At 71.5% G+C, this 115,343-nt stretch carries 99 protein-coding genes (2 of these 99 cut by a window edge); 27 read left to right on the forward strand and 72 right to left on the reverse strand.

The features are described from left to right. From IAG44_RS10705 to IAG44_RS10735, 7 genes are all read right to left on the reverse strand, one after another. A protein-coding gene (locus IAG44_RS10705; RefSeq protein ID WP_187746905.1) for a glycoside hydrolase family 12 protein crosses the window boundary here: on the reverse strand, nt 1-145 show its start. Its footprint begins 569 nt before the window's first position; only the first 145 of its 714 coding nucleotides appear in the window; its start codon is at nt 143-145; its stop codon lies off the left edge, out of view. A 48-nt stretch (nt 146-193) separates the two neighbouring features. Beyond that, complete coding sequence (locus tag IAG44_RS10710; protein ID WP_187746906.1) at nt 194-2,371, reverse strand: glycosyl hydrolase family 95 catalytic domain-containing protein; 2,178 nt, start codon at nt 2,369-2,371, stop codon at nt 194-196. An 8-nt stretch (nt 2,372-2,379) separates the two neighbouring features. Continuing rightward, nucleotides 2,380-4,356 (reverse strand): beta-galactosidase, encoded by a 1,977-nt coding sequence (locus IAG44_RS10715; protein WP_187746907.1) that lies wholly within the window; start codon nt 4,354-4,356, stop codon nt 2,380-2,382. After that, nucleotides 4,353-6,551, reverse strand: coding sequence for a WD40/YVTN/BNR-like repeat-containing protein (locus IAG44_RS10720; protein ID WP_187752612.1), 2,199 nt, complete (start codon nt 6,549-6,551; stop codon nt 4,353-4,355). The genes IAG44_RS10715 and IAG44_RS10720 overlap by 4 nt, the downstream gene beginning before the upstream one ends. Nucleotides 6,552-6,864: 313 nt before the next feature. After that, entirely contained in the window at nt 6,865-7,800 is a 936-nt protein-coding gene (locus IAG44_RS10725; RefSeq protein WP_187746908.1) for a carbohydrate ABC transporter permease, read from the reverse strand. Continuing rightward, on the reverse strand, nt 7,797-8,837 hold the full coding sequence (locus IAG44_RS10730) for an ABC transporter permease (RefSeq protein ID WP_187746909.1): 1,041 nt from the start codon (nt 8,835-8,837) through the stop codon (nt 7,797-7,799). The genes IAG44_RS10725 and IAG44_RS10730 overlap by 4 nt, the downstream gene beginning before the upstream one ends. A gap of 23 nt (nt 8,838-8,860) precedes the next feature. Beyond that, complete coding sequence (locus IAG44_RS10735) at nt 8,861-10,558, reverse strand: extracellular solute-binding protein (RefSeq protein WP_187746910.1); 1,698 nt, start codon at nt 10,556-10,558, stop codon at nt 8,861-8,863. A gap of 336 nt (nt 10,559-10,894) precedes the next feature. Between IAG44_RS10735 and IAG44_RS10740 the strand changes: the two genes are divergently transcribed. After that, on the forward strand, nt 10,895-13,729 hold the full coding sequence (locus tag IAG44_RS10740; RefSeq protein ID WP_187746911.1) for a glycoside hydrolase family 3 C-terminal domain-containing protein: 2,835 nt from the start codon (nt 10,895-10,897) through the stop codon (nt 13,727-13,729). A 99-nt stretch (nt 13,730-13,828) separates the two neighbouring features. Here IAG44_RS10740 and IAG44_RS10745 read toward each other — a convergent pair whose 3' ends face one another. From IAG44_RS10745 to gabT, 5 genes are all read right to left on the reverse strand, one after another. Then, on the reverse strand, nt 13,829-14,497 hold the full coding sequence (locus IAG44_RS10745) for a hypothetical protein (RefSeq protein ID WP_187746912.1): 669 nt from the start codon (nt 14,495-14,497) through the stop codon (nt 13,829-13,831). Nucleotides 14,498-14,741: 244 nt separating this feature from the next. Beyond that, a complete protein-coding gene (locus tag IAG44_RS10750; RefSeq protein ID WP_187746913.1) occupies nt 14,742-16,187 on the reverse strand; it encodes an aldehyde dehydrogenase family protein in 1,446 nt (481 codons plus the stop codon). A gap of 72 nt (nt 16,188-16,259) precedes the next feature. After that, nucleotides 16,260-16,904, reverse strand: coding sequence for a phosphatase PAP2 family protein (locus IAG44_RS10755; RefSeq protein WP_187746914.1), 645 nt, complete (start codon nt 16,902-16,904; stop codon nt 16,260-16,262). Between the two features lie 99 nt (nt 16,905-17,003). Beyond that, nucleotides 17,004-17,852 (reverse strand): alpha/beta fold hydrolase, encoded by an 849-nt coding sequence (locus tag IAG44_RS10760; RefSeq protein WP_187746915.1) that lies wholly within the window; start codon nt 17,850-17,852, stop codon nt 17,004-17,006. Nucleotides 17,853-18,287: 435 nt separating this feature from the next. Then, on the reverse strand, nt 18,288-19,622 hold the full coding sequence (gene gabT / locus IAG44_RS10765; RefSeq protein WP_187746916.1) for a 4-aminobutyrate--2-oxoglutarate transaminase: 1,335 nt from the start codon (nt 19,620-19,622) through the stop codon (nt 18,288-18,290). Nucleotides 19,623-19,873: 251 nt separating this feature from the next. Between gabT and IAG44_RS10770 the strand changes: the two genes are divergently transcribed. Then, the gene (locus IAG44_RS10770) at nt 19,874-22,270 is read left to right on the forward strand and encodes an ATP/GTP-binding protein (RefSeq protein WP_187746917.1); all 2,397 of its coding nucleotides are present in this window, start codon (nt 19,874-19,876) and stop codon (nt 22,268-22,270) included. Between the two features lie 327 nt (nt 22,271-22,597). Next, on the forward strand, nt 22,598-24,283 hold the full coding sequence (locus IAG44_RS10775; RefSeq protein WP_187746918.1) for a PucR family transcriptional regulator: 1,686 nt from the start codon (nt 22,598-22,600) through the stop codon (nt 24,281-24,283). 119 nt (nt 24,284-24,402) lie between these two features. On the opposite strand, the gene IAG44_RS10780 is transcribed toward IAG44_RS10775, so the two are convergent. The 6 genes from IAG44_RS10780 to IAG44_RS10805 form a co-directional block, all read right to left on the reverse strand. Next, on the reverse strand, nt 24,403-24,855 hold the full coding sequence (locus IAG44_RS10780) for a hypothetical protein (protein WP_187746919.1): 453 nt from the start codon (nt 24,853-24,855) through the stop codon (nt 24,403-24,405). Between the two features lie 518 nt (nt 24,856-25,373). Then, complete coding sequence (locus IAG44_RS10785) at nt 25,374-26,165, reverse strand: ABC transporter permease (protein WP_187746920.1); 792 nt, start codon at nt 26,163-26,165, stop codon at nt 25,374-25,376. Beyond that, on the reverse strand, nt 26,166-27,086 hold the full coding sequence (locus tag IAG44_RS10790; RefSeq protein WP_187746921.1) for an ABC transporter permease: 921 nt from the start codon (nt 27,084-27,086) through the stop codon (nt 26,166-26,168). Further along, nucleotides 27,086-28,216, reverse strand: a complete 1,131-nt coding sequence (locus IAG44_RS10795) for an ABC transporter ATP-binding protein (RefSeq protein ID WP_187746922.1) — start codon at nt 28,214-28,216, stop codon at nt 27,086-27,088. The genes IAG44_RS10790 and IAG44_RS10795 overlap by 1 nt, the downstream gene beginning before the upstream one ends. Nucleotides 28,217-28,221: 5 nt before the next feature. Continuing rightward, nucleotides 28,222-29,472: an ABC transporter substrate-binding protein gene (locus IAG44_RS10800; RefSeq protein WP_187746923.1), complete on the reverse strand. Its 1,251-nt coding sequence runs from the start codon at nt 29,470-29,472 to the stop codon at nt 28,222-28,224. 58 nt (nt 29,473-29,530) lie between these two features. Further along, nucleotides 29,531-31,039 carry a gamma-aminobutyraldehyde dehydrogenase gene (locus IAG44_RS10805; protein WP_187746924.1) on the reverse strand — a complete coding sequence of 503 codons (1,509 nt, stop codon included), beginning with the start codon at nt 31,037-31,039 and terminating at the stop codon, nt 29,531-29,533. Between the two features lie 190 nt (nt 31,040-31,229). Between IAG44_RS10805 and ybiA the strand changes: the two genes are divergently transcribed. Then, entirely contained in the window at nt 31,230-31,796 is a 567-nt protein-coding gene (ybiA, locus tag IAG44_RS10810) for a riboflavin biosynthesis intermediates N-glycosidase (protein WP_187746925.1), read from the forward strand. A gap of 457 nt (nt 31,797-32,253) precedes the next feature. Here ybiA and IAG44_RS10815 read toward each other — a convergent pair whose 3' ends face one another. Then, the gene (locus IAG44_RS10815) at nt 32,254-33,018 is read right to left on the reverse strand and encodes a DUF4190 domain-containing protein (RefSeq protein WP_187746926.1); all 765 of its coding nucleotides are present in this window, start codon (nt 33,016-33,018) and stop codon (nt 32,254-32,256) included. A 148-nt stretch (nt 33,019-33,166) separates the two neighbouring features. Between IAG44_RS10815 and IAG44_RS10820 the strand changes: the two genes are divergently transcribed. After that, nucleotides 33,167-34,219, forward strand: coding sequence for an adenosine deaminase (locus IAG44_RS10820; RefSeq protein WP_187746927.1), 1,053 nt, complete (start codon nt 33,167-33,169; stop codon nt 34,217-34,219). 10 nt (nt 34,220-34,229) lie between these two features. Further along, nucleotides 34,230-34,916, forward strand: a complete 687-nt coding sequence (locus IAG44_RS10825; RefSeq protein WP_187746928.1) for a glycerophosphodiester phosphodiesterase — start codon at nt 34,230-34,232, stop codon at nt 34,914-34,916. Between the two features lie 14 nt (nt 34,917-34,930). Here the strand turns inward: IAG44_RS10825 and IAG44_RS10830 are convergent, their stop codons facing one another. Next, nucleotides 34,931-36,616, reverse strand: coding sequence for an RNA polymerase sigma factor (locus tag IAG44_RS10830; protein WP_246561636.1), 1,686 nt, complete (start codon nt 36,614-36,616; stop codon nt 34,931-34,933). 361 nt (nt 36,617-36,977) lie between these two features. Between IAG44_RS10830 and IAG44_RS10835 the strand changes: the two genes are divergently transcribed. The 5 genes from IAG44_RS10835 to IAG44_RS44240 all read left to right on the forward strand — a co-directional run bounded on the left by IAG44_RS10835 (nt 36,978) and on the right by IAG44_RS44240 (nt 42,405). Beyond that, a complete protein-coding gene (locus IAG44_RS10835) occupies nt 36,978-38,153 on the forward strand; it encodes a serine hydrolase domain-containing protein (protein ID WP_187746929.1) in 1,176 nt (391 codons plus the stop codon). Nucleotides 38,154-38,267: 114 nt separating this feature from the next. Next, a complete protein-coding gene (locus IAG44_RS10840) occupies nt 38,268-39,227 on the forward strand; it encodes a hypothetical protein (RefSeq protein ID WP_187746930.1) in 960 nt (319 codons plus the stop codon). A gap of 164 nt (nt 39,228-39,391) precedes the next feature. Next, nucleotides 39,392-40,102, forward strand: coding sequence for an LAETG motif-containing sortase-dependent surface protein (locus IAG44_RS10845; protein WP_187746931.1), 711 nt, complete (start codon nt 39,392-39,394; stop codon nt 40,100-40,102). A 250-nt stretch (nt 40,103-40,352) separates the two neighbouring features. Beyond that, the gene (locus IAG44_RS10850) at nt 40,353-41,468 is read left to right on the forward strand and encodes an SIR2 family NAD-dependent protein deacylase (protein WP_187746932.1); all 1,116 of its coding nucleotides are present in this window, start codon (nt 40,353-40,355) and stop codon (nt 41,466-41,468) included. Between the two features lies 1 nt (nt 41,469). Further along, nucleotides 41,470-42,405 (forward strand): macro domain-containing protein, encoded by a 936-nt coding sequence (locus IAG44_RS44240; RefSeq protein WP_187746933.1) that lies wholly within the window; start codon nt 41,470-41,472, stop codon nt 42,403-42,405. A gap of 113 nt (nt 42,406-42,518) precedes the next feature. Here IAG44_RS44240 and IAG44_RS44520 read toward each other — a convergent pair whose 3' ends face one another. Both IAG44_RS44520 and IAG44_RS10865 read right to left on the reverse strand, forming a co-directional pair. Next, entirely contained in the window at nt 42,519-43,031 is a 513-nt protein-coding gene (locus tag IAG44_RS44520; RefSeq protein ID WP_343075726.1) for a histidine kinase, read from the reverse strand. A 385-nt stretch (nt 43,032-43,416) separates the two neighbouring features. Further along, entirely contained in the window at nt 43,417-44,856 is a 1,440-nt protein-coding gene (locus IAG44_RS10865) for a gamma-aminobutyraldehyde dehydrogenase (protein ID WP_187746934.1), read from the reverse strand. 168 nt (nt 44,857-45,024) lie between these two features. On the opposite strand from IAG44_RS10865, the gene IAG44_RS10870 reads away from it, so the two are divergent. From IAG44_RS10870 to IAG44_RS10900, 7 genes are all read left to right on the forward strand, one after another. Then, entirely contained in the window at nt 45,025-45,507 is a 483-nt protein-coding gene (locus IAG44_RS10870; RefSeq protein WP_187746935.1) for an Lrp/AsnC family transcriptional regulator, read from the forward strand. Next, nucleotides 45,504-46,868, forward strand: a complete 1,365-nt coding sequence (locus IAG44_RS10875) for an aspartate aminotransferase family protein (RefSeq protein WP_187746936.1) — start codon at nt 45,504-45,506, stop codon at nt 46,866-46,868. Before IAG44_RS10870 ends, IAG44_RS10875 begins: the two co-directional genes overlap by 4 nt. A 181-nt stretch (nt 46,869-47,049) precedes the next feature. After that, nucleotides 47,050-47,790, forward strand: coding sequence for an ABC transporter ATP-binding protein (locus IAG44_RS10880; RefSeq protein ID WP_187746937.1), 741 nt, complete (start codon nt 47,050-47,052; stop codon nt 47,788-47,790). Beyond that, the gene (locus IAG44_RS10885; protein WP_187746938.1) at nt 47,772-49,205 is read left to right on the forward strand and encodes a hypothetical protein; all 1,434 of its coding nucleotides are present in this window, start codon (nt 47,772-47,774) and stop codon (nt 49,203-49,205) included. The genes IAG44_RS10880 and IAG44_RS10885 overlap by 19 nt, the downstream gene beginning before the upstream one ends. Nucleotides 49,206-49,319: 114 nt before the next feature. Next, the gene (locus tag IAG44_RS10890; protein WP_187746939.1) at nt 49,320-49,739 is read left to right on the forward strand and encodes a VOC family protein; all 420 of its coding nucleotides are present in this window, start codon (nt 49,320-49,322) and stop codon (nt 49,737-49,739) included. Nucleotides 49,740-49,761: 22 nt separating this feature from the next. Beyond that, nucleotides 49,762-50,886 carry an LOG family protein gene (locus IAG44_RS10895; protein ID WP_187746940.1) on the forward strand — a complete coding sequence of 375 codons (1,125 nt, stop codon included), beginning with the start codon at nt 49,762-49,764 and terminating at the stop codon, nt 50,884-50,886. Between the two features lie 196 nt (nt 50,887-51,082). Next, a complete protein-coding gene (locus tag IAG44_RS10900; RefSeq protein WP_187752614.1) occupies nt 51,083-51,742 on the forward strand; it encodes an LAETG motif-containing sortase-dependent surface protein in 660 nt (219 codons plus the stop codon). A 58-nt stretch (nt 51,743-51,800) separates the two neighbouring features. Here the strand turns inward: IAG44_RS10900 and IAG44_RS10905 are convergent, their stop codons facing one another. The 11 genes from IAG44_RS10905 to rpsB form a co-directional block, all read right to left on the reverse strand. Continuing rightward, entirely contained in the window at nt 51,801-52,571 is a 771-nt protein-coding gene (locus IAG44_RS10905) for a maleylpyruvate isomerase family mycothiol-dependent enzyme (RefSeq protein ID WP_187746941.1), read from the reverse strand. 9 nt (nt 52,572-52,580) lie between these two features. After that, on the reverse strand, nt 52,581-53,606 hold the full coding sequence (locus IAG44_RS10910) for an ABC transporter ATP-binding protein (protein ID WP_187746942.1): 1,026 nt from the start codon (nt 53,604-53,606) through the stop codon (nt 52,581-52,583). Continuing rightward, on the reverse strand, nt 53,606-55,207 hold the full coding sequence (locus IAG44_RS10915; protein WP_187746943.1) for an ABC transporter permease: 1,602 nt from the start codon (nt 55,205-55,207) through the stop codon (nt 53,606-53,608). Before IAG44_RS10915 ends, IAG44_RS10910 begins: the two co-directional genes overlap by 1 nt. A 14-nt stretch (nt 55,208-55,221) precedes the next feature. Beyond that, nucleotides 55,222-56,295, reverse strand: coding sequence for a thiamine ABC transporter substrate-binding protein (locus IAG44_RS10920; RefSeq protein WP_187746944.1), 1,074 nt, complete (start codon nt 56,293-56,295; stop codon nt 55,222-55,224). A gap of 123 nt (nt 56,296-56,418) precedes the next feature. After that, a complete protein-coding gene (rlmN, locus tag IAG44_RS10925; RefSeq protein WP_187746945.1) occupies nt 56,419-57,531 on the reverse strand; it encodes a dual-specificity RNA methyltransferase RlmN in 1,113 nt (370 codons plus the stop codon). 126 nt (nt 57,532-57,657) lie between these two features. Then, complete coding sequence (locus IAG44_RS10930; RefSeq protein WP_187746946.1) at nt 57,658-57,846, reverse strand: hypothetical protein; 189 nt, start codon at nt 57,844-57,846, stop codon at nt 57,658-57,660. Nucleotides 57,847-57,908: 62 nt separating this feature from the next. After that, nucleotides 57,909-59,024, reverse strand: coding sequence for a phosphatidate cytidylyltransferase (locus IAG44_RS10935; RefSeq protein ID WP_187746947.1), 1,116 nt, complete (start codon nt 59,022-59,024; stop codon nt 57,909-57,911). Then, nucleotides 59,024-59,581, reverse strand: coding sequence for a ribosome recycling factor (gene frr / locus IAG44_RS10940; RefSeq protein ID WP_187746948.1), 558 nt, complete (start codon nt 59,579-59,581; stop codon nt 59,024-59,026). The genes IAG44_RS10935 and frr overlap by 1 nt, the downstream gene beginning before the upstream one ends. Nucleotides 59,582-59,702: 121 nt before the next feature. Beyond that, nucleotides 59,703-60,458 carry a UMP kinase gene (gene pyrH, locus IAG44_RS10945; protein ID WP_187746949.1) on the reverse strand — a complete coding sequence of 252 codons (756 nt, stop codon included), beginning with the start codon at nt 60,456-60,458 and terminating at the stop codon, nt 59,703-59,705. A 161-nt stretch (nt 60,459-60,619) separates the two neighbouring features. Then, nucleotides 60,620-61,456: a translation elongation factor Ts gene (gene tsf, locus IAG44_RS10950; RefSeq protein ID WP_187746950.1), complete on the reverse strand. Its 837-nt coding sequence runs from the start codon at nt 61,454-61,456 to the stop codon at nt 60,620-60,622. A 142-nt stretch (nt 61,457-61,598) separates the two neighbouring features. Next, complete coding sequence (gene rpsB / locus IAG44_RS10955; protein WP_187746951.1) at nt 61,599-62,498, reverse strand: 30S ribosomal protein S2; 900 nt, start codon at nt 62,496-62,498, stop codon at nt 61,599-61,601. A gap of 271 nt (nt 62,499-62,769) precedes the next feature. On the opposite strand from rpsB, the gene IAG44_RS10960 reads away from it, so the two are divergent. Then, nucleotides 62,770-63,243 (forward strand): M23 family metallopeptidase, encoded by a 474-nt coding sequence (locus IAG44_RS10960; RefSeq protein WP_187746952.1) that lies wholly within the window; start codon nt 62,770-62,772, stop codon nt 63,241-63,243. On the opposite strand, the gene IAG44_RS10965 is transcribed toward IAG44_RS10960, so the two are convergent. The 18 genes from IAG44_RS10965 to proS all read right to left on the reverse strand — a co-directional run bounded on the left by IAG44_RS10965 (nt 63,219) and on the right by proS (nt 77,981). After that, nucleotides 63,219-63,794 carry a TetR/AcrR family transcriptional regulator gene (locus IAG44_RS10965; RefSeq protein ID WP_187752615.1) on the reverse strand — a complete coding sequence of 192 codons (576 nt, stop codon included), beginning with the start codon at nt 63,792-63,794 and terminating at the stop codon, nt 63,219-63,221. The genes IAG44_RS10960 and IAG44_RS10965 overlap by 25 nt on opposite strands. Before the next feature lie 63 nt (nt 63,795-63,857). Continuing rightward, entirely contained in the window at nt 63,858-64,700 is an 843-nt protein-coding gene (whiG, locus tag IAG44_RS10970) for an RNA polymerase sigma factor WhiG (RefSeq protein WP_187746953.1), read from the reverse strand. A gap of 253 nt (nt 64,701-64,953) precedes the next feature. Beyond that, nucleotides 64,954-66,147, reverse strand: a complete 1,194-nt coding sequence (gene dprA, locus IAG44_RS10975; protein ID WP_187746954.1) for a DNA-processing protein DprA — start codon at nt 66,145-66,147, stop codon at nt 64,954-64,956. 28 nt (nt 66,148-66,175) lie between these two features. After that, a complete protein-coding gene (locus IAG44_RS10980; protein ID WP_187746955.1) occupies nt 66,176-67,801 on the reverse strand; it encodes a YifB family Mg chelatase-like AAA ATPase in 1,626 nt (541 codons plus the stop codon). 1 nt (nt 67,802) lies between these two features. Next, the gene (locus IAG44_RS10985; RefSeq protein ID WP_187746956.1) at nt 67,803-68,204 is read right to left on the reverse strand and encodes a YraN family protein; all 402 of its coding nucleotides are present in this window, start codon (nt 68,202-68,204) and stop codon (nt 67,803-67,805) included. Nucleotides 68,205-68,300: 96 nt separating this feature from the next. Beyond that, nucleotides 68,301-68,609: a DUF2469 domain-containing protein gene (locus tag IAG44_RS10990; protein ID WP_005311352.1), complete on the reverse strand. Its 309-nt coding sequence runs from the start codon at nt 68,607-68,609 to the stop codon at nt 68,301-68,303. A 56-nt stretch (nt 68,610-68,665) separates the two neighbouring features. After that, nucleotides 68,666-69,202, reverse strand: a complete 537-nt coding sequence (locus tag IAG44_RS10995) for an NUDIX hydrolase (protein ID WP_246561638.1) — start codon at nt 69,200-69,202, stop codon at nt 68,666-68,668. Beyond that, on the reverse strand, nt 69,192-69,956 hold the full coding sequence (gene lepB / locus IAG44_RS11000) for a signal peptidase I (RefSeq protein WP_187746957.1): 765 nt from the start codon (nt 69,954-69,956) through the stop codon (nt 69,192-69,194). The genes IAG44_RS10995 and lepB (IAG44_RS11000) overlap by 11 nt, the downstream gene beginning before the upstream one ends. A 145-nt stretch (nt 69,957-70,101) precedes the next feature. Then, on the reverse strand, nt 70,102-71,094 hold the full coding sequence (lepB, locus tag IAG44_RS11005) for a signal peptidase I (RefSeq protein WP_187746958.1): 993 nt from the start codon (nt 71,092-71,094) through the stop codon (nt 70,102-70,104). Continuing rightward, on the reverse strand, nt 70,982-72,082 hold the full coding sequence (gene lepB / locus IAG44_RS11010; RefSeq protein WP_187746959.1) for a signal peptidase I: 1,101 nt from the start codon (nt 72,080-72,082) through the stop codon (nt 70,982-70,984). The genes lepB (IAG44_RS11005) and lepB (IAG44_RS11010) overlap by 113 nt, the downstream gene beginning before the upstream one ends. Next, nucleotides 72,075-72,752, reverse strand: a complete 678-nt coding sequence (lepB, locus tag IAG44_RS11015; protein ID WP_187746960.1) for a signal peptidase I — start codon at nt 72,750-72,752, stop codon at nt 72,075-72,077. Before lepB (IAG44_RS11015) ends, lepB (IAG44_RS11010) begins: the two co-directional genes overlap by 8 nt. Before the next feature lie 45 nt (nt 72,753-72,797). After that, on the reverse strand, nt 72,798-73,148 hold the full coding sequence (rplS, locus tag IAG44_RS11020; protein WP_013000407.1) for a 50S ribosomal protein L19: 351 nt from the start codon (nt 73,146-73,148) through the stop codon (nt 72,798-72,800). A 137-nt stretch (nt 73,149-73,285) separates the two neighbouring features. Further along, on the reverse strand, nt 73,286-74,119 hold the full coding sequence (gene trmD, locus IAG44_RS11025; protein ID WP_187746961.1) for a tRNA (guanosine(37)-N1)-methyltransferase TrmD: 834 nt from the start codon (nt 74,117-74,119) through the stop codon (nt 73,286-73,288). Then, nucleotides 74,119-74,667: a ribosome maturation factor RimM gene (gene rimM / locus IAG44_RS11030; protein ID WP_187746962.1), complete on the reverse strand. Its 549-nt coding sequence runs from the start codon at nt 74,665-74,667 to the stop codon at nt 74,119-74,121. The genes trmD and rimM overlap by 1 nt, the downstream gene beginning before the upstream one ends. Nucleotides 74,668-74,787: 120 nt before the next feature. Next, nucleotides 74,788-75,027 carry an RNA-binding protein gene (locus IAG44_RS11035; protein WP_003973401.1) on the reverse strand — a complete coding sequence of 80 codons (240 nt, stop codon included), beginning with the start codon at nt 75,025-75,027 and terminating at the stop codon, nt 74,788-74,790. A 5-nt stretch (nt 75,028-75,032) separates the two neighbouring features. Next, nucleotides 75,033-75,455, reverse strand: a complete 423-nt coding sequence (rpsP, locus tag IAG44_RS11040; RefSeq protein ID WP_187746963.1) for a 30S ribosomal protein S16 — start codon at nt 75,453-75,455, stop codon at nt 75,033-75,035. Between the two features lie 251 nt (nt 75,456-75,706). After that, complete coding sequence (locus IAG44_RS11045; RefSeq protein ID WP_187746964.1) at nt 75,707-76,303, reverse strand: hypothetical protein; 597 nt, start codon at nt 76,301-76,303, stop codon at nt 75,707-75,709. 262 nt (nt 76,304-76,565) lie between these two features. Beyond that, nucleotides 76,566-77,981, reverse strand: coding sequence for a proline--tRNA ligase (gene proS / locus IAG44_RS11050; protein ID WP_187746965.1), 1,416 nt, complete (start codon nt 77,979-77,981; stop codon nt 76,566-76,568). A 205-nt stretch (nt 77,982-78,186) separates the two neighbouring features. On the opposite strand from proS, the gene IAG44_RS11055 reads away from it, so the two are divergent. Next, nucleotides 78,187-78,978 carry a class I SAM-dependent methyltransferase gene (locus tag IAG44_RS11055; protein ID WP_187746966.1) on the forward strand — a complete coding sequence of 264 codons (792 nt, stop codon included), beginning with the start codon at nt 78,187-78,189 and terminating at the stop codon, nt 78,976-78,978. Here the strand turns inward: IAG44_RS11055 and ftsH are convergent. The 6 genes from ftsH to nsdA all read right to left on the reverse strand — a co-directional run bounded on the left by ftsH (nt 78,975) and on the right by nsdA (nt 88,574). Beyond that, a complete protein-coding gene (gene ftsH, locus IAG44_RS11060) occupies nt 78,975-80,903 on the reverse strand; it encodes an ATP-dependent zinc metalloprotease FtsH (RefSeq protein WP_187746967.1) in 1,929 nt (642 codons plus the stop codon). The genes IAG44_RS11055 and ftsH overlap by 4 nt on opposite strands. A gap of 89 nt (nt 80,904-80,992) precedes the next feature. Continuing rightward, entirely contained in the window at nt 80,993-82,540 is a 1,548-nt protein-coding gene (gene ffh, locus IAG44_RS11065; protein ID WP_187746968.1) for a signal recognition particle protein, read from the reverse strand. Between the two features lie 93 nt (nt 82,541-82,633). Then, on the reverse strand, nt 82,634-85,072 hold the full coding sequence (locus tag IAG44_RS11070) for a [protein-PII] uridylyltransferase (protein ID WP_187746969.1): 2,439 nt from the start codon (nt 85,070-85,072) through the stop codon (nt 82,634-82,636). A 26-nt stretch (nt 85,073-85,098) separates the two neighbouring features. Beyond that, the gene (locus IAG44_RS11075) at nt 85,099-85,437 is read right to left on the reverse strand and encodes a P-II family nitrogen regulator (RefSeq protein WP_003997576.1); all 339 of its coding nucleotides are present in this window, start codon (nt 85,435-85,437) and stop codon (nt 85,099-85,101) included. Further along, the gene (locus IAG44_RS11080; protein WP_187746970.1) at nt 85,434-86,768 is read right to left on the reverse strand and encodes an ammonium transporter; all 1,335 of its coding nucleotides are present in this window, start codon (nt 86,766-86,768) and stop codon (nt 85,434-85,436) included. Before IAG44_RS11080 ends, IAG44_RS11075 begins: the two co-directional genes overlap by 4 nt. A gap of 327 nt (nt 86,769-87,095) precedes the next feature. Continuing rightward, nucleotides 87,096-88,574 (reverse strand): transcriptional repressor NsdA, encoded by a 1,479-nt coding sequence (gene nsdA, locus IAG44_RS11085; protein ID WP_187746971.1) that lies wholly within the window; start codon nt 88,572-88,574, stop codon nt 87,096-87,098. Between the two features lie 461 nt (nt 88,575-89,035). Between nsdA and IAG44_RS11090 the strand changes: the two genes are divergently transcribed. After that, nucleotides 89,036-89,689 carry a bifunctional DNA primase/polymerase gene (locus IAG44_RS11090; protein ID WP_187746972.1) on the forward strand — a complete coding sequence of 218 codons (654 nt, stop codon included), beginning with the start codon at nt 89,036-89,038 and terminating at the stop codon, nt 89,687-89,689. Between the two features lie 144 nt (nt 89,690-89,833). Here the strand turns inward: IAG44_RS11090 and ftsY are convergent, their stop codons facing one another. Beyond that, entirely contained in the window at nt 89,834-91,012 is a 1,179-nt protein-coding gene (ftsY, locus tag IAG44_RS11095) for a signal recognition particle-docking protein FtsY (RefSeq protein ID WP_187746973.1), read from the reverse strand. A 121-nt stretch (nt 91,013-91,133) separates the two neighbouring features. Here ftsY and IAG44_RS11100 point away from each other — a divergent pair, with 121 nt between their 5' ends. Beyond that, nucleotides 91,134-92,105, forward strand: a complete 972-nt coding sequence (locus IAG44_RS11100; protein ID WP_187746974.1) for an LLM class flavin-dependent oxidoreductase — start codon at nt 91,134-91,136, stop codon at nt 92,103-92,105. Nucleotides 92,106-92,213: 108 nt separating this feature from the next. On the opposite strand, the gene IAG44_RS11105 is transcribed toward IAG44_RS11100, so the two are convergent. The 4 genes from IAG44_RS11105 to IAG44_RS11120 form a co-directional block, all read right to left on the reverse strand. Beyond that, nucleotides 92,214-93,629, reverse strand: coding sequence for a sugar porter family MFS transporter (locus IAG44_RS11105; protein ID WP_187746975.1), 1,416 nt, complete (start codon nt 93,627-93,629; stop codon nt 92,214-92,216). A gap of 212 nt (nt 93,630-93,841) precedes the next feature. Further along, entirely contained in the window at nt 93,842-97,405 is a 3,564-nt protein-coding gene (gene smc, locus IAG44_RS11110; protein WP_187746976.1) for a chromosome segregation protein SMC, read from the reverse strand. A gap of 182 nt (nt 97,406-97,587) precedes the next feature. Further along, on the reverse strand, nt 97,588-97,791 hold the full coding sequence (locus tag IAG44_RS11115; RefSeq protein ID WP_187746977.1) for a hypothetical protein: 204 nt from the start codon (nt 97,789-97,791) through the stop codon (nt 97,588-97,590). Between the two features lie 367 nt (nt 97,792-98,158). Continuing rightward, nucleotides 98,159-98,440, reverse strand: a complete 282-nt coding sequence (locus IAG44_RS11120; RefSeq protein ID WP_187746978.1) for an acylphosphatase — start codon at nt 98,438-98,440, stop codon at nt 98,159-98,161. A gap of 182 nt (nt 98,441-98,622) precedes the next feature. On the opposite strand from IAG44_RS11120, the gene IAG44_RS11125 reads away from it, so the two are divergent. Continuing rightward, a complete protein-coding gene (locus IAG44_RS11125; protein WP_187746979.1) occupies nt 98,623-99,642 on the forward strand; it encodes a CAP domain-containing protein in 1,020 nt (339 codons plus the stop codon). 85 nt (nt 99,643-99,727) lie between these two features. Further along, on the forward strand, nt 99,728-100,126 hold the full coding sequence (locus IAG44_RS11130; protein ID WP_187746980.1) for a winged helix-turn-helix transcriptional regulator: 399 nt from the start codon (nt 99,728-99,730) through the stop codon (nt 100,124-100,126). A gap of 24 nt (nt 100,127-100,150) precedes the next feature. Here the strand turns inward: IAG44_RS11130 and mutM are convergent, their stop codons facing one another. The 8 genes from mutM to IAG44_RS11170 form a co-directional block, all read right to left on the reverse strand. Then, complete coding sequence (gene mutM, locus IAG44_RS11135) at nt 100,151-101,008, reverse strand: bifunctional DNA-formamidopyrimidine glycosylase/DNA-(apurinic or apyrimidinic site) lyase (RefSeq protein WP_187746981.1); 858 nt, start codon at nt 101,006-101,008, stop codon at nt 100,151-100,153. Nucleotides 101,009-101,098: 90 nt separating this feature from the next. Beyond that, nucleotides 101,099-101,887 (reverse strand): ribonuclease III, encoded by a 789-nt coding sequence (rnc, locus tag IAG44_RS11140; protein WP_187752617.1) that lies wholly within the window; start codon nt 101,885-101,887, stop codon nt 101,099-101,101. A 17-nt stretch (nt 101,888-101,904) separates the two neighbouring features. Next, nucleotides 101,905-102,078, reverse strand: a complete 174-nt coding sequence (rpmF, locus tag IAG44_RS11145) for a 50S ribosomal protein L32 (RefSeq protein ID WP_187746982.1) — start codon at nt 102,076-102,078, stop codon at nt 101,905-101,907. Nucleotides 102,079-102,080: 2 nt separating this feature from the next. Continuing rightward, nucleotides 102,081-102,728 (reverse strand): YceD family protein, encoded by a 648-nt coding sequence (locus tag IAG44_RS11150; RefSeq protein ID WP_187746983.1) that lies wholly within the window; start codon nt 102,726-102,728, stop codon nt 102,081-102,083. 164 nt (nt 102,729-102,892) lie between these two features. Next, a complete protein-coding gene (locus IAG44_RS11155; RefSeq protein WP_187746984.1) occupies nt 102,893-103,972 on the reverse strand; it encodes a DivIVA domain-containing protein in 1,080 nt (359 codons plus the stop codon). 64 nt (nt 103,973-104,036) lie between these two features. Continuing rightward, nucleotides 104,037-104,516 (reverse strand): pantetheine-phosphate adenylyltransferase, encoded by a 480-nt coding sequence (gene coaD / locus IAG44_RS11160; RefSeq protein WP_187752618.1) that lies wholly within the window; start codon nt 104,514-104,516, stop codon nt 104,037-104,039. Between the two features lie 26 nt (nt 104,517-104,542). Further along, nucleotides 104,543-105,175, reverse strand: a complete 633-nt coding sequence (gene rsmD / locus IAG44_RS11165) for a 16S rRNA (guanine(966)-N(2))-methyltransferase RsmD (RefSeq protein WP_187746985.1) — start codon at nt 105,173-105,175, stop codon at nt 104,543-104,545. A 10-nt stretch (nt 105,176-105,185) separates the two neighbouring features. Then, on the reverse strand, nt 105,186-108,158 hold the full coding sequence (locus tag IAG44_RS11170) for a helicase-related protein (protein WP_187746986.1): 2,973 nt from the start codon (nt 108,156-108,158) through the stop codon (nt 105,186-105,188). Between the two features lie 169 nt (nt 108,159-108,327). On the opposite strand from IAG44_RS11170, the gene IAG44_RS11175 reads away from it, so the two are divergent. Both IAG44_RS11175 and IAG44_RS11180 read left to right on the forward strand, forming a co-directional pair. Continuing rightward, nucleotides 108,328-110,160: an HSP90 family protein gene (locus tag IAG44_RS11175; protein ID WP_187746987.1), complete on the forward strand. Its 1,833-nt coding sequence runs from the start codon at nt 108,328-108,330 to the stop codon at nt 110,158-110,160. Further along, nucleotides 110,153-113,083, forward strand: coding sequence for a tetratricopeptide repeat protein (locus tag IAG44_RS11180; protein ID WP_187746988.1), 2,931 nt, complete (start codon nt 110,153-110,155; stop codon nt 113,081-113,083). The genes IAG44_RS11175 and IAG44_RS11180 overlap by 8 nt, the downstream gene beginning before the upstream one ends. 32 nt (nt 113,084-113,115) lie before the next feature. Here the strand turns inward: IAG44_RS11180 and IAG44_RS11185 are convergent, their stop codons facing one another. Next, nucleotides 113,116-114,825 (reverse strand): DAK2 domain-containing protein, encoded by a 1,710-nt coding sequence (locus IAG44_RS11185; RefSeq protein WP_187746989.1) that lies wholly within the window; start codon nt 114,823-114,825, stop codon nt 113,116-113,118. Nucleotides 114,826-115,027: 202 nt separating this feature from the next. On the opposite strand from IAG44_RS11185, the gene rpmB reads away from it, so the two are divergent. Continuing rightward, complete coding sequence (rpmB, locus tag IAG44_RS11190; protein ID WP_003973430.1) at nt 115,028-115,213, forward strand: 50S ribosomal protein L28; 186 nt, start codon at nt 115,028-115,030, stop codon at nt 115,211-115,213. Nucleotides 115,214-115,295: 82 nt separating this feature from the next. On the opposite strand, the gene thiD is transcribed toward rpmB, so the two are convergent. After that, a protein-coding gene (gene thiD, locus IAG44_RS11195; RefSeq protein WP_187746990.1) for a bifunctional hydroxymethylpyrimidine kinase/phosphomethylpyrimidine kinase crosses the window boundary here: on the reverse strand, nt 115,296-115,343 show its 3' portion. Its footprint extends 738 nt past the window's final position; the window shows 48 of its 786 coding nt (coding positions 739-786); the start codon falls outside the window, past its right edge; the stop codon is at nt 115,296-115,298.

Raw genomic sequence — 115,343 nt, forward strand, 5'->3', positions numbered from 1 at the left:
CGTTGAGGTTGGTGTTGCCCCACTGGTCGCAGGTGCTCCAGACGGCCGCCGAGGCGGGGGCGGAGGCGACGCCGACGGTGACGCCGAGCGCCAGTGCGGGGGCGATCAGGACCTTGACGGCCCGGGTGAGTGTGCGGGATGCCATGGTGTCCCTTTCCATGGGTGGGGGGAAATACCGTGTTTTCCGGGGGAGTTACCACGTCCCCAGGGTGAGGACGTGGTCTTCTCCGGCGACGAGGGCAAGCTCTCGTACGCCGGTGGAAGTCCGCAGCTCCACACGGAGCGTGCGTGTCGGCCGGACGACGGCCCTGGCGCCGTCCGTGTCCCAGTCGAGGTCGATCTCCGCGCCGAACCTCGTCCGCACGCCCCGGAGTCGGCCCTCGGCGAGCGCCGGCGCGGGTGCGGGGAGGAGGACGAGGCGGGTGGGGGTCGACTGGATCAGCGCCTCGATGAGGACGGTCGGCAGGGTGTGCGCGGCGTCCGCGTTGTAGACGTGGCGGTGGGGGTAGTGGGCGCTCATCAGGGAGGCGTGGAAGAAGTCGCCGTCCAGGACGGCCGCGAGGGCGTTCCCGACGCGGGCACCGTCCCTCAACCGGGCGGCGATCAGGGCGTGGTGGAGGTGGCCGTGCGCCGAGTCGTTCTCGGCGCCGCGCAGTTCGAGGGCCCGGTGGGCGGCCTCGGCGAGGTCGGGGGTGTCGTAGGGGGTGATCTCGTCCAGGGGCCAGACGCCGTAGAGGTGGCTCAAGTGGCGGTGGTCGTAGGTGTCTTCGAGCCCCGGCCAGGCCCATTCGGCGAGCGCGCCGTCCGCGTTGACCCGGTGGGGCGGGAGGCGGTGGGCGAGGGCTCTCCAGCGGGCGGCGCGGGCAGGGTCTTCGGAGTGGTGGTCGGCTGCTGCGAGGAGGGCGTGGCGGGCGGCCGAGAGGTCCATGGCCGCGTTGAGCGCGCCCCAACTGCCGTTCGCGGGGCGGTTCTCGGGGGAGTACGAGGGGACGACGACCAGTTGGCCCCGGTCGTCGGTGCGGGTCAGGAAGTCCTCGTAGAACTCGGCGAGTTCGGCCAGTGCCGAGGCAGTGCGGGGGTCTCGGGTGCCGGTCGTCTCGTCGTGGTCGACGAGGGGCTTGAGGAGCCAGTCCGCGCCGGCCGTCCAGAGGTGGAGGGGGTAGGCGCGGTTGAAGTGGAAGGAGTGGCCGGAGGTGCCGTCGGTGTGGGCGGGGGCGACGATGCCCCGGGTGCCGAAGACGGCTCGGGCGTTGGCGCGCCAGTCGTCGAGCTGACCCTCGATCAGGTTGCGCAGGGCCGCGGTCACTTCGGGGAGGGCGGCGCTCGCGGCGGACGACGTCTGGAGGTTGAGGTTGGCGTCGAGGGTGAACGCGCCGGACCAGGCGGTGTCCCAGTCGCCGGTCCACAGGCCGGTGAGGCGGGGCGGGAGGGCGCCGGAGGAGGAGAGGAGGTGGTAACGGCCGGCGGCGAAGAGGCGTTCCAGGAGGGCGGGTTCGGCCGGGGATTTCAACAACTCCGAGCCGGGGAGGGCGCGTTGGCTGGGGTCGGCGTGCAGGTCGAGGGCGACGCGGTGATAGGCGTCGCGGTGTAGGGGGAGGTGGCGGGCGAGGAGGGCGGTGTAGTCGGCCGCCTCGGGGAGTGCGGGGTCGGTGGCGTGCCGGTGGACCCGGGTGAGGAGCAGGGCCGCTTCGGCGCCCTCGACACGGACTCCCGTCGTGGTGAGGGAGATGGTGCCGCCGGTGACGAGGAGTCGGGTGCGGCCGGTGTACGTCTCGGTGCTGCCGGGGTAGCGGGCGCGGAGGGTGAGGAGGGCGCCGTCGGGGGTGAGGGCGGTGGTGTGGGAGACCGTCAAGTCGTCGGGGGCGCCGGGGAGTCGGTGGTCGAGGGTGAGGTCGAAGGTCAGCGCGGGGGCGGTGATCTGCTGGACGATCACGTCGTCGGCGCGGGAGACGAAGGCGCGGCTCGTCCAGTCGGCGTCGGTCGCGGTGGTCTCGCCGGTCGTGAAGTCGACGGTGCGGCGGTAGCCGTGGGTGGGGGCGGGGGCGTCGCGCCGGACGCGGGTCTGGAAGGCGGGGTGGAAGGGCTGGACCCACCGGAGGGGGCGGTGGTCGGTGAAGTCCTCGGCGGCGGTGAGGTCTCCGGCCAGCAACCGGTCCTGGACGCCCGCGAGTTGGCCGGCCAGTTCGGGGGCGCGGGCGTGTTCGGAGCCGTTGGGGCGGACGAGGGTGTGGTGGGTGACGATCACCCGGTCGTCGCGGGGGTCGCCGAGGACGAGGGCGCCGTGGTGGCCGTTGCCGCTGAGGTAGCCGTCCTCCCAGCGGTCGGCGGGGGCGGGTTCCCAGGTGCCGTGGGCGGGGTCGTGGTGGGACATGCCGCCGATCATGGCCTGAGCACCGCCGCGCCGTGCCGGGGCAGGGTGAGATGGTTCTCGGTGGACGTCCCGGTGAGCAGGTCGAGGTGGCCTGCGGGGACCTGGACGGTGACACTGTCGGGGCCGTGGTTGAGGAGGAACAGCAGTTCGCCGCGCCGGACCGCCTCGACGCCGTCCGGGAGGCCGTCGAGGGCGGGGCGGACGCCCGCTTCGGCGGCGACGCGGCCCAGGAGGGCGCGCAGGGCGGGCGGTTCGGGGAGGGTGGAGACGTACCAGGCGCGGTCGCGGTGCAGGACCGCCGGGAGGGAGTCCAGCTCGCCGCCCTTGTAGGGGACGCACTCCGTGCCGGGTTCGGGTTCGATCTCCTCCGACCAGAGGGTGCCGCGGAACCCCTCGCACTCGACGGTCTCCCCCGCGTCGAGGGGCCACCACTCGTGCAGGGTGCGGATCCCGAACAGTTCGCGCAGGCGGGCGTCCATCCCGCCGGGGCGGATGCGGTCGTCGCCGTCGGCGGCTCCGGTGAAGAAGCCGCAGACGAGGGTGCCGCCGCCGCGGACGTACGCGAGGAGGTTGTCGATCGCGGCGTCCGTGAGGAGGTAGAGCTGCGGGGCCACGACCAACGGGTAGGCGGACAGGTCGTGTTCGGGGTGGGCGAAGTCGGTGGTGAGGTGTTCCTCCCAGAGGGCGCGGTGCCAGGCGCGCAGGACGTCCGGGAGGTCGACCTCGGTGGAGGGGCGGGCGTCTTGGGCGCCGGCCCACCAGGAGTGCCAGTCGTGCAGGAGGGCGACGTCCGCTTTTTGAGGGGGCGTCAGGTGTTCGGCGATCAGCGGGAGTTCGGCGCCGATCTGTTTGACCTCGGCGAAGGTGCGGCCCCGCTCCCCCGCGTGGCTGACCATGCCGGAGTGGAACTTCTCGGCGCCCTGGCGGGACTGGCGCCACTGGAAGTAGCAGACGGCGTCGGCGCCCCGGGCGACGGACTGGAGGGACCAGAGGCGGTTGAGGCCGCGCGGCTTGGGGTGGTTCACGCCACGCCAGTTGACCGGTCCTGCCGCCTGTTCCATCAGCATCCAGGGGCCGTTGGCCTGCGAGCGCGTCAAGTCCTGGACCAGCGCGGCCTGTTGGGCGCCGAGGGGGTCGCGCGGGTCCGGATAGAGGTCGACGGAGACGACGTCCTCCTCCCTCGCCCAGCGCCAGCCGTCCTGGCCGATCCACAGGGGCATGAAGTTCGTCGTCACCGGGATGTGCGGGGTGTGCCGGGCGACGATGTCGCGTTCGGCGAGGTAGCACTCCAGGAGGGCGTCGGAGGTGAAGCGCCTGAAGTCCAGTACCTGGGTGGGGTTCTTGAGGTAGTGCGGGGTGCGCGGCGGGAGGATGCCGTCCCAGGTGTCGTAGCGCTGGCTCCAGAAGGCGGTGCCCCAGGCCGAGTTGAGGGCGTCGAGGGTGCCGTACCGCTCGCGCAGCCAGCGGCGGAAGGCGGCGGCGGCCTCGTCGCCGTGGTCGAAGGTGCAGTACTCGTTGTTGATGTGCCACATCGTCAGCGCCGGGTGGCCGCCGTAGCGGGCGGCCAGGTCCTCGGTGATCGCGGCGGCGTAGCGGCGGTAGGTGGCGCTGGAGTGGGAGAAGTGCTGGCGTCCGCCCCACCACTCGGTGCGGCCGTCCTCGGTGACGGGCAGGGTGTCGGGGTGGAGGCGGCCCATCCAGGGCGGCGGCGCGGAGGTGGGGGTGGCGAGGACGACGCCGATGCCGTTCTCGTGCATCAGGTCCATCAGGGTGTCCAGCCAGGCGAAGTTCCGTTCGCCCGGCTGGGGTTCGAGGGTGGACCAGGAGAAGACGCCCAGGGTGACGGAGTTGACGCCGGCCTCGCGCATGAGGCGGACGTCCTCGTGCCAGGTCTCCTCGGGCCACTGCTCGGGGTTGTAGTCGCCGCCGAAGAGGATGCGGCCACGGGTGGCGTCGGCGAGGGTGGGCCGCTTCGGTGTGTTCATCGGGGCGGCTCCCCGTACTGGATGCCCCGGCCGTTGGTCCCGAGGTAGACGCGGCCGTACACCCTCGGGTCGCCGGTGATCACCGTGCCGGTCCAGCCCCACTGGTGCCGGTCGTCGTTGATGCGGACCCAGGTCTTCGCCTCGTCGTCCGAGCGGTACACGGCCGTGCCGGTCTCGACCGAACCGACCATGTAGACCGCCGGGTAGGCGGCGCCCGGCGCGGCCTTGCCGAAGCCGAGGGTGTGCGAGGCCCAGCAGCTCGCGATCTTCGTGAAGGTCGCTCCCCCGTCGGTCGAGCGGAAGAGGCCGCCGGTCTTGGTGCTCAGCCACAGGTCGCCGGACCGGCCCGGGGCCGCGACCAGCTGGAACTGGACGTCGCCGGAGGGCAGACCGCTCGCGCGGGCGGTGAAGGAGAGGCCGCTGTCAGTGCTGGCGAGTACGGTTCCGGCATCGAAGTCGAACGCGTAGAACCGCGTCGGATCGGCCGGGTCGGCGACCGGTCGGGCGCCCTTCGGGAAGGAGGTGACCTCGGACCAGGTCGTGCCGTTGTCCACCGAGCGGTAGGTGGGGTGCTTGGCGCCGTCCCGGGCGAAGCTCCACAGCAGCACGCTTCCGTCGGCGTTGGCGGCGATCGGCCCCGGGGCGTCCTTGGCGATCGCGGGCTGAGCGGCGAAGGGGTTCCAACTGCGCCCGCCGTCCAGGGAGTACGCGCCGTTGCCGTGGTCGCCCCAGCCGCTGCGGACCACGTACGCGGGCTTGGCCGCGGCCTGCGACAGCCCGGTCGACGAGCCGAACACGGGGTTCGAGGCCATCCCGCGCGACGGGGACCTCGTCAGCCGCTCGTGGTACATGACGCCGATGTCACCGAGGCCGCTCAGCAGGTGCGCCTCCCCGACCGGGGGTGAGATGAGCTGGACCACCGCCGTCTCCTCCAGCCCCCTGATCTCCGGGGCCCAGTGCCGCAGGTCCCGGGTGCCGTACAGGGTGGCGCCGGTGCCGTACACCACGTGCCGGGAGTCGAACGGGTCCAGCGCGACGGCCTGGATCCACCAGCCGAACTTCGGCTCCGTCCCGCCCCACTTGAGGAACGGGGTCTCCGACACGTCGAACTCGGCGGTCTCCTTGAGGGACGTCCAGGTCCGGCCGCCGTCGGTCGTGCGGTACAGGGTGTCGACGGCCGCCCAGCGGTTGTTGGTCGAGACGACGGCCGTGCCCGGTCGGCGGGCGTCCACGGCGACGCCGCCGTAGCCGAAGGTGTCCGCCGAGCCGTCCGGGGTCGTGCCGCCCGGCCGCGCGGGGGTGACGTCGGTCCAGGTGCCGGTGGACGTCGCCAGCTTGTGGACGGCGCCGTCGGACTGACCGTTGGGGCCCGGGGCGTTCGCGTACGTCACGTACAGCTCGCGGGTGTGGCGGTCGTACGCGGCCCTCACCGGGACCTTCGCGGCGGTGCCGGTGGGAGTGCCGGGGACCGGTTCCCAGTCCGTGCCGTTCACCGTGCGGTACAGGGTGGGGGCCGTGCCGTCCGAGTCGCCCCAGCCCGCGTACAGGGTGCGGCCGGCCGCCACGAGGAGGGTGACGCCCTGGCCCGTCGGGCTCGGGGACGCCGGGAAGGGGGCCGGCGTCCAGGTCGCGCCCCGGTCCGTCGACCTCAGCAGGCCGTCGTGCCGGGTGCCGAGCCACAGGGTGTCGCTGTTCCTCGGGTCCACGAGGAGGCGTTCGCCGGTGCCCCTGCCGTCCTCGTTGGCGCCGAGTTTCACGGTCAGGTCGGTGCGGGTCCAGGTCGTGCCGCGGTCCTCCGACCGCAGGATCGCCCCGTTGCCGGCCCACGGCTGGGTGTACGTGCCCAGGGCCAGGTAGACACGGTTCGGGTGCGCCGGGTCGATCGCGATCGCCTCGACGCCGAGGAGGTTCCAGTCGTCCCAGCCGAGGTGGTCCGTCAGCGGCGTCCAGCAGGCTTTTCTGTCGTCCCAGCGGTAGGCGCCGCCTATGTCGGTTCTGGAGTAGGCCAGGCCCCTCACCGCGGGATGGAACACGACACCGGTCACGAAACCCGTGCCCCCGATCACCGCGTTGCGCCAGCGGTAGGGGGCGGGCTTCGACGGGGTCGCCCGCGCTTGGCCCTGTGTGAGCGGGAGGGCGGTGAGGGTCGCGGCTGCGGCGGAGGTGGCGAGGACAGTGCGGCGGGTGGGGTGCATCGGGGCCTCGTGTGGGGTGTCGGGGACGGGGCTGGTGCGGGTGGGGTTGAGCAGGGCGCGGCCGGCCACGGGGGGATGAGGTACGCGGGCGGCTGCGGGTTCGTCGTGGCTGGTCGCGCCCACGCGGCGGTAGCCGCAGATCGATACAGCCCCGCGCCCCTGAGGTGCGTGGGGGTGGATGTCGTCTGCCAAGCGCGGGTTTGTTCGCAACTCGGTGCGCGGTCCTGCCTAGGGGCGCGGGGAACTGCGCGATCAGCCACCAACCACCCGCAGCCGCCCGCGATACAGCACGCTCCCCTTCAGTGGGCGAATCTCACCCCTTCACCGCCCCCGTCAGCATCCCCTTCTTGAAGTGTTTCTGGACGAACGGGGAGAGGACGGCGACGGGGAGGAGGGCCATGACCATGACGGCCATCTGGACGGCGAGGCCGGAGAGTTCGCCGGTGCGGATGGCCTGGGCGAGGCCGACGGGGGCCTCCTGCTTCTGGACGAGCTGGATCATGACGTTCTGGAGGGGCATCATGTTCTGTTCGTTGAGGTAGAGGGACGCGTTGAACCAGGCGCTCCAGTACCCCACCGCGTAGAACAGGGTGATGACGGCGAGGACGGCACGCGAGAGCGGCATCACGATCTGCCACAGGATCCGGAAGTCCCCGGCCCCGTCGATCCGCGCGCTGTCGACGAGTTCCTGCGAGATCCCCATGAAGAACCCGCGCAGGACGAGGATGTTGAACACGCTCACCGCGCTCGGCAGGATCAGCGCGAGGTAGGTGTCGGTGAGCCCGAGCGACTGCACCAGAAGGTACGTGGGAATGAGCCCGGCGCTGAAGAACATCGTCGCCAGCAACAGCATCAGCATCCACCGGTGCCCCAGGGACCCGCTCCGCGAGAGCCCGTACGCGCACAGCACGGACACGGTCATCGAGAACAGCGTCCCGACGACGGTGATGAGGACGCTGATGACGGCGGCCCGCGTCACCTGCCCCCCGCTCAGCAGCTCGCGGTAGGCGACGAAGGTGATCCCCTTGGGCACCATGACGAGCCCGCCGGCCTGGTCGATGGTCTCGCGCGAGGACAGACTCGTGACGACGATGATCCACAGTGGGAAGAGGATCGCGAGGCAGGCGAGGCCGAGGACGAGCCCCTTCCCCGCGAGCCCGGCCTTCGTGGGCTCCTCCTCCCAGACGGGCCGCGGCGGTGCGGCCCAGCGCCCGGGTTTCCGCACGGACTTGTCGAGCACGGCGCTCATTTCTTGTAGACCCCCTGCTCGCCCATGAGATGGGCCACCTTGTTCGCGACGAGGACGAGACCGAGACTGACGACGCCCTTGATGAGCCCGGCGGCAGCGGCGTACCCGAAGTCCTGGTTGCGGACGCCGTTCCACCAGACGAACGTGTCGAGGACTTCGGAGGCCCCTGGTCCGACGGCGTCGCGTTGGAGAAGGATCTGTTCGAATCCGACGGTGAGCGCGTCCCCGACGCGCAGCACCAGCAGCAGCGCGATGACGGGCCGCAGCGCGGGCAGCGTGACGTGCCACATGCGCCGCCACCGTCCGGCGCCGTCCATCGCGGCGGCCTCGTACAGGTCGTGGTTGACGGAGGAGAGGGCCGCGAGGAAGACGATGATGCCCCAGCCGGCGTCCTTCCAGACGCTCTCGGCGGTGACGAGGAACTTGAACGTGTCCGGGTCGGACATGACGTCGATGCCGTCGTAGCCGTGGGCGCGCAGCAGCTGGGAGAGCAGTCCGGCGCCGCCCAGGAGCTGCTGGAAGACGGCGATGACGAGGACCCAGGAGAAGAAGTGCGGGAGGTAGAGGATCGCCTGGGAGATCGCCCGCACCCGGGGCCGCACGACGCTGTTGATGAGCAGCGCGAGGGCGATCGGGATCGGGAAGTAGAGGACGAGCTGGAGGAAGAACAGGACCAGGGTGTTCTGGACGGCGCTCCAGAACGCGGAGTCCTCGAAGAGCCGCTGGAAGTTCTCCAGGCCGACCCAGGGGCTGTGCAGGATGGAGACGACGCCGTTGGAGCTGATGTAAGGGTCGTACTCCTGGAAGGCGACGATGTTGCCGAGGATCGGCACGTAGTTGAAGAGCAGGACCAGCAGGAGAGCCGGCAGGGTCATCAGGATGAGCACGCGGTCTCGTCGGAACCGCAGCCGTACGCTCAGTTTTCCGGGGTCGCGCTTCTTCTTGCGGACGGTGCCCGCACCGGCGGACGTCTTCGGTGTCCGCTTCCCTGTCTCGTCGGCCTCGGCCTTGCTCCGAGGCACCGTGCTGTGGGACACGGCCGGTTCTCCTCGCCTCGGGGTCAGCTCGTCGCCGTGCCGTTCTCGTCCAGCAGTTTCTGGTACCAGTCGCGCAGTCCGTCGCCGCCCTTCTTGCGCCAGTCGCTGACCCACGCCTGCATGTCGCTGATCTTCTTGCGGCCACGCACGATGTCGTCCTCCAACTGCTCCATGTCGTTGGAGAGGTTGGTGAAGCGGGTGGGTTCGGTGATCTGCATGCCGAAGAAGGTCGACTTCTTGGTGAGCGCTCCCATCCGCTGCTGCCACTCGACGGCGGCACGGCCGATGTCGGGGAAGTCGGGGCGGGCGATGTTGGCGGCGGGGCTGGCGATCATGACGTACGCGTTGATGACGTCGATGTTGCCCTGGTCGGTCTTGACCGGGGCGCCGTCCTTGAGGTTGTAGTGGGTGCCTTCGACGCCGTAGTTGGTGAGCATGTACTCCTTCGTCCCGTACGGCGCGGCGGTCACGTTGGCGGCGGCGAGCGCGTCGCGGACGACGGCTTCGGAGGCGTTCTTGTTGATGAACGCGAAGATGTTGGCGGGCTGGGTGGCCCACAGCTGGGGTGCGTTGCCGCCGTGGCCGAAGATGTCCATGCCCCAGATCTTGAACTCGGGGTTGTGGATCTGCTGGCTGGCCTGCTGTCCCCACCAACCGGACATGTCGCCGCTGTACATGAGGAACTCGCCGGCGGCGAACTTGGTGGCGGGGTCGACGGCCTGGTTCTTGCCGAGCCACGCGTCGGGGTGGACGACCCCGGAGGCGTACAACTTCCGTGTCCACTCCAGCGCTTCGAGGAACTCCTCGGTCTCGACGCGGTAGACCAGCTTGCCGTCGGTGAGGTTCCAGCCGAGCGCCTTCTCGCCCCCGGAGAGCACCCCGAACGTGCCGAACGCCGTCCACTTCAGGTTGGGGCCGCAGGCCCACCGCTTGGCCCTGGGGTTGGTGATCTCCTTGGCGAGCGCCATGAACTCGTCGGTGGAGGTGGGTACTTGGTACCCCTCCTTGTCGAAGATGTCCTTGCGGTAGAAGGGCACGATGTTGCCGACGTACGACGCCGGCATCGGCAGTCCGCGCAACTTGCCGCCGAAGATGCAGCGTTGCCAGGCGTCGGTGGGGATCGCCGCGAGGTTCGGGTACTCCTTGACGGCGTCGCCGGAGAGGTAGGGACCGAGGTCGGCGAACTTGCCGATGATGGCGCTGGGGATCTTGCCGCCCATGTTCCAGCCGGGGACGACGACCATGTCGGGGACGTCACTGGAGGCGAGGACCGCGCCGAGCTTCTGGTCGTAGGTGGCGCCGTCCTGGTTGCGCCAGACGACGTCGACGCCGATCAGGTCGTTCATGGCCTTGTAGTAGGCGTTGCCGTCCTTGGGCGGGGAGCCCCAGAACGGCGACATGATGGTGACCTTGCCGCCCTTGCCGAGTTTCTTGGGCACCGAGGTCTTGAGGGTGGCGCTGTCGACCTTGCCGATGAAGCCGACCGCGGAGCCGTTCTTGGACGGGATGTCGGGCGTCACGACGTTGCTCGCGACGTACGCCGGAAGGATCTTCTTCGCGTTCTTGCCCGAGGTGGTGCCGTCGCGCGAGCCGCTTTCTGAACTGCCGCAGGCACTCAGCAGGGGCAGTCCGCCCGCGACCGCGGCGGTGGCGACCGCCGTGGAGGCGAGGAAGCTTCTCCGGCTGGAACCGGGGGAGGCGGAAGCGGCGTTCGGCGTCATTGCGTCAACCCTTCGTGGCGCACCGAGGCACCCGGCGGTGGCTCGTCCGGCCGCGGTGTCATCGGTGGAACTGGCTGAGCCGAAGCAGACGTCCGACCAAGGCCGTGGGGATCCTGACGGGCTTTTAGTCGAAGCGCTTCGATGTTGCTGTGAGGTTAAGTGAAGCCATGGGGGTGCACAAGGGTCGATTCCAATATTCCTCGGACCCGGACATACGGACCTTGCTGTATACGCCACTTGAAAAACGGTGCGCTCCCTTGACACCCGCACCGCCGCCCGCTGAGCATCGAAGCGCTTCGAAAGAGCCGTCCTGGTCCACCGCAAAGGGAACTCCACGTGACCGCATCAACGCCCTCCACGCCGCCCTTCCGCGATCCGCGCCTGCCGTTCGCGAAGCGCATCGACGACCTGCTCTCGCGTCTGACGCTGGACGAGAAGGTGTTCTTCCTGCACCAGTACGTGCCGGCCGTCGAACGGCTCGGCATCGCCGCGTGGCGCACCGGCCAGGAGGGGCTGCACGGTGTCGCCTGGATGGGTCCGGCGACGGTGTTCCCGCAGGCGGTGGGGCTCGGCGCGACCTGGAACCCGGAGCTGGTGCGCCGGGTCGGCGAGGCGGTCGCGCGCGAGGTGCGGGCGATGAGCGCGCGCGACGAACGGGTGGGCCTCAACGTGTGGGCGCCGGTGGTGAACCTGCTGCGCCATCCGCTGTGGGGGCGCAACGAGGAGGGCTACTCGGAGGATCCGCGGCTGACGTCGGCGATCGCGACCGCCTACACGCACGGGCTGCGCGGGGGTCACCCCGTGTTCTGGCGGACGGCGCCGATCCTCAAGCACTGGCTGGCCCACAACAACGAGACGGCGCGCGACACCTCGTCGTCGTCGGTGCGTCCGCGCGTGCTCCACGAGTACGACCTGCGGGCGTTCCGCTCGACGGTCGAGGCGGGCGCGGTGGCCGGGGTGATGCCGGCGTACAACCTGGTCAACGGCCGCCCCAACCACGTCTCCCCGTATCTGAACGACCACCTGCGGACCTGGACCGAGGACGACCTGTTCGTCTGCTCGGACGCCTGCGCGCCGTCCAACCTGGTCGAGACGGAGCACTACTTCGACACGTACGAGGAGTCGACGGCGGCGGCGGTCGTCGCGGGCCTGGACAGCTTCACCGACCACGGCACGGACCCGACGAAGACCGTCGAACGCCTCAAGGGGGCCCTGGAACAGGGGCTGTTGACGGAGAAGGAGATCGACCTGGCGGTCCGCCGCCAGCTCTCCGTCCGCTTCCGGCTCGGCGAGTTCGATCCCGAGGGCGACCCGTACGCCGCCGAGGCCGCCTTCGACACCCCGGAGCACCGCGCGCTCGCCCAGGAGGCCGCCGAGCAGGCGATCGTCCTGCTGCGCAACGACGGCATGCTGCCGCTCGCGCCGGACACACGGATCGCGGTCGTCGGGCTGCTCGCCGACGAGTGCAAACTCGACTGGTACAGCGGCACGTTGATCCACCGCTCGACCCCGCTGGAGGGTCTGTACGAGCGGTTCGGGGCGGAGCGCGTGCGGTTCACGGAGGGCGTGGACCGCGTCCTGCTCAGGACGTCGTCCGGCGCCTACCTGACCGTCCCGCGCACCGACTCGGACGACGAAGTGCGCGGCGCCGAGGGCGCGTTGGACCCGGCGCTCCTCAAGGGGCGTACGGACCTGCCCCCGTTGACGACGTCGCCGGAGGCGGGCACCGAACTCGCCCTCGTCGACTGGGGGGACGGCGTCCTCACCCTGCGCGCGCCCGACGGGCGGTACCTGTCGGTCGCCGAGGACGGGTACCTGCGCGCCTCCGCCGACCAGCCGGGCGGCTGGATCGTCCAGGAGACGTTCCGCCTGGAACCGCACGACCATGGGCATCTCCTCCGGCATCTCGGCACAGGTCACCACGTCCAGGTCGCCGCCGACGGGGTGAAGGTTGCCGGCGAAGATCCGGAAGTCTTCGAGCTGGTGGTCGTCGAGCGGGGCGAGGAGGCGGTGGCGCGGGCCGCCGCCGAGGCGGACGTGACCGTGGTGATCGCGGGCAACGACCCGCACATCAACGGCCGTGAGACGGAGGACCGTTCGACCCTCGACCTGCCCGCGCACCAGGCCCGGCTGCTGCACGCCGCCCGCACCGCGAACCCGCGTACGGTCCTGGTCATCACCTCGGCCTACCCCTACGCCCTGGAACCGGGCCCGCTGCCCGCCGTCCTGTGGACCGCGCACGGCGGCCAGGCGGCCGGCACCGCCCTCGCCCGGGTCCTCGCCGGTGACGTCTCGCCCGCCGGGCGGCTCCCGCAGACCTGGTACGAGTCCGACGCGGACCTCCCGGACCTCCTGGACTACGACGTCATCGGCAGCCGTCAGACCTACCTGTACTTCGAGGGCACCCCGCTCTACCCGTTCGGGCACGGTCTGTCCTACACGTCGTTCTCGTACGGCGATCTGAAGGTGGAGCCGGAGGGGGACGGTCTGCGCGTCTCCTTCTCCGTCACCAACACCGGCCGCACCGCCTCCGACGAGGTCCCGCAGCTCTACACCCGTGCCGTCGACCCGTCGGTGCCCCGCCCCCGCCGCGAGCTGCTGGCCCACACGCGCCTCACGCTCGCCCCCGGCGCCCGCACGGAGGTGGCGTTCGACGTCCCCCTGCGCGCCTTCGAGTTCTGGGACGTCGCCCGGGGTTCCTGGCGCCTCGACCCCGGCGCGTACGACCTCCTCGTCGGCACCTCCAGCGCGGACATCCGCATCCGGACGACGGTCAGGCTGGCCGGCGAACCCGCGGCCCCCCGCGACGTCCTCCAACTCGGGCTGCTCGCGGCCGACTTCGACGAGCAGAGCGGCGCGGAGATCGTGGACCGCACGAAGCGGGCGGGTGACTCGGTGACGCCGGGTTCCTCGGGCGTGGCCCAACTGGTCTACCGGAACTGTGACTTCGGGTCATCCGGGGTGGCCCGGGTGACCGTCGAGGTGGCGGGCGAGGGCGAGGTCACGGTGGAGGCGGGCGCCGTCCAGGCGACCCTCGCGCTCCCCTCCCCCACCGAAACCCCGTACACCTACACCCTGTTGGACGCCCCCCTCGCCCTCACCGGCGTGCACGACGTCCACCTCAGGCTGCGCGGGCCCGTCCGGCTCGCGCACGTCGGCTTCTCCGGCTGAGGGTCCGGAGAGGTCGGCGACACGAGGGCGGCGCCCGGCGCGGGAGACGAGGGGCGCCGCCCTCTACAGGAGCAGGTCCCTCTACAGGAACAGGCCCTTCTACAGGAGCGGCACGAGGTCGTCGAGCCGGATGTCGTCGGCGCGCTCGCGGACGTCGTTCAGGAGCCAGTCGACCAGTTCCGGGGTCGCGTGGTACTCGTCGTGGAAGCCCATGCGCAGGTCGGCGATCCTCCCCTCGCGCAGCACGTCGTCGATGAACTCCGCGAGGTGGGCGTCGGCGGCCGGGGTTTGGGTCGCCGTCCACACGTCCAGCCACGGCCGCAGCTCACCGGTGGACGCCGCGAGCAGTCCCAGAACATCCCTGAGCCGGGAGGGACTTGGGTACGCCTGGAGGATCGCCCGCCACCACGCCGCCCACACCGCCCGCAGCGCCTCCACCAACGGCGCCTCCCACTCCGTCCACGCCGCCTCCACCAGCCGGGACGCGATCAGCTCCTCGTCCGTGTGCAGCCGCCCCGTGACAACTCCCCTCACGATCCTCGGAGTCAGCCGCCGGTACAGCCGCGGGAAGTCGTCCCAGTGACTCGCCACCTCCCTCGACACCGCCGACACCAGATCCTCCGGTATCAGCTCCACCGCCCCGGACAGCTCCACGAAGTCCCGCTCCGCGTAGCAGTACGTACACCCCGCGACCTCGAACGCCTCTTCGCCCGCGAACACGCGGTCCAACTCGTCCAGCGCCGACCTGAGTTGCTGCTGAGGGGACATGTCCGGTCCTTGCGTGACTCCGTCCGGGCGACCGGCGAAGATTGCAGGTTATCGGGCGGTCCGCGCGCGGGCCCAGCGATTATCCGGACATGGAAGGGCCCGGCACCGGAAGGCATCGGTGCCGGGCCGCTTCGCGGGACGGCGGGTCAGCGCCGGGAACGACGTTACATGAAAATGGTTCCCATTAGCTAGACCCTTCGTCGGTGAGATCCTTCGTTGGTTGGACCCTGCGAGGCGGAATCGGTTACAGGGCCAGGCCCGTCAGGACCAGGACGCGTTCGTACGTGTAGTCCTCCATGGCGAACCGCACGCCTTCGCGGCCCACCCCGGAGAGCTTCGCGCCGCCGTACGGCATCTGGTCGGCGCGGTAGGAGGGGACGTCGCCGATGATCACGCCGCCGACTTCGAGGGAGCGGTGGGCGCGGAAGGCGGCCTGGACGTCGTGGGTGAAGACGCCGGCCTGGAGGCCGTACTTGGAGGAGTTGACGGCGGCGAAGGCGGCGGCCTCGCCGTCGGTCTTCTGGATCGTGAGGACGGGGCCGAAGACCTCCTCGCGGGCGAGCGTCGTGTCGCCGGGGACGTCCGTCAGGACCGTCGGCGCGTACGACGCGGCGTCCCGCTTGCCGCCCGTCAGCAGCGCGGCGCCGGCCGCGACCGCCTCGTCCACCCAGGACTCGACGCGCCGTGCGGCGTCCTCGCTGACCAGGGGGCCGACGTCGGTCGTCGCGTCGGACGGGTCGCCCGTGACCTGTGCCTCGACCGCCGCGACGATGCGCGGGAGGAGGCGGTCGTACACGGCGGCGTCGACGATGACCCGCTGGACGGAGATGCAGGACTGCCCGCCCTGGTAGTTGGAGAAGGTGGCGATGCGGGTCGCGGCCCAGTCGAGGTCGGCGTCGGAGGCCCAGTCCGCGAGGACGACCGCCGCGCCGTTGCCGCCCAGCTCCAGCGTGCAGTGCTTGCGCGGCACCGAGTCCATGATCGCGTAGCCGACCTTCTCGGAGCCGGTGAAGGAGATGACGGGCAGCCGCTCGTCCTGGACGAGGGCGGGCATGCGGTCGTTGGAGACCGGCAGGATCGACCAGGAACCGGCCGGCAGGTCGGTCTCGGCGAGGAGTTCGCCGATGATCAGACCGGACAGCGGGGTCGCCGGGGCCGGCTTCAGGATGATCGGCGCGCCCGCCGCGATCGCCGGCGCGACCTTGTGCGCGCACAGGTTCAGCGGGAAGTTGAACGGCGCGATGCCGAGGACGACGCCCTTGGGGAAGCGCCGGGTCAGCGCGAGCCGGCCCTGCCCGCCCGCGTCCGTGTCGAGCCGCTGCGCCTCGCCGCCGTTGAACCGCCGGGCCTCCTCGGCGGCGAACCGGAACACGGAGACCGCGCGACCGACCTCGCCGCGCGCCCACTTGAGCGGCTTGCCGTTCTCGGCGGAGATGAGCTGGGCGATCTCCTCGGCCCGCTCGCCGAGCCGCTTGCTGACGTGGTCGAGCGCGGCGGCGCGCACGTGCGCGGGGGTCGCGGCGAACTCGTCCCGCACGGCGTACGCGGCGGCCACGGCCTCCTCGACCTGCGCGTCGGTCGGCACGCTCGCCTTCCCCACGAGCCGGCCGTCCCAGGGGGACGTCACGTCGAAGGTGTCCGTGCCGGTCGCCGCGCGGCCGGCCAGCCAGAAGGCGTGGGTGGAAGTCATCGTCGGGGGCCCTTCCGCAAAGTCGACAGTCGCTGTCCACCGTAGAGCCGGGCGCCCGGTCGGGCGTTTGTCCTACACGTCCGACTGCACGGCCGCCGCACTCCGCTTTGGCGCGCCGATCCGTACGGTCACCAGCCGCAACGCCCCCAGCAGCACCACCCCGAGACACCAGCTCGCCACCACGTCCAGCGGCCAGTGGTAGCCCCGCCGGACGAGCCCGTACGACACGGCCGCCACCAGCACGACGGCCACCCCGACGGCCGTGCGCCGCCCGCGCGCCGACCCCAGCCACGGCAGCAGCACCAGGACCGCCCCGCCGTACGCGATCATCGCCGTCGCCGTGTGTCCCGAAGGGAAGTACCCCGTGGCCGGTGGGACGGCCGGGGTGCCCGGGCGGTCGGTCCAGATCTTCAGCGGGACGACGGTCAGCGGGACCAGCGCCATCGCCGCGAGGGCCGCGGCGGCCGGCCCCCACCACCGCCGCTCACCCGCCCGGCGCCCCGACCAGGCCACGTAAGCGGCGACTACCAGCAGAACGGGCAGCGCCACCGGAACGTTCCCGAGATCCGAGAGGAGTTCGGAGAACCGGTCGGGGTGGCGCAGGGCGCCGCTCAGCCGCTCGTCCCAGCGCAGGAGCGGGCCGCCGGCCACGACCTGCCAGGTGAACAGGGCCAGCAGGGCGGCGGGGACGGCGAGGAGTCGGGCGCTGATCGACATGCGGACCAGCTTCTCAGGAAGCGCCGGCCTTTCAGGAAGCCGTGCGCTCCGAGGCCGCCCTCGCCCCAGGGAGCCGCGTGCTCCGGGCTCGCCCTCGCCTCAGGAAGCCGTGTGTTCCAGGATCGCCTTCGTCAGTGGCTCCCACACCTCGGGCGGGAGCGCGTGCCCCATGCCCGGGATCTCCACCAGCCGCGCCCCCTTGATCACCTGGACGAGGTGCCGGGGGTGCGGCGGCGGGAACACCGGTTCGGCGGGGGCGTCGGTGACGAGCGTCGGGACGGTGTTCTCGGCGAGCTGCCGGGTGCGGAGCATGCCGTCGCTGTCCGCCCTGCCGTGCGCGGTGTTCACCCGGTGGTGCCCGGTGTGCTCGATGATCGCCGCCTCCAGCGCGCGGGCGTACGCGGGGTCGAACGGCAGCAGGTCGCCGTGCAGTACGCGCCAGTGCTCGACGCGCCGGTCCAGCTCCTGCTCCAGGGTGAGGTCGTCGGGCACCGGTCTGCCCCACAGCTCCAGCACCTTCGGATCGATGCCGGGCAGCTCGCCCCCCTCGTAGGGGGTTTCGCTGAGCGCGCCGGCGCCCATCACCGTCGCGCTGAGCAGCCGCTCCGGGTGGTCGGCGAGCAGGAGCTGCGTCAGCATGCCGCCCAGCGAGAGCCCGACGACGTGCGCCCGCTCGATCCCGTACGCGTCCAGGACGGCGACGGCGTCCTCGGCGAGCGCGGTGATCGGGTACGGATGCTCGTCGAACGCCCAGGTGGAGCGGCCGGTGTCGCGGTGGTCGTAGCGGATGACGCGGTGGCGGGCGGCGAGGAGTTCGACGAAGGGGTCGGGCCAGCCGAGGCCGGACGCCTGGGCGCCCATGACGAGCAGGAGCGGGGGCGCGTCAGGGGCGCCGTGTTCCTCGGTCCAGAGGCGGGTGGTGGGGGTGACGTCGACGTAGCGGTGCATGCGGGCCTCCTGGGGTGTGCCGAGCGCGAGCCGAACTGACGAGACGAGACGTATCGTATCGTCAACCCCGCCCAAAAGAAAGACCCCGATGCGACATCGGGGCCCCGTAGTGGTGTGCACCTCTGGAAGGAGGTCGGCCGTCCCGGAACAGGGGGGGTCGTTCCGGGACGGCCGTCCGGACCGGGGTGCCGCCGCCCCGGGGGGTTTGGGGCGGGCGACGGTCCGATCGGTGAGGAGATTCCGGAGCCGATGGCCCCGGATGTGTGCGCGAGGCACGACCAGGACGAAGCTGGGGAGGCCCCGGCCCGGCACCGTTCACGGTCTCCCGTGAGCGGGTGTATCTCTCATCCCGATAGAAACTACGGCAGCACCGCCCCCGGGAACAGGCCGATCCCGGAGCCGCCATCCTCCCCGCACACGTTCTTCACACGCCCGTCAGACGCCCGCGAGCGCGCCCTCGATGATGTCGAGCCCTTCGTTCAGCAGCGCGTCCCCGATCACCAGCGGCGGCAGGAACCGCAGGACGTTCCCGTACGTGCCACAGGTCAGGACCAGCAGCCCCTCCTGGTGGCACGCCTTGGCGAGCGCCGCCGTCGCCTCGGGGTTCGGCTCCTTGGTCGCGCGGTCCTTGACCAGCTCGATCGCGATCATCGCGCCGCGCCCGCGCACGTCGCCGATGACGTCGAACTTGTCGGCCATCGCCAGCAGCCGCGCCTTCATCGTCGCCTCGATCGCCTTCGCGCGGGCGTTGAGGTCCAGCTCCTTCATCGTCTCGATGGAACCCAGCGCGCCCGCGCAGGCGACCGGGTTGCCGCCGTAGGTGCCGCCGAGGCCGCCCGCGTGCGCGGCGTCCATGATCTCGGCGCGGCCGGTGACGGCGGCGAGCGGGAGGCCGCCGGCGATGCCCTTCGCGGTGGTGATGAGGTCCGGGACGATGCCCTCGTCCTCGCAGGCGAACCACTGGCCGGTGCGGCAGAAGCCGGACTGGATCTCGTCCGCGACGAAGACGATGCCGTTGGCGGCGGCGAACTCGCTCAGCGCCGGCAGGAACCCGCGCGCGGGCTCGATGAAGCCGCCCTCGCCGAGCACCGGCTCGATGATGATCGCGGCCACGTTGTCAGCGCCGACCTGCTTGGAGATCTGGTCGATGGCCTGCGCGGCGGCCTCGGGGCCCGCGTTCTCGGGGCCGGTGGGCCAGCGGTAGCCGTACGCGACGGGCACGCGGTACACCTCGGGCGCGAAGGGCCCGAAACCGTGCTTGTAGGGCATGTTCTTGGCCGTCAGAGCCATCGTCAGGTTGGTCCGGCCGTGGTAGCCGTGGTCGAAGACGACGACGGCCTGGCGCTTCGTGTACGCGCGCGCGATCTTCACGGCGTTCTCGACGGCCTCGGCGCCCGAGTTGAACAGCGCGCTCTTCTTCGCGTGGTCACCGGGCGTCAGCTCGGCCAGCGCCTCCGCGACCTCGACGTACCCCTCGTACGGCGTGACCATGAAGCACGTGTGCGTGAAGTCCGCGAGCTGCGCGCTCGCGCGCCGGACGACGGCCTCGGCGGACGCGCCCACGCTGGTCACCGCGATGCCGGAGCCGAAGTCGATCAGCCGGTTGCCGTCGACGTCCTCGACGATCCCGCCGCCCGCGCGCGCGGTGAACACCGGCAGCACCGAGCCGACGCCCTGCGCGACGGCCGCGAGGCGACGGGCCTGAAGCTCCTGCGACTTGGGTCCGGGGATGGCGGTGACGATCCGGCGCTCCTGCGGAAGGTCGGTCATGGGGGCTCCTAGGGGGTGCGTCCTGCGTGCCGGGGCGTCGGTCTGCCTCCGTTTTCTCGCAGGTTAGGACGGGGTGGACAAGCTGGGCATGCTCCATGTGGGCGCCTTCCCGCGGGCGCGTTGTCCGCCGTGGACAGTGCCGCGTGACGCGGGTGTCGCGTCCGCCTGGCGCGGGAGCGGTGAACTCCCTTTGCGGGCGCGTTAGATTGACGGCTGATGGTGGACGGAGCGGCTGGTCAGGGGGCAGGGCGATGAACAGCGACGGGACGCAGGACGCACGCGGTACGCATGCGAGCCCTGTGCCGCGCCCGGCGGGCCCCCCGGAGGGCGCGGGGGTGCCGCCGAGGCCGGTCCACGCGCCGGGCGCGTACGACGTCAAGGGTGCCCCCGGGACGGCCGTGAGCGCCGTCTCCGCGTGGCTGGACACGCCCCGCCCCGAGGCCCGTCCCGGCATCTGGCGGTTCGGGTTCCGGCCGCCCAAGGACAGCTCCCGGGAGAGCGAACGCCTCGCCCCCGTCACCGTCGTCGGCCTGCTCATCCCCCTGGTCGTCGCGCTGATCCTGTGGTCGCTGTGGCGGCGCGGCTCGTTCCCCTACCAGTTCACCGTGCTGCGGCTGTTCACGCCGGACGACTGGTGGTGGGGCGGGACGCTGGCGTCCGCGAAGACCGTGGAGGGCGCGGAGGCGCGGATCGTGTACGACGGGCTGTTCTTCGCCGCCCTCGTGTGCACGATGGGCCGGCTGGGCAGCTGGCCGGACGTCGTGCGGCACTTCATCGGGCGCCGGCCGCAGCCCGCGCGCGCGTTGTGCGCGCTGCTGGCCGCGCTGGTGACGCTCAGCTTCGTCTTCCCGGACGCGTTCCCGCTGGTCGGCTGGGACGCGCTGCCCGTCGTGGACCCGCTGTTCTCGCTGATCGTGCTGATCTCCGGGAGCTACGAGCTGTTCACGTCCGTCCTGTTCACCGACTCCCTGTACGCGGTGATCACGGCGCTGGTGGTGTGGCCGTTCGCGCGCGTGGGGGGCTGGTGGCCGTACGCGAAGGAGCTGCTGGCCGCGCGCAGGGGCGACGCTCCGGCGCAGGCCGTCGTCGAGCGCCCGCGCGCGCAGTGGCCCGCCCTGCGGGACGCCGGGCAGGGCGAGGCGGCCGACCTGCTCACCGGGGAGGTCGCGGCGGGGCGGATGAACGACGTCGACTGCGCGCGCGTGGAGCACGCGTTCGTGACGGCGCGTACGGGGGCGTCGCTCGGGGCGTTCCGGGAGACGGTGCTGCGGCAGGGGGGTGCCGCGTGGACGCATCCGTCGGGCGCGCGTGATCTGCCCCGGCGGGCCGCGCGGCACGACCTGCTCGCCGGGCAGGTGCGGATCGGGCGGTGGGTGTCCGGCGAGCGGGCGCCGCTGCCCTACCGGGACGCGGGCGCGGCGCTCGGCGCCGAGGTGCTGGGGACCTCGCTGCTTGCGGTCGGCCCCTCGGGGTCGGGCAAGACGCGCACGCTGATCGAGCCGGTGACCGAGGCGCTGGCCCTGCGGGCGCTGACGGGCGCGTGCGCGGTGGTCGCCGTGTCGTCCGCGGGCGCGCCGCTCGGTTCGGACGACGCCTTCGACGTCGTCCTCCGCATCGGTGACCCGGCTTCCGTGCACGACCTCGATCCGTACGCCGAGTCCGACGACGCCGACGAGGCCGCCGCGGTCCTCGCGGAGGCCCTGGTGGGCGATCTGGACGTCCCGCAGGCCGCCACCGCCCTCGCACAGCTCCTGGGCCCCTACAGGGCCGCGTACGGCCGTTTCCCGGCCTTTCCCGTCCTGCGCGAGCTGCTGGAGGGGACGGCGGCCCTGGAGGCCCTGCGGGACGCGCTCGCCGGGAACGAGGTCATGCGCCGCGAGCTGGAGGCACGGATCCGGCAGACGGGGACCGCCGGGGACGTCGCCGGGCGGGCGCTGGCGGACCGGCTGGCACTGCTGAACCGGCCGGTGTTCGCGGAGTTCTTCGGGGGCAGGGGCGGGGAAGGCAGGCATCGCGCGTTCTCCCTGCGCGCCCTCGCGCATCACCCCCTGCGCGTGCGCGTCGACCTCCCCGAACGCGGTCACGAAGAGGCCGGGCGGATCCTCACGCGCCTGGTCCTCGCCCAGTTCCACGCGGTCGTCCGGGACGGCCGGCGCGCCCACTTCGCCTGCCTCGTCCTCGACGACGCGACCGGGACGGTCACCCCCGAGTCCGTGCGGCACATCCAGCGCCTGCGCTCGCGCAACGCGGGCGTCGTGCTCGCCCTGCGCACCGTCGGCGACGTCCCCGAGTCCCTGCACGGGCCCCTCTACGGGGCCGTCGGATGCCGTATGGCGTACGCGGGCGTCACCACCTGGGACGGCAACCGGTTCGCCCAGACCTGGGGCACCGAGTGGATCGAGACCACCGAGGTCGCCAAGCACACCGTCTTCGCCGACCAGCCCATGACCCGCGCCATCCACGCCCTCCGCAAACTCGTCACCGGCAAGGCCGTCACCACCGACGCGGTCACCGTCCGCCAAGTCGAACGCGAACGCTGGTCGGCCTCCCAACTGGCCCACGAGGTACCTCCCGGCCACGCGGTCCTGTCCCTGACCACCGTGACCGGCGAACACGCCCCACCGATGCTGGTGGACCTGCGGGGGTGAGGGGGCTGCCGGGTCGGTGGGTGGGGTGAGGCACGCGGGGGCGCGGTTCAGCGCAGGGTGAGGCACGCGCTGGGGGTGTGCGGTTCCGTGCGGCACACGGCTCTCCTTCCGAGGCCCTGTGCGCGTACGCGTCCCGGTCCACCGCCCGGCGGGATGCCGCCGCCCTCCCCGCGCGCGTCGCCGCCCCGGATCCAGCCGGCCCTGTCGTCCACGCGTGCGTGCCCCTCCCCCCTCTCGCGTGGCGCTCCCCCGGCGTCCCCTGAGGCACAATCGGCACTGCTCTGCCCGGATCTGCCCGGACCGCCGGCTCATCGACCTGAAGGCGCCATGCCACCCACCCTCGCCTCGCTCGTCCATCACTCGGCGCTGAAGCTCGTCGTACGCGCGGGGGAGGGGCGGTTGGGGGTGCCGGTGCGGTGGGCGCATGTGAGTGAGCTGCCGAACCCGGTGGAGTACATGGAGGGCGGGGAGCTGCTGCTGATCACGGCGTTGAAGCTGGACGCGGAGAGCCCGGCGGCGATGCGGAGGTACGTGCGGCGGCTGGTGGAGGCGGGGGTGGTGGGCCTGGGCTTCGCGGTGGGCGTCAACTACGAGGAGGTCCCGGACGCGCTGGTCGAGGCGGCCCGCGAGGAGGACCTGCCGTTGCTCGAAGTCCCGCGCAGGACCCCGTTCATCGCGATCACCAAGGCCGTCTCGGCGGCGCTCGCGGCGGACCAGTACCGCGCGGTGACGGACGGCTTCGCGGCGCAGCGCGAACTGACCCGGCAGACCCTCGCGGCGGGCCCCGAGGGCCTGCTCGCGGCCCTGGCGGCGCAGGTGGACGGCTGGGCGGCGCTGTACGACGCGTCGGGGACGGTCGTGGCGGCGGCCCCGGAGTGGGCGTGGCGCAGAGCGGCCCGCCTGACGACGGACGTCGCCCGCCTGCGCGAGCGCCCCGCGCCGGCGTCGTCGGTGATCGACGGCGAGGACCGCGTGGAGCTGCACTCCCTGGGCACGGGCCGTCGCCCGCGCGCGGCACTCGCCGTCGGCACGGCCGCCGCGCCGGGCACGGCCGACCGGTACGCCGTCCACTCGGCCGTCGCCCTCCTGACGCTGACGACGGAACGCTCCCGCGCCCTGCACGCGGCCGAGCAGCGCATCGGCACGGCGGTGCTGCGCATGCTGCTGGCCGGCGAACCGGACCACGCGCGCGCGGTCTCCGGCGACCTGTACGAGGGTCTGCTGGACGCCCCGTTCCGGGTGATCGTCGCGGAACCGGGCCCCGGCGCACGCGTACCGGCCGACGGGACCCCTACTGCACGCACGCCACACGACCCGCCCTCCCCCGCGCGTGGCCCTCTCGACACCGCCCCCGGCGCAAGCCCCCACGTACGCGTGCCGCACGACTCGCCCCCTCCCCCGCCCGCCCCCGACGACGCCCTCCTGGAGCACTTCGCCGAAGCCCTGGAGTCCGCTGCGGCCCGCGCGGGCGAGCCCGTGCTGATCGTCCCGGAGGACGGCCGTCTGGTCGTTCTGGTGGTCGACGACGGCGCGGCGCTGGCGGAGACGGTGGAGTACGCGGCGGAGGTGGAGACGGACCGCACGGCGGAGGGCCACGACCTGCTGATCGGCCTGTCGGGGCCGGCGGGCCCGAGCACGGCGGCGGTCGGCCGCAAGCAGGCCGAGCAGGCGCTGTCGGTGGCCCGGCGCCGGGGCAGGGCGTTCGTGGAGCACGACCGGCTGGCGTCCGGCTCGGTGCTCCCGCTCCTGGCGGACGACGCGGTGAAGGCGTTCGCGGAGGGCCTGCTGAGGGCCCTGTACGAGCACGACGCGACGGGCAGGGGCGATCTGGTCGCCTCGCTGCGGGCGTGGCTGTCGCGGCACGGCCAGTGGGACTCGGCCGCCGCGGACCTGGGCGTGCACCGGCACACCCTGCGCTACCGGATGCGCCGGGTCGAGGAGATCCTGGGCCGCTCGCTGGACGACCCGGACGTGCGGATGGAGCTGTGGCTCGCCCTGAAGGCGACGTCGTAGCCGGAGGGTTCGCGTCGGCCGCACGGGCGGCCGACGAAGACGTTCACGCGTGCGTGCACCCTCCCCGGTTTCGGGGGACGCGGAGGCGTGCGCGCGAGGGCGGCAGGGTCAGCCGGTGATCACCCGTCCTCCCCCGCCGCGAGCCCGGCTGCGGCCTCGTGCATGGCGAGCTCCAGGAGCGCGGGGTCGTTGAGCATGCCGGTGCCGTCCGGCGGGACGAGCCAGCGGACGGCGCCGGTGGAGCGTCCCGGGTAGGGGACGACGATCCAGGTGCCGTTGCCGGCGCCTCGGATCCCGGTGCCGATCCAGCGCGCGGCCGTGCCCGGGGGCACGAAGAAGCCCATGCGGTTGTCCGCGAAGTCGGCCAGCACCGGTCCGGGCAGGTCGAGGATGCGGGTGAGGATGTCGAGCGTCGGATAGCCGAGGTCGCCCGGCAGGATGAGGACGTCCCACGCCTTGCCGGCGGGCAGCAGCGCGACCCCGAGGGGGTTGCGCTCCCACTCCCAGCGGCAGGCGTCGGGGTCGGGCGCGACGGATGCCAGCCATTCGACCGCGGTCTTGGCCCCAGTCATGGATGGACCTCCCTTTCTGTTCGTCGACGCGGTCGCGTCACCAGGGAGAGAGGGAGGTTGTCCGGGAAGCATTACGCGGGTTCGGCGGGTGATCCGGAGTGAACCGGATCACACCCCTCCTGTCGCGCCCTCGCGCTGTCCGGTTCTCGGCCCGCAGGGAGGGCTTTTCGCGCCCCGCACACGCGTCCCGCGCACGCCCGTGCCCACCGGGCGAGCGCATCGCGGTCCCGGGGCGAACACTTCGGGCGGAAACGGCACCGGCCCCTCCCGAACGACGGCCACCGCCCTACGCCACCCGGCCCCGGCGTGCCGTACCGCAGCGGGCCGGGCGGCGCCCAGGCGGACGCCGGTCGCCTCGCCCCACGCGTGCGTGAAGTACGCCCCCGCCGTTGAGGGAGCGCGGGCGCCGGGAGGTCGGCGTACGCGCGCGTGGGGCCGTCGTACTCGGCGCGGGTGGATCCGCCGTAGAAACGGCCCGCCCGGCAGGGCGCGTTTGTCGGGGGCGGGACGGGAAAGAGCTACGCCTTTTGCCGGTTGCGGCGTTTTCCGACGAGCATCGAGATCAGCACCAGCAGGACGGCGACGAGGAACATCGCCGTGCCGATGACGTTGATCTGCACGGGCGTGCCGCGCTGCGCGGAGCCCCAGACGAACATCGGGAAGGTGACGGTGGAACCGGAGTTGAAATTGGTGATGATGAAATCGTCGAAGGAGAGCGCGAAGGCGAGGAGCGCGCCGGCGGCGATTCCGGGGGCGGCGATGGGCAGGGTGACGCGCAGGAATGTCTGCACGGGTCCGGCGTAGAGGTCGCGGGCGGCTTCTTCGAGGCGCGGGTCCATCGACAGGACGCGCGCTTTGACGGCCGTCACGACGAAGCTGAGGCAGAACATGACGTGGGCGATGAGGATCGTCCAGAAGCCCAGCTGGGCACCCATGTTGAGGAACAGGGTGAGCAGCGAGGCCGCCATGACGACCTCGGGCATCGCCATCGGCAGGAAGATCAACGAGTTGACGGCGCCGCGCGCGCGGAAGCGGTAGCGGACCAGCGCGAAGGCGATCATCGTGCCGAGCACGGTCGCGCCGAGGGTCGCCCAGAACGCGATCTGGAGGCTGACCGAGAGCGATCCGCACATTCCGGCGACGCCGCAGGGGTCTTTCCAGGCGTCGAGGGAGAAATTCCGCCACTCGTAATTGAAGCGGCCTTTCGGTTTGTTGAAGGAGAAGACCGTGACGACCACGTTGGGCAGCAGCAGATAAGCGAGTGTGCACAATCCGGCGATGACGACGAAATGGCGCTTGAGCCAGGACATCTAGACCAGGTCCTCCGTCCCGGAGCGGCGTATGTAGAACGTGACCATGAGCAGGATCGCGGCCATGAGGAGGAAACTCAGCGCGGCGGCCGTCGGATAGTCGAGGACGCGCAGGAACTGCGTCTGGATGACGTTGCCGATCATGCGGGTGTCGGTCGAGCCGAGCAGTTCGGCGTTGACGTAGTCGCCGGACGCCGGGATGAACGTCAGCAGCGTCCCGGAGACCACTCCGGGCATCGACAGGGGGAAGGTGACCTTCCGGAACGTCGTCCAGGGGCGCGCGTACAGGTCGCCGGCGGCCTCGTGGAGGCGTCCGTCGATGCGTTCCAGGGACGTGTAGAGCGGCAGGATCATGAACGGCAGGAAGTTGTACGTCAGGCCGCAGACGACCGCCAGGGGCGTCGCGAGGACGCGGTCGCCCGCGGTCCAGCCGAGCCAGCTCGTGACGTCCAGGACGTGCAGGGCGCCGAGGGCGCCGACGACCGGGCCGCCGTCCGAGAGGATCGTCTTCCACGCGAGCGTGCGGATCAGGAAACTGGTGAAGAACGGCGCGATCACCAGGATCATGATCAGGGCCCGCCAGCGGCCCGCGCGGAACGCGATCAGGTAGGCCAGTGGGTAGCCCAGGACGAGGCACAGGGCGGTCGCGGCGGCGGCGTACAGGACGGAGCGCAGGAACTGGGGCCAGTACTCCTGGAGGGCGTCCCAGTAGGTCGCGAAGTGCCAGGTGACCCGGTAGCCCTCCTCCAGGGAGCCGGTCTGCACGGACGTCGACGCCTGGTAGACCATCGGCAGCGCGAAGAACACGAGCAGCCACAGGAGGCCGGGCAGCAGCAGCCAGTACGGCGTCCAGCGGCCCCTGCGGCGTACGCGTGCGGGCGCGGGCGCGGGTGCTTCCGGCTCGGCGAGGGTGGCCGCCATCAGACGACCGCCTCTTCCTCGGTGCCGGCGCCGATGTCCTGGGAGGCGTCCAGGCCGAAGGTGTGGGCCGGTGACCAGTGCAGGACGACCTCGGCGCCGGGGACGAGGCGGGCGTCCCGGTCGACGTTCTGGACGTAGACCGCGAACTCGGGGCAGACGGCCGTCCGGACGACGTACTGCGTGGACACGCCGATGAAGGCGGCGTCGACGATCGTGCCGCGCAGCCGGTTGCGGCCGTCCGGGACGTCGTTCTCCTCGTGCGCGTGCGCGAGGGCGACCTTTTCGGGGCGGACGCCGATCAGGACGCGGCTGCCGGCCGGGCAGCGGTCCCCGGGGAGGGCGAGGCGGCCGTCGCCGGCCTTGAGGACGACCTCTTCGCCGGTGCGGCTCTCGACCTCGCCCTCGATGAGGTTGGAGGTGCCGAGGAAGTTCGCGACGAACGTGGTGCGGGGGTTCTCGTACAGGTCCGCGGGCGCGCCGAGCTGTTCGACGCGGCCCGCGTTCATCACGGCGACCGTGTCGGCCATCGTCATGGCCTCCTCCTGGTCGTGTGTGACGTGCACGAAGGTGATGCCGACCTCGGTCTGGATGCGTTTGAGCTCCAGCTGCATCTGGCGGCGCAGCTTCAGGTCGAGGGCGCCCAGGGGTTCGTCCAGGAGGAGCACCTTGGGGTGGTTGATGAGCGCGCGGGCCACGGCGACGCGCTGCTGCTGGCCGCCGGAGAGCTGGTGGGGCCGTTTACGGGCCTGCTCGCCCAGCTGAACGAGTTCCAGCATGTCGCCGACCTGTTTCCGCACGCTCTTGATTCCACGCCGTCTGAGGCCGAATGCGACGTTCTCGAAGATGTCGAGGTGCGGGAAGAGGGCGTAGGACTGGAAGACGGTGTTGACGGGCCGCTTGTAGGGCGGCAGCCGGGTGACGTCCTGGTCGCCGAGGTGGACGGTGCCGCTGGTCGGTTCCTCCAGGCCGGCGATCATCCTGAGGGTCGTCGTCTTGCCGCAGCCGGACGCGCCCAGGAGCGCGAAGAACGAGCCCTGCGGGACGGTCAGGTCGAGCGGGTGGACGGCGGTGAAGGCGCCGTAGGTCTTGCCGATGCCGGCGAGGCGGACGTCGCCGCTGTGGTCTGTCATGGTCGTCACGCCCCCGTGAGCTTCGCGAACTTCGCTTCGAATGCGGTCTCCTCGCTCGCGCTGAGCGAGCGGAAGGAGTGCGACTTGGCCTGCATCGCCTTGTCCGGGATGATCAGCGGATTGTCGGCCGCGTCCGGGTCGATCCTCGCCAGCTCCTCCCGCACGCCGTCCACCGGGCAGACGTAGTTGATGTAGGCGGCGAGTCGCGCGGCCGGTCCCGGCTCGTAGTAGTAGTCGATGAGCCGTTCGGCGTTCGTCTTGTGGCGCGCCTTGTTGGGGATCAGCAGGTTGTCGCTGGACGTCATGTAGCCGCTGTCGGGGATGACGAAGTCGACGTCCGGGTTGTCCGCCTTGAGCTGGACGACGTCCCCGGCCCAGGCGATGCAGGCGGCGAGGTCGCCCTTGGGGAGGTCGGCGGTGTAGTCGTTGCCGGTGAAGCGGCGGATCTGGCCGCTGTCGGCGCCCTTCTGCAGGCGCGCGATGGCGGCGTCGTAGTCGTCGGCGGTGAACCTCGCCGGGTCCTTGCCCATGTCGAGGAGGGTCATGCCGACGCTGTCGCGCATCTCCGTGAGGAAGCCGACGCGGCCCTTCAGTCTGGGGTTGTCCAGGAGGTCGGAGACCGACGTCACCTCGACGCCGTCCAGGGCCTTCCGGTTGAACGCGATGACCGCCGAGATGCCCTGCCACGGGTAGGAGTACGCGCGCCCGGGGTCCCAGTCGGGGCTGCGGAACTGCTCCGAGAGGTTCGCGAAGGCGTGCGGCAGGTGGGACGCGTCCAGTTTCTGGACCCACCCCAGGCGGATCAGGCGGGCGGCCATCCAGTCGGTGAGGACGATCAGGTCGCGGCCGGTGTCCTGGCCCGCGGCGAGCTGCGGCTTGAGCTTGCCGAAGAACTCGCCGTTGTCGTTGATGTCCTCGGTGTACCGGACGGATATCCCGGTGCGCTTGGTGAACGCGTCGAGGGTGGGGTGGCGTCTGCCGCTGTCGTCGACGTCCATGTACTCGGTCCAGTTGGAGAAGCTGACGGTCTTCTCCTTGGCCGAGCGGTCGTCGGCGGACGCCCCTCCGGGGGTCTTCCCGGCGGCCGGGATGCCACAGGCGCCGAGTGTCCCGACGCCCCCGAGGGCCAGCGTGCCGCCCGCCGAGGCGCGCAGCAGGGACCGCCGGGTCAGCGCGGCCCTGCCGGTGCGCAGGCTGCGCCTCATGGCCGCGAGCTGGGCCGGTGACAGGCGGTCGTCGGGCTCGTACTGCTCCATGCGCGTGCTGCCCCTTCCGGACGGGATCGGTCGGCTCGGCGGCGCCGCGGGCGGCTTCTCAGCGGCCCGCGAACACCGTGCGGTGCCAGGGCTTCCGGGCGACCGCCGTGTTGTCGAACATGACGTGCTTGATCTGGGTGTACTCCTCGAACGAGTACGGTGACATGTCCTTGCCGTAGCCGGACTGCCGGTACCCCCCGTGGGGCATCTCGCTGACGATCGGGATGTGGTCGTTGACCCACACGCACCCCGCGCGCAGCTCCCGGGTGGCCCGGTTCGCCCGGAACACGTCCCTGGTCCACGCCGACGCGGCGAGGCCGTAGGGGGTGTCGTTGGCGAGGCCGATGCCCTCGTCGTCCTCGTCGAAGGGCAGGGCCACCAGGACGGGGCCGAAGATCTCGGACCGGACGATCTCGCTGTCCTGGGGGGCGTCCGCGATCAGGGTGGGGAGATAGTACGCGCCGTCCAGTCCCTTCGGGCAGGCTCCTCCGGTCACCACGCGTGCGTACGCGCGTGCCCGCTCGACGAAGCCCGCGACGCGGTCGCGGTGCGCGCGCGTGATCAGCGGTCCGAGGTCGGTGCCGGCCGCGAAGGGGTCGCCGAGGCGGACGCTGTCCATCAGCGCGGCCGTGCGCGCGACGAACGCGTCGTAGAGGGGCCGCTGTACGTACGCGCGCGTGGCGGCCGTGCAGTCCTGGCCGGCGTTGATCAGCGCGCCCGCGACGGCGCCCTGCGCGGCGGCCTCCAGGTCGGCGTCGTCGAACACGACGAAGGGGGCCTTGCCGCCGAGTTCCAGGTGGACGCGGGTGACCGTCTCGGCGGCTACGCGCGCGACGCGCTTGCCGACGGCCGTGGAGCCCGTGAACGACGTCATCGCGACGTCCGGGTGCGCGACCAGGTGCTCGCCGGCCTCCGTCCCGGTGCCGCTGACGACGTTCACGACGCCGTCCGGGATCCCGGCGTCCGTGGCGGCCCGCGCGAACATCAGCGCCGTCAGGGGGGTCAGCTCGGAGGGCTTCAGGACGATCGTGTTGCCCGCCGCGATCGCCGGGAGGATCTTCCACGCGGCCATCTGGAGCGGGTAGTTCCACGGGGCGATGGACCCGACGACGCCGATCGCCTCGCGGCGCACGTACGACGTGTGGTCCGCCGAGTACTCGCCCGCCGACTGGCCCTGGAGGTGCCTCGCCGCGCCCGCGAAGTACGCGGTGTTGTCGATCGTGCCGGGGACGTCGAACTCGCGCGTCAGCCGGAGGGGTTTGCCGCACTGCAGCGACTCCGCGCGCGCGAGGTCGTCCGCGTGGTCGGCCAGGGCCTCGGCGAGGCGGTGCAGGGCGTCGGAGCGGTCGCCCGGGGTGGCGCCGGACCAGGCGGGGAAGGCGGCGCGGGCGGCTGCCACGGCGGCGTCGACGTCCGCCGTGGAGGCGAGGGCGTAGGTGAGGACGGGGTCGTCCGTCGCCGGGTCGACGACGGTGTGGGTGTGCGGGGAGGTGCCGGGGGTGAGGCGGCCGGCGATGTACTGGGCGCCGGGGGCGAAACGTTCCGCTGCGGGGAAGTTGTCCTGCATGCCGCTCTCCGCATCCGTCGTGGGGCGTAGCTCTGGCCGGATTTGAGTGCCGATCCTGACAGAGGTATGGCACCCCAACAAGTGATTCCGTTGTTGCCTTTTGGTTACGCGACGGAATCTGTCGAGCGGACCGCACGGGTCGAGGGAAAAGCCCGGCCGGATTGTCGGTGGCGGCTGCGATGCTCGGGGCATGGAGAAGATCGATTCCCGGGAAACGCTCGTCCGGGCCCTCCGGGCGGGGGCCGAGGTCAAGTACCTCCACTTCTGGGGCCACCGGCCGCGCCCCGACGGGCGGATCGGTTCGGGCTGCCTCAGCCAGTGGTGGGAGTCCCCGTTCACCGTCGCCGGGGTCCGCTACCCGACCGCCGAGCACTGGATGATGGCCGAGAAGGCACGGCTGTTCGGTGATCCGGAGGCCGAGGCGCAGGTCCTCGCCGCCGACCACCCCTCCCTCGCGAAGCGCGCCGGCCGCCTCGTCCGCGGCTTCGACGACACCCTCTGGACGCGCGAACGGTTCCGGATCGTCGTCGAAGGCAGCATCCACAAGTTCCGCTCGGACCCCGCCCTCCGGGAGTTTCTGCTGGGGACCGGGGAGCGGGTCCTGGTCGAGGCGAGCCCGGTGGACGCGGTGTGGGGCATCGGGCTCGCGGCCCGGGACGCGGGAGCGGAGGATCCCGAGCGGTGGAAGGGGCTGAACCTGCTGGGGTTCGCGTTGATGGAGGCGCGGAGGCGGGTGCGGGAGGGGGGTGGGGCATAGGGGTTCCGGCGGGTCGGTTGTCGCGGGTCGCAGGTTCGCTGGTCGTGCCGGCGGACGGTCTGGCGGGCGGTCCGCAGGGCTCGACGCGCGGTCCGGTTCTTCCGGGCGGCCCTCGCAACCGCCGCTCCGCCGGGCGCGGGAGGGGACGAGAGGGCAGCGCCGTCCGTGCGCCTCGTTGCGTGGGTCCCGGTGGGGCCGGGACGGTTCCCGTCGCCGGGCTCGGTCCGCGCGAGGTGCGCGATCAGGCGCCAGGCGCGCCCCCGCCGTCGACCGTGCGGAGCGGCCTCGGGCCTCCGGCCGGCGGAACAGATCCGGGTCCGGCCCCGGGCGTGCTGCCCGCTGGACGGCACAAGTGTCCGCGTGCTTCAGGCTGCGACGGTCTCCCCGCTGGGCTCGGTCCGCGTGGCGCCCGCGGGCCCCGGCGCGTGGGGTGCCGGGGCGGGCCTGCGGGGGCTGCTCAGAGCGTGAACATCAGGATGCCCAGGGTCAGCGAGAGCAGGATGCCCGCGGTGCCGCAGATGATGCCGGCCAGGGCCTGGCCGCTGTTCGTGGCCTCGCCCCGGGTGGCCTTGCGGCGGCCGAGGATGCCGAGGACCACGCCCAGGACGCCCAGGATGAACGCCACAGGCCAGAGGCAGAAGCCCAGGGCCGCGAGGATGCCGGTGATCATCGCGGAGGTGCCCATGCCGTTGCTGGGGGCCGGCGGCCAGCCGTAGCCGTAGTAGGGCGGGGCGGGGGCTCCGGGGGGCTGTGTCCCCGGGCCGGGGATGCCGGGGGCGGGGCTGTACGCGGGCGGGTAGGCGTAGGGCGCCGGGTGGGCGTAAGGGGGCTGGCCGGGGCCGTCCGGGGCGATGGGGGGCGGGGGGACGGTGTCGGTGGGGGCCTGGGACGGGGGCGGGGCGTAGGGGTTCGGGGGGATCGGGGGCAGGTTGGGGGGTGGGTAGGCGCCGAGGGGGGTGTCGTGCTTCGGGGGTGCGAAGGGGTCCGCCCAGGGTTGGGGTGTCGTGTTCGGTGCCGGGGGCGTCGGGGTGCCCTCGTGGGCAGCGGGGGGCGCGGGGCTCTCGTGCTCGGCGCGCGCGTCGTCGCCGTCGGCAGCCGGGCTGTCGTCCCTCGCGCCCTCCGGGCCGTCGTCCCAGCCGTCCCGCGCGCCGTTCTGTGCGGGCACCGCGTCCCGAGGGCTCGTCGTCCCGTCGGTCGAACCTTTCCGCGTGTCGTCCGCCATGTGCCCGCCCCCCTCTCGATACGTCCCGCTCATGCTAAATCCCCACGCCTTTCCCCCATTCCCCGCCCTAGGATGACCCGGAGTAAACGATCAGCCGATCACCCGCGCCCGGGACGCCGTCCCGGCGGCGCCGTCCCGGAGGGACCTCATGAGCAACGCCGTACCCGTGCCCCACGACCTGCACGCCTTCATCGCGGGCCTGCCGAAGGCGGAACTGCATGTGCACCACGTGGGTTCCGCGTCCCCGAGGATCGTCTCGGAGCTGGCGGCACGGCACCCGGACTCGAAGGTCCCGACGGACCCGGAGGCCCTGGCGGACTACTTCAGCTTCACGGACTTCGCGCACTTCATCGAGGTGTACCTGTCGGTCGTGGACCTGATCCGCACCCCGGAGGACGTCCGCCTGCTGACGTACGAGGTCGCGCGGGAGCTGACCCGCCAGCAGGTGCGGTACGCGGAGCTGACGATCACGCCGTTCTCCTCGGTGCGGCGCGGCATCGACGCGCGCGCGTTCATGGACGCGATCGAGGACGCGCGCAAGGCGGCCGAGAAGGAGTTCGGCACCGTCCTGCGCTGGTGCTTCGACATCCCCGGCGAGGCCGGCCTGGAGGCGGCCGAGGAGACCGTGCGGCTCGCGACGGACGACCGGCTGCGCCCGGAGGGCCTGGTCTCGTTCGGCCTCGGCGGTCCGGAGATCGGCGTGCCCCGCCCGCAGTTCAAGCCGTACTTCGACCGGGCGATCGCCGCGGGCCTGCGCTCCGCCCCGCACGCAGGTGAGACGACCGGCCCCGGCACCGTCTGGGACGCCCTGACCTATCTGCGTGCTGAACGGATCGGCCACGGCACGAGTTCCGCCCAGGACGAGAAACTTCTCGCCCACCTCGCGGCCGAGCGGATCGCGCTGGAGGTCTGCCCGACGTCGAACATCGCCACGCGCGCGGTCGCGACCCTCGACGAGCACCCGATCAAGGAGTTCGTGCAGGCCGGCGTGCTGGTCACGATCAACTCGGACGACCCGCCGATGTTCGGCACGGACCTCAACAACGAGTACGCCGTCGCCGCCCGCCTCCTCGGCCTCGACGAGCGCGGCGTCGCCGGCCTCGCGAAGAACGCCGTGGAGGCGTCCTTCCTCGACGGCGCAGGCAAGACGCGCCTCAAGGCCGAGATCGACACGTACACCGAGGTCCGGCTCGCGCCGTGACAATGGCCGTATGCAGACCCTGACGGCCGTGGCCCACCGCGGCGACCCCTACCGCTTCCGCGAGAACACCCTCGACTCGCTGCGGTCCGCGCTCTCCCGGGGCGCGGACGCGGTCGAGATCGACGTACGGCTGACGCGGGACGGCGCGCCGGTCCTCCTGCACGACGAGACGCTGAAACGCCTCTGGGAGGTTGACCGGCCCCTGGGGTCGCTGTCGGCGGCGGAGGTGCGCGGCCTGACGGACGGCGGCGTGCCGACGCTGGCGGAGGCGCTGGAGGCGACGGCGGGCGCGCGCGTGATGGTCGATCTGCCGGGCACGCGCGATGTCCGGGTCGCCCGCCGGGTCGTCGACGCCGTCCGGGAGGCGGGGGCGGCGGACCGGGTGTACTACTGCGCGGACGCGCGCGCGATGCTCGCGGTCCGCGCGGCCGACCCGTCGGCCGAGATCGCCCTCACGCACACCTCCCTCGCGCCGGTCCGTCCCACGCTCCTCGACGCGATCCGGCCGCGCTGGCTCAACTACCGCTTCTCCCTGGTCGACCGGCCGCTGGCCGAGCGCGTCCACCGGGGCGGCCACCTGCTGTCCGTCTGGACCCCCGACACCGCGCGCTCGCTGCGGCGGCTCATCGGGCTGGGGGTGGACTCGATCACCACCAACCGGATCGACCTGCTGCACGGGCTGAGAGACGGCGCGTAGCGCGTCACGGGCCGCTACAGGGACGAGCGCTGCGGCACGGTCGCCGGGTCGTCCGGCCTGCTCCTCGTGACGTACTGGGGCACCGGCGTGTCGTCGCCGCCGGTGTCGCGGACGAGGCCGTAGCGGATGACGCCCTGGGGCGGGCCCGTCCGGATGTCCTTCTCGATCTCCTCACGGCTCGTGGGGAAGACGATGACGCCGTAGTCGGCGCCGCGCTCGTTGACCGTGAGGGTGACGGCTCCGTCGAGGTAGAAGTACTCGTTCTGCCACATCTGCTGGGTGCCGTCGGGCAGGACGGCGTAGCCGATCGCGGGGCCGCCCATGCCGGTCGCGTAGCCGTCCGGCGCGCCCGCGAGCGGGTCGTCCATCCGGCGTCCGCCGCCGGAGGCGACGTGGAACAGCTTGCCCTCCAGGCCGGTCCAGCCGGGCATCACCAGCGCGCCCGCGCGGTATTTGGGCGAGATCTGCCAGCGCACGAGCACGTACCCCTGCCCGGTCAGCTCCACGTGGTCGCCCCGGTGCTGCATGACGGCCTTGGCGCCACCGCTGCTCACAACCCCGCGCGCGGGCCGTCGCGGGAGGCTGCCCGGCGGCTCGTCGGGGTCCGGCGCGCTGTCGACGGCGTCGACGACACTGCCGTACACAGCCGTCGGCGTGGCGCTCGGACTCGGCGTCGGGGAAGGGGAGTCGGCGGGGGCCGGGGCGCGCGGGGGCGGGACCACGGGGGCGGCGCTGGCCGTCGGGACGGTCTCGGCGCGGGCCGGCGGGTCGTCCGGGGTCCGCACGACGACGTAGGCACCGCCCGCGACCAGCGTCGCGCCCGCGGTCACCGCGACGGCCGGTTTGGTGAGCGCGCCGACGACCTTCGCCGACCAGCCGGCGCCGGCCGCCGCCACGGCCGTCTTCCCGCCGAGCACGAGCGACAGGGCGAAGCCGGCCGGGACGGGGACGAGGGCGATGCCGACGAGGAGCCGTTCGGCGGGGACGACGGGCTCGCGGGCGGTACCGCAGGAGGCGCAGCCCCTGATGTGCCGGGCGAGCCGCTTGCGCCACACGGAGTCGGGGCGGCCGTGCCAGCGGGCGGTCAGCTCCCGGAGGCCGGGGCACGCGCCCGCGAGCGCGCGGACGATCCCCCGCGAAACCTCCAGGCGTTCCTTCACGCGCTGGACCCGGACGGCGGCGTGCCGGCGGCTGATGCCGACGGCGGCGGCGAGTTCACGCCGGGTCAGTTCGCCGGAGACCTCCAGCCACCACAGGGACAGCAGGTGGCGGTCCTCGGGGTCCAGCCAGGGGACCGCCTCGGCCACTTCTCTTCGCTGGCCCGCCAACTGGAGCTTCAGGACGGTCAGTTCGGCGAAGTCGGCCGCTTCGTGCGGGGCGCTGTCGTTCTCGTCCAGCCTCGCCGGTGCCGTGCGGCGGCGGGCTCTGTCGCGGATCTGGCGCATCGCGATCGCCACGAGCCAGGAGCGGAAGCTGTCCGGGTCCCTGAGGGAGGGCAGGTTGCCGACGGCTCTCAGCATCGTCTCCTGGACGACGTCGTCGACGTCCGCGTGGCCGTTCAGGGCTCTGCCGACGATGTTGTAGACGAGGGGGAGCCAGCCCTGGACCAGGGCGTCGAGGGCCCGGCGGTCGCCGGACTGGGCGGCTCGGACGAGGGTGGGCCAGTGGGGGGCGGGGCGGCGGGCCGCTTCCATCTGCATACCTGCACCTTTTCAGCCAGGGGTGGGCTGTCGGCAATGTCGGGGATCACAGGTGGGGACGGGGTGAGGGCGGCGGGGATAACAGTTTTTCGGAGGCTGGCGGTGAGTCGGGGTCGGCTGGGAGTCGGAAGCCAGCGGGGGTGGCCGTTCGGCTTAGCCCGTTCGGGTGGGGCGGGGAGGGGTTAGGGCGGTGCTGGGGAGGCTTTCAGGGGGGGGGATCCCTGAGAAATCTGCGGGGTGTCGGGGCGGTCGGGTCAGGGGTGGCTCGGGGGTGGGACTGGCCATGTGGCCGATACGGGGGATCTTGTCCGGGACAGACGATGGTCGCGTCACATTCGGCACCTCGCCATCGGGAGTGTTCATGCGTCTTCGTCGTCGTACGGCCGTCCTCACCGCGTCGCTCGCCCTCGCGCTGGCCGCGGGCCCGCTCGCGGGTCCGGTGTTCGCGGCCCCTGGGGCGACGGGGTCGGGCTCGGCCGCTTCGGGGGCGCCGACCGGATCGGGTGCGCCGGACGCGGTGGCGTTGGCGGCGGCGATCGCCGGGTTGCCGGACGGGGACGCGACGGCCGCGCTGGTGCGGGTCGGGGGGACGGGCGGGGTGTGGCAAGGGAGTTCGGGTGTGCACGACGTGGCGATCGGGAGGCCGGCCGATCCGGACGCGCGGTTCCGGGCCGGGTCGGTGACGAAGGTGGTGACGGCGGCGACGGTCCTGCGGCTCGCGGCGGAGGGGAAGGTGGACCTGGGGGCGCCGGTGCGGCGGTATCTGCCGGGGCTGCTCGGGCGGGAGTTCAGGGCGGTCACCGTCCGGCAGTTGCTCAACCACACCTCGGGCATCCAGCCGGGCCGGGAATCCGGCGGCACGTTCGAGGAGCAGTACGCCCACCGCTACGACACGCTGACGCCCCGGGAGGTCGTGGCCTCGGCGGTGGCGAAGGGGCCGGAGTTCTGCCCCGGCACCCGGCAGCACTACCTCAACATCAACTACACGATCCTGGGCCTGCTGATCGAGAAGGTCACCGGCCGCCCGTACGCCACCGAGGCCACCCGGCTCGTGCTGGCCCCCGCCGGGATGCGGGACACCTCCTTCCCCGGCACCGACCCCCGGATCACCGGCCCGCACAACCACGGCTACCAGGCGGTGAAGCGGGCCGACGGGACGACGGAGCTGGTGGACGTCACGGAGTGGAACCAGGCGGACCGCGCCGCGGCCGGCGACATGATCTCGACGACGGCCGACCTGGAGCGGCTGATCGCCTCCCTGTTCCGGGGGCGGATCGTCCCCGGCCCGCAGTTGCGGGAGATGTTCACGGTCCCGGCGGGGATACCCGGCGCCACCTACAGCGCCGGGCTCCAGCGGGGTGAGGTCGACGGGCAGGTCTTCTGGCTCAAGACCGGTTCCCGGCCCGGTTACATCGCCATCGCGGGAGCGACCCGTGACCTCTCGCGGACGCTGGTCTATTCGGTGAACGCGACCGACGCGAAGGGGAGGGACATGAATCCGGTGGCCGAGCGGATCGTCGGGGCCGCGGTCCGGTGAGGGGCGGGAAACGGGGTGCGGGGTGCGCTTTCCTCATACCCCGCCGGGGTATAGGATCGAAGTCCCATACCCCCCTAGGGTATATCCCCCGAGAGGCAGAACAGGGAGCCCGTCATGACCCCACTGCAGAAGATCGGCGCTTTCGGCGCCGCGCTCGCCGCGTCGTTCGGGGCCGCGTACGGGGTGGGCACGCTGGTCGGCCCGTTCGACAGCGGAACGGACACGGAACAGGCCGCGCACCGGAGCACGGACCACCAGGACACCGGGCCCGCAAAGGACACCGCGACCGACGGCTCCCACGAGAGCGGCGCCCACGAAGACCCCGGCACCGAAGGCACCACCGGCACCAGCACCGCCGCCGACACCCCCGCCGGCCTCCAGGTCACCGAAGCCGGCTACACGCTCGACCTGGAGACCAAGGCCCTCGCCGAGGACACCCCCGCCGCGCTCAGGTTCGTCGTCCGGGAGGCGGACGGTACCCCGGTGACGTCGTACCGGACCGAGCACGACAAGGAGCTGCACCTGATCGTCGCGTCGAGGGACCTGACCCAGTACCGGCACCTGCACCCGACGAGGTCGGCGGACGGCACCTGGAGCACGCCGGTGACACTGCCGGACGCCGGGAGCTACCGGGTCTTCGCGGACTTCACGCCGACGAAGGGCCGGCAGAACCTCACCCTGGGCTCGGACCTCACGGTCACGGGCGCGTACGCGGACAGGTCGGTGCCGGAGCCGGCGGCCACGGCGACGGTCGACGGGTACACCGTCACGCTGGACGGCGGCCTCACGGCCGGGAAGGACAGCGAACTGCGGTTCACGGTACGGAAGGAGGGCCGGCCCGTGGAGCTGGAGCCGTACCTCGGGGCGAACGGGCACCTCGTCGCGCTGAGGGCCGACGACCTCGCGTACCTGCACGTGCACCCGCACGACAGCGCGGCGAGGGCGACGGACGTCGCGTTCACGGCGGACGTCCCGAGCGCGGGGGCCTACCGGCTGTTCCTGGACTTCAAGGCGGACGGCAAGGTGCGGACGGCGGCGTTCACGGCGGACACGGACCGGCACACCCACGGATGACCGCGACTTGGCCGTCCTGACCAGGTTTTGAGGGGGCGCAAGGTCGTCCATGGGGAGCCGTTGAACCCCTACTGACCTGCGAAGACAGCGCGTTGACAGGGGATTCGGCGGGCTTGTAGGACGTGTGGGTCAGGCTCCTCCACAGGTCTTCCCCAAGGACGATCGTGCCCCTTTCTCCCCGCGTCCGCGCACTGCGCGCGACGCGTCTCACAGGTGTCCCCGCCGCGGCGGCGGCCCTCTGTCTGGCCGTCGCGGGCAGCGCGTCGGCGTGCAGCATCCGGGACTTCTCCGCCTCCGCCGAGTGCGGCGCGGACGGTCACGGCTTCATCCGCGTCACGGACGTGGACCCGACCGGCACCCCGGCGACCGTCTCGGTGCAGGTCAAGCTCTCGATGCCGGACGACCAGTACCGCGACATCGGCAGCCGGACGATCGAGCGTTCCGGCGCGCAGGGCACGAGCGTCGACATCCCGGTCGACTGGACGCCGGACTGGACGTACAAGGTCCACGTCAAGGCGGGCGCCTACGTCGACGAGGACATCACGCCGATGCTGACGACCCCGTCGAGGGCGTGCCCGGCCTGGTACCCCTCGCCGAGCCCGACCCCGTCGGCCTCGGACACGCCGTCCACCGCACCGTCCACCGCACCCGCGCACGCGCCCGCCCCCGGGGACTCGCCGTCCCCCACCCCCTCCGACTCCGGCTCCACCCCCGCGAGCAACGCCCCCGCCCCGGCCGGTGGTTCGACCCACCTCGCCGAGACCGGCGCCGGCTCGTACACCGCCCCGGTCGCCGGCATCGCCGTCGGCATGGTCGTCGTCGGCGCGGGCACGGTCTTCGCGCTGCGCCGCCGCAAGGCCGCCGCCGGCGACTGATCCGCGTCCGCCAAAGGCCACGGCTCCCCCGAAAACCGTCGCTTCCCGAAAGCCCGTCGCTTCCCGAAGGCCCGCAGCTCCCCCTGCGGGCCTTCCGCGCGCTCCAGTCAGCTTTCCGCGCCCCAGTCGGTTTTCGACCATAGCCGGTCCGAAATGGACCGGGACGTGCCGGTTTTCGGACCGTACGTTGAAGCGGGAGCCCACGGCTCCGGGCGGATTGCACGACGGAAGAACGGGAAGCGGCAAGGCGATGGTCCACGACACCTTTCACGACTGGCTCGCAGAGGCGGACAAGGTGGTGATCGCGGCCGGCGCCGGACTGAGCGCCGCCGCCGGGTACGACTACGGCGACGCCGCCCGCTTCCGGGAACTGCTGCCCGCCCTGTACCGGCTCGGGCTGCGCTCCCGCTATCTGCTGGGCGCGGCGCTGCCGCCGGACATGATGTGGGGCTACTGGGCGGTCCACATCACCGACATCCGCCACGGCACCGAGCCCAACCCCCTCTACCGTCGGCTGCGCGCACTCGTCGGCGAGCGCGACCACTGGGTGGTGACCTCCAACGTCGACGGCCTCTTCGCCCGCAACGGCTTCGACGCCGGGCGGGTGTTCACGCCCCAGGGCGACTACGGGTTCCTCCAGTGCACGACGCCGTGCACGCGCCGGACGTGGCCGAGCGCGCCGTTCCTCCAACGGGTCCTCGCCGCGTACGACCGTGAGAGCGGACGGGTACGCGACCCCGGCGCGCTGCCGGTCTGCCCGAACTGCGGGGGCGACCTCTTCCCCAACGTCCGGGTGGGCCCGGAGTTCGTGGACGACGCGTTCATGCCGACCGGTGGACGAATGGCAAAATGGCTGAGCCAATTCCAAGTGGCTGAGCCACTCGTCCACTCAGCCACTGCTCCACTCAGCCAATCAGCCACCCAGCCACTCGTCCGCGCGGCCACCGCTCCGCTCACTGGCCCAGCCACTACTCCACTCGACCACTCAGCCACCGCACCACCCGCCGGTTCAGCCACCACACCACTCACTGGCTCAGCCACTCAGCCACCCACCCGCTCGGCCACCGCACCACTCACTGGCCCAGCCACTACTCCACTCACCCACACAGCCACCACTCCACCCGCTGGCTCAGCCACCACACCACCCACCCCCTCACCCACCACCCCCCTCCCCCTCCTCGTCATAGAAATCGGCGCCGGTTTCAACACCCCCGGCGTCATCCGCCTCCCCATGGAGAACCTCGTGCGACACACCCCCGGCGCCCGCCTGGTCCGTATCAACCCGGACCACCCCGCGACCCCCGAGGACCTGGCGGGAAGAGCGCTGTCCGTGCCGGTGCGGGCGGACGAGTTCCTGGCGACCTGAGATGCCCGACTACCCCCCGACCCCGCCCACTTTCCTCACCCCGAGGAGCGGGCCGAGGGTCCTGCCGCTCGCGGCGTACCGGGACGCCGTCGACCTGGACACCCCGTTCCGCCCCACGGCCGCCCCCGCGCCGGCGGACCGCCTGGACGACCACGTCCGCGAGGCCCTGCGCCTCATGAACGCCGACCCGGCGATCGCCCGCCTCGGCCTGGCCCCCGGCTCCCTCCCGGAGCTGAAGGACCCGGCGACCGCCCGCCAGGTCCTGCGCGCCCTCCTGACGGTCCGGGACCCCGGCCCGCTCCCCGAGGGGACGGACGCGGAACTCGACGCCCTGCTCGGCGGCGAACGCCTCCTGCGCGAGACGACCGCCCCGGCCGGACTCCCCACGCCGGACGGCCGGACGTCGCTGTGGCGCGGCGACCTCACCACCCTCGCGGCGGACGCGATCGTGAACGCCGCGAACAGCGGCCTCCTCGGCTGCTTCCGCCCCCTGCACCCGTGCATCGACAACGCGATCCACTCCGCGGCGGGCCCCCGCCTGCGGGACGACTGCAAGGCGGTGTACGACGCGCAGGGCGCCCCCGAACCGACGGGCGTCGCGAAGGTCACGCGGGCCTACCACCTGCCGACGCGGTACGTGCTGCACACGGTCGGACCGGTGGTCCAGGGCCGCCCGGCGCCGAGCGACGCGCGGGCGCTGGCCTCGTCGTACCGCGCCTGCCTGGACCTCGCGGCCGAGCTGGACGACGTCCGCACGGTCGGCCTGTGCGCGGTGAGCACCGGCGTGTTCGGCTACCCCAAGGACGAGGCGGCCCCGCTCGCCGTCCACACGGTCACGGAATGGCTCGACGCGCACCCGGGCCGGTTCGACCGGGTGGTGTTCACGGTCTTCACCGAGGAGGACGAGAGGGCATACCGCCGGGTACTGGACGACTGACCCCCGGCGCACACAAAGGCCGCCCCCATACGACAATCACCTCGTACGACGACGGCCCACACCCCCCTTCGCGCCCCGCACCCCCCACTCCCCCCGCTAAAGCCCCGCCCCCGCTACACCCCCACCGGCTCCTGCGCCGGCGCCTCACCCGCCCGCCGGCTCAGCCCCTCCCCCTCGACATCCACCGTCGGCAACACCCGCCCCAGCCACCGCGGCAACCACCACGCCCGGTCCCCCAGCAGCGCGAGCACCGCCGGGACGATCGCCATGCGGACGATGAACGCGTCGAGGAGATCGGGGTCGTCGGTGCCGCGCAGGATGCCGACGGTGGCCCGCAGCTCCAGGAGCGCGGAGGATGTCGTGCCGGCGAGTTCACCGAGGATCTTCTGGGCCTGTTCGGGGTGGGTGCGGGCGAGGTGGGCGGCGGTGCCGGCCTGCGCGTTGGCGACGGCCATGTGGTGGGCGACGGCGTCGTGGAGTTCGCGGGCGATGCGCATCCGTTCCTCGGTGCCCCTGAGCCTGGCCTCCCCCTCCCGGGTGCGTTCCGCGTGCGCGGCCCTGGCCTGCACGGATTCGAGGTAGGCGCGGCGCAGCCGGGAGCGGGAGCCGACGGCGACGGGGAACATCAGCCACAGGGGGATGCCGACGGTCTTGAGGAGGAACAGGTCCCAGCCGGGGTCGACGGAGGGCGGTGACCGCGAGGACGGCCGAGGTGCCCCAGCCGTAGGCGCGGCTGGTGCGGTGGTCGGTGACGCCGGCCAGCCAGTCCAGGGCGGCCATGACGGGAGACGATCGCGAGCACGTCCGGGGTCCAGTTGTCCGGGGGCTCGGTGCCGTTGGCGCTGACGGACGCGCCGAACAGGACGCACGCGTACAGCGCCACGACCGTCAACACGTCCACGGTGCGCGGATGCGGTTCCGCGTAGCGCTCCAGGCTGAAGGAGGAGGAGGGGGTACCGCGTCCGCGGTATGCCGGTGAGGGCGCCCGGCGTGCACCGGGCGCCCGGGGGCTCAGGCGTCCAGGGACGTCATGACGTGCTTGATCCGCGTGTAGTCCTCGAACCCGTAGCCCGAGAGGTCCTTGCCGTAGCCGGACTTCTTGAACCCGCCGTGCGGCATCTCGGCGACCAGCGGGATGTGCGTGTTGATCCACACGCACCCGAAGTCGAGCCGCTTGGACATCCGCATGGCCCGCCCGTGGTCCTTGGTCCACACCGAGGAGGCGAGCGCGTAGTCGACGCCGTTGGCCCACTCGACGGCCTGGTCCTCGTCGGTGAAGGACTGGACGGTGATGACGGGCCCGAAGACCTCGTTCTGGATGATCTCGTCGTCCTGCTTCAGCCCGGAGACGACGGTCGGCGCGTAGAAGAAACCTTTCTCGCCGACCCGGTGCCCGCCGGCCTCGACCTTGGCGTGCGCGGGCAGCCGCTCGATGAACCCGGAGACCTGCGCGAGCTGGTTCGGGTTGTTGAGCGGCCCGAACAGCACGTCCTCGTCGTCCGGCTGCCCGGTCTTGGTGTCGGCGGCGGCCTTGGCGAGCGCGGCGACGAACTCGTCATGGATGGATTCCTGGACGAGGACCCGGGTGGCGGCCGTGCAGTCCTGCCCGGCGTTGAAGAACCCGGCGACGGAGATGTCCTCGACGGCCTTGGCGAGGTCGGTGTCCTCGAAGACGACGACGGGGGCCTTGCCGCCCAGTTCCAGGTGGACCCGCTTGAGGTCCTTGGACGCGGACTCGGCGACGGACATGCCGGCCCGCACGGAGCCGGTGATGGAGGCCATGGCCGGGGTGGGGTGCTCGATCATGAGGCGCCCGGTGTCGCGGTCGCCGCAGACGACGTTGAAGACGCCGGGCGGCAGGATCGACCCTATGATCTCGGCCATGAGGACGGTCGAGGCGGGCGTCGTGTCGGACGGCTTCAGCACGACGGTGTTGCCCGCCGCGATGGCCGGCGCGAACTTCCAGACGGCCATCATCATCGGGTAGTTCCAGGGCGCGACCTGGGCGCAGACCCCGACCGGCTCGCGGCGGACGAAGGAGGTCATGCCGTCCATGTACTCGCCGGCCGAGCGGCCCTCCAGCATCCGCGCGGCGCCCGCGAAGAACCGGATCTGGTCCACCATGGGCGGGATCTCCTCGGTCCGGGTGAGCCCGATGGGCTTGCCCGTGTTCTCGACCTCGGTGGCGATCAAGTCCTCGGCGCGCTCCTCGAACGCGTCGGCGATCTTCAGCAGCGCGCGCTGCCGCTCGGCGGGCGTGGTGTCGCGCCAGCCGGGGAACGCGGCGGCGGCGGCGGCCATCGCGGCGTCGATGTCCTCCTGCCCGGACAGCGGGGCCGTCGCATAGGTCTCGCCGGTGACGGGGTTGACCACCTCGGTGGTCCGTCCGTCGGCGGCGTCACGGAACTCGCCGCCGATGTGGTTGCGCAGCCGACGCGGTTCGGTGCTCACGGCCGGATCCCTCCCAGGGTGCAGGTGTCCACTGACTGAGACACCACCCTAATCCGCCGTTCCGTTTCTTCAACACCCCGGATCCCGCCACACTTACGAAATCCGCAGATCCGAGCCTCCGTGACAACGGATTTCATCGAAACGGCCTTGCGATACGCACGAGACGTCATGCACAGTGGCCCCGTGGCCAACCGAAGCACCGACAAGCACCTCGACTCCGTCAGCCTGGCGATCATCGAACAGCTCCAGGAGGACGGCCGTCGCCCCTACGCGGCGATCGGCAAGGCCGTCGGCCTCTCCGAGGCGGCCGTGCGCCAGCGCGTGCAGAAGCTGCTCGACCAGGGTGTCATGCAGATCGTCGCGGTGACCGACCCCCTCACCGTCGGCTTCCGCCGCCAGGCGATGGTCGGCGTCCACGTCGAGGGCGACGTCGAGGCGGTGGCGGACGCGCTCACGGCCATGGACGAGTGCGAGTACGTGGTGATGACCGCAGGCTCCTTCGACCTGATGGTGGAGATCGTCTGCGAGGACGACGACCACCTCCTGGAGGTCATCAACCGCCGCATCCGGGCCGTCCCCGGCGTGCGCTCCACCGAGAGCTTCGTCTACCTGAAGCTCAAGAAGCAGACCTACATGTGGGGAACCCGATGACAGCGAAGGACCTCAGCAAGTCCGCGTACGACCACCTGTGGATGCACTTCACCCGCATGTCGTCGTACGAGAACGCCCCCGTCCCCACGATCGTCCGGGGCGAGGGCACCTACATCTACGACGACAAGGGCCGCCGCTACCTCGACGGCCTCGCGGGCCTGTTCGTCGTCCAGGCGGGCCACGGCCGTGCCGAGCTGGCCGAGACCGCCGCGAAGCAGGCGCGGGAGCTGGCGTTCTTCCCCGTGTGGTCGTACGCGCACCCGAAGGCGATCGAGCTGGCGGAACGTCTCGCCTCCGAGGCGCCGGGCGACCTGAACAAGGTGTTCTTCACGACCGGCGGCGGCGAGGCCGTCGAGACGGCGTGGAAGCTGGCCAAGCAGTACTTCAAGCTGACCGGGAAGCCCACCAAGCACAAGGTCATCTCGCGGACGGTCGCCTACCACGGCACCACTCACGGCGCCCTGTCCATCACCGGCCTGCCCCCGCTGCGCGCCCCCTTCGAACCCCTCGTCCCCGGCGCGCACAAGGTCCCCAACACCAACATCTACCGCGCCCCGATCCACGGCGACGACCCGGTGGCGTTCGGCCGCTGGGCCGCCGACCAGATCGAGCAGCAGATCCTCTTCGAGGGCCCGGACACCGTCGCCGCCGTCTTCCTGGAGCCCGTCCAGAACGCGGGCGGCTGCTTCCCGCCCCCGCCCGGCTACTTCCAGCGGGTGCGCGAGATCTGCGACCAGTACGACGTCCTGCTCGTCTCCGACGAGGTGATCTGCGCGTTCGGGCGGCTCGGGACGACGTTCGCGTGCGACAAGTTCGGCTACGTCCCGGACATGATCACCTGCGCGAAGGGCATGACCTCGGGCTACTCCCCGATCGGCGCCTGCGTCGTCTCCGACCGCCTCGCCGAGCCCTTCTACCGGGACGGCACCGCGTTCCTGCACGGCTACACCTTCGGCGGCCACCCCGTCTCCGCCGCCGTCGCCCTCGCCAACCTCGACCTGTTCGAGCGCGAGGGGCTGAACCAGCACGTCCTCGACCACGAGTCCGCGTTCCGCGCGACCCTGGAGAAGCTGCACGACCTCCCGATCGTCGGCGACGTCCGCGGCAACGGCTTCTTCTACGGCATCGAACTCGTCAAGGACAAGGCGACGAAGGAGTCCTTCGACGCCGACGAGACCGAGCGCGTCCTGTACGGCTTCCTCTCCAAGGCCCTCTTCGACAACGGCCTCTACTGTCGCGCCGACGACCGCGGCGACCCCGTCGTCCAGCTCGCCCCGCCCCTCATCGCCAACCAGGACACCTTCGACGAGATCGAGCAGATCCTGCGCACGACCCTGACGGATGCTTGGACGAAGCTCTGATCGTCTGATGTACGGCCCCGCGCGCGCCCGTCCGAGTGAGAATCGGCGCCGCGGGGCCGTGTGCTGTCCGGCATTCCAGGAACCCCTTGCCTAGCGTGCAGTGACCGATCGCCCTTGCTTTTCGTTCCCCCGGACGGGGGAAACGGCACGGGAACTACGGATCTGAACGAAGGTGTACGCCATGGAGGCCCCGCCGGACAACGACGTGCTCTGGGCACGCTCCCTGCACTTCACGCACCGCGACGGCACCCCCGGCCTCGGTGGTGTCTCGGTGGGTGTGCGCGAGGGGGAGATCCTCGCCGTCACCGGCCCGCGCGGCTGCGGCAAGACGACGCTGCTGCACTGTCTGTCGGGGCTCGCCCCGGCCCAGCGCGGCGAGGTCTGGTTCAACAGCGTCCCCGTCCACACGATGGGCCCGGTCGCCCGGGAACGGCTGCGCCGCGACCGCTTCGGCTGGATCGACCCGGCGCCGACGCTGGTGCCCGAACTGAACGTCTGGGAGAACGCGGCCCTGCCCCTCATGCTGCGCGGCACCAGCCGACGGCGCGCCAAGGCGGCGGCGCTGGAGTGGCTGGAACGCCTCGACGTCGGCGACAAGGCCCGCAGGAACCCCCGCGAGTTGACCCAGGCCGAGCGTCAACGGGTGTGCATCACACGGGCGTTGGCCCCGGCACCCGCGGTGCTCTTCGCGGACGAGCCGACGGCGCCCCTGCACCGCGCGGACCGCGCCCACGTGTTGCGCACGCTCACCACCGCCGCCCGCTCCCACGGCATCACCGTCGTCCTCGCGACCGGCGACCCGGAGACGACGGCGCTCGCCGACCGCACGGTGGCGATGCTGGACGGGCGCCGCGTCACCACCGTCCACCTCCCCCCGCCCGCCGACCCGGAAGGCCGCCCCGCGTGCTCGCTCTCCGCCTGACCCGAGCCGCCCACCCGGCAGTCCACGCACGCCGCCTGGCCGTGGCGGCGGCCTCGGCGGGCACGGGCTTCCTGCTCCTCTCCACGCTGGGCCACGCCCTGACCCACCCCGACTCGGCGGCGTCCTCGGCCCTGCGGCTGGCCTGGTGCGCGATCCCCCTCACCGCCACGGTCCACTTCGCGATGGCCGTCGCCCGCACCGACCCCGCGACCCGCCCCCGCCCCGGCCTCGCGGCGATCGGCCTCGGCCCGGCCCGCCTGATGGCCGTCTCGGCGACGACAACAGCCCTCTCCACCCTCCTCGGCTCCATGCTGGCCCTCCTGGTCTTCCTCCACCTCCGAGGCGACCTCACCGGCCTCCCCTTCGACGGCGCCGCCACCACCTTCCTCGCCGCCACCCACCCCCTCCCGCTGCCGGCCGCCCTGACCCTGCTCTCCCTGACCCCCCTGGCCTCCTCAGCAGCGGTCGCCCTGATGCTCCGCCCAAGAGACACCCAGGTAGCAGCCCACGCCACCCACCGAGCCTTCGGAGGCTTCACCAAGGCGCCGGGGAGAGAGACGTTCGGCTCGTACGGAAGATTCGGAGCCCGAGGGGGCAACAAACGAACCCCGCCGAATAACGCCTCTGCCGTAGCTGCGGGCAGTCGTGTCTCCCCCGAGTTCTTCGAGCAGGGGGTACCCCCAGGCGGCACGGGTGGGCGCAGCGGCACCCCGCCAGCGCGGGCGAGCGACAAGGCCCCCACCCCAGCCACGACGAAACCCGCAGACGCCCACACCCCAGCCCCCACCGAACCCGCACCCACCCCCACCCAGCCACCCCCCACAGCCCTCCCCTGGGGCGCAGCCACCCTCGCCGCGGGCCTCGCCGTGGAGGCGTACGCGGCCAGATCAGCCCCCACCACGGCCCTCCTGACGCTCCCGGCCGGCCTCCCGACGGGCCCGGCGGCGGTCCTCCTCGGCTGGACGCTGACCGCGGTGGGCCTGGCCCTGGCCGGCCCCGGCCTGACCCACCTCTGCGGCCGCCTCCTGCAGACGTTCCGCCCCGGCGCCCTGCGCCTCCTCGCGGGCAGGGGCCTGATGGAGGAGGCGTCGAGGATCGGCCGCCCCCTGGGCATCCTGTGCGCGGTGGTCTCCGGCGCGTACACGATGGCGACCCTGAACGGCGACAGACCCACGGGCCCCCTGTCCACCCTGGGCGCCCTCCTGGTGACCGGCTGCGCCCTCGGCACACTCCTGACCGCGGCGGTGGAGTCCCGCCAGCACCGTGCGGACACCACGGCGGCCCTCGTCCGCCTGGGCGCCCCCGCGGCCACCCTGCGCGGCGCGGCGGCCCTGCGCGCGGGCGCCCTGCTCCTCGTCTTCACCCCGCTGACCCTGACGGTGGCCCAGCTCGCCACCCTCCCCCTGGCCGCCTGAAAACATTCGTACGAAAAAAATCTCCGACGAGCGATGAGTTGTCACCGCCCCCGGCGTCTACCTCTTCGAAAGCAGCGAAACACACAGCGGAACGACACCACAGGAGACACCGACATGACCGCCCCCGCGTACCAGCAGATGATCTTCGTCAACCTCCCCGTCGCGGACCTGACGGCGTCGAAGGAGTTCTTCACCGGGCTGGGCTACTCGATCAACCCGCAGTTCAGCGACGACAACGCCGCCTCGGTGGTGATCAGCGACACGATCGTCGCGATGCTCCTGACGAAGCCGTTCTACTCGACCTTCACCTCGAAGGAGATCACGGACGCCACGAAGTCCAGCGAGGTCATCGTCGCGCTGAGTGCGGAGAACCGCGAGGCCGTCGACACCCTGGTGGACCGCGCGGTGTCCCTGGGCGCGACGGAGTCCCGCGACCCCCAGGACCACGGCTTCATGTACGGCAGGTCCTTCGACGACCTGGACGGCCACACCTGGGAGCTGATCTGGATGGACCCGTCGGCGATGGAAGGCTGAGCCTTCTGAATAGCATGGGCGGGTGCCCACAACACCCGCCCAGCCGTACGACGGCTCATCCGACCGCGAGATCGAGTCCCTGGCCGAGTTCGACGAGGTGATCGCGACCGCCGGGACCCTGGCCGGATACCGCGTCCAGGCAGTGGACCTGACGGCCCGTACGGACGCTCTGCTCCGCGCCGACACGACGGGCGCCGTCTTCCTCGGCTGCCCGATGACCCCGGAGGCGGACACCCGCGTCAGAGCGGCGGGCGCCCTGGTCTTCCCGCCGGTCCCCGGCCTCCCGTTCGACCCGTACCGAGGGCTCCTCTACACCCCGGACGAACTGTTCGACGGCTTGGCGGACGGCTACGGCTCGACCCCGGACGCGCGGACGTACTCGTGGTTCCAGGAGACGAAGGCCAACGGCGACATCTTCGCGTCGATGCTCCGCTCGGTGCACGACGACGCGGTCTCCGACGCCCTGGACGAACTCCTCGTCGGCGCACGGGTCGTCGGCGTGATGGGCGGCCACGCGATGGCGCGCGGCACCGAGGAGTACGCCGGTGCCGCGCGCCTCGGCCGTTCCCTGGCCCGCGCCGGTCTGACCGTCGCGACGGGCGGCGGACCGGGCGCGATGGAGGCGGCGAACCTGGGCGCGTACGCGGCCCCGTTCGAGGACGGCATGCTGGAGGAGGCGCTGCGACTCCTCGCGAAGGCACCGCTGTTCACGCCGTCGGTGACGGAGTGGGCGGCGGCGGCGTTCGAGGTGCGGTCCCGATTCCCGGACGGTGGGCCCTCGGTGGGGATCCCGACCTGGTTCTACGGCCACGAGCCGCCGAACGCGTTCGCCGCGCACACGGCGAAGTACTTCTCCAACGCCACCCGCGAGGACGGCCTGTTGGCGCGCTGCACGGCCGGTGTCGTCTTCCTGCCGGGCGCCGCCGGAACCGTCCAGGAGATCTTCGACAACTCGACGCCGAACTACTACGAGTCGCGGGGCGAGCCGAGGCCGATGGTGCTGGTGGACGAGGGGCACTGGACCCGGCGGCTGCCCGCGTGGCCGCTGCTGACGGCGCTGGCCGAGGGGAGGGCGATGGCGTCGCGGATCGTTCTGGTGGACCGGATCGAACAGGCCCCGGAGGCATTGAAACGCGCGGGTAATTAATAAGCAGGCAAAGCCGGGGGTCAAATGGGATGCGCGCATTGACACTCCTTATGGCGCGCTTATACACCTGTGAGCCTCAAGGGGATGCTGATGCGCCCCGACGGGGGCTCACTTCCCCTCCCACCCCCCGCAGTTGTGCCTCCCGCAAAGGACAAACGTGTCCATATCCCGCCGCACCGCCGCCCGTTCGGCCCGTATGCTCGGCGTCGCCGCCGCCTCGGCGGCCGTCGTGCTCTCCGCTTCGAGCAGCGCGCTCGCCTGCAACATCCGGGACTTCTCCGCCACCGCCGCCTGCGACGGCGACAAGGGCGTCATCACCGTCACCGACACGGACGCCACCGGGGTGACCGCCACCGTCTCCGTGTACCTGGAGAACAACGGCAGCGACCTCCGCAAGGTCGGGGAGCAGGAGGTGAAGGGCAGCCTGACCGGCACGACCATCACCTTCGCCGAGGACTGGCAGCCCGGCGCCGAGTACCGGGTCCGCGTCAAGGCCGGCACCCTGGTCGACGAGGACATCTCCCCGAACCTCACCACCCCCTCGAAGGCGTGCAAGCCCGAGGAGGAGTCCCCCGCCCCGTCGCCGTCCCCCTCGACGCCTCAGTCCTCGCCGAGCCCGAGCCCGTCGCCCGCCGGCTCCGCCCCGCAGCCGTCGCCCTCCCCCAGCGACGCCGGCGACACCCCGGTCACCCCCGTCGACAACGCCCCCACCCCGGCGGTCGGTGACTCCCACCTCGCCGAGACCGGCGCCAACTCCAACACCGGTCTCATCGCGGGCATCGCCGCGGCCCTGGTCGTGATCGGCGGCGGCGCGATCTTCTTCGGCATGCGCAGGAAGGGCGGCAGCAACCGCTGACGCCGCACGAGTCGACGGGCCCGCCGCTCAAGTGACGGGCCCGTCAGCCGTGTTGGCGTCACCCCATCTTCGCCCGCGCCAGCCAGTACTCCACCACCCGCCGCTCCCCGAGGACTTCGACGGCGTCCAGCGGCAGCCGTCGGCAGAACGCGAGCATCACGTCGGTGAGCGGCCCGCGCAGCACCACGTCCGCCCGCTCGTGCCCGCGCCGCCACGCGACCCCGCCGGGCCCCCACTCCACGATCCACTCGGCGCCGGGCACGTCGGTCGCGTGCAGGTGCAGACTCCCCCGCTCGCTCCCCCGCAGCTCCTCGGCCGCCGCGTGCGGCATGGCCCGCTGCACCCACACGACGATCTCCAGCCACTCGTCGAGCGTGTCGGCGGCCACCTCGGGCGCGACCGCGTACGGCCGGCCGGCCGCGAACGCCGCGTCGGCCCCGTGCACGGTCACCTCGTGCGCCATCCGCCGCGCCCAGAACCCGGCCTCCGGCCGGTCGGTCCACGACCACACCGGCGCCGTCGGCCCCGCCTCCCGCAGCGCGTCCACCACCCCGCGCCCGGTCTCCGCCAGCCACGCGCCGAGCGCCCCGCCGTCCCCCGCGAACTCCGGCGCCACCACATCGGGCAACCGCTCCCGGGCCCCGGCCCGCACCATCCGCTCCACCCACCCCAGCGCCTCACCCACATGCCGCAGCAACTTCTCCAGCGACCACTCCGGACAGGTCGGAACCACGGCCCCGAGATCCGCCCCGGACCGGGCCAGCGCCTCCAACTCCCCCACCCGGAGGCCGATCTCGTCGCAGTACCGGTCGTGCGAAAGAAGCGTCATGCCCTCACGCTAGGCCGTGTCGCCCCCGTCGAGAACGACCACGTCGGCCGCGTCGAACCCGACCCCGACGACGTCGCCCACCTCAGGCGCGTCCCGCAGCGCCACCGCCGCCTCCAGCCGGGGCGCGTCCCCCTCGGGCGCCAGCCGGACGGCGACATGGGTGCCCTTGAAGGTCCGTCCGACGACCGTGCAGCGCGGCCCCTCGCCGAGCCGCACCCCGGCCGGCCGCACCAGCACCGTCCGCTCCCCGCCCGCCGACCCGGCGGGCACCGGCACCTTCCCCCACGGCGTGAGCGCGGTCTCGCCCTCGACGGTCGCGGGGACGACGTTCTCGAACCCGAGGAACCGCGCGACGAACGCGTCGGCGGGCCGCTGCCACACCTCAAGGGGCGTACCGGACTGGGCGATCCGCCCGTCCCGCATCACCACGACCCGGTCGGCCAGCGCGAACGCCTCGCCCTGATCGTGCGTGACGGCGAGGACCGTCGTCCCCAACCGCCCGAACAGCTCCCGCAGTTCGACGACGAGGCGTTCGCGCAGCGAGCGGTCCAGTTGGCCCAACGGCTCGTCCAGCATGAGGAGTCGGGGCCTCGGCGCCAGCGCCCGCGCCAGCGCGACCCGCTGCTGCTCGCCCCCGGACAGCGCGGCCACGGCCCGCCCTCCGGCCCCGGGCAGCCCCACCAGCTCCAGCAACTCCCCCACCCTGGACGCCTGTTCACCCTTCGGCGCGCCATGCATCCGCAGCCCGAAGGCGACGTTCCCGGCGACGTCCCGCTGCGGGAACAACTGGTGGTCCTGGAACATCAGCCCCACCTCACGCCGGTGCACCGGCACCCCGCCCTGGTCCTTCCCCCCGAGCGACACCCGCCCGGCGTCGAGGGGTTGCAGCCCGGCGACCACCCGCAGCAGCGTCGACTTCCCGCTCCCGCTCGGCCCGAGCACACACACCACCTCGTGCTCGGCGACCGCAAGATCGACGGCGTCCAGCACGGCCCTCCCCCCGAACCGCACGGTCGCGCCTTCAAGCCTGAGCATCACAGCTCCCCGCTCCGCTCGGGGCGCAGCCGCTCCAGCACCAGCAGAGCCACCGCGCACACCACCATCAGGATCGTCGAAAGGGCCATCGCCTGCCCGTAGTTGAGTTCCCCGGCCCGCCCCAGCAGCCGCGCCACCGCGACCGGCAGCGTCGGGTTGTCGGGCCGCGCGATGAACACGGTCGCCCCGAACTCGCCCAGCGACACGGCGAACGCGAACCCGGCGGCGACGAGCAACGCCCGCCGCACCAAAGGCAGTTCGACCTCACGCCAGACCCGCCACGGCGACGCCCCGAGCACGGCCGCCGCCTCCCGCAACCGCTGGTCGACGGCCCGCAGCACCGGCAGCATCGTCCGCACCACGAACGGCACCCCCACCAACGCCTGCGCCAGCGGCACCAGGATCCAACTGCTCCTGAGGTCCAGCGGCGGCTCGTCCAGTGAGATCAGGAACCCGAACCCCACGGTCACCGCCGACACCCCGAGCGGCAGCATCAGCAGCGCGTCGAACCCCCGCACCAGCCGCCCCGCGTCACGCCGGGCCAGCGCGGCGGCGGCGAGTCCCCCGATCAGCACGGCGATCCCGGTCGCGACGACCGCGTACTCCAGGGAGTTGCCGATCGCCTCGATCGGCGGCACCAGGAACACGTTGCCCTCGTCGGACGTCAGCGCCCGGTAGTACGCGAAGTCCGTTCCCCCGAGCGAGCGCTGGACCAGCACCGCGAGCGGCAGCACCAGCAGCACCGCGATCGTCGTCAACACCCCGCCCAGCAGCGCCCACTGGCCCGCCCCGCGCGGCCTGCGGGCCGTCGTCGACGCGTCCACCAGCCGCAGCGCGCTCTCCCGGCGCCGCACGGTCCACGCGTGCACGGCGAGGATCGCGCCCACCGCGAGGAACTGGACGACCGTGAGGACGGCGGCCGTTGTGAGGTCGAAGATCTCGGACGTCTGCCGGTAGATCTCCACTTCGAGCGTCGAGAACGTCGGCCCGCCGAGGATCTGCACGACCCCGAAGGAGGTGAACGTGAACAGGAACACCATCAGCGCGGCGGCGGCGACGGCCGGCCCGAGCGCGGGCAGGGACACCGTCATGAAGGCTTTCAGCCTCGACGCCCCCAGCACCCGCGCCGCCTCCTCCTGCCGCGGGTCGAGCTGCGCCCACAGCCCGCCGACCGTCCGGACGACGACCGCGTAGTTGAAGAAGACGTGCGCCAGCAGGATCGCCCACACCGTCGTGTCCAGCCGGACGCCCCACAGCTCGTCGGTGAGCCCGCCGCGCCCGACCAGCGCCAGGAACGCCGTCCCGACGACGACCGTCGGCAGCACGAACGGGACGGTGACGACCGCGTGCAGGAGTCGGCGGCCCGGGAAGTCGAGGCGGGCGAAGACGTACGCGCCCGGCAGGGCGACCAGCAGCGTCAGGGCCGTCGAGGCGAGGGCCTGCCAGGTCGTGAACCACAGGACGTGCCGGATGTCGGACTGGGCGAGGACGTCCCCGAGGCGCCCGAGGTGCCAGGTCCCGCCGTCGTGCAGGCCGCGCAGCAGGATCGCGGCGACCGGGTAGGCGAAGAAGGTCCCGAAGAACGCCAGCGGCAGGGCCATCAGGCCCAGCCGGACTACTTGAGGACGAGAGAGGCCCACGTCTTGACCCAGTCGTCACGGTCGGCGGCGATCTTCGCCGGGGCCATGGTCTCGGGGGACTTCGCGGCGGGACCGTACTTCGTGAACTCCGCCGGCACCGCCGCGCCCTTCAGCACCGGGTACACGAACATGTTCAGCGGCATGTCCTGCTGGAACTCCTTGCCGATCAGGAAGTCGATCAGCGCCTTGCCGCCCGCCGTGTTCTTCGCGTTGCTGAGCAGGCCCGCGAACTCGACCTGCCGGAAGCAGGTGCCCGCCACGACCCCGGTCGGCGCCTCGGCCGGCTTCGGCTCCGCGAAGATCACCTCGGCGGGCGGGGAGGACGCGTACGACACGACGAGCGGCCGGTCCCCCTTCGCCTTCTTTCCGCCGGCCGACCCGGAGAACACCTCGTTGTACGCCTGGTCCCAGCCGTCGACGACCTCGACGCCGTTGGCCTTCAGCTTCTTCCAGTAGTCCTGCCAGCCTCCGTCGCCGTACTTCGCGGCCGTCCCGAGCAGGAAGCCGAGGCCCGGGGACGACGTCGAGACGTTCTCGGTGACCAGGAGGTTCTTGTACGCGGGCTTGACCAGGTCGTCGTAGGACGTCGGCGGGGCCAGCTTGCGGTCGGCGAAGTACTTCTTGTCGTAGTTGACGCAGACGTCGCCGTAGTCGACCGGCGTCACCCGGTGCTTGTCCGCGTCGAGCTGGAACTCCGTGCCGACCCGCGCGAGCCCCTTCGCCTCGTACGGCTGGAAGAGGCCGTTGTCCAGGGCGCGGGAGAGCAGGGTGTTGTCGACGCCGAAGAAGACGTCCCCCTGGGGGTTGTCCTTCGTCAGGATCGCCTTGTTGACGGCCTGCCCGGCGTCACCGTCGGTGAGGACCTTGACCTGGTATCCGGACGCCTTCTCGAAGGCGGCGAGGACGGGCTTGGAGACGGCCCACGAGCTGTGGCTGACGAGGGTGACGGTCTTGGAGCCCTCGGAGGACGCGGGCTGATCATCGGATGATCCACAGGCGGACAGCGCGACCAGGCCCAGGCCCACGACGACGGCGAAACACTTCTTCACGGTGACGACCGAACTTCCTACCCAGAATGACCTGGGCGAGGTTCAGAGGGTCTGCGGCCCGTTCGCCGCACTCTCAGCGCTGTGGCGCTCCCCTGTCGGATATATGAACGTACGACGACGAGCTTACCGTTCGGTAGCGGCGAGCTGTCCACACGCCCCGTCGATCTCCTGGCCCCGGGTGTCCCGGACGGTGACCGGCACGCCGTGCGCCGCGATCGCCTCCACGAACGCCTTCTCGTCCTCGGGCCGCGACGCGGTCCACTTCGAGCCCGGCGTCGGGTTCAGCGGGATCAGGTTGACGTGCACGGGCTTGCCGCGCAGCAGCCGTCCGAGCCGGTCACCCCGCCACGCCTGGTCGTTGATGTCCCGGATCAGCGCGTACTCGATCGACAGCCGGCGGCCCGACTTCTCGACGTACTCGAACCCGGCGTCCAGCACCTCGCGGACCTTCCAGCGGGTGTTGACGGGGACGAGGGTGTCGCGCAGTTCGTCGTCCGGGGCGTGCAGGGAGATCGCGAGGCGGCACTTGAAGCCCTCGTCCGCGAACCGGTGGATCGCCGGGACCAGGCCGACGGTCGACACGGTGATCCCGCGCTGCGAGAGCCCGAGCCCGTCGGGGTTCGGGTCGGTCAGCGCGCGGATCGCGCCGACGACGCGCTTGTAGTTGGCCAGCGGCTCGCCCATGCCCATGAACACGATGTTGGACAGCCGGGCAGGTCCCCCGGGGACCTCTCCGTCCCTCAGCGCCCGCATCCCGTCCACGATCTGGTGCACGATCTCGGCGGTCGACAGATTCCGGTCCAGCCCCGCCTGCCCCGTCGCGCAGAACGGGCAGTTCATCCCGCACCCCGCCTGTGAGCTGATACACATCGTCACCCGGTCCGGGTACCGCATCAGCACCGACTCGACGAGCGTCCCGTCGAACAACCGCCACAACGTCTTGCGCGTGGCCCCCTGGTCCGTCGACAGATGCCGCACCACACTCATCAGCTCAGGGAACAACGCCTCCTGAAGCTTCCCCCGAGACCCCGCCGGAATGTCCGTCCACTCCGCCGGATCATGCGCATACCGCGCGAAGTAGTGCTGCGAAAGCTGCTTCGCACGAAACGGCTTCTCCCCGATCTCCGCGACAACCTCTTTCCGCTCAGCAGGCGAAAGGTCGGCGAGATGCCGCGGCGGCTTCTTGGCTCCGCGGGGGGCGACGAACGTCAGCTCGCCGGGAACGGGACGCGCCACGGTCGGGAACTCCTCAAGACGACGGGGGCCCAGGAGACCTCACCGGACCACCCCCGCGAAACCGCGGGGACGAACGAACGGCCCGCAGCCTGATGCGACGAGCCCTTCCAGGGTACCCCGGCCCGTTCAGCTCCCGATGGCGTCGAGGAAGCCGTCGATCGCGTCGAACACCCGTTTGATGACGGACGCCTTCGCCCGGTGCCGCCAGCCGCAGTACCGCTTGCGCCTGCGGTACCAGCGCCGTCCGTCCTGCGGAACGGGCTCACCGCAGTACTCGCACGGCACCGGGTCGTACCGTCGTCGCCCCCACCCCATGCGCGGCACCCTACGCAAAGAGCCCCCGCCCCAAAAGGGCGAGGGCTCAGCGCATCGGACGGTCAGCCGGAGCCGACGAACAGGACCAGCAGCGACCAGACCACCGGCGCTGTCGGAAGCAGGGAGTCCAGCCGGTCCATGATGCCGCCGTGGCCCGGCAGCAGCGTGCCCATGTCCTTGATGCCGAGGTCGCGTTTGATCATCGACTCGCCGAGGTCGCCCAGGGTCGCGCTGGCGGCGACGGCGAGGCCGAGGAGGAGGCCCTGCCACCAGGTGCCGTCGGCGATGACGTACTGCATGAGCAGCGCGCCCGCGACCATGGCGAACGCGACCGCGCCGAGCAGCCCCTCGCGGGTCTTGCCGGGGCTGATGCGGGGGGCGAGCTTGCGCTTGCCGAAGCGCCAGCCGACGGCGTACGCGCCGGTGTCGCTGACGACCGTCAGCACCAGGAAGACCATCACGCGCCGGTGCCCGTCCTCGGCGGTGAGCATCAGCGCGACGAACGTCGCGAGGAACGGCACGTAGAACGCGGCGAAGACGCCCGCCGTGACGTCCTTGAGGTACCCCTCGGGAGGCTCCGTCATCCGCCAGACCAGCACCGCGAGCGCGGTGAGCGCCATGGCGACCCAGGCCCCCTCGGGCCCCCGGACATACCCGGCGACGACCATCGCGGCGCCGCCGACGGCGAGCGGCACGAGGGGCGCCTTGATCTCCTTGCGCTCCTGGAGCCTGCTGGTCAGCTCCCACAGGCCGACGACGACGGCGACCGCTATCACCCCGACGAACACGGCCTTGACGATGAACAGCGAGGCGACGATCACCGCCCCGAGCCCGACCCCGACCCCTATGGCCGCGCCCAGATCCCGCCCGGCGCTCTTCTTCTGCGGCGCGGGCTGCGGCGTCGGCTGCCGCTCGTCGGCCATGGGCTCCGGTTTCTGCGGCACCGCCGCCTGGGGCTGCGCCGACGGGTTCTCGTCGCGGAACAGGGGACCACCGCCCGCTGCGGTGGCCCTCCAGTCGTCATCCTGGTCTCCGCCATGAGCGGGTACGTCGGGCACGATGGGCATGGGGCGAGTCTGCTGCGCCTGCGGCGCATCGTACGCGGGACCCGCCGGAGCGCCCCCCCAATACCCGGCCTGTCCGGCCTGTGGCGGCGCCCCCCAGGAAGAGTCGTTCATCAGACTTCGAGCAGCTCCGCTTCTTTGTGCTTGAGCAGCTCGTCCACCTGGGCGACGTACTTCGCGGTCAGGTCGTCGAGTTCCTTCTCGGCGCGGCGGACCTCGTCCTCCCCGCTCTCCTTGTCCTTGACCAGCTTGTCGAGGGCGTCCTTGGCCTTGCGGCGCACGGAGCGGATGGAGACCCGGGAGTCCTCGGCCTTGCCCCGGGCGACCTTGATGTAGTCGCGGCGGCGCTCCTCGGTCAGCTCGGGGAACGTCACGCGGATGATGTTGCCGTCGTTGCTCGGGTTGACCCCGAGGTCCGAGTCACGGATCGCCTGCTCGATATTGCGCAGCGCCGTCTTGTCGAACGGGGTCACGACGGCCATGCGCGGCTCCGGCACGGAGAACGAGGCCAGCTGGTTGATCGGCGTCGGCGCACCGTAGTACTCGGCGACGATCTTGTTGAACATCGCCGGGTGCGCACGGCCGGTGCGGATCGCGGCGAAGTCCTCCTTGGCGACCACGACGGCCTTCTCCATCTTCTCCTCGGCTTCGAGGAGGGTCTCTTCGATCACCACTTGCTCCTGCGTGTCTTGAGTAGGCCCGGCTGCGGTTCCCTGTCGGTGGCGGCGGCCGGCTGCGTCGCGTCTTCTTCCTGCACGGTTCCCGACCGGCAGGACATTGTCCATCCCCCGGTCAGGCCCGGGTGTCCTGGTCACCCACCAGAGTGCCGATCTTCTCACCCTTGACGGCGCGCGCGATATTGCCCTCGGCCAGCAGCTCGAAGACGAGGATGGGCAGCTTGTTGTCGCGGCACAGCGTGATCGCGGTGGCGTCGGCGACCTTGAGGTCGCGGGTGATGACGTCGGCGTAGCCGAGCGCGTCGAACTTGACCGCGTCCGGGTTGGTCTTCGGGTCGGAGTCGTAGACGCCGTCCACACCGTTCTTGCCCATGAGCAGCGCCTCGGCGTCGATCTCCAGGGCGCGCTGGGCGGCCGTGGTGTCGGTGGAGAAGTAGGGCATGCCCATACCGGCGCCGAAGATGACGACGCGGCCCTTCTCCAGGTGGCGCACGGCGCGCAGCGGGATGTACGGCTCGGCGACCTGGCCCATGGTGATGGCGGTCTGCACCCGGGAGTCGATGCCCTCCTTCTCCAGGAAGTCCTGGAGGGCGAGGCAGTTCATGACGGTGCCGAGCATGCCCATGTAGTCCGAGCGGGCCCGGTCCATGCCGCGGACCTGGAGCTCGGCGCCCCGGAAGAAGTTGCCGCCGCCGATGACGATGGCGATCTGGGCGCCGTCGCGGACGACGGCGGCGATCTCCCGGGCCATCTTGTGCACCACGTCGGGGTCCACACCCAGGCCCCCGCCACCGGCGAACGCCTCTCCGGACAGCTTCAGCAGAAACCGGCCGCGTACTTTGCCGTCGTCGCTCTTCGGTGTGGTGGTCATGGGTGTTCCCGCCTCTTTCACGTGGTGCACATACGAAGAAGGCCACTGCCGGTGGGGTGTGTTCGCAACCCGTGCGCGGCAATGGCCTCCTCGTCAGATCCGCTGTCGTCCGTGACGCGCACCCGACTTTATAGCGGCCGGGCGCTTGCCGAGGTACGGACTCAGATGCCGACCTTGATGCGCGTGAAGCGCTTCAGGGTGACACCGGCCTCGTCCAGGACCTTCTGGACGGACTTCTTGTTGTCCAGGGCGTAGGGCTGGCCCAGGAGCGTGGCGTCCTTGAAGAAGCCGTTGAGGCGACCCTCGACGATCTTCGGCAGGGCGGCCTCGGGCTTGCCCTCGGCGCGGGTGGTCTCCTCGGCGACGCGGCGCTCGGTCTCGACGACCTCGGCCGGGACGTCCTCCTTGGCGAGGTACTTCGGCGCGAAGGCGGCGATGTGCTGGGCGACGCCCTTGGCGACCTCGGCGCTCGGCTTGTCCAGCTCGACGAGGACACCGATCTGCGGGGGCAGGTCGGGCATCGTGCGGTGCATGTACGCGAAGACGAAGCCGTCGCCGTACTGCGCGAAGCGGTCGAGGACGATCTTCTCGCCGAGGTTGGCGTTGGCCTCGTCGACGAACGCCTGGACGGTCTTGCCGGCCTCGATCTCGGAGCCGAGGAGGGCGTCGAGGTCGGCCGGGGAGGTCGCGACGATGTGCTCGGCGATCTGCTGGGCGACGGCCTGGAACTTCTCGCCCTTGGCGACGAAGTCGGTCTCGCACTTCAGCTCGACGAGAACGCCGGAGCTGTTGTCGTCGGCGATGATCGAGACGACGGCGCCGTTCTCGGCGGAGCGGCCCTCGCGCTTGGCGACGCCCTTCTGGCCCTTGATGCGCAGCGCCTCGACGGCCTTCTCGACGTTGCCGTCGGCCTCGTCCAGGGCCTTCTTGCAGTCCATCATGCCGGCACCGGTGAGCTCGCGGAGCTTCTTGACGTCGGCGGCGGTGTAGTTCGCCATGAGTCGTTAAGTCTTTCTCGAAGTCTGGAAGATCTGCCCGGTCCACGATCCCCACGTGTGGGTGCGGTTCGTGGACCTATGGGTGAACGGCGGGGGCGGCTCGGATGTCGCCGCCCCCGCCGTCAACGCTGACGGTGGCGGGTCAGGCCTGCTCGGCCTCGGCGGCCGGAGCCTCGGCGGCGGGGGCCTCGGCCTCGGCGGCCGGGGTCTCCTCGGCGGGGGCCTCGGCAGCGGGGGCCTCAGCGGCGGCCGGAGCCTCGTCGGCCTTCTTCTCACCCTCGAGCAGGTCGCGCTCCCACTCGGCGAGGGGCTCGCCGGCGGCCTTCTCACCCTTGTCGCCGGTGTTGACGCCGGAACGGGAGATCAGGCCCTCGGCGACGGCGTCGGCGATGACGCGGGTGAGCAGGGTGACGGAGCGGATCGCGTCGTCGTTGCCCGGGATCTTGTAGTCGACCTCGTCGGGGTCGCAGTTCGTGTCGAGGATGGCGACGACCGGGATGTTCAGCTTCCGGGCCTCGCCGACCGCGATGTGCTCCTTCTTGGTGTCCACGATCCAGACGGCGCTGGGAACCTTGGACATCTCGCGGATACCGCCGAGGGTCTTCTCCAGCTTGGCCTTCTCGCGCGACAGCACGAGGAGTTCCTTCTTGGTGAGACCGGACGCGGCGACGTCCTCGAAGTCGATCTGCTCAAGCTCCTTGAGGCGCTGCAGACGCTTGTAGACGGTCGAGAAGTTGGTGAGCATGCCGCCCAGCCAGCGCTGGTTGACGTAGGGCATGCCGACGCGGGACGCCTGCTCGGCGATGGCCTCCTGCGCCTGCTTCTTCGTGCCGACGAACATGACCGTGCCGCCGTGGGCGACGGTCTCCTTGACGAACTCGTAGGCGCGGTCGATGTACGACAGCGACTGGAGCAGGTCGATGATGTAGATGCCGTTGCGCTCGGTGAAGATGAAGCGCTTCATCTTCGGGTTCCAGCGACGGGTCTGGTGACCGAAGTGGACGCCGCTCTCCAGCAGCTCCCGCATCGTGACGACGGCCATGGCCGCACTCCTAGTTTTCTCGGTTGTGCCGTGGAAACCGGACGGTCTCCACGCCTGACGCCCGCGATGCGCCCAGCCGCGAAGGACCGAGGGACGCGAAGTACGGACCGTTTCCGGCCCCGTACCGGGGCGTGCGAAGTCGACCCGGTGACCCGGATCGCCGCTAAAAGTGTACGGGACGCGTACACCCCCGGATGACGCCGCTGTCCACAACCCCGGAGTACTCCACAGGCGTGAACGCGTGAAGCGTCCGTGAACCCACACTCCCCCCATGCACAAAGCCCTATGCGCCCTCCTGCTCCTGCTGCCCCCTTCGGCCACCTGGCCGATCACCCCGCACCCCCCGGTCCTGCGCCCCTACGACCCGCCCCCGACCCCGTACGCCAAGGGCCACCGGGGTGTGGATCTCGCCGCCGCCCCTGGCGCGCCGGTCCGGGCGCCCGCTCCCGCCGAGGTCGTCTTCGCCGGACGCGTCGCGGGCCGAGGCGTCATCACCCTGCGACTCCACACCTCGGGCACACCACCTCTCCACACCACCTACGAACCCGTCCGCCCCAGGGTCGCCCGGGGCGACGAGGTCACCGCGGGCGAGGTCATCGGCGAGCTGGAACCGGCCACCGCCCACTGCGCCGTGCCCTGCCTCCACTGGGGCCTGAAACGCGGGGAGACCTACCTGAACCCCCTGACGCTCCTCCCCGGCACCCGGCCGAGGCTGCTCCCCTACCTGGACGTCCCGCCGACCTGACCGCAGACCCCGCGCAGCACCATCCCGACCGCGGCCTCGGCGACCACCGCGGGCTCCTCGACGCCCAGCTCGATCCGCCGCACCGCGGAGTCCACCACACCCTGCACCAGCATCGCCGCGAGCCGCGGCTCGGCGTGCCCCAGCTCCCCGAGCGCGGAGACGATCATCGCGACGAGCCCCCCGTGCGCGGCCCGGATCTTCTCCCGGGCCCCGGCGTCCAGCTCGCTCGCGGAGATGGCGACGACGGCCCGGTGCCGCCGGTCCCCCACCAGGTCGAGCTGCGTGCGCACATACGCCTCGACCTTCGCCGCACCCCCCTCGACCGCCCCCATGGCCACCTCGACCTCAGCGGCCCACACCGGGAAGTCGACCTCGCACAGCTCCTCGACCACGGCCGCCCGGGACCGGAAGTACTCGTACACCGACGAGCGGGCCAGCCCCGTCCGCTCGGCCAGCGCCGGGAACGTCAGCGCCTCCGTCCCTCCCTCGGACAGCAGGGACCGGGCCGCGTCCAGCAGGGCGGCTCGCTGCATCGACCGGTGCTCGGCCACAGAGGCCGCTCGAATCCTTGGCACCACCCCACTGTACGGACGCCCACCTTCACGCGGGAGCCCTCACCGCCCGAACCCGGCCAGCTTCGCCCGTAGCTGGAGCACCGACTTCGTGTGGATCTGGCTGACCCGGCTCTCGGTCACCCCGAGGACGTTCCCGATCTCCGCGAGGGTCAGTCCCTCGTAGTAGTAGAGCGTGACCACGGTCTTCTCCCGGGCCGGCAGCGTGTTGATCGCCCGTGCGAGGAACCGGCGCAGCTCCCGGTCCTCCGCGACCTCCACCGGGTTGTCGGCGGCGTGGTCCTCCAGGGTGTCCATGAAGGACAGCCCGTCCCCGTTCTCGCTGCCGACGTGCAGCAGCTCGTCGAGCGCGACGACGTTCGCCAGCGACAACTGGCTGAACACCGCGTGCAGTTCCTCGACGGCGATCCCCAGTTCCGCCGCCACCTCCTGCTCGCTCGGCGTCCGCCGCAGCCGCGCCTCCAGCGTCGCGTACGCCCGCTCGACGTTGCGCGCCTTCTGCCGCACCGACCGCGGGATCCAGTCCAGCGCCCGGAGTTCGTCGATCATCGCCCCCCGGATGCGGGTGATCGCGTACGTCTCGAACTTGATCTCCCGGTCGATGTCGAACTTCTCGATCGCGTCGATCAGCCCGAAGATCCCGGACGACACGAAGTCCGCCTGCTCCACGTTGGGCGGCAGCCCCACGCTCACCCGGCCCGCCACGTATTTCACGAGGGGCGAGTAGTGGAGGATCAGCTGCTCCCGCAGCCGCTCGTCCCCCGTCTCCTTGTACGACCGCCACAGCTCGTCGAGCGTCGAGGGAGCGGGCGGCCGCACGCTGCCACCGTTCCGGGCGGCTGGGGGGACAGCCGCCCGGTCGGACCCGGAGGTGTGCTGGGGCATTCGTCGCCTTGTGCCGTTCTGCCGTGAGTACGTGAGGTAGGAGTGCCTACGGCCGGTCTGTGCCGGAATCATCGTGAGCGTAGCGTGACAAAGCTGTCGCGGTGCGCGAAGAACAGGCCCCGGCAGGTGCGCAGATACGTTCACTCGGCCGTCCCGCAGGGGTCGGCGCGGTGCGCGTGTGATCTGTCTCGTCCGTCAACTGCCGGAATTCCCAAGGGGTTACGCGTTCCCTCGGACGGCCGAACCGGGCGCCTCACGGCCCGCCCCGGCCGCCGCGAACGGACATCACCGCCTGGCGTGTCAACTTCCAGCTCTCGCCGTGTCGTTCGACATACCCGAGTGCCCGCAGTTCGTACAGCCGGGCGATGGCGTCGTCCCTCGTGGTGGCCGCGGCCCGCGCGATCTCCGCGACCTTCGCGGCGCGGCTGCCCGGCAGTCCGTCCAGCACGCGCCGGGCGCCGGGGTCCAGCAGGTCCCGGGGTAGCTCGGGCCCTCTGCGCTCCGGCGCCAGCTCGCCCATCTCCCCCACCAGTTCCACGACGTCGGCGGCGTCGGTCACCACCTGCCCGCCGCCCCGCAGGAGTTCGTGCACCCCGGCGGAGAGCGCGCTCGTCACCGGTCCCGGCACGCCCATCGTGTGCCGCCCGAGTCGCTGCGCGGCCCGTGCGGTGACCAGCGAGCCGCTGCGCAGCGCCGCCTCCACGACGACCGTGCCCCGGGTCAGCGCGGCGATCACCCGATTCCGCAGCACGAACCGGCTGGGCGTCGGATGCGCGCCCGGCGGCAACTCCCCCACCACGAGCCCCTGCTCGGCGATCCGCCCGATCAGTTCGGCGTGCCCGCGCGGGTACGCCTGGTCCACTCCGCAGGCGAGCACGGCCACGGTCGCCCCGCCCACCCCCAACGCCCCCCGGTGCGCGGCCCCGTCCACCCCGTAAGCGCCCCCGGACACGACCACCCACCCCCGCTCCGCCAGCCCGGCCCCCAGCGACGCCCCCACATGCGCCCCGTACTCGGTGCAGGCCCGAGCCCCCACCACGGCGACCGACCGCAGCGCCCACATCCGCAGACTGGCCCGCCCCCGCACCCACAGCCCCAACGGCCGCCCGTCCCCCAACTCGTCCAACGCGCCAGGCCACTCGACCTCCCCCGGACAAACAAACCGAGCCCCCACCCCGGACGCCACCTCCAGATCCCGCTCCCCATCCGCCTCCTCCGCCCGCCCCCGCATCCCACCCCACCGCCGCTCACTCATCCCCACCGGCCCCGCCCCACCCCACCGAACCCACCGAGCCGCCTCCACAGCCCCCACCTCCCGAACCCACCGCCCCCCGACCTCGTCCCCCGGCTCGACAACCCGCCCCAGAAACACCCGAGCAACCCGCTCCTCCGCACTGACCTCAACCACCCAGCACTCCTTCCTGTCCTTCCGGAAGAGGCCGCGCATCGGAGAGTGCGCGGCCCGACCGCCTGCCTCAGGCCAGCGCCCCGATCGCCATCGGCACCCCGCGCGGCACCCCGGTCCGCAGTTGCAGGGCGAGGGCGACGTCCGTCGCGTCGGGGCGGTCGTGGCCGACGAGGTCGGCGACCGTCCAGGCGACCCGCAGGACGCGGTCGACGCCCCGGGCGGTGAGGACACCGCGTTCGAGATTGCGTTCCGCCTCGTCCATCGCCCCGGGCACCGCGTGCCAGCGGCTGCGCAGCTCCCGGCCGGGGATCTCGCTGTTGGTGCGCCACGGCGTACCGGCGAGGCGGGCCGCCGCGCGTTCCCTGGCCGCCAGCACCCGGGCGGCGACCGTCGCCGTGGACTCCCCGCCGGGGCCCCGGTGCGTCAGCTCGGCGCGGCCGACCGGGTCCACCTCGACCCGCAGGTCGACCCGGTCGAGCAGGGGCCCGGAGAGGCGGGCCTGGTAGCGGCGGATCACCGAGGGCGGACACTCGCACAGCGTGTCCCGCTGGGAGAACCGCCCGCAGGGGCACGGGTTCGCGGCCAGCACCATCAGGAACCGCGCCGGGAACCGCACCACCCCGGCACTGCGGGCGATCACCACGTGCCCCGCCTCCAGCGGCTGGCGCAGCGCGTCGAGGGCGGTGCTGTTGAACTCCGGCGCCTCGTCCAGAAAGAGAACGCCGCGATGAGCCAACGACACCGCGCCGGGCCGCGCGATACCGGGCCCGCCTCCGACCAGCGCCTGCATCGTGGCCGAGTGGTGCGGGGCGCAGTACGGGGCCACGTCGACGAGCGGCTTGCCCGGCGGCAGCAGCCCGGCCACCGAGTGCACGGCCGTGACCTCCAGGGACTCCTCTCGCCCGAGCGGGGGCAGGACCGCCGGGAGGCGTTCCGCGAGCATGGTCTTGCCGGCGCCCGGCGGGCCCTCCAGGAACAGGTGGTGTCCGCCGGCCGCCGAGACCTCCACCGCCGTCCGGGCCGAGAGCTGCCCCACGACGTCGGCGAGGTCGTGCCCCTGGTCCTGCTGGGCGGCGCCCATGCTGTGCATGCCGGTGGCCGAGCCCGTGCCGGGCACCCGCAGCCCCGCGAGCAGCGGGTCCGGCCTGCCGGCCTCGTCCGGTTCCTCCTCCGGCACCGGTTCGTCCGCCAGGACGGCGATCAGCTGCCGCAGACTGCGCACCCCGAGCACCGACACCCCCGGGACGAGAGACGCCTCGGCCGCCGCGCACTCCGGGACGACGACCTGCTGGTATCCCGACTCCGCGGCGGCCAGCACGGCCGGCAGGATGCCCCGCACGGGACGCACCCGTCCGTCGAGGCCCAGCTCGCCGATCATCACGATGTCGGCCAGCACCCTCGGGTCGATCCGCTCCGCCGCGCCGAGCACCGCGCAGGCGACGGCGAGGTCGAATCCGGAGCCCGCCTTGGGCACCGACGCCGGGCTGAGCCCGACCGTGAGCTTCTTCTGCGGCCACTCGCCGCCCGAGTTGACGACCGCTGCCCGTACCCGGTCCCGGCTCTCCGTCAAGCTCTTGTCCGGCAACCCCACCAGCGTGAACGCCGCCACCCCCGGCTCCAGATCCGCCTGGACCTCGACGACGACGCCCTCGACGCCGACGAGGGCCACGGAACACGTGCGCGCGAACCCCATCTCAGGCCACCCCCCGCACATGCTCGACGACGGCGGCCCCGCGCCGGGGCAGGAGCACGGCGACGACGTCGATGCGGACGCCGCCGGGCGGCGCCCCGCCATGGGTGTGGAGCCAGTGTTCGGCGAGCCCGCGCAGCCGGTCCGCCTTCTGGGGGGTCACTCCGGCGAGGGGGTGCTGGAAGGGCCCGTCCCGCCGTGTCTTCACCTCGCAGACGACCAGGACGTCCCCGTCCCGCGCCACGATGTCGATCTCACCGGTCCTGCCGCAGCGCCAGTTGCGCTCCAGGACCGTCATCCCGGCGTCGGCCAGCCGCCGTGCGGCCAGCTCCTCGCCGTACTCGCCGATTGCCTTGCGTGCCAGATCCGCGTTCATGTCGGCACCACCTCCGGCACCGACGATCACGCACCGGGCGGCCCCGAAAGGATCTTGGTGGACAAGCGCCCGCCTGTGGAAAACCCCGTCACTCGAAAGGGTGGCCCCTGCCGAACCGGGCCCCACTCAGCTCCCCGGCAGCTCCAGATCACTCTTGTTCAACTCCTCGATGTTCACGTCCTTGAACGTCAACACCCGCACCTGCTTGACGAACCGAGCCGGTCGGTACATGTCCCACACCCAGGCGTCCGCCATCGACACCTCGAAGAACACCTCACCCTGGACCGAGTGCACCTGCATCTCGTAGTCGTTGGTGAGATAGAACCGCCGCTCGGTCTCGATCACGTACTTGAACAGACCGACGACATCGCGGTACTCCCGATAGAGCTTCAGCTCCATCTCGGTCTCGTACTTTTCGAGGTCCTCGGCGCTCATGGCATGTTCCCCTTCAGCCGTGCGGTCCCACCATTGTGCGCCAGTCCCGCGCGCCCCTAGACGATTTCCGTGTCAAGGGTCACGGGCCCGGCCGGGGGCCCTTCGTCGAGCAGCCGGCGCAGCAGCTCGGCGAGTCTGGTCGGATACACCGTCTCATGCGCCCGGCCCAGTTCCTGACAGGTCCACCAACGCGCACCGGCGACACTGCGCCGCTCCAGCTCCGTGAGGGCCGTGGCGCGGGTCGTGGTGGTCGTCGTGCGCGCGAGGTAGTACCACTCGTCCTGGTCCCAGCGGCGCCCCGCGAACGGGAAGGAGCAGACCCGCCGCCACAGCACGGGCCCGAGCCGCACGTCGGTGATCCCGGTCTCCTCGACGAGTTCCCGCAGCGCGGCCTCCTCACGCGTCTCCCCCTCCTCGACCCCGCCGCCCGGCGTGAACCACCAGTCGTCACCGGGATCGTCCGGCTCGTGCCCGTGCAGCAGCAGGATCCGGTCCTCGGGATCGAGCAGCACGACACGAGCGACCTTGCGCAGCCCGCCGCCCGCCTCGCCATCCACGGCACCAGCCCGCACCCCGGCGTCCTCAGGCAGCACCGGCCGCCGCCCGAGCCGTCCCCCGCCGCCGTTCGAAGAACCCGGCGACGGGCCCGTACGCCCCGCCCGCGAGCACCAGCACCCCGCCGGCGACGATCAGCCACCCGATCAGCCGCAGCGGCCCCGGCTCCGACAGCGCGCCCAGCGCCTCGAACCCGGTCGGTTTCTTCAGCATGCCGTCCATGGGCCAGACGACGGCGTCGACGCGTGCCTTGACGGCGCTGCGGGCGACGGTGCCCTGCGCGGCGTCCGTGAGGTGCGCGGTGGAGTCCAGGGAGCCCTGGCGTTCGTCGCCGAGGAGGAACAGCCGCCCCTCGGGCACGGTGATCGTCGGGAACCCGGTGATCTCCGCGATCCCGTCGGCCAGGTACGGCTCGGTGATCTGCTTGCCGTTGACGGTCAGCTTGCCGTCGGTGCAGCACGCGACGGTGTCCCCGCCGACCGCGACGACGCGCTTGACGACGGCCGCGTTCTCGACCCAGTTCTTGTCGGTGAAGACGACGACGTCCCCGCGCCGCACCTCTTCCCCGCCGACCCGCTCGGCGAGCACCCGGTCACCGGCCTGGATCGTGGGCGCCATGGAGTTCGTGGGCACGGTGTACGGCCGGTAGACCAGCGCGGCCCACGCGAACCCGCCCAGGAACATCACGATCCCCAGCGCGACGGCCACCCCGGACAACCTGTGCCCGAGCCGCCCGCCCGCCGAACCCTGCCCACCGCGCGAAGCCGTGCGCGTCACACTCTCACCGCCCATGACCCGGCACCCTACCCGCCGGTACCACCCCAGGTCAGCCCTTCCCCGCCCCGAACAAGGCGCCCCGGACAACGGCAGGGCCCGCCGGACCGCACCACGTGCGTCCGGCGGGCCCAAAAGCCAGCCCCAAAAACCGGCCTCGGGATCAGCCGCGCTCGGCGTCCGCCCCCACACGCCGCTTCCGGCGCCACAGCACGACCGGCACCATCCCGGCCAGCGCGAGGGCGGGCGGCGCGGCGTTCAGGGACGCCGAGGACTGGTTGCCGAGGCCGCTCTGGTCGAACGTGTCCGGGACCGGCAGCGTCCCCCAGCGGTTGATGGGCCACGCCTTGACGATGGCCCGCCCGACGACCTCGTCGACCGGCACCATGCCGTGGTTGCGGTCGGACTGGTTGTAGCGGGAGTCACGGGAGTTCTGGCGGTGGTCGCCCATGACCCAGATCATGCCCTTGGGGACCTTCACCGAGAACTGGCCGCCCTGGTCGTCCATAGAGCAGGGCGTGTTCCCGGGGTAGACGTACGGCTCGTTGAGGGCCTTGCCGTTGACCTTGAGCGGCCCGGTCCCCTTGCACTCGATCGTGTCGCCCCCGACGCCGATGACCCGCTTGATGAGGTCCTTCTCCTGCGCGGACGGCATGAGCCCGATCCAGCTGAGGAACGTCTGGATCGCGTTCGGGTCGGCGGTCGGCTCGCCGGCGAGCCAGTTGTCGGGGTCGTGGAAGACGACGACCTCGCCGCGCTCGGGCTCGGACCCGAACCACGGTGTGAGCTTGTCGACGAGGACCCGGTCCCCCTGCTGGAGCGTGTTCTGCATCGAGTCGGACGGGATCGAGAACGCCTGCACGAGGAACGTCTTGATCAGCAGGGCGAGCACGAGCGCGATGCCGATGAGGATCGGCAGCTCCTTCCAGAAGGAGCGCGGCTTCTTCGCCCTGGGCACCTCCCCGGAGCCCTCGCCGGACCCGTCCGCCGTCTCGGGTGGCTGTCCGTCCCCCGGGCCGTCCTGACCGGCCGCCGGGGGTCGCTCACTCCCGGAGGTCACGGCGTCGTCCGTCCCCGGGACGGCGTCTTCCACGGAACGTCCGCGGTGATCCTCGCCGTCCTGACCGGACCGTGCGCCAACCGCCACATCCCCCACGCCAGCTCCTCACTCTGTGCCGCTGCCCGCCCCATCTGCGGCGCAGGCCCACCACTCCCATAACGAGCGGGAGTTCCGCAGGGCTCGGGAGTCGGACGGTTCCGTTCGGATCGTCCGGGGCAACCCTATGCGACGGCGGGGAGGCCGCCGCCTTCCGCGACGCGGACTTGGCCACAGAAGCAAAGGTTTGCGGTTCCTTGAGACTGGTCCAGTGACCGACCGGCCAGGCGATGACCATGGCCCGCCCGACCACCTCGCCCTCGGACACCGTGCCCCCGTACGACGTGTTCTGGTGGGAGCGCGAGTCCGCCGAGTTGGCCCGGTGGTCGCCCATCACCCACAGCCGCCCCTTCGGCACCGTGACCTCGAAGGGAGTCTGCGAGGGCTCGTTGCCGGGATACAGGTAGGCGGCCTCTTCCAGGGGCACCCCGTTGACGGTGACCTTGCCGTTCGCGTCGCAGCACTTGACGACGTCCCCGCCGACCCCGACGACCCGTTTGATGAGGTCCTTCTCGTTGTCGGAGGGCAGCAGCCCGATGAAGGTGAGAACTTCCTTCACCTGTTTGACGACGATCGGATCGCTCTTCTTGACGCCCGACTGCTCGTCCTGCAGCCATCCCCCGGGGTCCTTGAAGACGACGACGTCCCCGCGCTGCGGCCTGGACCCGAACCACGGCGTGAACTTGTCGACGAGGACCCGGTCCCCGATCTGGATCGTCTGCTCCATCGACCCGGACGGGATGACGAACGCCTGCACCAGGAACGTCTTGAGGACCAGCGCGATCAGCACGGCGACCCCGACCAGCAGCGGTATCTCCCGCATCGCCGACCGCCGCCGCTTGCGCTTGACCTTGCGCTGCAGCTTGCGCCGCTCCGCGCGCGAACGCCCGGTGGACGACGGCCCCGCCGACGTCCGCCGCGACCCGGTGGGCAGCAGCTCGTCGGCCGCGCTCTCCGGCACCCCGCGCCGTCTGCCGCGGTTACCCATGCGCACCCTCCGGCACGCGCGCGTAGGCGCCCTCCTCACCCCGCACCCGCCCGATCCGGCCCCACGGCCAGACGACGAACCCGGCGCGCCCCACGACCGCGCCGACGGGGATCATCCCGCCGCCCGGCGAGCCCAGGTGGTCGCGGGAGTCGCTGGAGCGGCTGCGGTGGTCGCCGAGGACGAAGAGCGTGCCCTCGGGCACCACCACGGCGAAGGGCACCGACGACGCGCTGTCGCCGGGGAAGAGGAACGCCGACTCGTCGACGGACCGGCCGTTCACCTGGATCCTCCCCTCCTTGTCGCAGCAGACCACACGGTCACCGCCTACCCCCACTACGCGCTTGACGTAGTCGGAGTTCCCGAAGTACCCGGTGCCGTCGAACACGACGACGTCACCGCGCCGGGGCTGCGCACCGAAACGGTACGCCAACCTATTTACGAGAACCCGGTCCCCGATCCTCAATCCGTTCTCCATGGATCCGCTGGGAATCTCGAAGGGCTTGGCCACGAACGCGTTGAGGAGGAGGAGAAAGACCAGGCAGAACAGGAGGGAAGCGCTGATCCGGCCGCCGGGCAGCCACGCAAAACGCGACCGGCCCTCCGGGTCGGCCGCCTCGTCGGCGGGACCTGGTGAGCGGTCGCGTTGCGTTGATCGTACTTCGGTGTCCATCGGGGCCAGATGCTATCCGGCCCCGCTGTGACGACCGCCGTGAGATCAGTTGTCGCGCTTCTCCTTGATCTTCGCGGCCTTGCCGCGCAGCTCACGGAGGTAGTACAGCTTGGCGCGACGCACGTCACCGCGGGTGACGAGCTCGATCTTCTCGACGATCGGGGTGTGCACCGGGAAGGTACGCTCGACGCCGACCGAGAAGGAGACCTTGCGGACCGTGAAGGTCTCGCGGACACCGGCGCCCTGGCGACGGATCACCACGCCCTTGAACTGCTGCACACGGGAGCGGTTGCCCTCGATGACGCGGACGTGGACGTTGACGGTGTCACCCGGGCGGAAGGCCGGGATGTCGCTGCGCAGCGACGCGGAGTCGACGGAGTCGAGCAGGTGAGACATGTCGTCTGCTTTCTTCGCCCATGCCACAGGTCATAGACGGAAACTAGGTTTCTTCAGAAGGTCTGCCGTTTCCGTCGGGGCGGACGTCGTGTCCCCCTGTGGCAGGGGCGCACGCCGGACGGCACAACAGCAGCGTCCTATTCTTCCACGTCAACGACGCGACGCCAAAATCGGCCGTACGCGGCGCCCTCGGGATCGGGCGCCCAGCCCAGGATCGACAGCATCTCGCGGTCCTTCTTGTCGAAGCCCTTCGGCTCGCACCGCTCGATCAGGTCGGGCCGGTTGGCGGTCGTGCGCTTCAGCGCCTCGTCGCGCCGCCAGCGGGCGATCTTCCCGTGGTGGCCGCTGAGCAGCGTCTCGGGGATCTCCCGGCCGCGCCAGGCGGGCGGCTTGGTGTAGACGGGCCCTTCGAGGAGGTTCGCCATCGCGCCGGGCGCGAAGGAGTCGTCCCGGTGCGACTCGGCGTTGCCGAGCACGCCGGGCAGCAGCCGCGCCACGGCCTCGGTGATCACGAGGACGGCCGCCTCGCCGCCGGCGAGGACGTAGTCGCCGATGGACACCTCGTACACCGGCATCCGGGTCGCGTACTCGTCGATCACCCGGCGGTCGATGCCCTCGTAGCGGGCCGGCGTGAACACCAGCCAGGGCCGCTCGGAGAGTTCGACGGCGAGTTCCTGGGTGAAGGGGCGTCCGCTGGGCGTGGGGACGATCAGCGCGGGCCCGTGCGCGCCGGTCTCGTAGCCGTCGGCCAGGACGGTGTCGAGGGCGTCTCCCCAGGGGTCGGTCTTCATGACCATGCCGGGGCCGCCGCCGTAGGGGGTGTCGTCGACGGTGTTGTGCCGGTCGTAGGTCCACTCCCGCAGGTCGTGGACGTGCACGCCGAGCTGCCCGCGCGCGCGTGCCTTGCCGACGAGGGAGACGTTCAGGGGGTCGAGGTACTCGGGGAAGATCGTGACGACGTCGAGCCGCATCAGGCGTCGCCCTCTTCCCGGGAGGAGGCGATCTCGGCACGGTCGTCGATCAGGCCGGGCGGCGGGTCGATGATCGCCCGCTGTTCCTCCAGGTCGATCTCCGTGACGATCTCGGAGACGAACGGGATCATCACCTCGCTGCCGTCGGGGCGTTCGACGATGAAGAGGTCCTGGGAGGGCAGGTGGGAGATCTCGGTGATCCGGCCGACCTCGGTGCCGTCGGCGGTCACCACGTCCAGGTCCATGAGCTGGTGGTCGTAGTACTCGTCCTCCTCCTCGGGCAGCTCCTCGGGGTCCACGTCCGCGATCAGCAGGGTGTTGCGCAGGGCCTCGGCGCCGTTGCGTTCGGTGACGCCCTCGAAGCGCAGGAGGAGACGGCCGCTGTGCACCCGGCCGGTGGCGATGGTGAGGGGACCGGCGGACGCCGGATCGGTCGTGAGGACGGCGCCCGGCGCGAGCCGCAGTTCCGGCTCGTCGGTGCGGACCTCCACGGTGACCTCGCCCTTGATGCCGTGGGCACGGCCGACGCGAGCGACTACCAACTGCACTGTGCTTGATCTCCTGTCGAAAACCGGAAACGTCGAAAACAAGGGGCCCATACGACTGCGGGCCGGGGACAGCCCCCGAAAAGGCCCTCCCCGGCCCGAGCCGGTGCTGCGTGCGATACGTCAGCGAACGTGGTCGACGTCGACCAGGTCGACGCGGACTCCCCGCCCGCCGATGGCGCCCACGACGGTGCGCAGAGCGCGCGCGGTACGGCCGTTGCGGCCGATCACCTTGCCGAGGTCGTCGGGGTGGACCCGGACCTCCAGCACGCGCCCGCGGCGCAGGTTGCGCGAGGCGACCTGCACATCGTCAGGGTTGTCGACGATGCCCTTCACGAGGTGCTCAAGCGCCTCTTCGAGCATGCTGCTCAGGCCTCGGTCGACTCGGAGGACTCGGCCGCGGCCTCGTCCTTCTTCTCAGCCTTCTTCTTCTGGGTGATCGCCTCACCCTTGCCCTCGTCGTCGCCGCCCAGGGCCTCGAACGAGGGACGCGCCTTCTTCGGCTCGGCGACGAGCAGCGGAGCCGGGGCGGGCTCGCCCTTGAACTTCTGCCAGTCGCCGGTCTTCTTCAGGATCGCGAGGACGGGCTCGGTCGGCTGCGCGCCGACACCCAGCCAGTACGCGACGCGGTCCGCGTCCACCTCGATGACCGACGGGTGGTAGGTCGGGTGGTACTTGCCGATCTCCTCGATCGCACGGCCGTCACGGCGGGTGCGGGAGTCGGCGACGACGATGCGGTAGTGAGGCGAACGGATCTTGCCCAGACGCTTCAGCTTGATCTTGACTGCCACGGGAGTGGACTCTCCTGTTTTTGACGTGGTTGGGCACGGCGAGCGAGCCGCGTGGGGTTGCGGTACCCGAGTGCCCGATGGACGCGTCAGCCGGAGGAGAGAGGGGTCCTGTGCGACTGTCGAGTACAGCTAGCCATTGTGCCACAGGGCGGGAGGGGCTTCAGCCGCGGGTGGATGCCATGCGCACCCCGCGCGCATGGCATCCCCGCGTCCGGACCGGCAGCCACGAGTTGCCGGTGACCGGGCGGCCCCTACGCGGCCCCCACGATCTCGGGGATCCGGAACGGCTTTCCGCACCCCCCGCAGACGATCGGCGCCTGCGCGAGGACCGAGGGCACGACCCGCACGTTGCGCCCGCAGTCGCAGACGGCCTTCACCCGGACCCCGCCCCCGGAGGAGCCGTGCCGGGCCGCGGGCCCGCGGAAGGCGCGCGTCGTCTCCGCGGTCGTCGCCGCGGTGTGGGCCTTCAGCGCCCGCTGAAGGCGCTCGATCGTCGGCCGGTAGCGGCGCTTCGCCTCGGGGCTGAGCGTCACCAGCGAGAAGCCGCTGCTCGGGTGCGGCTCCTCGGGGTGGTCGAGGCCCAGCTCCTCGGCGACGGCGAGGAATCTGCGGTTGTGGTAGCGGCCCGCGCGGGACGTGTCACGCACGCCGCGCGCGGCGGCGATGCCATGGACTGCCTCGTGAAGCAGTCGCTCGAAGGAGAGTTCGTGACCGCACGCGGACGACGACTCCCCGATCAGGGACTCTGGCGCGGCAAGGTCCGGCAGCTCGGGGTGGTACCGCTGGATGTCGGCCCACGCCTGCGCCAGCTCTGCGGCGAGAACAGGTGGTGTCTGTGTCGTGCTCACGTAATGACAACGAGCGGGAGTGCCGTCGCGTTCCCATTCCGGGCCATCCCAAATAATTTGCACGTACCCGTCAGTTGCCGCTGATGAGCGAAGACGAGGGCGGGTGCGCTGAACTGCGGAGAAGCCTCACAGCTCACCGCAAGGTGGTGCGTAGGCACAGATACGCCCCGGCGTGTACGCCGTCTCCACGCGCCGGGCGAGCCCGAATCCCCCGGGGCGCAAGAGCCCTTTCGGCCGCCCTCACGCCCCCGGGGCACCGCCCTCAGTACGCGCGCGCGACGATGGCGACGTTACCCGGTGCGTCCCCGTCGCCCGGCACCGACCCGTCCTCCGCGAGCAGACACCGTACGGTCAACGCCCGTTCCCCCAGCCTGACTTCGCCTTCCTCGCCGAGCACCGACCACGGCACCCGGGCCCAGCCGCCCGCGCTCGCCGCCTCGACCGCCTCCTCGAACGACGCGCAGTCCACCGTCCGCGACTCCCGGCGCGCGCGGGACTGCCGGAGCAGGAGAGCCTGGTCGTCCTCCAGGTACCCCGGAAGCAGGGCGGGAAGCGCGTCCAGGGCGACCGGCTCCTTGCTGCCGGGGGCACGGCGCACGAGCGTCGCCGTGCCCTGGGCCAGGTCACGCGGGCCGACCTCCACGCGCGCGGGGACGCCCTTCAGCTCCCAGTCGACCGCGCGGCGCCCGAAGGGGGTGTCGGTACGGTCGTCCACGCGCACGCGCAGGCCCGCCGCGCGCAGCCGTTCGGCGAGTTCGCGGACCTTGGCCAGAACCGCGTCGTCGTCCTTCACGGCGAGAACCACGACCTGGACGTGCGCGAGGCGCGGCGGGACGCGCAGGCCGTCGTCGTCGCCGTGGGTCATCACCAGGGCACCGATCATGCGGGTCGTCGAGCCCCAGGACGTCTGCCAGACGTGCTCCTGGGTGCCGTCCTTGGAGAGGTAGCGGGTGTCGAAGGCGCGCGCGAAGTTCTGGCCCAGCTCGTGGCTGGTGACCATCTGCAGGGCCTTGCCGTCGCCCATCATGCTCTCCAGCGTGAGCGTGTTGATCGCCCCCGCGAACCGCTCCCTGGGCGTCTTGCGGCCCGCGACGAAGTCGACGGCCAGGACGTTCGTCAGGAAGTCCCCGTACACGTCCCGGTGGATCCGCGCCGCGAACTCCCGGGCCTCCTCGTACGTCGCGTGCGCCGTGTGGCCCTCCTGCCACAGGAACTCCGAGGTGCGCAGGAAGAGACGGGGGCGCAGCTCCCAACGGACCACGTTGGCCCACTGGTTGATGAGCAGCGGCAGATCGCGGTAGCTCTGGACCCACTTCGAGAAGTACTCGTTGACGATCGTCTCGGAGGTCGGGCGGACGACCGCCGGCTCCTCCAGCTCCTTGCCGCCGCCGTGCGTGACGACCGCGAGTTCGGGGGCGAACCCCTCGACGTGGTCGGCCTCGCGGGTGAGGTACGACTGGGGGATCAGCAGCGGGAAGTACGCGTTCTGCGCGCCCGTCGCCTTGATCCGGACGTCCATCTCCGCCTGCATCCGCTCCCACAGCCCGTACCCGTACGGTCGGATCACCATCGTGCCGCGCACCGGGCCGTTGTCGGCCAGTTCGGCCTTGGTGATCAGATCCTGGTACCAGCGCGGGAAGTCGGCACCGCGCGGCGTGAGAACAGGTGCTTTCGCCATGCCGCGATGCTACGGGCCCACGTTGCGGACACGTGAATTCTTTTCGCCTCCGCCTACAGGCCCGTAAACCGCCCCCTTCGACCCCTGGACGGCTCCCCCGTCCGGGAGTTACCTGGAGACGTGCCGCGGCGACGCACGGGGGCCACGCGGATCGGCGACAGCGACACACTCTTCGAGAACTCTCGGCGGATTGGGGCGCTTTTCGATGACACCTACGCTCGTGCGCCAGAACCTCCCCCACGCGGGCACCGCACCGCCCACGGAACCGGGTACCCGCGCACGTGACTGGTCCGAGATCCAGGAACGCATGCTCGTCCCCCTCTACGAGGCCGCGTACGACCGTCTCGACGTCGGCCCCGCGACCCGGATGGTCGCCCTCGGCTGCGGAGCGGGCCTCGCCCTCCTCATGGCCGCCTCCCGGGGAGCCGACGTCACCGGGGTCGAACCCCGCAACCCCGGACGCCTCGCCCTCGCGCGCGAGCGCCTGCAACCCGACAGCTGGTCCCCCCGCGCGCGTACGCGTACCCGCCTCGCCGACGCGCTTCCCGAGACGGACCTGCCCTACACCCTCGTCACCGCCTTCGAGACCACCGACCTCCTCGGCGACGCCGTACGCCGCGCCGAACGCGGCGCCCCCGTCGTCCTCGCCGGCTGGGGTCCCCCCGAACGCTGCGCCACCGCCGGCGTCCTGCGCGTCGCCGACCCCCTGTACGGCGGCTGGCGCCCCGCCCACCGCGACGACCTGGAGGAGACCGCCCGCCAGGCGGGCCTCAAGCCCGACGGCTCCGGCCGCGTCGCCTGCCCCTTCGGCTACGCCGACACCGACAGCGCCGTCCGCGGCCTGCTCTCCACCGAACTCTTCGACGCGGCCGTCGAAGCCGGCGACGCGCACCAGGTCGACAAGGAGATCAGGGAAGCCCTGCACCCCTACACACGCCGGGACGGCACGGTCTGGATGCCCAACGTCTTCCGGTACCTGATCGCCCGCGTGCCCTAATCGTCCTTGGCCAGGCGCGTGATCCCCGCGACCCGGTACGCGTCCGCCTCCTCCAACGTCTCGCTCTCCAGCAACGCCAGCGCCAGCGCGTCCAGTTGACCCCGGTGCTCGGTCAGCTTGCGGCACGCCTCCTCGTAGCACTCGTCGACGATGCGCCGCATCTCCCCGTCGATCACGTCGAGGGTCTGCGGCGCGGCGGCGAGGCCGTACGCGGACTGGGCGTCGTTCGGGAGGGCGGAGAGACGGCCGACGCGCTCGCTCATGCCCCAGCGGGCGACCATCCCGCGCGCGATGTTCGTGACCTGCTCGAGATCGCTCTCCGCACCGGTCGTGATCACCCCGTACACCACCTGCTCGGCCGCCATCCCACCCAGCGCACCGATGATCCGGCCCCGCAGGTATTCCTCCGTGTACGCGTACTTGTCCGCGTCCGGCGTCGACAGCGTCACCCCCAGCGCGCGCCCGCGCGGGACGATCGTGATCTTGCGCACCGGGTCCGCGCCCGGCTGGAGCATGCCCAACAGGGCGTGCCCGCTCTCGTGATACGCCGTGCGGCGCCGCTCCTCCTCCGGCATCACCAACGGCCGCTCCGCGCCCAGCTGGACCTTCTCCAGGGCCTCCGAGAGGTCGGTCTGGGTGACCTGGTCCTGCTTGCGCTTGACGGCCAGCAGCGCCGCCTCGTTCGCGAGGTTCGCCAGCTCCGCGCCCGTCATACCCGGCGTCGTCCGGGCCACCTGCGCGAGGTCGACGTCCGGGCCCAGCGGGATCTGCCGGGTGTGGATCTCCAGGATCGCCTCACGCCCGCCCCGGTCCGGAGGCGACACCTGGACGACGCGGTCGAAGCGGCCGGGACGGGTCAGCGCCGGATCCAGGACGTCCGCCCGGTTCGTCGCCGCGATCACGATCACCCCCTCCGAACCCGAGAAACCGTCCATCTCGGTGAGGATCTGGTTCAGCGTCTGCTCACGCTCGTCATGCCCACCCATCCCCGAACCACCGCCCCGCGCACGCCCGATGGTGTCGATCTCGTCGATGAAGATGATCGACGGCGCCACCTTCCGCGCCTCCGCGAACAACTCCCGCACCCGCGACGCCCCGACCCCCACGATCATCTCGATGAACTCCGACGCCGACGCCGAGAAGAACGGCACCCCCGCCTCCCCCGCCACCGCCCGCGCCAACAGCGTCTTACCGGTCCCCGGCGGACCCGCGAGCAGCACACCGCGTGGCATCTTCGCACCCATCCGGCGATACGCGTCCGGGTTCTTCAGGAAGTCGACGACGTCGTTCAGCTCACCCTCGACCTCGTCGATCCCGGCCACATCCTCGAACGTCGTCCGCTTCTCCCCCGCCTCCAGCTCCACCGGCTTCGGCGCCGACCTGCGGCCCAGCATCCCGCCCGCGCCGCCCATCCCCGCGCTCATCCGGCGCGCGATGAAGATCCACAGCACGACCAGGAGCAGCATCGGCGCCAGCGAGATCAGCAGGTTCACCAGGAAACTGCGGTGCTGGACGACCGGCTCAGCCGTCACCGTGACGTTGTTCCTCGCCAGCCCCTCCCACAGCTTGTCGTCCGCGAACGTGGGCCGCTCGGTGTTGAACTTCGTGTACTTCTCACCGCCGTCCGGGTCCTTCTGCTCCTTCTTCAGCTGACCCTGGATCGCGTCGCCCTTGGCGTAGATCTTGCTGACGTTGCCCACGGCGACCTGCTTGCTGAACTCCGTGTACGAGATCGTCGGCTCGTCCTCGCCGAAGTACGACAGGACGATGTTCGCCAGCAGGTACACGACCAGCGCGGTGAACACCAACCGCCACCAGCCACCCCTCATCCACCGCCCGCCCGACGGCTTCGGCGGCTCCTCCGGGGTCCCCTCGGTACGCCAGGGCTGGTCCGGCGACTTGCGCGGCGGGGCAGGGTTCGTCATATCCGGACGGTACGACAGCGTCCCGCGCACGGCACACGAAGGGCACCCTTCCGGAGAAGGGTGCCCTTGATGTCGTGCGCTGTGCCGGATCAGCCCATGAACTTCTTGAACTCGTCCGGCAGCTCGAAGTCCTTCGCACCCTGCTGCGGCAGCCCGAACGCGTTGCCCTGAGCCGCCGCCTCCCGGCGCTGCGCCTCCTCCAGCTCCTGCTGCTTGCGCTTCATCGGGTTGCCGGAACGCTGCTTGCCCTTCGCCTGCTTCGGCTGCTTCTTCGTCCGGCCCGGACCGCCGCCCATCCCCGGAATCCCCGGCATGCCCGGCATCCCGCCGCCCTGCGCCATCCGCGACATCATCTTCCGCGCCTCGAAGAACCGCTCCACCAGGCCCTTCACCGCGCTCACCTCGACGCCGGAACCCTTCGCGATACGGGCGCGGCGCGAGCCGTTGATGATCGTCGGGTCCTGGCGCTCCGCCGGGGTCATCGACTTGATGATCGCGGCCGTGCGGTCGACGTCCCGCTCGTCGAGGTTGTTGATCTGGTCCTTGATCTGCCCCATGCCGGGGAGCATCCCGAGCAGCTTCGAGATGGACCCCATCTTCCTGACCTGCTCCATCTGGGCCAGGAAGTCGTCCAGGGTGAAGTCCTGGCCCTTCTTCGACGCCAGCTTCGAGGCCATCTTCTGGGCCTCTTCCTGACTGAACGTCTTCTCCGCCTGCTCGATCAGGGTGAGCAGGTCACCCATGTCGAGGATGCGGGAGGCCATCCGGTCCGGGTGGAACGCGTCGAAGTCCTCCAGCTTCTCGCCGTTCGACGCGAACATGATCGGCTTGCCGGTGATCTGCCGGATGGACAGCGCGGCACCGCCTCGGGCGTCACCGTCGAGCTTGGACAGGACGACACCGTCGAACCCGACGCCGTCACGGAACGCTTCCGCCGTGTTGACGGCGTCCTGGCCGATCATCGCGTCGACGACGAAAAGGATCTCGTCCGGCGAGACCGCGTCCCGGATGTCCGCCGCCTGCTGCATCAGCTCCGCGTCGATACCCAGCCGACCGGCGGTGTCCACGATGACAATGTCGTGGACCTTCGACTTCGCGAACTCGATCGAGTCCTTCGCGACCGTCACCGGGTCCCCGACACCGTTCCCCGGCTGCGGCGCGTACACCGCGACCCCGGCCCGCTCGGCGACGACGCTCAGCTGGTTGACGGCATTGGGGCGCTGAAGGTCACACGCGACGAGGAGCGGCGAGTGCCCCTGGTCCTTCAGCCACTTGCCGAGCTTCCCGGCGAGGGTGGTCTTACCGGCGCCCTGGAGGCCGGCGAGCATGATGACGGTCGGCGCGGTCTTGGCGAAGCGGAGACGACGGGTTTCGCCGCCGAGGATGGTGACCAATTCGTCATTGACGATCTTGAGCACCTGCTGGCCCGGATTCAGGGCCTTGGAGACCTCGGCCCCGAGCGACCGCTCCTTGACGTTCTTGATGAACGAACGCACGACCGGGAGGGCGACGTCCGCTTCGAGGAGCGCGATGCGGATCTCGCGAGCCGTGGCGTCGATGTCCGCCTCGCTGAGCCGGCCCTTGCCCCGGAGGGTCTTGAAAGTAGCTTGCAGGCGGTCAGAGAGCGTATCGAACACGGCGACGTCGGTCCTCGGAGTCGGGGGCAGTATGAGCGTCTTCCAGGGTATCCGGCCCTGCCCGTTACGTACGACGGGCAGGGACACCGGCTTTCACGCCCGCAGCGTCTCCTCCAGCTTCCTCGCCACCGCCCCCGCCTCGTCCGCAGGCAGCGGTGCCCCCTGGGAACCGGTGACGTAGAACGCGTCGACCGCGTTGGAACCCAGCGTCGAGACGTGCATGCTCCGTACTCGCACCCCCGAGTCCTCAAGGGCCGAGCCGATCCGGAACAGCAGCCCGGGGGCGTCCTGGGCGCGGACCTCGATGACCGTGGCGTGCCGGGAGGCGGCGGAAGCGACGGTCACGCGGGGCGGCGGGGCCACCCAGCCACGGCGGCGGGGGTACGCGGCGTCCCGTTCCGCCAGTCGCCCGGCGATGTCCAGCGAACCGTCCAGCGCGCGGACCAGGTCGGCCCGCAGACGCGCGGCCTGCGGAAGGGACCCGTACTCCGCCGCGACCCGCCAGTCCAGGAGCAGCACGGACCCCTGATCCACCCCGTCCGGCAGCTCCAGCTCACGCAACTCGGCCGTGCGGACCGTCAGTCGGTGCATCGCGAGGACACCGGCGACCGCGGGCAGCACCCCCGGCTGGTCCGGCACCGCGATCAGCAGCTCGACACCCAGCGGCTCACCGGGGTCCATCTCCTCCTCGTGGGTCTGGGCGCGCAGCGCCAGCACCGGCCCGCCCGTGCGGTGCGCCTCGATGGACAGGCGTTCCTGCTCGGCGGTGGGCGCGGAGGTGTCGGGCGCGGCGGGCTCTTCGCCGGCCAGGACCGCGCTCACCCGTTTCACCAGCTCCGTGACCAGTGAACCCCGCCAGGAGGACCAGGCGGCCGGCCCGGTGGCGAGCGCGTCGGCCTCGGTCAGGGCGTGCAGCAGCTCCAGCGTGCTCTGCGTGCCGACCGCTTCCGCGACCGAGCGGACGGTCGCGGGGTCGTCGAGGTCGCGCCGGGTCGCGGTGTCGACCAGCAGCAGGTGGTGCCGGACGAGCGCCGCGAGCACGGCGACGTCCGCCCGGTCGTAGCCGATGCGCGCGGCGACGTCCTTGACGATGATCTCGCCGGCGACGGAGTGGTCGCCGGGCCAGCCCTTGCCGATGTCGTGGAGCAGCGCGGCCACCAGCAGCAGGTCGGGCCGGCTGACGCGCCGCGTGAACTCCGAGGCGCGGACGGCCGTTTCGATGAGGTGGCGGTCGACGGTCCAGATGTGGACGGCGTTGCGCTGGGGGCGGCAGCGGACGCGTTCCCAGTCGGGGAGCAGCCGGGTGATGAGTCCCTCGGCCTCCAGCGCCTCCCACACATCGATGGTCGGCTGTCCGGAGCCGAGCAGCGTCACCAACTGCTCGCGGGCTTCGGCGGGCCAGGGTGTGGGCAGGGGCCGTACGGTCGCGGCGAGGCGGCGGACGGCGTGCAGGGAGAGCGGGAGTCCGGCCTGGGCGGCTGCTGCGGCGGCGCGCAGGGGGAGGACGGGGTCGCGTTCGGGGCGGGCGGCGCGGGCGAGGACGACTTCGCCGTCCTGTTCGACGACGCCTTCGGCGAGGGGTGAGCGTTCGACGATCTGTTTGCCGCCGCCGAGCATGGCGCGCAGCTTCGGCCGTACGGCGCGGGAGCGCAGGACGCGGCCGACCTCGCGCCAGGTGACGTCGCTGGCGTAGGAGATGACGCGGGCGGCTTCGTAGACCTGGCGCAGGAGGGTGTCGGCGTCGAGGAGGCCGAGTTCGGCGGCGACCTGGTCCTGTTCCTGGAGGGCGAGGCGGTCGGTGGCGCGTCCGGTGGTGAGGTGCAGTGCGTCGCGGACGTCGAGGAGTCTGCGGCGGGCGTCGTCCAGGCCCTCGCGGGGTGCGTCGGCGAGCCAGGAGGCGGCGACGGCGCGGAGGGCGGTGGCGTCGCGGAGGCCGCCGCGGGCTTCTTTGAGGTCGGGTTCGAGGAGGTACTGCAACTCGCCCTGGCGTTCGGCGCGTTCGGCGCAGAGTTCGCGGAGTTCGGGGAGGCGTTTGGGGGCCTGGTTGCGCCAGTCGGCGAGGATCGCCGTCCGTAGTCCTGAGGTGAGGCCGAGGTCGCCGGCGAGGTGGCGGGCGTCGAGGAGGCCGAGGTGGACCTTGAGGTCGTCGCCGGCGGTCTTGCGGGCTTCGGCGGGGGTGCGGACGGAGTGGTCGAGGTCGAGGCCGAGGTCCCAGACGGGGTACCAGAGGCGGTCGGCGACGGTGGCGATGGCCTTGGGGTCGCTGCCGTCGTGCAGGAGGAGGAGGTCGAGGTCGCTGCGGGGGGAGAGTTCGCCGCGTCCGTAGCCGCCGACGGCGACGAGGCTGACGCCTCTGAGGTCGCCGGTGGCGGAGGTGAGGAGGCCGGTGAGCCAGTCGTCCGTCAGTTCGGAGAGGGCGGTGCGGCGCGGCGGCCCGGCCGCTCTCCCCTCGGTGAGGAGGCGCAGCCGGGCCGCCGCGTAGCCGCTGGGTCCCGAGTCCTCTGTTTCGCTTCGCTCGTCCGTACTCGTCACCCAGCGACTCCTGTTCTGTTCTTCGGTCAGAGCGCGTCCGGGCCGCGCTCGCCGGTGCGGACCCGTACGGCCGTCTCGACCGGGAGGGACCAGACCTTGCCGTCCCCGATCTTGCCGGTGCGGGCGGCCTTGACGATGACGTCGATGAGCTGTTCGGCGTCGTCGTCCTCGGCCAGCACCTCGATGCGGATCTTGGGGACGAGGTCGACGGTGTACTCGGCGCCGCGGTAGACCTCGGTGTGTCCCCGCTGTCGACCGTAGCCGCTGGCTTCGGTGACCGTCAGGCCGTGGACGCCGAACGCCTGGAGGGCTTCCTTGATCTCGTCGAGCCGGTGGGGCTTGACGACGGCGGTGATGAGCTTCATGCGTCCACCTTCTTGGACTGGGTCCCGGCTCCGGCGGGGACGGTGGCGGACTTGACGATGCCGCCGCCGGCGCCGCTGAAGTCGTAGGCGGTCTCGGCGTGTTCGGCCTGGTCGATGCCGGAGATCTCCTCGTCCTCGTCGACGCGCATGCCGAGCGTCTTGTCGATGAGGAAGGCGAGGATCGCGGAGGCGATCAGGGAGTAGGCGAGGACGGCGCCGACCCCGGCGAGCTGCTTCCAGAGCTGGTCGGCGTTGCCGCCGTAGAAGAGGCCCTTGACGTCGGACTGGCCCTTGCCGCTGGCGAAGAAGCCGATGAGGACGGAGCCGAGGACACCGCCGACCATGTGGACGCCGACGACGTCGAGGGAGTCGTCGTAGCCGAACTTGAACTTGAGGCCGACGGCCATGGCGCAGACGACGCCGGTGATGAGGCCGATGCAGATGGCGCCGACGGGGGTGATCGCGCCGCCGGAGGGCGTGATGGCGACGAGGCCGGCGACGGCGCCGGAGGCGGCGCCCAGCGTGGTGAAGGCGCCGTGGCGGATCTTCTCGTAGGCGAGCCAGCCGAGCATGGCGGCGGCGGTGGCGATCTGGGTGTTGACGAACATGAGCGCGCCGACGCCGTCGTCGTTGCCGAGCCAGGACCCGGCGTTGAAGCCGAACCAGCCGAACCACAGGAGGCCCGCGCCGAGCATGACCAGCGGGAGGCTGTGCGGGCGCATCGGGTCCTTCTTGAAGCCGACGCGCTTGCCGATGACGAGGATCACGCCGAGGGCCGCCGCGCCCGCGTTGATGTGGACGGCGGTGCCGCCGGCGAAGTCGATGACGCCGAGTTCGAAGGCCCAGCCGCCGGTGCCCCAGACCCAGTGGGCGACGGGGAAGTAGACGACGGTGGCCCACAGGACGACGAAGAGGGCCCAGGCGGAGAACTTGACGCGGTCGGCGATGGCACCGCTTATCAGGGCGGGCGTGATGATCGCGAACATCATCTGGAAGACGGCGAAGACGAACACCGGGATGGTGTAGCCGGACCAGATGTCCATCTTGTCGATGCCGGACCAGCCGACGAAGTCCGACTCCCAGCCGATGAGGGAGCCGTGGTCCGTGCCGAACGCCATGGAGAAGCCGTAGAGCACCCACAGGACGGTGACGATGCCCATGCTGATGAAGCTCATCATGAGCATGTTCAGCGCGCTCTTGACGCGGACCATGCCTCCGTAGAAGAAGGCGAGGCCCGGGGTCATCAGCAGCACCAGGGCGGAACAGATGAGCATGAAGCCTGTGTTGGCGGCAGACAGCTTGTCTGCGGCGAGCGTGATGGCTGGAGCCATCGGCGTCTCCTCGTCGTCGTACGGCCCCGTGCGGGCGAAGCCTCGGCTGCGGAGTGGGGGCGGGCCGGTTATGGGCCTTGAGACTGGCGCAGCGCGGTTTCGGTCGGGGCCCCTCGCTGTTTCGCGGCGGTGACGAAGGGGTCGCGTGTGTTACGCGTCGGTGAATTGGCTGATGTTCGTCGCGGGGATCGTTATCGTGGCGCAACCTCCCCCGCTTCTGGTGCCGCGAGCACAGGCCGGCCGCGGTCGGACCTCCGAATGACCTGGCATGGGGGAGCCGAGTCGGGCAGTTCGGGAGGGCCGGCCGCGGCCGGGGTTCTCGGGGGTTCAGACCGCTTCGGCGGTCTCGGGGAGTTCGGCGGCGAGGCGGTCGGTGAGGTCGACGACGTCGGTCAGGTCGCCGAATTCGCGGGCCGCGTTGTCGACGGTCTTTCGGATACGAGTGTTGACGCGTTCGGAACGGACCCGCTTGGCGGCGACCATGGCCTCGGTGGCGTATTTGGCGCTCTGTTCGGGCTCCCGCTTGAGGAGGTGGACGGTGGCGACGCCGATCAGGTTGAGGGCGTAGGAGCGCTGGTAGTCGTCGGACTCCTTGGCGAAGAGGTCGACGGCGCGCAGCATGAGGGGTTCGGCGAGGGAGGCGTAGGCGGGGCTGCGGCCGGCGACGTAGGCGAGGTCGCGGAAGGAGTGGGAGTTCTCGCCGTACAGCTCGGCCTCGGTGAAGAAGCCGATCCAGTCGGGGTCGGGCTCGTCCCACTCGGTGGCGTCGGCGAAGGTGTCCTCGGCCATGCGGACGGCCCTTTTGCACCGTCCCGGCTGGCCCATGTTGGCGTAGGCGCGGGCCTCCATCGCATACAGCATGGCCTGGGTGCGCGGGCTCGCGCAGTCGCGGCTGCCGTACTGGGCGAGGTGGATGAGTTCGAGGGCGTCCTCGGGCCGGCCGAGGTGGATCATCTGGCGGCTCATGTTGGAGAGGATGTAGGAGCCGAGGGGGCGGTCGCCGGCTTCCTTCGCGGCGTGCAGGGCGAGGACGAAGTACTTCTGGGCGGTGGGTTGCAGGCCCACGTCGTAGGACATCCAGCCGGCGAGTTCGGCGAGTTCGGCGGCGACCTTGAAGAGGCGTTTGGCGGTGTCCTCGGGGTGGGGTTCCTGGAGGAGGTCGGTCACCTCGTGGAGCTGGCCGACGACGGCTTTGCGGCGCAGTCCGCCGCCGCACTGCGCGTCCCACTTGCGGAACATCGAGGTCGTCGCCTCCAGCAGCTCCAGTTCCTGTCGGGAGAGACGGCCGCGGGCGCGGCTGGTGGGCAGCGGTCCGGCGTCCCTGGGGGCGCTCGGCGGGGAGGGGACGAGCCAGCGCTGCATCGGCTCGATGAGGGTGGGCCCGGCGGAGAGGGCGAGCGAGGTGCCGAGGAAGCCGCGGCGGGCGAGCATCAGGTCGCTGCGGGAGAACTCGCTGAGCAGGGCGATGGTCTGGGGGCCGGTCCAGGGGAGGTCGACGCCGCCGGCGGACGGGGACTGGCGGGCGGCGCGCAGGCCCAGGTCCTCGACGGAGACGACGCAGCCGAACCGTTCGGAGAACAGCTCGGAGAGGATGCGCGGGATGGGCTCGCGGGGGTTCTCGCCGTCGAGCCAGCGGCGTACGCGGGAGGTGTCGGTGGAGATGTGGCCCGCGCCGAGCTGGCGGGCGCGGCGGTTGACCTGGCGGGCGAGTTCGCCCTTGGACCATCCGCTGCGCACGAACCAGGAGGTGAGCAGCTCGTTGGGACGCTTGTCCGCGCTCGTCCCGCTGCCTTCGTTGCCGCTCACTGGAACGCCCCCATCCCTGAGACCACTTGCAGTCGCGGGCCGCTTCGCCCGACTGCGCCAAGCCTTATCAGAATGCCGGTAAATAGACCTGCCGTCCGGCGTTTGTCACCCTTCGAACTGACGGGCGACTTGCCTCCGGCATACCCACCGGTGCGTGTTCCCCCAGGCCCCGCACACTCAAAGTAATCCTACGATCACCCGTCCGGCCATGGCGTTCGGGGAATCGCCACCATTCGCCACCCCTTCGGATGAACTCAGGGCGGCGTGTACGCGATTGACTTGACGCGGGACAGCCCGAGCGAAGGGGAGGATGCACTCGGGGGCGCGCACGGGCAGGTTCACCACCCTCGCGCTTCAGTGCGCCGCCCCGATCCGACGGCATCCCGGAGATCATGAGTACGGAGAGTCACGCTCCGCGCCCTTTGCGTGACCACCGGTGCGTCGGACCCGTTGGAGGGGGCATGGGCTTCACGATCGGCGGCATTCGCGAGATCCGTTCCGGCGCGCGCAGGCGCGGTCGCCACCCCGAGTGCACGGCCATCGCCGAGTTCACGGGCCTGTGGGGGTGGGACGTCGTCCCGGGCGCCCATGTCATCGCGGGCGCCTGCTCCTGCGGCCGCCCCTGCCGCACGCCGGGCGCCCACCCCCTCGCCCACTTCCCCCACCTCCCGGCGGGCGCCACCCTCGACGAGGTGACCGCCCTCTGGTCCACCCTCCCCGACGCCCCGGCCATGCTCCCCGTCGGCCGCGCCTTCGACGTCATCGAGGTCGCCGAACCGGCCGGCCGCCGCGCGTTGAGCCGCCTCGAACGCATGGGCCTCCCCCTCGGCCCCGTGACCGCGACCCCGGACGGCCGAGCCCACTTCTTCGTCGCCCCCGGCGCCGCCACCTCCCTCCCCGACCTCCTCTACCGCATGGGCTGGGACGACCCGACAGCCCTGGACCTACGGGGCTTGGGCAGAGGCGCATACATCACGGCCCCACCGTCGGACCGAGCGGGCCTGGGCCCGGTGACGTGGCTCCGCGCACCAGACCTGGACTCAGCGACAAAGCCCCCGGCAGCAAGGCTGCTCCTGGGCACATTGGCGTACGTGGCACACAGGTCAAGGGCATAGAAAAGTGCCCACTCCAGCAAGAGGAGAGGGCACTTTTCAAGGCGCGGCGACCTGTCGCTCTTTAGGGGCGCGGGGAACTGCGCGAACAACCACAACGCACCCGCAGCCGCCACACAACCGAACCAGGCACCCCAGTAGGCGCCCCTAGTCCCCGATAAGCGCATCAACAAACGCCTCAGGCTCGAACGGCGCCAGATCATCAGCACCCTCCCCCAGCCCGATCAGCTTCACCGGCACCCCCAGCTCCCGCTGAACCGCCACGACGATCCCACCCTTGGCAGTCCCGTCCAGCTTCGTCAGCACGATGCCCGTGATGTCGACGACCTCCGCGAACACCCGAGCCTGAACGAGCCCGTTCTGCCCAGTGGTCGCGTCAAGAACAAGCAGCACCTCATCGAGCGGCGCCTGCTTCTCGACGACCCGCTTGACCTTCCCCAGCTCATCCATGAGCCCGGTCTTGGTGTGCAACCGCCCGGCGGTATCGATGAGGACGACGTCGACCCCCATCTCCTTGCCCTCCTTCACCGCGTCGAACGCGATGGAGGCGGGATCCCCGCCCTCGGGCCCCCGGACGGTATACGCCCCGACCCGCTCCCCCCAGGTCTGCAACTGATCGGCGGCGGCGGCCCGGAACGTGTCCGCGGCCCCGAGCACGACGGTCCGCCCGTCGGCGACGAGAACGCGCGCGAGCTTGCCGGTGGTCGTGGTCTTCCCCGTGCCGTTGACCCCGACGACCATGACGACACCGGGCTTGCGCCCCTCGGGCTCGGTCCGCACGGTCCGGTCCACGTCCGTGCCGACCAGCTTGAGCAGTTCCTCGCGGAGCAGCCCGCGCAACTCCTCCGGCGTCCGCGTGCCGAGCACCTTGACGCGCTCGCGCAGACCGTCGACGAGTTCCTGGGTCGGCGCGACACCGACGTCGGCGGTGAGCAGGATCTCCTCGATCTCGTCCCACGTGTCGTCGTCGAGGTGTTCGCGCGACAGCAGCGTGAGCAGGCCCTTGCCGAGCGCGTTCTGGGAGCGGGAGAGGCGTGCGCGGAGCCGGACGAGGCGGCCGGCCGTGGGCTCGGGGACCTCGATCGCGGGAGCCTCGGGCTCCTCGGCGACCGGCAGGTCGACTTCCTCTATCGTGCGCCGCTCTTCGTCGCGCGGCGTCTCGGCCTCGTCACCGACGTGCGGCTCGGCCGGGGGCGCGGTCAGGTCGGGCGTGGTGGACGGCGGCGGAGCGGGCAGCGACTTCTTGCGCCGCCCCCCGACGACGAGCCCACCGATCGCCCCGAGCAGGACCACGGCGATGATGACTACAAGGATGACGGTTTCCATAACAGGACCAGTATGCGTGACCTGTTCCGCCCCGGCCGGTCCCCGGCGTCCGCGTGACGTACCCCTGGTTACCTGACGTGCCGTCAGCTATGGTCCCTCCCCCACCGACGAAGGGGCCGCCATGCCCGTCTCCGTGCTCCGTTTCAACCTCGCCGCGCCCGGGGCCTCGCCGGGTGAGCTGGCGGACCGCTATCAGGCGGCGCTGCGGATGGCCGCGTACGCCGACGGGCACGGGGTGACGACCGTGCAGACGGAGGAGCACCACGGTGCCGAGAACAACTGGCTGCCGTCGCCGTTCACGTTCGCGGGGGCGGTGCTGGGGGCGACGCGGCGGCTGGCGGTGACGGTGTCGGCGGCGATCGGTCCGCTGCACGATCCGCTGCGGCTGGCGGAGGACATCGCCGTCCTTGACCTGCTGAGCGGGGGCCGGCTGATGACCGTCGTCGGGATCGGCTACCGGCGTGCCGAGTACGACCGCGCGGGGGTCGCCTGGGAGCGGCGGGGGCGGCTCCAGGACGAACTCCTCGAAACCCTGCTCCAGGCGTGGACCGGTGAGCCGTTCACGTTCCGGGGCCGCACGGTACGGGTCACCCCGCGCCCGGCGACGTCCCCGCATCCCCTCCTCCTGGTGGGCGGCTCCTCGGAAGCCGCCGCCCGGCGGGCCGCCCGTCTCGGCCTCCCCTTCTTCCCCAGCGCCCACCTTCCGCACCTGGAGACCTACTACAAGGACCGCCTGACGGAGTACGGCACCGAGGGCTGGACCCTGATGCCACCCGCCGAGACCCCCCTCCTCCACCTCTCCGAGAACCCCGACGAGACCTGGGCCACCCACGGCCGCCACTTCCTCCACGAGGCCCGCACGTACGCCTCCTGGCAGTCGGCCGGCATCCACTCGGTCGTCCACTCGACCGCGACGACGATCGACGACCTGCGCGCGGAGGGCGTCTACCGCGTCCTCACCCCGGCCGAGTGCCTGTCCCAGGGCCTCGACAACCTCGTCCTCCACCCCCTGGCCGGCGGCATGCCCATCGAGGAGGGCTGGCGCAGCCTGCGCCTCTTCGCGGAGCAGGTGCTGCCGGAGGCAGGTGCCTGAGAGCCCGCCCCCGCACACGGAATCCGCCGCCCCCGGGAAACCGGGGGCGGCGGTCGTGTTCGGGGAGAGGGGCAGCGGGGTCTTGGCCCCTCTCCCCGGGATCGGGGGTCAGCCCATCTCCTCCAGGGACTTGCCCTTGGTCTCCTTGACGAACTTGAGGACGAAGGGGATGGAGAGGGCGGCGAAGACGGTGTAGATGACGTAGGTCGCGGAGAGGTTCCAGTCCGCGAGGGACGGGAAGCTCGCGGTGATGGCCCAGTTGGCGATCCACTGCGCGGAGGCGGCGACACCGAGCGCGGCGGCGCGGATGCGGTTGGGGAACATCTCGCCGAGGAAGACCCAGACGACGACGCCCCAGGACAGCGCGAAGAAGAGGACGAAGATGTGGGCGGCGACGAGGGCCGTCCAGCCCTGCGCGGTGGGCAGCTTGCCGTCGACGAGGTCGTAGGAGAAGGCCCACGCCTCCAGCGCCAGACCGATCACCATGCCGACGGACCCGATGAGCGCGAGGGGCCTGCGTCCGACCCGGTCGACGAAGATCATCGCGATGACGGTGCCGACGATGTTGATGATCGACGTCGTGAAGGAGTAGAAGAACGAGTCGGTCGGGTCGACGCCCACGGACTGCCACAGCGTCGAGGAGTAGTAGAACGCGACGTTGATGCCGACGAACTGCTGGAAGACCGAGAGCCCGATGCCGATCCAGACGATCGGCTTGAAGAAGAAGCCCCCGCCGAGCAGGTCCTTGAACGTCGACTTGTGCTCACTGCGCATCGCGTGCTCGATCTCGGCGACCCGCGCGTCGAGATCCGCGCTCTCCCCCTCGACCTCGGCCAGGATCTCCCGCGCCCGCTCCCGCTTCCCCACGGACAGCAGGAACCTCGGCGACTCGGGAATCGCGAAGGACAGCAGCCCGTACAGCACCGCCGGCACGACCATCACACCCAGCATGACCTGCCACGCTTCGAGCCCCATCAGCTTCCCGCGCTGGTCACCGCCGGCCGCGTTCAGCAGCCCCCAGTTGACGAGCTGCGAGATCGCGATGCCGATGACGATCGCGGCCTGCTGGAACGACCCGAGGCGCCCCCGGTACGCGGGCGGCGCGACCTCGGCGATGTAGGCGGGACCGATGACGGAGGCCATGCCGATGGCGAACCCGCCGACGACCCGCCACAGCGCGAGGTCCCACAGCGCGAACGGCAGCGCGGAGCCGACGGCGGAGACCGTGAACAGCACGGCGGAGATCTGCATGCACCGGATACGCCCGATCCGGTCGGCGATCCGCCCCGCCGTGGCCGCGCCGATCGCACAGCCGATCAGGGCGATGGCGATGACCTGCGCGAGTGCGGCGGAGCCGATGTCGTAGCGGTCCCGGATCGCCTCGACCGCGCCGTTGATGACGGAGCTGTCGTAGCCGAAGAGGAATCCGCCCATCGCCGCGGCGGCGGCGATGAAGATGACATGCCCGAGATGATCGGGATGGGCCTTGGCTCCTGATGTGGATGCCTGCGCTGTGCTGGTCACGATCAACTCCTCGGGCCACCGGCAACGCTGCCGGCCATGGTCAGCCCTTCCAGTGGCGCACAGCACGCCGCCGCCCACCACCTGAAGGGAAAAGCAACGCCCCAGAGGCTATGCCTTCAAGTTGTGAACTCCAAGACCAGGGGATGTGAGATACAAGCCACTCCGAGGACGGAATACGTTCAAGTTTTGAACTCAAGGGAGTGGGCAGACGCTCAGCGCAGCCGCTGCGAGATCACCTTCGACACCCCGTCGCCCTGCATCGACACCCCGTACAGCGCGTCGGCGACCTCCATCGTCCGCTTCTGGTGCGTGATGACGATCAGCTGCGACGACTCCTGCAACTCCTGCATGATCCGGATCAGCCGCTGGAGGTTCGTGTCGTCGAGCGCCGCCTCCACCTCGTCCATCACGTAGAACGGGCTCGGCCGCGCCTTGAAGATCGACACCAGCAGGGCGACGGCCGTCAGCGACCGCTCCCCGCCCGACAGCAGCGACAGCCGCTTCACCTTCTTGCCGGGCGGGCGCGCCTCGACGTCCACACCCGTCGTCAGCATGTTGTCCGGGTCCGTCAAGACCAGCCGGCCCTCACCGCCGGGGAACAGCCGGCCGAAGACGCCCTCGAACTCCCGCGCCGTGTCCCGGTACGCCTCGCTGAACACCTGCTCGACGCGCTCGTCCACCTCCTTCACGACCTGGAGGAGGTCCGTGCGCGTCTTCTTCAGGTCCTCAAGCTGCTCGCTCAGGAACTTGTGACGCTCCTCCAGCGCCGCGAACTCCTCCAGGGCGAGCGGGTTCACCTTGCCGAGCTGCTGGTACGCCCGCTCGGCCGCCTTCAGCCGCTTCTCCTGCTCCGCACGGACGAACGGAACGGGCCGCGGCTCCTCCTCCGGCTCCTCACCGTCCACCGACGGCGACGGGGGGACGAGCTGATGGGGGCCGTACTCCTCGACCAGGCCCGCCGGCTCCACCCCCAGCTCCTCCAACGCCTTCGTCTCGACCTGCTCGATCCGCATCCGCTTCTCGGCGCCCAGCACCTCGCCCCGGTGCACGGAGTCGGTCAGCTTGTCCAACTCGCCCTTGAGTTCCCGGCCGACGGTCCGCTCCGCCGCCAACTCCTGTTCCCGCGCCGCCTTCTCGGCCTCGGCCTCCGCGCGGTCGGCCTCCGCCGCGCGGACGGACTCCTCCACGCAGGCCAGGAGTTGGCGCGCGCCGGACGCCACCGCGCCCGCGACGTCCGCCTCGTACTTCAGACGGCGCTCGCGCTGCTCCGCCCTTGCCCTCGCGTCGCGCTCCGCCCTCGCCGCGCGGTCCAGTGAATCCGCCCTGCCCGCAAGGGCCTTGACGCGTTCCTCGTGCGTGCGGGCCTGGAGGCGGGCCTCCATCTCCGTCTGCCGCGCGTTCGCGCCGTCCGCTGCGAGGCGGTCGCGGGTGGCGGTGTCGGGTTCCTCCTCCACCGGCAACTCCTCGGCGACGGCTAGGCGTTCGGCCAGGATCTCCACTTCCTCCATCGCCTTGTCGAGGGCTTCCTGTGCGCGGGCCGCTGCCGCGGTGGCGCGTTCCGCCTCGCCTGCGGCGCCTCTCGACTGGCCTGCCAGGCGGCCGAGTTGCTGGGCGACGGTGGACTTCTCCTTGGTCGCGGTGCGTTGGCGGTCGGCGACTTCTTCGAGGCGGGCTGCGCATGCGGTGCGGTGTTGCCGGGCGGCCTCCTGTTGTGCGGTCAACTCCTCGCAGGTGGCGGCCAGTTCTTCCAGCTCCGCTGCGGCTTCGTCCACGGATGCCTGGACTTCGAGGAGGCTGGGGGCGCCGGCGGAGCCGCCGTGGGCGAGGTGGGCTGAGAGGAGGTCGCCTTCGGTGGTGACTGCGGTCAAGTGGGGGTGGGTGCGGATGAGTTGTTCGGCGGCGTCGAGGGTGTCGACTACGACGGTGTTGTGGAGGAGGTGGTGGATTGCGGGGAGGAGGTCGGAGGGGGCGCGGACGAAGGTGGCAGCGAGAGGAGCATTGGCGGGTACGGGTGCATCGTGGTTGCTCGCGCAGTTCCCCGCGCCCCTAAAAACCTCTCCTCCCGCCAGTAGAAGAGTTGCCCTTCCTCCGTCCTGCTTCCTCAGCAACCTGATCGCCTCCGCCGCCGCCCCCGGCCCCCTCACGGCCACCGCGTCCGCCGCCGCGCCGAACGCCGCTGCCAGTGCGACCTCGTAGCCCGGTGTGATCGTCAACAGCTCTGCCGCTGGCCCCAATACACCCGTCAGCCTGTCCTGTGCCGCCAGCAGTATCCCCGTGCCGTCCTTGCGGCGGAGCCCCAGCGACAGCGCTTCGTGTCTCGCCTTCGTCGCCGCCCGGCGGCGCTCGACCACCGTGACCGCCTCGCGCGCCGCGCTCAACGCGGCCTCTGCCTCGGAGAGTTCGCGTTTCGCCGCCGCGTGGGCCTCGGCCAGCTCGGCGTCGTCCGCGTCGAGGCCGTCCACCTCCGCTTTCAGCGCCTCGTACTCCTCCTGAGCGGTGGCTGCCCTCTCGACCGCCTCGTCGCGGGACGCGGTGAGGCGGTCGATCTCGGACTGGGCCGAACTCGCGCGGGAGCGGGCCGCGTTGACCTGGCCGGAGAGGCGGGCCAGGCCCTCGCGGCGGTCGGCGATGGCGCGGGCGGCGTCCCGGAGGCGGCGTTCCTCGGCGGCCAGTTCGCGTTCGAGGTCGGCGCGGTGGGCGACCGTGTCCTCCAGAGCGCGTTCGGCGGCGTCGAGGGCGGCTTCCAGTTCGGCTTCCTGTTCCCGGACCCGGGCCGCTTCGCGTTCCAGGTCCTCGGGGTCGCGGCCCCGGCGTTCCTCGGCGGGCGCGGAGGTGGCGCTCTTCACGCGGGCGTCGGCGAGGGAGATGGTGCCCCGGACGCGTTCGGCGAGCTGGGAGAGTTCGTACCAGGTCTGCTGGGCGCGCTGGAGGCGCGGGGTGAGGCGGCGGACCTCGTCCTCCAGGTGGGCCTCGCGCTGGAGGGCCTTCTTGAGGTCCTGCTCGGCGGCTTCCTTGCGTTCCTTGAGGGCGGCCTCGTCGGCGATCTCGGTCTGGAGGGCGGCGCGCAGGCGCACGAGGTCGTCGGCGAGCAGCCGCAGCCGGGCGTCGCGCAGGTCGGCCTGGATGACGGCCGCGCGGCGGGCGACGGCGGCCTGGCGGCCGAGCGGCTTGAGCTGGCGGCGGAGTTCGTCGGTGAGGTCCTGGACGCGGGAGAGGTTGGCCTGCATCGCGTCGAGCTTGCGCAGCGCCTTCTCCTTGCGCTTGCGGTGCTTGAGGACCCCGGCCGCCTCCTCGATGAACGCGCGGCGGCCCATGGGGTCGGCGTGCAGGACGGAGTCGAGCTGGCCCTGGCCGACGATGACGTGCATCTCGCGGCCGATGCCGGAGTCGCTGAGGAGTTCCTGGATGTCGAGGAGGCGGCAGGTGTCGCCGTTGATCTGGTACTCGCTGGAGCCGCCCCGGAACATGATCCGGGTGATCGTGACCTCGGCGTACTCGATGGGCAGGGCGCCGTCGGAGTTGTCGATGGTGAGGGAGACCTCGGCGCGGCCGAGCGGTGGGCGCCCGGTGGTGCCAGCGAAGATGACGTCCTCCATCTTGCCGCCGCGCAGCGACTTCGCGCTGTGCTCGCCCATGACCCAGGTCAGCGCGTCGACGACGTTGGACTTGCCCGACCCGTTGGGCCCCACGACACAGGTGATCCCCGGTTCGAACCGGAGCGTGGTCGCGGAGGCGAACGACTTGAACCCACGCAGGGTCAGGGCCTTGAGGTGCACGCCGTCGGACTTTACCCGTCAGGGCCCGACGGTTTCGCTGTTGAACGCGGAGGGCACACCACACGTTAAGGAGAGGGGGAGGGGCGCGGAGAAGAGGGCGGGGAAAGAAAAGAAGGGACGCCGAAGCGTCCCTTGCAAATCTTTGACAACACAAGCGGTGCCGTGGAGCGGTGCTGCGGCGATCAGGTGAGCGCAGGCTCCGGCTGGTGTGCGTCGATGCTCTCCATGATCCTGTCGTGAGAAGCGGCAGCCGTCAGCGCGTCGTTCTCGGCCTGGATCCGTCCGAGCTCGGATTCCAGATCCTGGACGCGCTGCTGGAGCCGTCGCATCTCGGCGAGGAGTCGCGGGTCGGAGCCGCCGACGTAACCGAGAAGCGCCTTTGCCATGACTGATGGTCCTCCACACTGAGTGACCGACCGAAACGGTGTGGGTCGTGAGGGATTCGCACCCGCTCCTGGGCAGGATCTAGTTGTTGCTGCCGTTCATCCATGCCAAACAGCTAGGTGCGCGGGGTTCCCTCAGAGTCTCACCAAAAAGTTTGACGGTCAACACGATCACGCCCCGTACGGAGCGGCGTCCGGGCCGCGCACCGCGGTGAGCGGCGGTGCTGCGGGCCTCGCGGAGCCCGGGGGCGTAGCGATCACACTTGGACGGGGAGCCTGCCAGAGCGCGCCCTTCTTGGCAACCACCTGCTTCTTTTCGTGGAACGGCCACCGGTCGCCGGGTTCCGCGCGGCGCCCGTGCCCGCCGGGCTCAGCGGATCGCGAAGCCGTCGTACCCGCCCCGGGGTGTGTCCCAAATCTCGGTGACACCGTCCACGCGGCCGGGCGTGTCGGCTCCGGTCAGCCAGTCCAGCAGTCCTTCACAGTCGCCCCGGGTCCCCTCGGCGACGACCTGTACGCGTCCGTCGGCCAAATTGAGAGCAAAACCACTCAGCCCGCCGATCTCCAGCGCCTTGGCCCGCGTGAACCAGCGGAAACCCACGCCCTGTACGTGTCCGCGGACCCAGGCGACCAGTCGTGCATCCTCACTCATGAACGCAACCTAACCGGACGGATGTCGCTCAGGACACTTCCTCCACGGACGTCATGGGGTACCGTCCCCACCCGAACCAAACTCACCCGATCGAGTGATTCAGGGCGACCGCGAGGAGTCAGCGACCAGAGGGCTCGGGGACCGCAGTGCTCAGGACGCCGCAGGACGAGGAAGGCCAGACCATGGGACGCCACCGACGCTCAGGCGCCGAGACGGGCCATACGCACGGCACCGAGCCCCACGCGGAGGAAACGGGGGGCCACACCCCCGGTATGGGCACCCCGCTCCCCGAGGCGTACGCGGACGCCAACGCGCGCAGCGCCGAGTACCTGTACGCGACGGAGACGGACACACCGCTCACCTCCGACGGATCCCGCCGACGCCGTAAGAAGAAGCCGGTGCGGACGGGGCTGCTCGGCGCCTCCGTGGCCGTCGCGCTCGGGGCCGTCGCCGTCACCTCGGGGCTGGTCCCGGGGCTGGAGAGCTACAAGCTCGGCGGGGACAGCGCGAGCGACACCGCCGGGGACCGTGCGGGCGTCTCGGACGCGCCGACCAACGCGGCGTCCGAGCAGGGCGGCGCGTCGGGCCGGGCGGACAGCGGGAGCGGGACGGCGCCGGGCGCGGGTCTGCCGTCGGCGGCACCGTCCGCCTCGCCGACGCCGTCCCAGGCGCCCCCGGTGAAGAAGGCGCCGGAGAAGAAGGCCGCCGAGGCGAAACCTTCCGCCAGCCCGTCGAAGGCGCCGGTGAAGGAGAAGGAGGCGCCCGCCGAGGTGCCCGCTCCGCGCAAGCCGGAGAGCGCGAAGGCGGCGTCGGCCGTGTCGTCGGAGGCGCAGGCGGCGGCTCAGGTGCTGGTGCTGGTCAACGAGGAGCGGGCGAAGGTCGGCTGCAGTCCCCTGGCGGCGAACAGCGCGCTCGCGGATCTCGCGCGGAAGTTCAGCGAGGACATGGCCGCACGCGGCTTCTTCGACCACACCGACCCGGACGGCAAGTCCCCCTGGGACCGCGCCGCCGCGGCCGGGGTCGGCGACCTCGCCGGCGAGAACATAGCCCGCGGGCAGGCGGACGCGGCCTCCGTGATGGAGGCGTGGATGAACAGCCCCGGCCACAAGGCGAACATCCTGAACTGCGACTTCAAGACGCTGGGCGTCGGTGTGCACTTCGGTTCGGGCGGTCCGTGGTGGACGCAGGACTTCGGGTACTGAGCCGTACGCATCCGGAACCCTCCGTTCACTAACCAGCGGAAAGTGCAACCTGCCGGTTAGCGCTGTTTTCCCTTACCCTTTCCCCATGACCACCACCCCCGAGGCCCCCGCCCCAGATCTCCCGTTCAGCGTGTTCGCCCGCGCCTGTCCCTCCCGGACGACGCTCGAACACGTCACCGGACGCTGGGGCGGCCTGACCCTCGGGGCGCTCTACGAGGGCTCCCTCAGGTTCAACGAACTACGCCGACGAGTCGACGGCGTCAGCGAGAAAATGCTCTCCCAAACCCTGCACGCCCTGGAACGCGACGGCCTCATCCTCCGCGAGGCCCAGCCCACCAACCCCCCACGCGTCGACTACGAACTGACCCCCCTCGGCCGCCAGGTCGCCGAACACCTCCTCGCCCTCATCCACCTCGTCGAGGGCCACATGGACGAGGTGATGACCGCCCGCGCCCGCTACGACGAGACGCGTGGCGGCCGCTGACGGCTCGGGCGGAAGCAGCACGTCCTACGAAATACGCGGCGCCCGCTGGCACTTCGGGCAGAAGTAGCTCGACCTGTTCATCCACGCGCGCCGGGCCATCGGGGTCGTGCAGCGTTTGCAGGGCTCGCCCTCGCGGCCGTACGCGTCGAGGGAGCGGTCGAAGTAGCCGGACTCGCCGTTGACGTTGACGTAGAGGCTGTCGAAGCTGGTGCCGCCGACGGCGAGGGCGGCGTTCATCACGTCACGGGTGTGGCCGAGGAGCTCGGTGGTGCGGGGGCGGGTGAAGCCGGTGGTGGGGCGGTCGTAGTGCAGGCGGCTGCGCCAGAGCGCTTCGTCGGCGTAGATGTTGCCGACGCCGCTGATCAGGGACTGGTCCAGCAGCGCCCGTTTGATGGTGGTGCGCTTGCGGCGCAGGGCCTGGTGGAACGCCTCGTCGTCGAAGAGGGGGTCCAGGGGATCGCGGGCGATATGGCCGATGACGTCCGGGAGGCCGTCGTCCGTCGTGTCGTGGAGGGAGAGGCCGCCGAAGGTGCGCTGGTCGACGAAGCGGAGTTCCGTGCGTACGTCGTCCGCGAACCGGATCCGGATGCGCAGGTGCTTCTCGTCGGCCGCGTCCGGCGGCTGGACCAGGAGCTGGCCGCTCATGCCGAGGTGGGCGAGGATCGCCTGGCCGCTGTCGGCGAGCGGCAGCCACAGGTACTTGCCGCGGCGGGCCGGCGTGCCGATCCGGTGGCCCTTGAGGCGGTGGACGAAGTCGTCGGCGCCCGCGAGATGACGGCGGACCGCCCTGGGGTGCAGGACCTCCGCGTCGGCGACCGTACGGCCGGCGACCCAGCGCTCCAGACCCCGGCGGACGACCTCGACCTCGGGCAACTCGGGCATGGCACTCCCCCGGAAGTGAGCCGAGCGCCCACCCCGGGTCGGGGCGGGCGCTCGGTCGGTTGTTCTCAGGCCGACCGGCAGGGGCCGGTCTTATGCGGAGGCGGACTCGGCGTCGGCGGTGGCTTCGGCAGCCGCCGCCTCTTCCTGTTTGATCCGTTCGTCCGCCGCGGCGCGGATCGCGCGCCACGCGGACTCGGCGGCTTGCTGCTCCGCCTCCTTCTTGCTGCGGCCGGTGCCGGTGCCGTACGAGACGCCTCCGACGCGGGCGGCAGCAGTGAAGGTCTTCTCGTGGTCGGGGCCGGTCTCCGTGACCAGGTACTCGGGGACCCCGAGCCCTTCGGTCGCGGTCAGCTCCTGGAGCGACGTCTTCCAGTCCAGGCCCGCGCCCAGGTTGGAGGACTTCTCGATCAGCGGGTCGAACAGGCGGTGCACCAGTTCGGAGGCCGCGTCGAGGCCCTGGTCGAGATAGACCGCGCCGATCACCGCTTCAAGGGTGTCGGCGAGGATGGACGCCTTGTCCCGGCCGCCCGTGCCCTCTTCACCCCGGCCGAGCCGGATGAAGGAGCCGAGGTCGAGGCCACGACCGACTTCCGCCAGTGCGCGCGAGTTGACCACCGCCGCCCGGAGCTTGGCCAGCTGGCCCTCCGGCAGGTCGGGGTGGGTCGTGTAGAGCGTGTCGGTGACGACGAGGCCGAGCACGGAGTCCCCCAGGAACTCCAGCCGCTCGTTCGTCGGCAGACCGCCGTTCTCGTACGCGTAGGAACGGTGCGTCAGCGCACGCACCAGAAGGGCGGACTCGACGTGGTAGCCGAGCCGCCCTTCCAGAAGCGTGTGGGACGAGGCCGTGGTCTCCGCAGAGTTTTTCTTCGGCGTGGACACAGTGCCTCTCACCAGCCTCAGACTTCGAGGACCTGGCGCTTGTTGTAGGTGCCGCAAGACGGGCACGCGATGTGCTGCAGCTTGGACTCGTGGCAGCGCTCGCACGCAACCAGGGTGGGGACCGCAGCCTTCCACTGCGACCGGCGGTGGCGCGTGTTGCTGCGCGACATCTTCCGCTTCGGAACAGCCACGGCTACTTCTCCTGCTTCTCGTCGACGCCGGTTTCAGCGCCGCTGATCTCGTCCTTCTCGCTGTCCTTGCTGGATACAGCGAGTCCCTGCAATGCCGCCCAACGGATGTCGACGGCGTCATGGTGGTGGCCGGGTTCGTCCGTGAGCCGTACTCCGCACTCGGAGCACAGGCCCTGGCAGTCTTCCTGGCACACCGGCTGCATCGGCAGTGCGAGCACCACCGCGTCACGCAGCACTGGTTCGAGGTCGAACAGGCCGTCCTCGATGAAGAGCCTGTCCTCGTCGTCCTCGGCGTCGTCGTCGGGTTCCGCCTTCTTCGGGCGGCCCCGCTCATCGGCGTCAGGGTACGAGAACATCTCCTGGAAGTCCGCGTCGAGCTCCAGCTCGACCGGCTCCAGACACCTTACGCACTCCCCTTCGGCCTGTGCACGGGCGGTGCCTGTGACAAGCACCCCTTCCATGACCGACTCCAGCCGGAGTTCCAGCTCCACCGGGGCGCCTTCCGGCACTCCGACGACTCCTTGGATGCCCAGATCCTTGGGGGCGTCGATCTCACGGGTCAGGCGCTGGAGCGCGCCAGGACGCCGGCCCAGCTCGTGTGTGTCGAACACGAGAGGGTTGCGGTGGTCGAGGCGGGCGTTGGCGGCCATTCCTGGTTTCGATCTCTTCCGAGCTGAAGGGAACGCCGCCCGTCGGTGCTCCGGGGCAGCGTTGATCGCGGACGTACACGCGACCGAAGAGCCAGGATACTGGAGCTTTCGCCCACAGCCCAATCCGGGTTCGCGTGGGCCGTCCGGGTGAGCGGGCGCGCGGGTTACAGGCCGCGCCCCTGTTCGTACGCCCGCAGCTGCTCCGGCGTGATCATGCCGGTGTCGAAGAGGCTGGTCTCGTCGAGTGCGTAGGACTGCTGGGCGTGCTGCTCGTGCGGCTGCTGGGGCTGCTGGGTCTCGTACGCCTGCTGCTGGTCGTAGCCCTGGTAGGCGCTCGCCGCGTACGGGTCGGCCTGCTGGTAGGCGTACGGGTCCGGCTGCGCGTACGTCTGGTCGTAGCCGCCGTAGCCGTCCTGGTAGCCGTAGGCGGGCTGCTGTTCGTAGGGCTGGACGGCGGGCTGTCCGGCCGGGGCCGCGGCCTGGGCCGGGATCGGGGTGGAGCCGGTGCGGGAGGTCTCCTCGCGGTCGGCGAGGGCCGCGAGGTCGGCGAGGTAGTCGGCGTCCGAGGAGTGCTGGTAGGTCGTGTTGTCGTCGGCGAGGGCGCTGAGGTCGTCGGTGGCGATGCGGCCGTGCAGCTTGTCGCGGCCCCGGCCGACGGCCTCCAGCGTCTTGGCGAGGACGGCCTCGAAGGCGCCGAGCTTGACGTCGACGTAGGCGTCGGCGTTCTTGCGCAGGGTCTCGGGGTCGTGGCTGCGCTCGGGGGCGTCCTCGTCCTCGTAGCCGTTCTCGTCGAGGCCGGGGCCGGTGCCGAGCAGCTTCTCGCGGCCGCGGCCGACCGAGCCGAGGGTCTTGGTGAGGACGACCTCGAAGTTGGCGAGCTTGGAGTCGACGTACTCGTCGGCCTCGGCGCGGACCTCCTCGGCCTCCCTGCGGGCCTCCGCGAGGATGCGGTCGGCCTCGGCCTGCGAGCGGCGGGCGACCTCGGTGCCGGAGATCAGCGAACCGCGCTCGGCGTGCGCGCCGGTGATGATGCGCTCGGCCTCCTGGCGGGCCTGCTCGACCATCTGGTCACGGTCGCCGATCAGCTCCTGGGCCTGGGCGAGGGAGTCGGGCAGCGCGGCCCTGACCTCCTCCAGCAGGGCGAGCAGGTCGGCGCGGTTCACCACGCACGAGGCCGACATGGGCATCGACCTCGCGCCGGTCACCGCCGCCACGATCTCGTCGAGCTTCTTCTGTACGTCCACCTAGGCTCGCCACTCTCTACCGCTGTGTTGGAGACGGACAAGGCGACTGTAGCCGCCTGTCCCATCAGTCCTTGCGCAGACGCTTGTTGAGGGCTTGCAGGACGACCGGCGGCACCAGGTGCGCGATGTCGCCGCCCCACGTCGCGACCTCCTTGACGAGCGAGGAGGAGAGGAAGCTGTACTCCGGGTTCGTCGGCACGAACAGCGTCTCCACCCCGGACAGGCCGATGTTCATCTGCGCCATCTGGAGCTCGTAGTCGAAGTCGCTGACGGCTCTGAGGCCCTTGACGATGGCCGGGATGTCCCGCTGCTTGCAGAAGTCGACCAGCAGGCCGTGGAACGCCTCCACGCGTACGTTGCCGTACTCGGCGGTGACCTGGCGGATCAGGTCGATCCGCTCGTCGACCTCGAAGAGGCCCTGCTTCGACTTGTTGATCATCACCGCGACGTACACCTCGTCGTAGAGGCGGGAGGCGCGGGAGATGATGTCGAGGTGTCCGTTGGTGATCGGGTCGAACGACCCGGGACAGACGGCGCGGCGCACTTGTGATCCCTCGCTCTCCGGTCCGGTCATCGTGCGTCTTCGCACGTAGAGGCGTTGTCGCCCGTGGCGGCGCGACCGTACCAAAACGTTCCCTCGCCGTAGCGGCGGGCCTTGACCTGCTCGAAGCCCGCCGGCCAGTGGAATTCGCCGCCTCTGGTGCTGCGCTCCACGGTGACGATCGCGTCCTGCGTGAGCCAGCTTTCCGTGCGGAGTGTGAGCAGGATCTCGCGAAGATCGTGATCTGTGACCGCGTAGGGGGGGTCGAGGAAGGCGATGTCGTAGGGCGCCGGCGGGGGTGTCCTGATGAGCTGTTCGGCCTTGGCCTGTCTCGTCTCGGCGCCCGGGAGGGCGAGGTTCCTGACGTTCTCGCGGATGGTTCGTACCGCTTTGGGGTCGGCTTCCACGAGGAGGGTGTGGGCCGCGCCCCGGGAGAGGGCTTCGAGACCGACGGCGCCCGAGCCCGCGTAGAGGTCGAGAACGCGTTCGTCCCTGAAGGGGCCGCCGAGGAGGGCTTCCCAGGTGGACATGAGGGCTTCGCGTGCGCGGTCGGAAGTCGGGCGGGTGCCGGTTCCCGGGGGTACGGCCAGTCGACGTCCGCCGGCTGTTCCGGCGATCACGCGCGTCATCTTCAGGTCCTTGGTCGCGGGGTGTGTGCGCATCCAGTGTGGCTCAGCCCTTCTCCAGGTACTGCTCCCTCTCCTTGTCCAGCAGCGCGTCCAGGGCCGTTCGCAGGGCCGGGTACCCCGTGAGTTCGGGATCCCGCGCCACGACCGCCGTCGCCTCCTCCCTCGCCTCCGCGATGACCTCCTCGTCCTCGATGACCTCCAGGACCCGCAGGGAGGAGCGCGCGCCGGACTGGGCCTGGCCGAGGACGTCGCCCTCGCGGCGCTGTTCGAGGTCGATGCGGGAGAGCTCGAAGCCGTCCAGGGTCGAGGCGACGGCGTTGAGGCGCTGGCGGGCGGCGCTCGCCTCGGGCATGTCCGTGACGAGGAGGCAGAGGCCCGGCGCGGAGCCCCGGCCGACGCGGCCCCGGAGCTGGTGGAGCTGGGAGACGCCGAAGCGGTCGGCGTCCATGATGACCATCGCGGTGGCGTTGGGGACGTTGACGCCGACCTCGATGACGGTCGTGGCGACAAGGACGTGGGTCTCGCCGGCGGCGAAGCGGCGCATGACCGCGTCCTTGTCGTCGGGGTGCATGCGGCCGTGCAGGGCCTCGACCCGCAGGCCCTGGAGCGGGCCCTTGGAGAGCTGGTCGGCGACGTCCAGGACGGCGAGCGGGGGGCGTTTGTCGGCGTCCTCGGCGGTCTTCTTGCCGGCCTTCTTGTCGTCCTCCTCGTCGCCGATGCGGGGGCAGACGACGTACGCCTGGTGGCCCTTGGCGACCTCTTCGCGGACGCGTTCCCACGCGCGGGTGAGGAAGTGGGGTTTGTCGGCGGCCGGGACGACATGGGTGGCGATCGGGGAGCGGCCCGCCGGGAGCTGGTCGAGGACGGACGTCTCCAGGTCGCCGAAGACGGTCATCGCGACCGTGCGGGGGATCGGTGTCGCCGTCATGACGAGCAGGTGCGGCGGCTGGGTGCCCTTGCTCCGCAGCGCGTCGCGCTGTTCGACCCCGAAGCGGTGCTGTTCGTCGACGACGACCAGCCCCAGGTCATGGAACCGCACCTTGTCCTCGATCAGCGCGTGCGTGCCGATGACGATGCCCGCCTCGCCGGTGACCAGGTCGAGGAGCGCCTGCCGGCGTGCGGCGGCGCCCATCGAGCCGGTGAGCACCACGACTTTCGTCGCCCGTTCCGAGCCGCCCAGCATCCCGCCCTCGGCCAGGTCTCCCATCATCTCGACGACCGACCGGTGGTGCTGCTGGGCCAGTACCTCGGTGGGCGCGAGCATCGCGGCCTGTCCGCCCGCGTCGACGACGGCGAGCATGGCGCGCAGGGCGACCATCGTGTTGTGGGTGACGGTGAAGTGGTCGGTGACGTAGGCGTGGCTCGGGTGGGCGACGCTGATGCACTGGACGGGTTTGCGTCCCACGTGCTCGACGGCGCGGATGCTTCGCCGCGGCGGCGGGAAGGTGCCGGGGAGCGTCACCGAGACGTCGAAGGCGGCGTGCTGGGGGGTCACGCGGGCCGTGCCGCCGAGTGACCTCACGAGCCAGGCGACGTCGTCCGCGAGCGTGGCCGACGCGGAGCGGAACGAGGTGTCGCGCCCGTCCCCCGTGTCCAGGAGCCCCTGGAGCAGGGCGAGGCGGTTCTTGACCGAGGTGTTCTTGAATTCCTCGGGGACGGACAGTTCCTCGGGGACGGACGCGCCGGGGGAGGCGGTCTCCCGCAGTCGCAGCCCGAGCTGGTGGGGGTCGCTCGGCAGCGGGGCGTCTCCCCCGAGGTCCACCGGGGTCGCGGTGGGGAGGTGCCACTTGGGCGAGCCGTCGGCCTCGCGCAGGTCCGCGCGGATCTCGCGTGTGGTCATCACCTCGGGTTCCTCGCCCCGGTGCCACGCGCGGCCGGTGCCGACGATCCACAGGTGTTCGTCGTCGCACTCGACGGTGCTGCCGTCGCAGAGGACGAGGCGCCACACGTCCCGTTCGCCCTGGGGGTAGACCCCGTCGACGACGGCGGTCTCCCCTGCGGGGACGATCACCTCGTCGCCGCGCCGGATGGCGCCCATGGGCCGGAATCCGGCGGGTGTCAGGACCAGCGAGTCCAGCGGCTGGGCCTTGCCCGAACCGACCTCGCCCTGGAGGAGGCGGTGCATCGGGTGGCTGGTGGCGAGGTCGTCGAAGATCTCCCGGGAGACCTTCCGCTGGCCGTCGGTGAGGGTGAAGGGGAGGCGGTCGTCGAAGGCGGTGAGGAGGCCGTCCGGCGACGGGACGCGGGGGACGGCGGGGAGTTGGGTGTCGGCGTGGCGCCGGCGGGCGAGGGCGACCTGGAGGACGAACGCCTCGTCCCACTTGAGGCGGGCGCGGGCCTCGGCGATGTCGGACTTGGTGTGCGGGCGGTGGATCTTGAGGAGGGCTTCGGGGAGGGAGACGAGGGAGCGGCCCTCGCGCAGGGCGGGCGGGAGGGGGTCCAGGGCCTCCTGGGCGGCGGGCAGGACCGTCTGGATCGCCTTGGCGAGTTTCCAGGACTCCAGTTTCGCGGTGGCGGGGTAGAGCGGGATCAGGGCGCCCGCCCAGTTCTCGACCGATTCCCCGGCTTCGGTGTCGTCGCCCGTCAGGAGCTGGTAAGCAGGATGGGCGAGCTGGAGCCGGCGGTTGAAGACGGAGACCTTGCCGGCGAACATCGCGCGGGTGCCGGGGAGGAGGTCCTTGTGGGGTTTGTGCACGCCGTTGCCGAAGAAGACGAGCTGGAGACGGCCGCTGCCGTCGGTGATGGTGACTTCCAGTCGCTGTCCCTTGCCGCGCGGCGCTTTGGAGGAAGCGAACGTGTGCAGCCGGGCGTCGGCGACCATCGCGACCACCGTCACGTGCTCGTCCATGGGCAGGTCGGCGAGGTGCGTGAGCTGGCCGCGCTCCTCGTATCTGCGCGGATAGTGATGGAGGAGGTCACCGACCGTGTGCAGGCCGAGGTTCTCGGCCATCACCTTCGCGGTGGCGGGGCCGAGCAGTTTTTTGAGCGGTTCTTCCAGCGCGGACACGAGATCCATTGCACACCACACCACTGACAATGCCCTAGACATGTCCTGAAACCCCTGGTCAGCCGCGCCGCTTCGGCCCTAGGATGACCCGCCTCACGCCATCCCCTCCGCGGTCACCGCCCCATTCCGGGACCGCCCGACCCCGCGCCGACGAGCACCCCCCACCGGCGCTGCGACGATGGACTCCCAGACCTCACAGTCATCCCAGGCACCCCAGTCACCTCATACGTTCCAGGTCGACCTGCGTGGTCTGGTGGACCTGCTCTCCCATCACCTCTACTCCAGTCCCAAGGTCTACCTGCGCGAACTGCTGCAGAACGCCGTGGACGCCATCACCGCCCGGCGGGCGGAGGATCCCGGGGCCCCGGCGCGGGTGCGGCTGTTCGCGGACGGCACGGCGCTGCGCGTGGAGGACTCGGGCATCGGGCTGACCGAGTCCGACGTGCACAGTCTGCTGGCCACGATCGGGCGCAGTTCCAAGCGTGCCGAGGGCCTGCAGGAGGCGCGGTCGGACTTCCTCGGGCAGTTCGGGATCGGTCTGCTGGCCTGTTTCGTGGTCGCGGAGCGGATCCGCGTGGTCTCCCGGAGCGCGCGCACGCCGGGGGCGCGTCCGGTGGAGTGGACGGCGCGTGACGACGGCTCGTACTCCGTGCGCGCGCTCCCGGACGAGGCGCGCCCCGAGCCGGGCACGACGGTGTACCTCCAGGCGCGCGCGGGGGCCGGTGAGTGGCTGTCCGAGGCGCGGGTGCTGGCGCTGGCGAAGGACTTCGGTTCGCTGCTGCCGTACGACGTGCGGGTGGGCGAGGAGGCGGTGACGGACCTGCCGGCGCCGTGGGACCGCGCGTACGCGTCCCCGGCGAACCGGCGGGTGGCGCTGGCGCGGCACTGTCACGAGCTGTTCGGGTTCACGCCGCTGGACTCGATCGAGCTGTCGGTGCCGCTGGCGGGGATCCGGGGGGTGGCGTACGTGCTGCCGGCGGCGGTGTCCCCGGCGCAGCGGGCGACGCACCGGGTGCACCTGAAAGGCATGCTGCTGACCGAGCGGGCCGAACAGCTCCTGCCGGACTGGGCGTTCTTCGTGCGCTGTGTCCTGGACACGGACTCGCTGCGGCCCACGGCGTCGCGGGAGTCTCTGTACGAGGACGAGACGCTGGCGGCCGTCCGGGACGCCCTCGGGGAGCGGATCCGGGCGTGGCTGACGGGCCTTGCGACGGGCGATCCGGAGCGGCTGGCGGCGTTCCTGGCGGTGCATCACCTGGGCGTGAAGTCCCTGGCGCGCCACGACCGGGAGATGCTGCGGACGATGCTGCCGTGGCTGCCGTTCGAGACGACGGACGGGCGGCTGTCGCTGGAGGAGTTCGCGCAGCGCCACCCGGTGGTGCACTTCACGCGCACGGTGGAGGAGTACCGGCAGGTCGCGCCGATCGCCTCGGCGCAGGGCATCGGTGTGGTCAACGGCGGTTACACGTACGACAGCGAGCTGGTCGAGGCGCTGCCGTCGGTGCGTGCGGGCACGTCGGTCGCGGAGCTGGACGCGGACACGGTGACGGCCCATCTGGACGCCGTGGACGCGGCGGAGGAGCTGGCGCTGTCGGCGTTCCTGGCGGCCGCGCGCGCGAAGCTCGACCCGCTGGGCTGTGACGTGGTCCTGCGGGCGTTCCACCCGCTGTCGGTGCCGGCGCTGCACCTGGACGACCGTCAGGCCCGGCACGAGCAGGCGCGCGCGCAGGCGCAGGAACAGGCGGACGACCTGTGGGCGGGCATCCTGGGTTCGCTGCGGGGCAGCGCTCCGCGCGCGCGGCTGGTGCTCAACCATCACAACGCGCTGGTGCGGCGGATCAGTTCGCTGAAGGATCCGGAGCTGATCGGCACGGCGACGGAGTCGTTGTACGGGCAGGCGCTGCTGATGGCGCAGCGTCCGCTGCGGGCGGCCGACTCGGCGTTGCTGAACCGGGCGTTCATCGGTCTGCTGGAGTGGGCCACTCATGGTGAGGGGGCGGGCAATGAGTGAGGTCGGGGACTTCGACGCGCTGCGGCGGGCGATGGCGGAGAACGGCGAGCAGCCGGAGGGTCCGGCGCGCAACGCGCGTGCGGAGCACCTGCTCGTCCAGGCGGAGAGGCTGAACATCCCGCTGGCGGTGATCGAGGCGCTGGGGCATCAGCTGAAGGTCTACAACTACAGCTCCGAGAAGGCGAAGATGTTCGTCCCGTTCGCGCGCCTGCTGCGCATGTGGGACGAGCGTCCGGAGGACTTCGACGAGTACGAGGCGCACTCGCTGCACTGGGTCTTCAAGTGGATGTCGGCGGGCATGCTGGACCAGCCGCACATCCCGCTGGCGTCGATCGAGAAGTGGCTCGGCGAGATGGAGCACCGCTACCGGCTGGCGGGGCACTCGGAGCGGGCGGTGCGCAGCGCGGAGTTCAGTGTCGCCGCGCACGTGGGTGATCTGGCGCGCGCGGGGCGGGCGTTCACGGCGTGGATGGCGGCGGACCGGGACCAGATGGCCGACTGCCACGCGTGCGAGCTGCACGGGCAGGGCTGGTGGCGTGCGGAGTGCGGCGAGGACGAGGAAGCGCTGCGGCTGTGGGCGCCGGTCCTGGAGGGCGAGTACGTGTGCGCGCACGAGCCGCACACGGTGCTGGCGTCGTCCCTGCTGCCGCTGCTGCGGCTGGGGCGGCTTGACGAGGCGCGGGCGAACCATCTGCGGGGCTTCCGGCTGGTGCGCTCCATGGAGTCGATGCGGGGCGCGTACGCGGACCATGTGGAGTTCTGCGCGCTGACCGGCAACGAGGCGCGCGCGCTGGAGCTGCTGGCGGAGCGTCCGGCGTACTTCACGGACGACGGCCATCCGCGCAGCAAGCTGGACTTCCTGAGCGTGGTGTCCCTGCTGATGGAGCGGCTGGCCGGGCTGGGGCTCGGCGGCCAGCCGGTGCCGGGTCCCGCGGGGCGTTCGTGGACGGCGGTGGAGCTGGGGGCGCACGCGCGCGGGGAGGCGTTGCGGCTGGCGGCCGAGTTCGACGCCCGCAACGGGACGGCGCACGTGACCGAGCGGGCCCGCGCGCGGATGGCTCAGGAGCCGCTGGCCGAGCGGCTGCCACTGGGGGTGCGGGCGGCGCGCCCGTCGGTGTCGGCCCCGGTGCCGGCGCCCCGGGTGGCGGCCGAGCCGTCCGCCGGTGAACCGGGTCTCGCCGCGCTCCTTGAGGAGGCCCGCCGGCAGTCGGACACGCTCCAGCCGCACGCCATCGAGGCGTGGGCGGCGGTAGGGCGGGCGGTCGAGGCCACCGGGGACGAGGGGCTGACGGCCCGGGACCGCGCGGAGCTGGCCGAGCACCAGGGCATGGCGGGCGGCCCGGACGGGCTCGCCTTCTTCGAGGAGGCCGCCCGCTGGTACGCGGACGCCGGTGACCTGGGTGAATCCCTCGCGTCCCGCGCGCGGGGCGCGTACGTGCGCGCGCTGGGCGGTGACGTCGAGGCGGCCCTGACGGCGATCGAGGAGCCCTACGACCGGGTGCTGGCCCTGTATGCCGAGGACGGCACCGGGGTGCGGCAGGCGGCCGGGGTGCTGATGAGCCGGGCGCGGATCCTGATGCGGTGGGCGCACGAGAGCGAGGCGGACGCGCAGGAGGCGTTCCCGCTCGCCGAGGCGGCCGTGCGCGAGGTGCTGGCGCTGGTCGGCGGCCGGACCGGGGACGACGTCCGGCTGCACGCGCGCGTGGCGGAGGCGCACGCGATGCTCGCGGAGCTGGCGGCGCTGGGCGGCTCTCCCGAGGAGGCCGCGCAGTTGTTCGCGCGGGCGTCGGCGGAGTTCGTGGCGGCGGGGCTGCCGTGGTTCGCGGTGGAGTACGAGGCCCGGCTGGCGTCGCTCGCGCACCATCTCGGTGACATGACGCAGGCCGAGCGGGCGCTGCGGGCGGCCCTGGAGCACGGCGGGCCGGTGCTGGAGGCCGTGGGACGGGCTCAGCTGCACCTCCAGCTCGCGGAGGTGGTCGGGGGCCGGGGCGACGCCGAGGAGGCCGCGGAGCACGCCCTGGAGGCCGCGCACTGGGCCGACGAGGCGGGCGAGGGGCCGACGTTCGGCGCCTGGGCCCGGCATCAGCTCGGCGGGCACCTGGTCCGGCAGGGCCGGTGGGCGGAGGCCGCCGAGGTGCTGGAGTCGGCGCTGGCGGACCTGACGGCCGACACGCACGGCGACGGGACGGTGGTCCAGACGAAGTGGTGGCTCGGGGACTGTCTGAGCGAGCTGGGCGAGCACCGGGAGGCCGCGGAGCGCCGGCTCCAGGCCGCCGAGATCGCCCGGCACTGGCCCGAGCAGCACGACCACGCGACGCTGGCGCACCTGGCGGCGGAGTCACTGAGCCAGGCGGACCTGCTCCCGGAGGCCGATCAGGCGTACCGGCGCGCGGGTGAGCTGTGGCGCTCCCTGGGCAACGTGCACGGCCTGGTGCGCTCCCTGCGCGCCCGCGCGTGGCTGGCACTGCGCACGGACGACGGGGTGGCGGGCGCGCGCGAGCTGATGGCGGCGGCGGTCACGGAGTGCGCCGACACCCTGGACGCGGCCGGCGACGAGGAGTCCCGGCAGCGGCTGGTCGCCGAGCTGGGCCACACGCACCGCCAGTTCGGCGACCTGCTGGCCCGCTCGGCCGCCGAGGACGCCGACGACGACTCGATCCGCGCGGCCCTGGAGGACGCGCTCGCCCAGGTGTCCGACGCGGTCGCCGTCTTCGCGTCCCTCGCGGACGACGCCCTGCACGCGCGCACCTCCGCCGAGCTGGCCGCCGGCTGGCTGGAGGCCGACCTGGGCCGCCCGGAGGCCGCCGCCGCCCGCGCGCGGGGAGTGCTGGCCGCGTACGGGACGCGAGGAGACGACGATACGGCCGCGTCGCGACGTACGGAGGCGCAGCAGTTGCTCCAGGGGGTGCAGGAAGGAAACTGAGGGCACCCACGCACGCGCCGAGACTCCGGCGTCTACTCGACGCCGATCAGCAGCAGCGCCCCCTGGCGGCCACCCCGGTACACCACCGTGTCGACCGCCAGGTACGCCTCCCGCACGCGTGCCTCCAGGTCCCCGGCGATGCTCTCGGGGGCGTCGTCGCCCAGGACCAGGGTGACGAGTTCGCCGCCCGCCGAGAGCATCCGGTCGAGGACCTTGCGGGCCGTGTCGGTGACGTCGGCGCCGATCACCGCGACGTCGCCGTCCACCAGGCCGAGGACGTCGCCGGCCTGGCAGATGCCGGCCATCGTCCAGGACTGGCGCTCGGCGACGGTGACCTCGGCGTAGCGGGTGGCGCCGGCCGCGGAGGTCATGGCGACGACGTCCTCGTCGAAGCGGCGGTCGGGTTCGTGGACGGCGAGGGCGGCGATGCCCTGGACCGCCGAGCGGGTCGGGATGAGGGCGACCCGGATGCCCTCCGTGCGGGACTGCTCCGCCGCCGCGGCGGCCGTGTGGCGCAGGTCGGCGTCGTTGGGCAGCAGGACCACCTCGCGCGCGTGGGCGCGCCGGACGGCCTCGACCAGCTCGCCGCTGGCCGGCGGCTCCCCCGGCCGCGCCAGGACGGTCGTCGCGCCCGCCTGCGCGTACAGCCCGGCCAGCCCCTCGCCGGGGACGACGGCGACGACCGCGCGCTGGACGCGTTCGCGCGGCGCCCGCTCCCCGCGCGCGGTGTGCGCGTCCCCGGCGCCGAAGTGCGTGATCCGGATCCGGTAGGGCCGCCCGGCCTCAACGCCGGCCTCGACGGCGGCCCCGGCGTCGTCCACGTGCACGTGGACGTTCCACAGCCCGTCGCCGCCGACGACGACCAGGGAGTCGCCCAGCGCGTCCAGGCGGGTCCTGAGGCGGGCCACGGCGGTGTCGTCGGCCTCCAGGAGGTAGATCACCTCGAACGCGGGCCCCTCGGCCCCCTCCGCGCACCCCGCCTCCGCCTCCACACGCGCGGGAACCCCGAGCCCGACGCTCGTCACGCTCCCCGCCCCGCCCCGCACGCGCGTGGGCGCCGGTGCCTCCCCGGTGAACGTCTCCACGAGCGCCCCCAGCACCGCCACGAGCCCCCTGCCGCCCGCGTCGACGACCCCGGCGTCCCGCAGGACGGCGAGCTGGCCCGGCGTGGCCGCCAGCGCCGTACAGGCGCCCCGGTAGGCCGCTCGGGCGACGGAGGCGCAGTCCCCGGCGGTGTCCCGGGCCGTTTCCTGGGCGGCGTCGGCGGCAGCCGTGGCGACGGACAGGACGGTGCCCTCGACGGGGTGGGCGACGGCCTGGCGGGCGGAGTCGGCGGCGCGGCGCAGGGCGAGGCCGAGGCCGGGGCCGTCCGTGTGAGAGGCGTCACTGTCGGCGGCGAGGACCTGGGACATGCCGCGCAGGAGCTGGGCGAGGATCGTCCCGGAGTTCCCGCGCGCGCCTATGAGGGCGCCGTGGGCCATGGCGTGCGCGGCGTCGGCCAGCGAGGGCACTCCCCCGGACGACGCCCCGGGGCCCGCCTCGTGGGCGGCGAACACGGCCTCCACGGCGGTCGCCGCGGACTCGGCCGTCAGGTACAGGTTGGTGCCGGTGTCCCCGTCCGCGACCGGGTAGACGTTGATCGCGTCGATCTCCTCGCGGGCCCCGCCGAGGGCGCGCAGCGCGAGGCCGCACCAGGTGCGCACCGCGAGAGCATCGAGGAATGTCTGCGGCACCTGCGCCACCTGCGCCTCCCTGAGCTGCTGGATTGGACGCAGCGTAGACCGATCGTGGTAGTTTCGTTCAACGGGAGCGGTCGTTGTATGCTGCTCCGGTTGCCCGATCCCGATCGGGCCATTCCCCCGGCACCGCCACTTCAGATCCTCGATCTCGATCCCGGCATGCCGGGATCATCCGTACATGCATCTGAAGTCTTTGGAGTGACCGGTGGCTGCTAACTGCGACGTCTGCGGCAAGGGTCCGGGCTTCGGCAACAACATCTCGCACTCGCACCGTCGTACGTCCCGTCGCTGGAACCCGAACATCCAGCGCGTGCGTACCGTGGTCAGTGGGACGCCGAAGCGCGTGAACGCCTGCACCTCGTGCATCAAGGCCGGCAAGGTTTCGCGCTGACGCTTCGCCGCTGAGCGCGTGGCCACTGCTGGTTCGCCGCATAGAGCCGATCCACCTCCGGGTGGATCGGCTTTTTGCACACCTAGCTCCTGAACTCCCAGCCGTGATCCACCGGCCCGATCCCCCCGCC

The sequence above is a fragment of the Streptomyces roseirectus genome (assembly GCF_014489635.1).
GTDB lineage: Bacteria > Actinomycetota > Actinomycetes > Streptomycetales > Streptomycetaceae > Streptomyces > Streptomyces roseirectus.

Bases quoted from the DNA above. Each gene is read 5' to 3' on its own strand.
- IAG44_RS10710 (WP_187746906.1), bottom strand. From the start codon at position 2,371: ATGTCCCACCACGACCCCGCCCACGGCACCTGGGAACCCGCCCCCGCC.
- IAG44_RS10715 (WP_187746907.1), bottom strand. From the start codon at position 4,356: ATGAACACACCGAAGCGGCCCACCCTCGCCGACGCCACCCGTGGCCGC.
- IAG44_RS10720 (WP_187752612.1), bottom strand. From the start codon at position 6,551: ATGCACCCCACCCGCCGCACTGTCCTCGCCACCTCCGCCGCAGCCGCG.
- IAG44_RS10725 (WP_187746908.1), bottom strand. From the start codon at position 7,800: ATGAGCGCCGTGCTCGACAAGTCCGTGCGGAAACCCGGGCGCTGGGCC.
- IAG44_RS10735 (WP_187746910.1), bottom strand. From the start codon at position 10,558: ATGACGCCGAACGCCGCTTCCGCCTCCCCCGGTTCCAGCCGGAGAAGC.
- IAG44_RS10745 (WP_187746912.1), bottom strand. From the start codon at position 14,497: ATGTCCCCTCAGCAGCAACTCAGGTCGGCGCTGGACGAGTTGGACCGC.
- IAG44_RS10750 (WP_187746913.1), bottom strand. From the start codon at position 16,187: ATGACTTCCACCCACGCCTTCTGGCTGGCCGGCCGCGCGGCGACCGGC.
- IAG44_RS10755 (WP_187746914.1), bottom strand. From the start codon at position 16,904: ATGTCGATCAGCGCCCGACTCCTCGCCGTCCCCGCCGCCCTGCTGGCC.
- IAG44_RS10760 (WP_187746915.1), bottom strand. From the start codon at position 17,852: ATGCACCGCTACGTCGACGTCACCCCCACCACCCGCCTCTGGACCGAG.
- gabT (WP_187746916.1), bottom strand. From the start codon at position 19,622: ATGACCGACCTTCCGCAGGAGCGCCGGATCGTCACCGCCATCCCCGGA.
- IAG44_RS10770 (WP_187746917.1), top strand. From the start codon at position 19,874: ATGAACAGCGACGGGACGCAGGACGCACGCGGTACGCATGCGAGCCCT.
- IAG44_RS10775 (WP_187746918.1), top strand. From the start codon at position 22,598: ATGCCACCCACCCTCGCCTCGCTCGTCCATCACTCGGCGCTGAAGCTC.
- IAG44_RS10780 (WP_187746919.1), bottom strand. From the start codon at position 24,855: ATGACTGGGGCCAAGACCGCGGTCGAATGGCTGGCATCCGTCGCGCCC.
- IAG44_RS10785 (WP_187746920.1), bottom strand. From the start codon at position 26,165: ATGTCCTGGCTCAAGCGCCATTTCGTCGTCATCGCCGGATTGTGCACA.
- IAG44_RS10790 (WP_187746921.1), bottom strand. From the start codon at position 27,086: ATGGCGGCCACCCTCGCCGAGCCGGAAGCACCCGCGCCCGCGCCCGCA.
- IAG44_RS10795 (WP_187746922.1), bottom strand. From the start codon at position 28,216: ATGACAGACCACAGCGGCGACGTCCGCCTCGCCGGCATCGGCAAGACC.
- IAG44_RS10800 (WP_187746923.1), bottom strand. From the start codon at position 29,472: ATGGAGCAGTACGAGCCCGACGACCGCCTGTCACCGGCCCAGCTCGCG.
- IAG44_RS10805 (WP_187746924.1), bottom strand. From the start codon at position 31,039: ATGCAGGACAACTTCCCCGCAGCGGAACGTTTCGCCCCCGGCGCCCAG.
- ybiA (WP_187746925.1), top strand. From the start codon at position 31,230: ATGGAGAAGATCGATTCCCGGGAAACGCTCGTCCGGGCCCTCCGGGCG.
- IAG44_RS10815 (WP_187746926.1), bottom strand. From the start codon at position 33,018: ATGGCGGACGACACGCGGAAAGGTTCGACCGACGGGACGACGAGCCCT.
- IAG44_RS10820 (WP_187746927.1), top strand. From the start codon at position 33,167: ATGAGCAACGCCGTACCCGTGCCCCACGACCTGCACGCCTTCATCGCG.
- IAG44_RS10825 (WP_187746928.1), top strand. From the start codon at position 34,230: ATGCAGACCCTGACGGCCGTGGCCCACCGCGGCGACCCCTACCGCTTC.
- IAG44_RS10830 (WP_246561636.1), bottom strand. From the start codon at position 36,616: ATGCAGATGGAAGCGGCCCGCCGCCCCGCCCCCCACTGGCCCACCCTC.
- IAG44_RS10835 (WP_187746929.1), top strand. From the start codon at position 36,978: ATGCGTCTTCGTCGTCGTACGGCCGTCCTCACCGCGTCGCTCGCCCTC.
- IAG44_RS10840 (WP_187746930.1), top strand. From the start codon at position 38,268: ATGACCCCACTGCAGAAGATCGGCGCTTTCGGCGCCGCGCTCGCCGCG.
- IAG44_RS10850 (WP_187746932.1), top strand. From the start codon at position 40,353: ATGGTCCACGACACCTTTCACGACTGGCTCGCAGAGGCGGACAAGGTG.
- IAG44_RS44240 (WP_187746933.1), top strand. From the start codon at position 41,470: ATGCCCGACTACCCCCCGACCCCGCCCACTTTCCTCACCCCGAGGAGC.
- IAG44_RS44520 (WP_343075726.1), bottom strand. From the start codon at position 43,031: ATGTTCCCCGTCGCCGTCGGCTCCCGCTCCCGGCTGCGCCGCGCCTAC.
- IAG44_RS10870 (WP_187746935.1), top strand. From the start codon at position 45,025: ATGCACAGTGGCCCCGTGGCCAACCGAAGCACCGACAAGCACCTCGAC.
- IAG44_RS10875 (WP_187746936.1), top strand. From the start codon at position 45,504: ATGACAGCGAAGGACCTCAGCAAGTCCGCGTACGACCACCTGTGGATG.
- IAG44_RS10880 (WP_187746937.1), top strand. From the start codon at position 47,050: ATGGAGGCCCCGCCGGACAACGACGTGCTCTGGGCACGCTCCCTGCAC.
- IAG44_RS10890 (WP_187746939.1), top strand. From the start codon at position 49,320: ATGACCGCCCCCGCGTACCAGCAGATGATCTTCGTCAACCTCCCCGTC.
- IAG44_RS10900 (WP_187752614.1), top strand. From the start codon at position 51,083: ATGCTCGGCGTCGCCGCCGCCTCGGCGGCCGTCGTGCTCTCCGCTTCG.
- IAG44_RS10905 (WP_187746941.1), bottom strand. From the start codon at position 52,571: ATGACGCTTCTTTCGCACGACCGGTACTGCGACGAGATCGGCCTCCGG.
- IAG44_RS10910 (WP_187746942.1), bottom strand. From the start codon at position 53,606: ATGCTCAGGCTTGAAGGCGCGACCGTGCGGTTCGGGGGGAGGGCCGTG.
- IAG44_RS10915 (WP_187746943.1), bottom strand. From the start codon at position 55,207: ATGGCCCTGCCGCTGGCGTTCTTCGGGACCTTCTTCGCCTACCCGGTC.
- IAG44_RS10930 (WP_187746946.1), bottom strand. From the start codon at position 57,846: ATGGGGTGGGGGCGACGACGGTACGACCCGGTGCCGTGCGAGTACTGC.
- IAG44_RS10935 (WP_187746947.1), bottom strand. From the start codon at position 59,024: ATGAACGACTCTTCCTGGGGGGCGCCGCCACAGGCCGGACAGGCCGGG.
- pyrH (WP_187746949.1), bottom strand. From the start codon at position 60,458: ATGACCACCACACCGAAGAGCGACGACGGCAAAGTACGCGGCCGGTTT.
- tsf (WP_187746950.1), bottom strand. From the start codon at position 61,456: ATGGCGAACTACACCGCCGCCGACGTCAAGAAGCTCCGCGAGCTCACC.
- rpsB (WP_187746951.1), bottom strand. From the start codon at position 62,498: ATGGCCGTCGTCACGATGCGGGAGCTGCTGGAGAGCGGCGTCCACTTC.
- IAG44_RS10960 (WP_187746952.1), top strand. From the start codon at position 62,770: ATGCACAAAGCCCTATGCGCCCTCCTGCTCCTGCTGCCCCCTTCGGCC.
- whiG (WP_187746953.1), bottom strand. From the start codon at position 64,700: ATGCCCCAGCACACCTCCGGGTCCGACCGGGCGGCTGTCCCCCCAGCC.
- dprA (WP_187746954.1), bottom strand. From the start codon at position 66,147: ATGCGCGGCCTCTTCCGGAAGGACAGGAAGGAGTGCTGGGTGGTTGAG.
- IAG44_RS10980 (WP_187746955.1), bottom strand. From the start codon at position 67,801: ATGGGGTTCGCGCGCACGTGTTCCGTGGCCCTCGTCGGCGTCGAGGGC.
- IAG44_RS10990 (WP_005311352.1), bottom strand. From the start codon at position 68,609: ATGAGCGCCGAGGACCTCGAAAAGTACGAGACCGAGATGGAGCTGAAG.
- lepB (WP_187746957.1), bottom strand. From the start codon at position 69,956: ATGGGCGGTGAGAGTGTGACGCGCACGGCTTCGCGCGGTGGGCAGGGT.
- lepB (WP_187746959.1), bottom strand. From the start codon at position 72,082: ATGGGTAACCGCGGCAGACGGCGCGGGGTGCCGGAGAGCGCGGCCGAC.
- lepB (WP_187746960.1), bottom strand. From the start codon at position 72,752: ATGGACACCGAAGTACGATCAACGCAACGCGACCGCTCACCAGGTCCC.
- rplS (WP_013000407.1), bottom strand. From the start codon at position 73,148: ATGTCTCACCTGCTCGACTCCGTCGACTCCGCGTCGCTGCGCAGCGAC.
- trmD (WP_187746961.1), bottom strand. From the start codon at position 74,119: ATGCGGCTCGACGTCGTCACGATCTTCCCCGAGTACCTCGACCCCCTG.
- IAG44_RS11035 (WP_003973401.1), bottom strand. From the start codon at position 75,027: ATGCTCGAAGAGGCGCTTGAGCACCTCGTGAAGGGCATCGTCGACAAC.
- proS (WP_187746965.1), bottom strand. From the start codon at position 77,981: ATGGCGAAAGCACCTGTTCTCACGCCGCGCGGTGCCGACTTCCCGCGC.
- IAG44_RS11055 (WP_187746966.1), top strand. From the start codon at position 78,187: ATGACACCTACGCTCGTGCGCCAGAACCTCCCCCACGCGGGCACCGCA.
- ftsH (WP_187746967.1), bottom strand. From the start codon at position 80,903: ATGACGAACCCTGCCCCGCCGCGCAAGTCGCCGGACCAGCCCTGGCGT.
- IAG44_RS11075 (WP_003997576.1), bottom strand. From the start codon at position 85,437: ATGAAGCTCATCACCGCCGTCGTCAAGCCCCACCGGCTCGACGAGATC.
- IAG44_RS11080 (WP_187746970.1), bottom strand. From the start codon at position 86,768: ATGGCTCCAGCCATCACGCTCGCCGCAGACAAGCTGTCTGCCGCCAAC.
- IAG44_RS11090 (WP_187746972.1), top strand. From the start codon at position 89,036: ATGGGCTTCACGATCGGCGGCATTCGCGAGATCCGTTCCGGCGCGCGC.
- ftsY (WP_187746973.1), bottom strand. From the start codon at position 91,012: ATGGAAACCGTCATCCTTGTAGTCATCATCGCCGTGGTCCTGCTCGGG.
- IAG44_RS11100 (WP_187746974.1), top strand. From the start codon at position 91,134: ATGCCCGTCTCCGTGCTCCGTTTCAACCTCGCCGCGCCCGGGGCCTCG.
- IAG44_RS11115 (WP_187746977.1), bottom strand. From the start codon at position 97,791: ATGGCAAAGGCGCTTCTCGGTTACGTCGGCGGCTCCGACCCGCGACTC.
- IAG44_RS11120 (WP_187746978.1), bottom strand. From the start codon at position 98,440: ATGAGTGAGGATGCACGACTGGTCGCCTGGGTCCGCGGACACGTACAG.
- IAG44_RS11125 (WP_187746979.1), top strand. From the start codon at position 98,623: ATGGGACGCCACCGACGCTCAGGCGCCGAGACGGGCCATACGCACGGC.
- IAG44_RS11130 (WP_187746980.1), top strand. From the start codon at position 99,728: ATGACCACCACCCCCGAGGCCCCCGCCCCAGATCTCCCGTTCAGCGTG.
- mutM (WP_187746981.1), bottom strand. From the start codon at position 101,008: ATGCCCGAGTTGCCCGAGGTCGAGGTCGTCCGCCGGGGTCTGGAGCGC.
- IAG44_RS11150 (WP_187746983.1), bottom strand. From the start codon at position 102,728: ATGGCCGCCAACGCCCGCCTCGACCACCGCAACCCTCTCGTGTTCGAC.
- rsmD (WP_187746985.1), bottom strand. From the start codon at position 105,175: ATGCGCACACACCCCGCGACCAAGGACCTGAAGATGACGCGCGTGATC.
- IAG44_RS11170 (WP_187746986.1), bottom strand. From the start codon at position 108,158: ATGGATCTCGTGTCCGCGCTGGAAGAACCGCTCAAAAAACTGCTCGGC.
- IAG44_RS11175 (WP_187746987.1), top strand. From the start codon at position 108,328: ATGGACTCCCAGACCTCACAGTCATCCCAGGCACCCCAGTCACCTCAT.
- IAG44_RS11180 (WP_187746988.1), top strand. From the start codon at position 110,153: ATGAGTGAGGTCGGGGACTTCGACGCGCTGCGGCGGGCGATGGCGGAG.